88 protein-coding genes, 4 tRNA genes, 2 riboswitches and 1 other annotated feature (1 of these 95 only partly in view) are annotated in these 93,070 nt (G+C 45.6%); of the genes, 21 read left to right on the top strand and 71 right to left on the bottom strand.

The window, feature by feature from the left end; genetic code table 11:
• Positions 1-2: 2 nt before the first annotated feature.
• The 13 genes from ABWW58_RS08360 to alr all read right to left on the bottom strand — a co-directional run bounded on the left by ABWW58_RS08360 (position 3) and on the right by alr (position 8,783).
• A tRNA-Gln gene (locus ABWW58_RS08360) sits at positions 3-74 on the bottom strand.
• A gap of 146 nt (positions 75-220) precedes the next feature.
• Positions 221-295: transfer RNA gene (locus tag ABWW58_RS08355), tRNA-Glu, on the bottom strand.
• Between the two features lie 6 nt (positions 296-301).
• A tRNA-Ser gene (locus ABWW58_RS08350) sits at positions 302-393 on the bottom strand.
• A 1-nt stretch (position 394) separates the two neighbouring features.
• A tRNA-Asn gene (locus ABWW58_RS08345) sits at positions 395-469 on the bottom strand.
• A 150-nt stretch (positions 470-619) separates the two neighbouring features.
• Positions 620-1,096: a SprT family protein gene (locus ABWW58_RS08340; RefSeq protein WP_353868669.1), complete on the bottom strand. Its 477-nt coding sequence runs from the start codon at positions 1,094-1,096 to the stop codon at positions 620-622.
• 21 nt (positions 1,097-1,117) lie between these two features.
• Positions 1,118-3,286: a Tex family protein gene (locus ABWW58_RS08335; protein WP_353868668.1), complete on the bottom strand. Its 2,169-nt coding sequence runs from the start codon at positions 3,284-3,286 to the stop codon at positions 1,118-1,120.
• Between the two features lie 508 nt (positions 3,287-3,794).
• Positions 3,795-4,583 (bottom strand): RNA polymerase sigma factor SigB, encoded by a 789-nt coding sequence (gene sigB / locus ABWW58_RS08330; protein ID WP_353868667.1) that lies wholly within the window; start codon positions 4,581-4,583, stop codon positions 3,795-3,797.
• The gene (rsbW, locus tag ABWW58_RS08325; protein WP_353868666.1) at positions 4,555-5,034 is read right to left on the bottom strand and encodes an anti-sigma B factor RsbW; all 480 of its coding nucleotides are present in this window, start codon (positions 5,032-5,034) and stop codon (positions 4,555-4,557) included. Before rsbW ends, sigB begins: the two co-directional genes overlap by 29 nt.
• Entirely contained in the window at positions 5,027-5,365 is a 339-nt protein-coding gene (locus ABWW58_RS08320; protein WP_177184850.1) for an STAS domain-containing protein, read from the bottom strand. The genes rsbW and ABWW58_RS08320 overlap by 8 nt, the downstream gene beginning before the upstream one ends.
• A 62-nt stretch (positions 5,366-5,427) precedes the next feature.
• Complete coding sequence (locus ABWW58_RS08315; protein WP_353868692.1) at positions 5,428-6,432, bottom strand: PP2C family protein-serine/threonine phosphatase; 1,005 nt, start codon at positions 6,430-6,432, stop codon at positions 5,428-5,430.
• A 369-nt stretch (positions 6,433-6,801) separates the two neighbouring features.
• Complete coding sequence (locus ABWW58_RS08310) at positions 6,802-7,152, bottom strand: type II toxin-antitoxin system PemK/MazF family toxin (RefSeq protein WP_093674775.1); 351 nt, start codon at positions 7,150-7,152, stop codon at positions 6,802-6,804.
• Between the two features lie 3 nt (positions 7,153-7,155).
• Positions 7,156-7,434 (bottom strand): CopG family ribbon-helix-helix protein, encoded by a 279-nt coding sequence (locus ABWW58_RS08305; RefSeq protein WP_093674774.1) that lies wholly within the window; start codon positions 7,432-7,434, stop codon positions 7,156-7,158.
• A 158-nt stretch (positions 7,435-7,592) separates the two neighbouring features.
• The gene (gene alr, locus ABWW58_RS08300) at positions 7,593-8,783 is read right to left on the bottom strand and encodes an alanine racemase (RefSeq protein WP_353868665.1); all 1,191 of its coding nucleotides are present in this window, start codon (positions 8,781-8,783) and stop codon (positions 7,593-7,595) included.
• A 320-nt stretch (positions 8,784-9,103) separates the two neighbouring features.
• On the opposite strand from alr, the gene ABWW58_RS08295 reads away from it, so the two are divergent.
• Entirely contained in the window at positions 9,104-9,286 is a 183-nt protein-coding gene (locus tag ABWW58_RS08295; protein WP_353868664.1) for a hypothetical protein, read from the top strand.
• 67 nt (positions 9,287-9,353) lie between these two features.
• On the opposite strand, the gene ABWW58_RS08290 is transcribed toward ABWW58_RS08295, so the two are convergent.
• From ABWW58_RS08290 to acpS, 3 genes are read right to left on the bottom strand one after another with little or no spacing between them, the layout of a single operon-like run.
• Positions 9,354-10,361, bottom strand: coding sequence for a LolA family protein (locus ABWW58_RS08290; RefSeq protein ID WP_093674771.1), 1,008 nt, complete (start codon positions 10,359-10,361; stop codon positions 9,354-9,356).
• A gap of 51 nt (positions 10,362-10,412) precedes the next feature.
• Entirely contained in the window at positions 10,413-11,927 is a 1,515-nt protein-coding gene (locus tag ABWW58_RS08285) for an NAD(P)H-hydrate dehydratase (protein ID WP_353868663.1), read from the bottom strand.
• A gap of 55 nt (positions 11,928-11,982) precedes the next feature.
• Complete coding sequence (gene acpS, locus ABWW58_RS08280) at positions 11,983-12,345, bottom strand: holo-ACP synthase (protein ID WP_353868662.1); 363 nt, start codon at positions 12,343-12,345, stop codon at positions 11,983-11,985.
• 277 nt (positions 12,346-12,622) lie between these two features.
• On the opposite strand from acpS, the gene ABWW58_RS08275 reads away from it, so the two are divergent.
• Together ABWW58_RS08275 and ABWW58_RS08270 are read left to right on the top strand one after the other, a co-directional pair.
• The gene (locus ABWW58_RS08275) at positions 12,623-13,240 is read left to right on the top strand and encodes a rhomboid family intramembrane serine protease (RefSeq protein WP_353868661.1); all 618 of its coding nucleotides are present in this window, start codon (positions 12,623-12,625) and stop codon (positions 13,238-13,240) included.
• A gap of 441 nt (positions 13,241-13,681) precedes the next feature.
• Positions 13,682-13,924 (top strand): ferredoxin family protein, encoded by a 243-nt coding sequence (locus tag ABWW58_RS08270; RefSeq protein ID WP_093674767.1) that lies wholly within the window; start codon positions 13,682-13,684, stop codon positions 13,922-13,924.
• A 122-nt stretch (positions 13,925-14,046) separates the two neighbouring features.
• Here the strand turns inward: ABWW58_RS08270 and ABWW58_RS08265 are convergent, their stop codons facing one another.
• From ABWW58_RS08265 to ABWW58_RS08255, 3 genes are all read right to left on the bottom strand, one after another.
• On the bottom strand, positions 14,047-14,313 hold the full coding sequence (locus ABWW58_RS08265) for a late competence development ComFB family protein (protein WP_353868660.1): 267 nt from the start codon (positions 14,311-14,313) through the stop codon (positions 14,047-14,049).
• Positions 14,314-14,534: 221 nt separating this feature from the next.
• Positions 14,535-15,491, bottom strand: coding sequence for a peptidoglycan-binding protein (locus tag ABWW58_RS08260; protein WP_353868659.1), 957 nt, complete (start codon positions 15,489-15,491; stop codon positions 14,535-14,537).
• 251 nt (positions 15,492-15,742) lie between these two features.
• Positions 15,743-16,480, bottom strand: coding sequence for a DsbA family protein (locus ABWW58_RS08255; protein ID WP_353868658.1), 738 nt, complete (start codon positions 16,478-16,480; stop codon positions 15,743-15,745).
• A gap of 287 nt (positions 16,481-16,767) precedes the next feature.
• Between ABWW58_RS08255 and ABWW58_RS08250 the strand changes: the two genes are divergently transcribed.
• Entirely contained in the window at positions 16,768-17,370 is a 603-nt protein-coding gene (locus ABWW58_RS08250) for a DedA family protein (RefSeq protein ID WP_353868657.1), read from the top strand.
• Between the two features lie 44 nt (positions 17,371-17,414).
• On the opposite strand, the gene ABWW58_RS08245 is transcribed toward ABWW58_RS08250, so the two are convergent.
• Both ABWW58_RS08245 and ABWW58_RS08240 read right to left on the bottom strand, forming a co-directional pair.
• Positions 17,415-18,317, bottom strand: a complete 903-nt coding sequence (locus ABWW58_RS08245; RefSeq protein WP_353868656.1) for a DUF1002 domain-containing protein — start codon at positions 18,315-18,317, stop codon at positions 17,415-17,417.
• Positions 18,318-18,485: 168 nt separating this feature from the next.
• The gene (locus tag ABWW58_RS08240; RefSeq protein ID WP_353868655.1) at positions 18,486-18,791 is read right to left on the bottom strand and encodes a Dabb family protein; all 306 of its coding nucleotides are present in this window, start codon (positions 18,789-18,791) and stop codon (positions 18,486-18,488) included.
• A gap of 629 nt (positions 18,792-19,420) precedes the next feature.
• Here ABWW58_RS08240 and ABWW58_RS08235 point away from each other — a divergent pair.
• The gene (locus ABWW58_RS08235; RefSeq protein WP_353868654.1) at positions 19,421-19,669 is read left to right on the top strand and encodes a hypothetical protein; all 249 of its coding nucleotides are present in this window, start codon (positions 19,421-19,423) and stop codon (positions 19,667-19,669) included.
• Positions 19,670-19,759: 90 nt separating this feature from the next.
• Here the strand turns inward: ABWW58_RS08235 and ABWW58_RS08230 are convergent, their stop codons facing one another.
• The 12 genes from ABWW58_RS08230 to ABWW58_RS08175 all read right to left on the bottom strand — a co-directional run bounded on the left by ABWW58_RS08230 (position 19,760) and on the right by ABWW58_RS08175 (position 33,509).
• On the bottom strand, positions 19,760-21,622 hold the full coding sequence (locus ABWW58_RS08230) for a bifunctional homocysteine S-methyltransferase/methylenetetrahydrofolate reductase (RefSeq protein WP_353868653.1): 1,863 nt from the start codon (positions 21,620-21,622) through the stop codon (positions 19,760-19,762).
• Positions 21,622-22,803, bottom strand: a complete 1,182-nt coding sequence (gene metC / locus ABWW58_RS08225) for a cystathionine beta-lyase (RefSeq protein ID WP_353868652.1) — start codon at positions 22,801-22,803, stop codon at positions 21,622-21,624. Before metC ends, ABWW58_RS08230 begins: the two co-directional genes overlap by 1 nt.
• On the bottom strand, positions 22,796-23,917 hold the full coding sequence (locus tag ABWW58_RS08220; RefSeq protein ID WP_353868651.1) for a methionine biosynthesis PLP-dependent protein: 1,122 nt from the start codon (positions 23,915-23,917) through the stop codon (positions 22,796-22,798). Before ABWW58_RS08220 ends, metC begins: the two co-directional genes overlap by 8 nt.
• 281 nt (positions 23,918-24,198) lie before the next feature.
• A riboswitch (SAM riboswitch) is annotated at positions 24,199-24,311 on the bottom strand.
• Between the two features lie 61 nt (positions 24,312-24,372).
• Positions 24,373-24,603, bottom strand: a complete 231-nt coding sequence (locus tag ABWW58_RS08215; protein ID WP_353868650.1) for a hypothetical protein — start codon at positions 24,601-24,603, stop codon at positions 24,373-24,375.
• A gap of 92 nt (positions 24,604-24,695) precedes the next feature.
• Complete coding sequence (gene msrA, locus ABWW58_RS08210) at positions 24,696-25,223, bottom strand: peptide-methionine (S)-S-oxide reductase MsrA (protein ID WP_353868649.1); 528 nt, start codon at positions 25,221-25,223, stop codon at positions 24,696-24,698.
• Complete coding sequence (locus ABWW58_RS08205) at positions 25,207-26,529, bottom strand: sensor histidine kinase (protein ID WP_353868648.1); 1,323 nt, start codon at positions 26,527-26,529, stop codon at positions 25,207-25,209. The genes msrA and ABWW58_RS08205 overlap by 17 nt, the downstream gene beginning before the upstream one ends.
• A 7-nt stretch (positions 26,530-26,536) precedes the next feature.
• The gene (locus ABWW58_RS08200; RefSeq protein ID WP_353868647.1) at positions 26,537-27,208 is read right to left on the bottom strand and encodes a response regulator transcription factor; all 672 of its coding nucleotides are present in this window, start codon (positions 27,206-27,208) and stop codon (positions 26,537-26,539) included.
• 78 nt (positions 27,209-27,286) lie between these two features.
• Entirely contained in the window at positions 27,287-28,450 is a 1,164-nt protein-coding gene (locus ABWW58_RS08195; RefSeq protein WP_353868646.1) for an ABC transporter permease, read from the bottom strand.
• Positions 28,450-29,136: an ABC transporter ATP-binding protein gene (locus ABWW58_RS08190; RefSeq protein ID WP_093670614.1), complete on the bottom strand. Its 687-nt coding sequence runs from the start codon at positions 29,134-29,136 to the stop codon at positions 28,450-28,452. Before ABWW58_RS08190 ends, ABWW58_RS08195 begins: the two co-directional genes overlap by 1 nt.
• Positions 29,133-30,152, bottom strand: coding sequence for an efflux RND transporter periplasmic adaptor subunit (locus ABWW58_RS08185; protein ID WP_353868645.1), 1,020 nt, complete (start codon positions 30,150-30,152; stop codon positions 29,133-29,135). The genes ABWW58_RS08190 and ABWW58_RS08185 overlap by 4 nt, the downstream gene beginning before the upstream one ends.
• Before the next feature lie 263 nt (positions 30,153-30,415).
• Positions 30,416-32,248, bottom strand: coding sequence for a potassium transporter KimA (gene kimA, locus ABWW58_RS08180; protein ID WP_353868644.1), 1,833 nt, complete (start codon positions 32,246-32,248; stop codon positions 30,416-30,418).
• Positions 32,249-32,567: 319 nt separating this feature from the next.
• Positions 32,568-33,509, bottom strand: a complete 942-nt coding sequence (locus ABWW58_RS08175) for a DMT family transporter (protein WP_353868643.1) — start codon at positions 33,507-33,509, stop codon at positions 32,568-32,570.
• Positions 33,510-33,778: 269 nt separating this feature from the next.
• On the opposite strand from ABWW58_RS08175, the gene ABWW58_RS08170 reads away from it, so the two are divergent.
• From ABWW58_RS08170 to ABWW58_RS08140, 7 genes are all read left to right on the top strand, one after another.
• Positions 33,779-35,977, top strand: coding sequence for an anthranilate synthase component I (locus ABWW58_RS08170; RefSeq protein ID WP_353868642.1), 2,199 nt, complete (start codon positions 33,779-33,781; stop codon positions 35,975-35,977).
• A gap of 221 nt (positions 35,978-36,198) precedes the next feature.
• Positions 36,199-36,942, top strand: coding sequence for a glycerophosphodiester phosphodiesterase (locus ABWW58_RS08165; protein ID WP_353868641.1), 744 nt, complete (start codon positions 36,199-36,201; stop codon positions 36,940-36,942).
• Positions 36,943-37,136: 194 nt separating this feature from the next.
• A complete protein-coding gene (gene rpiA / locus ABWW58_RS08160; protein WP_353868640.1) occupies positions 37,137-37,808 on the top strand; it encodes a ribose-5-phosphate isomerase RpiA in 672 nt (223 codons plus the stop codon).
• A 224-nt stretch (positions 37,809-38,032) separates the two neighbouring features.
• Positions 38,033-38,200 carry a hypothetical protein gene (locus ABWW58_RS08155; RefSeq protein WP_353868639.1) on the top strand — a complete coding sequence of 56 codons (168 nt, stop codon included), beginning with the start codon at positions 38,033-38,035 and terminating at the stop codon, positions 38,198-38,200.
• Positions 38,201-38,943: 743 nt separating this feature from the next.
• Positions 38,944-39,360 (top strand): Rrf2 family transcriptional regulator, encoded by a 417-nt coding sequence (locus ABWW58_RS08150; RefSeq protein ID WP_353868638.1) that lies wholly within the window; start codon positions 38,944-38,946, stop codon positions 39,358-39,360.
• 152 nt (positions 39,361-39,512) lie between these two features.
• The gene (locus ABWW58_RS08145) at positions 39,513-40,151 is read left to right on the top strand and encodes an NAD(P)-dependent oxidoreductase (protein WP_353868637.1); all 639 of its coding nucleotides are present in this window, start codon (positions 39,513-39,515) and stop codon (positions 40,149-40,151) included.
• A 77-nt stretch (positions 40,152-40,228) separates the two neighbouring features.
• Positions 40,229-40,753 carry a YceI family protein gene (locus ABWW58_RS08140; RefSeq protein WP_353868636.1) on the top strand — a complete coding sequence of 175 codons (525 nt, stop codon included), beginning with the start codon at positions 40,229-40,231 and terminating at the stop codon, positions 40,751-40,753.
• A gap of 52 nt (positions 40,754-40,805) precedes the next feature.
• Here the strand turns inward: ABWW58_RS08140 and ABWW58_RS08135 are convergent, their stop codons facing one another.
• From ABWW58_RS08135 to argC (ABWW58_RS08080), 12 genes are all read right to left on the bottom strand, one after another.
• On the bottom strand, positions 40,806-41,192 hold the full coding sequence (locus tag ABWW58_RS08135) for a hypothetical protein (RefSeq protein ID WP_353868635.1): 387 nt from the start codon (positions 41,190-41,192) through the stop codon (positions 40,806-40,808).
• Positions 41,193-41,207: 15 nt separating this feature from the next.
• A complete protein-coding gene (locus ABWW58_RS08130) occupies positions 41,208-42,443 on the bottom strand; it encodes a multidrug effflux MFS transporter (RefSeq protein WP_353868634.1) in 1,236 nt (411 codons plus the stop codon).
• Between the two features lie 142 nt (positions 42,444-42,585).
• The gene (argC, locus tag ABWW58_RS08125; protein WP_353868633.1) at positions 42,586-43,530 is read right to left on the bottom strand and encodes an N-acetyl-gamma-glutamyl-phosphate reductase; all 945 of its coding nucleotides are present in this window, start codon (positions 43,528-43,530) and stop codon (positions 42,586-42,588) included.
• A gap of 167 nt (positions 43,531-43,697) precedes the next feature.
• Positions 43,698-45,086 (bottom strand): argininosuccinate lyase, encoded by a 1,389-nt coding sequence (argH, locus tag ABWW58_RS08120; protein WP_353868632.1) that lies wholly within the window; start codon positions 45,084-45,086, stop codon positions 43,698-43,700.
• Positions 45,043-46,290, bottom strand: coding sequence for an argininosuccinate synthase (locus tag ABWW58_RS08115; RefSeq protein ID WP_353868631.1), 1,248 nt, complete (start codon positions 46,288-46,290; stop codon positions 45,043-45,045). The genes argH and ABWW58_RS08115 overlap by 44 nt, the downstream gene beginning before the upstream one ends.
• Before the next feature lie 94 nt (positions 46,291-46,384).
• Positions 46,385-47,344, bottom strand: coding sequence for an ornithine carbamoyltransferase (gene argF, locus ABWW58_RS08110; RefSeq protein WP_353868630.1), 960 nt, complete (start codon positions 47,342-47,344; stop codon positions 46,385-46,387).
• 5 nt (positions 47,345-47,349) lie between these two features.
• Positions 47,350-50,586 carry a carbamoyl-phosphate synthase (glutamine-hydrolyzing) large subunit gene (carB, locus tag ABWW58_RS08105; protein ID WP_353868629.1) on the bottom strand — a complete coding sequence of 1,079 codons (3,237 nt, stop codon included), beginning with the start codon at positions 50,584-50,586 and terminating at the stop codon, positions 47,350-47,352.
• Positions 50,570-51,658, bottom strand: a complete 1,089-nt coding sequence (locus tag ABWW58_RS08100) for a carbamoyl phosphate synthase small subunit (RefSeq protein WP_353868691.1) — start codon at positions 51,656-51,658, stop codon at positions 50,570-50,572. Before ABWW58_RS08100 ends, carB begins: the two co-directional genes overlap by 17 nt.
• A gap of 17 nt (positions 51,659-51,675) precedes the next feature.
• Entirely contained in the window at positions 51,676-52,872 is a 1,197-nt protein-coding gene (locus ABWW58_RS08095; RefSeq protein ID WP_353868628.1) for an aspartate aminotransferase family protein, read from the bottom strand.
• Positions 52,865-53,668: an acetylglutamate kinase gene (gene argB, locus ABWW58_RS08090; protein ID WP_353868627.1), complete on the bottom strand. Its 804-nt coding sequence runs from the start codon at positions 53,666-53,668 to the stop codon at positions 52,865-52,867. Before argB ends, ABWW58_RS08095 begins: the two co-directional genes overlap by 8 nt.
• Before the next feature lie 26 nt (positions 53,669-53,694).
• Positions 53,695-54,918 carry a bifunctional glutamate N-acetyltransferase/amino-acid acetyltransferase ArgJ gene (gene argJ / locus ABWW58_RS08085; RefSeq protein ID WP_353868626.1) on the bottom strand — a complete coding sequence of 408 codons (1,224 nt, stop codon included), beginning with the start codon at positions 54,916-54,918 and terminating at the stop codon, positions 53,695-53,697.
• A gap of 13 nt (positions 54,919-54,931) precedes the next feature.
• Positions 54,932-55,969, bottom strand: coding sequence for an N-acetyl-gamma-glutamyl-phosphate reductase (gene argC / locus ABWW58_RS08080; protein ID WP_353868625.1), 1,038 nt, complete (start codon positions 55,967-55,969; stop codon positions 54,932-54,934).
• Between the two features lie 138 nt (positions 55,970-56,107).
• Positions 56,108-56,355: a binding site (T-box leader), on the bottom strand.
• Positions 56,356-56,627: 272 nt separating this feature from the next.
• On the opposite strand from argC (ABWW58_RS08080), the gene bacA reads away from it, so the two are divergent.
• Positions 56,628-57,431 carry an undecaprenyl-diphosphate phosphatase gene (bacA, locus tag ABWW58_RS08075; RefSeq protein ID WP_353868624.1) on the top strand — a complete coding sequence of 268 codons (804 nt, stop codon included), beginning with the start codon at positions 56,628-56,630 and terminating at the stop codon, positions 57,429-57,431.
• A gap of 73 nt (positions 57,432-57,504) precedes the next feature.
• On the opposite strand, the gene ABWW58_RS08070 is transcribed toward bacA, so the two are convergent.
• From ABWW58_RS08070 to ABWW58_RS08060, 3 genes are all read right to left on the bottom strand, one after another.
• Positions 57,505-60,126, bottom strand: coding sequence for an SH3 domain-containing protein (locus ABWW58_RS08070; protein WP_353868623.1), 2,622 nt, complete (start codon positions 60,124-60,126; stop codon positions 57,505-57,507).
• A 478-nt stretch (positions 60,127-60,604) separates the two neighbouring features.
• Positions 60,605-61,417, bottom strand: coding sequence for a C39 family peptidase (locus ABWW58_RS08065; protein WP_353868622.1), 813 nt, complete (start codon positions 61,415-61,417; stop codon positions 60,605-60,607).
• A 20-nt stretch (positions 61,418-61,437) separates the two neighbouring features.
• Entirely contained in the window at positions 61,438-62,361 is a 924-nt protein-coding gene (locus ABWW58_RS08060; RefSeq protein ID WP_353868621.1) for a ketopantoate reductase family protein, read from the bottom strand.
• A gap of 235 nt (positions 62,362-62,596) precedes the next feature.
• Between ABWW58_RS08060 and rnhA the strand changes: the two genes are divergently transcribed.
• On the top strand, positions 62,597-63,055 hold the full coding sequence (gene rnhA / locus ABWW58_RS08055; protein WP_353868620.1) for a ribonuclease HI: 459 nt from the start codon (positions 62,597-62,599) through the stop codon (positions 63,053-63,055).
• Between the two features lie 51 nt (positions 63,056-63,106).
• On the opposite strand, the gene ABWW58_RS08050 is transcribed toward rnhA, so the two are convergent.
• The 4 genes from ABWW58_RS08050 to ABWW58_RS08035 all read right to left on the bottom strand — a co-directional run bounded on the left by ABWW58_RS08050 (position 63,107) and on the right by ABWW58_RS08035 (position 69,403).
• A complete protein-coding gene (locus tag ABWW58_RS08050; protein ID WP_353868619.1) occupies positions 63,107-65,116 on the bottom strand; it encodes an FAD-dependent oxidoreductase in 2,010 nt (669 codons plus the stop codon).
• Between the two features lie 771 nt (positions 65,117-65,887).
• Positions 65,888-66,391 carry an anaerobic ribonucleoside-triphosphate reductase activating protein gene (nrdG, locus tag ABWW58_RS08045; RefSeq protein WP_353868618.1) on the bottom strand — a complete coding sequence of 168 codons (504 nt, stop codon included), beginning with the start codon at positions 66,389-66,391 and terminating at the stop codon, positions 65,888-65,890.
• A gap of 25 nt (positions 66,392-66,416) precedes the next feature.
• Complete coding sequence (nrdD, locus tag ABWW58_RS08040) at positions 66,417-68,279, bottom strand: anaerobic ribonucleoside-triphosphate reductase (RefSeq protein WP_353868617.1); 1,863 nt, start codon at positions 68,277-68,279, stop codon at positions 66,417-66,419.
• A 266-nt stretch (positions 68,280-68,545) separates the two neighbouring features.
• Complete coding sequence (locus tag ABWW58_RS08035) at positions 68,546-69,403, bottom strand: Cof-type HAD-IIB family hydrolase (RefSeq protein WP_353868616.1); 858 nt, start codon at positions 69,401-69,403, stop codon at positions 68,546-68,548.
• A 282-nt stretch (positions 69,404-69,685) separates the two neighbouring features.
• Here ABWW58_RS08035 and ABWW58_RS08030 point away from each other — a divergent pair, with 282 nt between their 5' ends.
• From ABWW58_RS08030 to ABWW58_RS08020, 3 genes are all read left to right on the top strand, one after another.
• On the top strand, positions 69,686-71,116 hold the full coding sequence (locus tag ABWW58_RS08030; RefSeq protein ID WP_353867738.1) for a transposase: 1,431 nt from the start codon (positions 69,686-69,688) through the stop codon (positions 71,114-71,116).
• 321 nt (positions 71,117-71,437) lie between these two features.
• Positions 71,438-72,772 carry a gluconate:H+ symporter gene (locus ABWW58_RS08025; protein WP_353868690.1) on the top strand — a complete coding sequence of 445 codons (1,335 nt, stop codon included), beginning with the start codon at positions 71,438-71,440 and terminating at the stop codon, positions 72,770-72,772.
• 61 nt (positions 72,773-72,833) lie between these two features.
• Positions 72,834-72,980, top strand: coding sequence for a DUF5670 family protein (locus tag ABWW58_RS08020; protein WP_353868615.1), 147 nt, complete (start codon positions 72,834-72,836; stop codon positions 72,978-72,980).
• 267 nt (positions 72,981-73,247) lie between these two features.
• Here ABWW58_RS08020 and ABWW58_RS08015 read toward each other — a convergent pair whose 3' ends face one another.
• A complete protein-coding gene (locus ABWW58_RS08015; protein ID WP_353868614.1) occupies positions 73,248-74,543 on the bottom strand; it encodes an aspartate aminotransferase family protein in 1,296 nt (431 codons plus the stop codon).
• 150 nt (positions 74,544-74,693) lie between these two features.
• Between ABWW58_RS08015 and ABWW58_RS08010 the strand changes: the two genes are divergently transcribed.
• Positions 74,694-75,578, top strand: a complete 885-nt coding sequence (locus tag ABWW58_RS08010; RefSeq protein WP_353868613.1) for a LysR family transcriptional regulator — start codon at positions 74,694-74,696, stop codon at positions 75,576-75,578.
• Here the strand turns inward: ABWW58_RS08010 and ABWW58_RS08005 are convergent.
• Genes ABWW58_RS08005 through ABWW58_RS07985 form a run of 5 tightly spaced genes read right to left on the bottom strand, consistent with a single transcriptional unit; the run spans position 75,575 to position 80,509 of the window.
• Positions 75,575-76,300 carry an amino acid ABC transporter ATP-binding protein gene (locus ABWW58_RS08005; protein ID WP_353868612.1) on the bottom strand — a complete coding sequence of 242 codons (726 nt, stop codon included), beginning with the start codon at positions 76,298-76,300 and terminating at the stop codon, positions 75,575-75,577. The two genes, ABWW58_RS08010 and ABWW58_RS08005, sit on opposite strands and share 4 nt — an antisense overlap.
• Positions 76,287-76,964 carry an amino acid ABC transporter permease gene (locus ABWW58_RS08000; protein WP_353868611.1) on the bottom strand — a complete coding sequence of 226 codons (678 nt, stop codon included), beginning with the start codon at positions 76,962-76,964 and terminating at the stop codon, positions 76,287-76,289. The genes ABWW58_RS08005 and ABWW58_RS08000 overlap by 14 nt, the downstream gene beginning before the upstream one ends.
• Before the next feature lie 27 nt (positions 76,965-76,991).
• A complete protein-coding gene (locus ABWW58_RS07995) occupies positions 76,992-77,768 on the bottom strand; it encodes a transporter substrate-binding domain-containing protein (protein ID WP_353868610.1) in 777 nt (258 codons plus the stop codon).
• A gap of 55 nt (positions 77,769-77,823) precedes the next feature.
• The gene (locus ABWW58_RS07990; protein WP_353868609.1) at positions 77,824-79,488 is read right to left on the bottom strand and encodes a M20/M25/M40 family metallo-hydrolase; all 1,665 of its coding nucleotides are present in this window, start codon (positions 79,486-79,488) and stop codon (positions 77,824-77,826) included.
• Between the two features lie 28 nt (positions 79,489-79,516).
• Positions 79,517-80,509, bottom strand: a complete 993-nt coding sequence (locus tag ABWW58_RS07985; RefSeq protein WP_353868608.1) for a dimethylarginine dimethylaminohydrolase family protein — start codon at positions 80,507-80,509, stop codon at positions 79,517-79,519.
• A 367-nt stretch (positions 80,510-80,876) separates the two neighbouring features.
• Positions 80,877-80,977, top strand: a riboswitch (purine riboswitch).
• Positions 80,978-81,105: 128 nt separating this feature from the next.
• On the opposite strand from ABWW58_RS07985, the gene ABWW58_RS07980 reads away from it, so the two are divergent.
• The 3 genes from ABWW58_RS07980 (at position 81,106) to ABWW58_RS07970 (ending at position 83,645) form a co-directional block, all read left to right on the top strand.
• Complete coding sequence (locus tag ABWW58_RS07980) at positions 81,106-82,443, top strand: 5'-deoxyadenosine deaminase (RefSeq protein WP_353868607.1); 1,338 nt, start codon at positions 81,106-81,108, stop codon at positions 82,441-82,443.
• A 190-nt stretch (positions 82,444-82,633) separates the two neighbouring features.
• Positions 82,634-83,266 (top strand): superoxide dismutase, encoded by a 633-nt coding sequence (locus tag ABWW58_RS07975; RefSeq protein ID WP_353868606.1) that lies wholly within the window; start codon positions 82,634-82,636, stop codon positions 83,264-83,266.
• 127 nt (positions 83,267-83,393) lie between these two features.
• Positions 83,394-83,645, top strand: a complete 252-nt coding sequence (locus tag ABWW58_RS07970; RefSeq protein WP_353868605.1) for a YuzB family protein — start codon at positions 83,394-83,396, stop codon at positions 83,643-83,645.
• Between the two features lie 3 nt (positions 83,646-83,648).
• Here ABWW58_RS07970 and ABWW58_RS07965 read toward each other — a convergent pair whose 3' ends face one another.
• The 13 genes from ABWW58_RS07965 to ABWW58_RS07905 all read right to left on the bottom strand — a co-directional run.
• Positions 83,649-84,692 (bottom strand): lactonase family protein, encoded by a 1,044-nt coding sequence (locus tag ABWW58_RS07965; protein WP_353868604.1) that lies wholly within the window; start codon positions 84,690-84,692, stop codon positions 83,649-83,651.
• Positions 84,693-84,724: 32 nt separating this feature from the next.
• Positions 84,725-85,573 carry a hypothetical protein gene (locus ABWW58_RS07960; protein ID WP_353868603.1) on the bottom strand — a complete coding sequence of 283 codons (849 nt, stop codon included), beginning with the start codon at positions 85,571-85,573 and terminating at the stop codon, positions 84,725-84,727.
• Between the two features lie 3 nt (positions 85,574-85,576).
• Positions 85,577-86,320 carry an oxygen-insensitive NADPH nitroreductase gene (nfsA, locus tag ABWW58_RS07955; RefSeq protein WP_353868602.1) on the bottom strand — a complete coding sequence of 248 codons (744 nt, stop codon included), beginning with the start codon at positions 86,318-86,320 and terminating at the stop codon, positions 85,577-85,579.
• A gap of 198 nt (positions 86,321-86,518) precedes the next feature.
• Positions 86,519-87,175, bottom strand: a complete 657-nt coding sequence (locus tag ABWW58_RS07950; protein WP_353868601.1) for an ABC transporter ATP-binding protein — start codon at positions 87,173-87,175, stop codon at positions 86,519-86,521.
• Positions 87,176-87,216: 41 nt separating this feature from the next.
• Positions 87,217-87,909: a hypothetical protein gene (locus ABWW58_RS07945; protein ID WP_353868600.1), complete on the bottom strand. Its 693-nt coding sequence runs from the start codon at positions 87,907-87,909 to the stop codon at positions 87,217-87,219.
• A 14-nt stretch (positions 87,910-87,923) separates the two neighbouring features.
• Complete coding sequence (locus ABWW58_RS07940; RefSeq protein WP_353868599.1) at positions 87,924-88,598, bottom strand: hypothetical protein; 675 nt, start codon at positions 88,596-88,598, stop codon at positions 87,924-87,926.
• Positions 88,582-89,469: an NADH dehydrogenase FAD-containing subunit gene (locus ABWW58_RS07935; protein ID WP_353868598.1), complete on the bottom strand. Its 888-nt coding sequence runs from the start codon at positions 89,467-89,469 to the stop codon at positions 88,582-88,584. Before ABWW58_RS07935 ends, ABWW58_RS07940 begins: the two co-directional genes overlap by 17 nt.
• A gap of 159 nt (positions 89,470-89,628) precedes the next feature.
• On the bottom strand, positions 89,629-90,039 hold the full coding sequence (locus ABWW58_RS07930) for a hypothetical protein (RefSeq protein ID WP_353868597.1): 411 nt from the start codon (positions 90,037-90,039) through the stop codon (positions 89,629-89,631).
• A gap of 326 nt (positions 90,040-90,365) precedes the next feature.
• Positions 90,366-91,295 (bottom strand): manganese-dependent inorganic pyrophosphatase, encoded by a 930-nt coding sequence (locus ABWW58_RS07925; RefSeq protein WP_353868596.1) that lies wholly within the window; start codon positions 91,293-91,295, stop codon positions 90,366-90,368.
• 161 nt (positions 91,296-91,456) lie between these two features.
• Positions 91,457-91,861 carry a phosphate-starvation-inducible protein PsiE gene (psiE, locus tag ABWW58_RS07920; RefSeq protein WP_353868689.1) on the bottom strand — a complete coding sequence of 135 codons (405 nt, stop codon included), beginning with the start codon at positions 91,859-91,861 and terminating at the stop codon, positions 91,457-91,459.
• A gap of 29 nt (positions 91,862-91,890) precedes the next feature.
• Positions 91,891-92,358, bottom strand: a complete 468-nt coding sequence (locus ABWW58_RS07915; RefSeq protein WP_353868595.1) for a hypothetical protein — start codon at positions 92,356-92,358, stop codon at positions 91,891-91,893.
• Complete coding sequence (locus ABWW58_RS07910) at positions 92,355-92,570, bottom strand: helix-turn-helix transcriptional regulator (RefSeq protein ID WP_353868688.1); 216 nt, start codon at positions 92,568-92,570, stop codon at positions 92,355-92,357. The genes ABWW58_RS07915 and ABWW58_RS07910 overlap by 4 nt, the downstream gene beginning before the upstream one ends.
• A 122-nt stretch (positions 92,571-92,692) precedes the next feature.
• Positions 92,693-93,070: the 3' portion of a methionine ABC transporter permease gene (locus tag ABWW58_RS07905; protein ID WP_093670706.1), read on the bottom strand. It continues 285 nt past the right edge of the window; the window shows 378 of its 663 coding nt (coding positions 286-663); the start codon falls outside the window, past its right edge; it ends in the stop codon at positions 92,693-92,695.

Here is a 93,070-nt window from a genome sequence, read left to right as displayed (position 1 = left end):
GGCTGGCCCAGCTGGATTCGAACCAGCGCATGACGGCACCAAAAGCCGTTGCCTTACCGCTTGGCCATGGGCCAAAAACAACTATGTATGCAAGCACACACTGTTTTTGTCATACCTTGCCTAGATGGCGGATCCGATCGGACTTGAACCGAAAGCTTCTATACGGCAAATTCGCATCAGCTGCCGCATCACGGATCCTCATAATTATTAAAAATATTAATGGTGACCCGTACGGGATTCGAACCCATGAACCCACCGTGAAAGGGTGGTGTCTTAACCGCTTGACGAACGGGCCATAAAATGGCGGAGAAGGAGGGATTCGAACCCTCGCACGATTTACACCGTCTACTCCCTTAGCAGGGGAGCCCCTTCAGCCAACTTGGGTACTTCTCCATGGCTCCACAGGTAGGATTCGAACCTACGACCGATCGGTTAACAGCCGATTGCTCTACCACTGAGCTACTGTGGAATAAGTGGCTCAAAAACAGAAGCATATGCTATTCTACACTGTGTCGACTCATTTGTCAACAGCATTGTGAAAGTCACAATCGCTCGTCCTTTTGACGACTTAAATAATTTAACACAGAGTCAATATCTTCGTCAACCCTTTTTTTCAATCTTATTTAAAATGATTCATTCGTGTTTGGCTGATCAAACGAATTGAACCACTGCAAACGCCGCAAACATAACGTTTCGTATCCAGTTTTCTTTTTCTGATGAAGCTCGTCCCGCATGCCTCACACTGATAACGGTAGCGAATGCCCGAGCACGCGCGCATGCTCGGGATCGCTTCACAAAAACGTGATCCGCCGACCTTCTCAAGCAGCAAGCGAAAATCAGAATCTCGATGGCGATATCCCTTGCCGCATAGATGCAGATGATAGTGACATAATTCATGTTTAATTATCTTAACAAATGCGTCCATGCCAAAATAGTGCAGCTGATGCATATTAAATTCAAGCCGATGCGAGTTCAGCAGATAGCGTCCTCCAGTTGTCCGAAGACGCGAATTGAAAATCGCTTCATGGCAAAATGGACGATGAAAGCTTTCCAAAGACACCTGTTCAACAAGTTTCTGAAGTTCGTCAGTAGTCATGACCTCACCTCCACACATCTGTTAACTTTTGCTGCTTTCCTTCGGAGCTACCATGGTCAATGAAATTCTACCCTTTTCTATATCAATTTGTTCTACCCAGACTGTCACAATCTCTCCGACACGAACAACGTCGAGCGGGTGCCTGACGAAGCGTGCAGCAAGTTTTGAAAGATGGACCAACCCATCTTGTTTCACACCAATATCGACAAAGGCTCCAAAGTCCACGACGTTGCGAATTGTTCCTTCTAAACGCATTCCCGGTCTCAAGTCTTCCATTTTTAATACATCAGTCTTCAGCAGCGGTTTTTTCAGATCGTCGCGAGGATCGCGGCCGGGACGGATTAGCGCTTCAATAACGTCGCTCAAGGTAGGCACACCTATCGAGAGCTCTACTGCTGTTTGTGCGACATCCAGAGCCTTTAGCTTGTCAATTAAAGCCCTTGTGCCGATCGAGTCAATCCCGCAACCGGCTTTCTTTAATAGTTTACCTGCCACACCATAGCTTTCCGGGTGGATCGCTGTATTATCCAGCGGATTCATCCCGCCGCCGATTCGTAAAAATCCCGCCGCCTGTTCAAAGGCACGCGCGCCCAATCTTGGAACCTCTTTAAGCTGGGTGCGGCTCTCATATCTGCCGCGTTTCTCTCGTTCAGCGACAACGTTTCCAGCCACTGTCTTAGACAGCCCCGCCACGTATTGGAGCAGTTGCGTTGAGGCAGTATTGACATTAACACCCACTTGATTGACAACTGTCTCCACAACAAACTGAAGCGATTTAGCAAGAGCGCGCTGTGACACGTCATGCTGATATTCGCCTACGCCAACGGACTTCGGATCCACTTTTACGAGTTCCGCAAGTGGATCCTGAAGGCGCCTTGCAATGGACACAGCGCTTCGTTCTTCAACATGCAGGTCGGGAAACTCTTCCCGGGCAAGTTTCGATGCTGAATAGACACTCGCGCCCGCCTCATTAACGATCATATAAAATAGTTTTCGATCGGACACCTGCTTCAGCGTTTCAGCAATGAACGACTCGGTCTCACGTGAGGCAGTACCATTGCCGATCGCGACAATGTCGACATGATAGCGATCAATCAAATCCAAAACTGTCCGCCTCGCTCCGTCCGTATCTGATTTAGGAGGTGTCGGATAAATAAGTGAGATGTCCAGAACCTTTCCGGTCGGGTCGACAACGGCAAGCTTGCATCCTGTTCGATATGCGGGATCTACACCGAGCACCGTTCGTTCCTTCAACGGTGATTGAAGAAGCAATCCGCGAAGGTTTTCTGAGAAAATATGAATCGCCTGTTGTTCCGCCTTTTCAGTCAGCATTTGTCTTAGTTCGCGTTCAACAGCAGGCGCAATTAGCCGCCGATAAGCATCCTCAGCGCAGTCGTTCAAAAGTTCCCTTGCTGTCGTCTTTTTTCCAGGATTCAATGCCCGCTCAATCGAGAGAAGGATCGCTTCTTCAGGAGCACCAATGGAAATTTTTAGAATATCCTCTTTTTCACCGCGATTAATTGCTAAGATTCGATGAGGTACTATTTTCTGTATGCGTTCTTCATATGCGTAATAATTTGCATACACTTTCTTCTCGTCTAACTCCGGATGCTTCGCTTGGACCCGAATCGTCCCTTGTTCGGCGGTTCGGTTTCGCGCAAATGCCCGTAATTCGGCTCGTTCCGCTACGCGTTCTGCAAGAATATCTTGTGCGCCTTGCAGGGCAGTCTGCACCGAATCCACTTGGCACTCTGCAGAAATATAATGTTCGGCCTCATGTTCGATGGACCCCGTCGGAAACTGCGCAAGCCAATCAGCAAGGGGTTCAAGCCCCTTTTCTTTTGCGATTGTCGCGCGCGTACGCCGTTTCTGCCGGTAAGGAAGGTAGAGATCCTCCACCTCCTGCAGAATCATCGCCCGTTTAATCTTCTGTCTGAGGGCATCCGTCAGTTTGCCCTGTTCCTCAATGCGATTGATCACTTCGTCTTTTCGTTTATCTAATTGCTTGCTATATGTATATGATTCGTGTATTTTCTCAATTTGAACTTCATCAAGCCCGCCTGTCATCTCTTTCCGGTAGCGAGCAATAAAAGGTATGGTATTGTCTGCTTCCAAGAGCTGAACCGTGCGCGTGACTTGCGGCGCTCCGATATTCAGTTCCTTTGCTATATGTAAAATGACTTCTTCCATTTATAATCGTCCCCTTCACGTTTATCATATCAGAAAACGCATCGATACGTCCGAACCTTTTGGATAACAAAAACAAGAAAACATGCCTGTTTCAAAACGATGCGCCCGGTGCGGAACTTTATCTGGGCAGTTATGATGAGTTCTTTGATCGCGTGCACCTGTGCGTTCGATAAAATGCGTTTATCGGTCTCTTTGAGAACAAAATGGCTAACGCGATTCAATCACGTCCCTAGTGTAGCTATATCACTGGGGACTTTTTCCCGCTGAACTGTTTCCTTGATGTTTTATCGATAGGATTCAGGAAACGTGTTGGAATGAATTTTCCAAAATCCATCAAAATGGTCTTTAAGGATCTTTTTGATAATTCCGCTGTCTGGGTTCGCCATGTCCTGCTCCTTCTAAAGTTTTACAAATAGTTTAACGGAGAGTTATCCACAAGTCGATATTCTATAATTTCCTAGACAAATAAAAACAGCCCGTCCCGTACCGAGCTGCTGAATAACATTTTCTAATAGTGACTGGATATGCCAATCTCATCTTTTTGAGGAAGATTGGCCCTCAGCTTGCGCAACGCGTTTCTCTGCAGCCGTGATACATGCATTTGCGAGATGCCCAGTCGTGCGCCTGTTTCCTTCTGGCTTAAATTTTCAAAATAAGTACACATCAAAATGTCTTTCTCACGTTGCGAGAGTACCTGAAACGCCTTAGTTAAAATCAATTTTTTATGCACTTGCTCATAGCCGCTGTCCTGCTTCCCGACTACATCCAGCAGGGTCATGGCCGCGCCTTCTGAATCGCCGTCAATGCGCGAATCTACGGATAACGCGTTGTATCCCCGAGCCATTTCCATGGTTTCAAGCACACTTTCCTCAGTCTCGCCTATCGCTTCCGCAATTTCTTCTATATTGGGCGAACGCTGCAATTGGCGCGTTAGTGTTTCGGTCGCCTTTCGAATCTTCGGGCTGAGCTCTTTAACACGTCTCGGCACATGGACACTCCACGTTTTATCCCTGATATATCGCTTTATTTCACCAACAATAGTCGGAATGGCAAACGATTCGAAACTTCCGCCGACAGAGGGATCAAAACGTTTGATTGCAGCGATCAAGCCAATCATTCCGACCTGACATATATCTTGGCGGACATCACTGTTTTTCGCAAACTTATTGGCGAGCGCACCAACCATCCGTTCATAATGAAGAATTATCTTTGTCTGCAACTGTTCATCATCAGGATTCTTCTGAAATTCAGCAATCCATCTTTGAATTTCACTCTGTTGTTGAGACTTTGTTGGCAATACGTTCCACCCCGTCTCTGCTAAGAAACTTGATCATTCGGACAGCAACGCCGCATTCTGTGCTGATCGTTACTTGATCCATCAGCGCATTGATTAAAAAGAGTCCCAGCCCTCCCTCATTTACTTCGTCAAGGTCCGCATAAGGATCAATCGGCTTAAGCTTTTGGAGCGCCTGACTGGCGTCAAAGCTCTCACCATTATGAATAACCGTAATCGTCAATGCATTCTCGCCGCATTCCATGACAATCTTGATCTGCCCGGTTTCCATTTGTTTATATCCATGACTGACCGCATTGGTGCATGCCTCTGATACCGCCACTTTGATGTCCTCAATCGCGTCAAACGAATAACCCATCCTGCTTGCCGCTCCGGAACTAGCAAGCCGCGCGATACTGACAAATTCGGGTTTTGCCGGTAGTGTAAGCCGAATCACATCTTTCGTTTCAGTCATCTGCATTCCCCTCGCTTGTTTGTGCCCTATTCAAAAGATCACTCAGTCCGGTAATCTCAAAAAGTCTTTTGATTCGTGGTGTCATTCCCGTAACGGAAAATCTGCATTGATGCTTAGATGCAGATTTTAACGCCGCGACAATCACGCCAAGCGCCGTGCTGTCCATATATTTCGTTGCATTTAAATCTAAAGTCAAATTTCCTCCATGGATCTCTGTCAGGGGAAGCAAGCCTTTCTTCAGCTCCGGTGCTGTGAAAACGTCGATTTCTCCTTCAACAGCGACAAGATACAGATTGTCTCCCTTCACTTCCCGCTCAATTGATATATTCATGCCCATCCTCCTGTACCCTATCATCTTTAATGCTTAATACCCTCTTGTTTCGTTCATCAAACTTAAAATTTCATCGCAATAAATGTAAAATCATCCGCAAACGAAAATTGCTGCATCTTTTTTAGTTCATACATCACGTGCCGCACAATACGCGCAGCCGGCAAATGCATCGAGCCGCGAATAAGTTCCACGACCTGTTTGCGTTCAATAAAATCATGATCTTTCCGGATCTCCGTTACCCCGTCAGTCAGGAGAAAGATCATGTCGCCGGGATCAATCTTTCGGGAATACTCGCTGTACTGCGTATTCGGCGAAAGTCCGAGGGATAGTCCTCTTGCTTGAAGATCGATAAAGCGATTCTCTTTTGCAGAATAATAGAATCCTGGTTCATGCCCCGCAGAAGCGTTTGAAAAGATATGCGTTGCGGGATCATAGACACCATAAAACATGGTGATGAACATACTTGGATCTACATTGCGTTCAACGACGCGGTTCAAGCTTGAAAGAATCGCCGATGGTGCTCCCGACTTATTTTCAGGGAGGCTGTCCATTGCATACTTAATCATCGACATACACATAGCCGCAGGAATGCCCTTTCCGACTATATCGGCAATTGTTACAGCGAGGCGCCCGTCGTCATTAACAATCCGGTAATAGTCCCCGCTCATCTTCTTCGCCGGCACGCTGACCGCACCGATATCGGCAAAGGAGCAGCTTGGCAACTCGCTTTCAATCAGTGCTTTCTGCACCTCAGCGGCAACATCAATCTCCGTGTCCAACTGTTTTTGCCTATTCTTAAGTGCTTGATGTTCCCTGTATTCATTACTGTAGCCCGACATCATTTTCATTAAAAAATTGAGGGATTGAAGCGTCGCTTGATCCGGATTTGCAAAGGTCTGCTCTAATGCGTCTTGATGCATCCCAACCAGTTCATCAGGAGACACATCCTGTTCATGCAAGAATTCGCTGAGTCGCTCAATTTCCTCAACACTAAATGTTGAATCCTGTGCGACATAACGCGCAAGTAAATCCCGGTACGCAGTCAGCCGTGGTTCATCTTCGATCATTCCCACTATTCCCGCTCCCTTCGAGTAGCCATTGATTAACACTTTTCTCAATTATGAAAATTATTAGTATAAACGTCACTAAACTTCCAGGTTTTTTCTCGTTTTTGGTAGTACTCGATTCAAAGATATCGCTATCATTAATTATTTCATGTATCGCGGCCAATGGCAAAAAATACGAATGACAAATTTCATCACAAATTTCGCTCGTATCCGATTTGTCGAATGCCGCTTCCTCTTCACTTCATTTCTGAGATGAGAACAATTGAAAATCAGTGCTCAGCGAGCGAAGATTCTCTCCACAAATAAACAAGTGCGCCTTCTCCAAAGTGAAGGCGCACCTGTTCCGTACCATTTTTTTATTATAGCAATTCAAAAATCAATGAGACTGAGACTGATTTGAATCGCTTTGTTGACTCGACTCATCATTTCTTCATCTAAATGCGTGATTTTATCCGTCAGCCGCTGCTTGTCAATGGTCCTGATCTGCTCGAGCAGGATAACCGAGTCGCGATCAAAGCCGTATCTTTTCGCATCGATTTCCACGTGAGTCGGCAATTTGGCTTTTTGAATTTGGGCAGTGATAGCCGCCACCACAACCGTTGGGCTAAAGCGATTGCCAATGTCGTTCTGGATAATCAAAACCGGGCGCACACCGCCCTGTTCCGAACCAACGACTGGTGAAAGATCAGCAAAATAGACGTCGCCGCGCTTAACAATCACTCGTTACACCCCGCTGACGGAGCGTTCCATAGTGACCTCTGCCTCCTCCTCAGCAAGAAAAGCCTCAGAAGCAATGTTAAGATTGATTTTAGCCATTTCCATGTAGCCCTGACGCATAATTTCACGGACATAGCCTCTGTTACGCTCACGCAGATACAATCTGATTGCGCGATGGAGAAATTCACTGCGGTTCATCTTGTCCCGACTCGCCATTCCATCTATCTCATTCAGTAAATGTTGCGGCAAACTCAGCATGATTTCTTTTAACTTTGATTCCGACATGCCTGCACCCCCACCACTTTCGCCAGAATATATCTTTTTTTGATCTAAAATTTATGTTACCATTTCAAAATTAGTTTGCAAAGCTATTTTCGCCAAAAATCGAGTATTTTTATGCCTAAATGTGAAATTTTTTTCATTTTATGGCGTTTTTCCGCCTATCATTTTACATCCGCGCCGGAAAGAATCGGATTGCAGATCTCTATTTTTTTCCCGTTTTTCCAATAAACTCTTGGAACGCGAGGATGAATGGTGCAGGTGATTTCATAATTAATCGTCTGCAGCTGCCGAGCACGCGCGTCTGCTGTGATTTCCTTACCGCCGTTTTCTCCGATCAGGGTTACTTGCGTCCCTTCAGGATATGCGTGCGGAAGCCGGCACATGAACTGATCCATACAAATCCGTCCGACAATCGGACATCTTTGTCCGTCAATCAGAACATCGGTACCTGTCAGGCCCCTTAACCAGCCATCCGCGTAGCCGACCGGTACTGTACCGATCCATTCATCCTCTGCGGCCTGGTACGTTGCTCCATACCCGACAAATGATCCGGCCTCGATCTTTTTCACATAGGTCAAACGACTGTGCAGCGATAATACCGTCTTGAGTGGAAAAGGGAGCTGCCGCACCATCTCCGGAGACGGAGACAAGCCGTACATAGCGATTCCATAGCGAACCATGTTAAATAAATGCCGTTTCTCTGCAGGGTACTTCAAGGTCGTCGCACTGTTTCCGCAATGAATCACGGCTGGATTCACGCCAAGTTCACGGATCCAATCCACCATCATTTCAAAACGCGTGTACTGTTCATTAAAATAAGCTTCATCTTCCTGATCAGCAGTCGCAAAATGTGTAAACATGCCTTCGATCACAAAACGCTGATCAAGACCAGCCTCGCGCACGAGCGCTGCGGCTTCTTCTTTATTTCGAACACCGATCCTGCCCATGCCCGTGTCGCAGGATACATGCAGAAATACCGGTTCTTCTTCTTTGTAAACGTTTCGTGCCTGTCTCACCCATTCCTGGTCGGATACGGTCAGAGTAATGTGTTCTTTAGCCGCAAGTCCTGCATGCTGAGGAGGGATTGGGGACAACACTAAAATCGGTGCTTCAATTCCTTGCTTGCGAAGCGCGAGCGCCTCATCAAACAAGGCGACCGCGAGCCATTCCGCCCCGCTTTCCAAAGCCGCATGCGCGACCTGCAAAGCACCGTGTCCATAACCGTTCGCTTTGACGACGGCCATTAGCGCCACGTCTTCAGGAATACGTTCTTTCATATTCCGCACATTGCTTGTCACTGCATCCAAATCAATATCCGCCCATGTCTCTCTATAAAAAGAAGTAGCTTCCATTGTTCCCTCGACCTTCCAATCTTTTAGAGAAGTTACCGTTGCCTTATTATCGGACGAAGAACGTTGCTATTCATTTCTTCTTGTTGCCCGAATTGGGGTTCATGAGTTTGACTCGCGTAATCCCTTTCATTCGACACGGTTTTCCCTTTCTATTTAATCACTTCTTAAAAGAAAACGGAAGATCGTTTCCATGTAAAAAATTCTTTCTGTTCCTAGGCTGTGCTGTCGAATAACGGTACACCTTGATTTCTCCACGTCTATAGCAAAGATGATGGTCATTGACGTTCTAGTTCGGTGAGTCGCAGGATATGCGTTACAAGATGCGACTCCAAATCAACCTTGTACTTGAATTGACACTTCAGCTGCTCGCTTGCCGCAGGCGATCCGGAAGCCTCCTCAAACAGACAATTATCTGCGGGGTCTCCCTTGGCTCGCGGTTTCGTGTCTCGAACGGACAAATTGATAAAATGCCGCTTAGCCCAGTATCTGCAGGGCCAAATTGATTATCTTTTTTTCCCTTCAAAAAAAAGAGCGCCCGATCGCAAGGAACGGGACGCCGGCACTTCGTGTCTATTTAGTTAAGGTTCCATTGACAGACTGCGCGATGGTCATCAACTCGTTCTGAGTCAATTTGTCCGAAGCAAGATAATAGTCTGTTCCATTATGAGACCAAGAAAGTGATTTATTGCCAATAGAACCGATAGCAAAGCCGAGATTCTCAGGATTTCCTGTCGCAAGTGTAGGCACGCTGGATAAGGCGGTCTGGCTCTTCGTTTCAATGAGCGTGAATGGTTTCTTGCCAGCGTATTTCAGAACATAACGGTCACCAATCTGAGTGGATTCCGGTTTCACCGTCGCAAGTTTCGTTCCCGAAATAACTGCTGTCGGGTACAAAAGTTTAAGCGACGTTTTATTCTCAGCAGCAGTTGTCTGACTTTTTGAAATGCGGGCTGCCGTCATATTCTGCTTCACATCAAAAGTCTTGTCCGCAATCGACGGATTAACCTTAAAGGTTTTGAATTTCACCGAGACCACGACATTTTGATCCTTATCCTTGATCTGCACATTTTCCGGTGTCAGATCTTTTTTAAGAGAAATGCTTTGGTTTGCGAGCTGTGTCGTATTGTAGTTGGTTTTGGTTTTAAAAACGTAATGATTATCTTTTGCCGTGAATCCCGGATTCGGGTCATTCAGAATATCCTTCGCCAGCGAATGATAGAGATATGCTTGGCTTCGGTTATTCGGCCAGTCACTGTCAAAGCGATAACTCTTATTCAATTCGGGAGTCAGAACAAAGACGCCCTCTTTATTCTTCAAAATCATCTGTTTGTTTTCTTTCTTTCCGTCACTGAGTGCCACTTTGTAAAAGTTTGGCTTCTTATATGAAATGTTGACCTGATAGATTTGTTTCTTACCATTATGCTGAAAAGTCATGACCGCGTCGGTCGTATAGCTGTTAATGTTCTCATAGCGCTTATTCAAATCATTGATAACATCTTTTTCCGACTTGGTGCCGCATCCGCTTAATAGTGCCATAATTAGAAACGCGCCAAGACATAATGCCGACCACTTTTTCATGTATCTCCAACCCCTTTGCCTCTATTCGGTGACAAAGGAGGGACAACTTACCTACCGGCTACCTATATCGCCGTAAAGGCTGTGCAGAACAGGAGGAATCGCGTCAATAACATCAGTCGCTAATACGTCGAGCAAAGAATGTGTATGACGGACAAGCGCGTCCGCGACGGCGCCATGCAGATAGACCGCGTTGCACGCGGCATCCATCATCTGCTTGTGCTGCAGGAGAAACGCAAGCAAGATGCCGGTCAGAACATCCCCGGAACCGCCTTTGGCAAGTGCCGCGTTGCCCGTTGAATTGACCACCTGTCGACCGTCGGGCGCAGTCACCAACGTATACTTGCCTTTTAATACAAGATACACATGATACTTTTCTGCAAACATTTTTGAGATCGTGAATCGATCGCTTTCGATATCTTTTACAGACATACCCATTAAAAACGCCATCTCGCCGGAATGCGGCGACAGCACAGCGGGGACATTGCGCCTCCGAAGCAGATCCAGATGATTTTTCAGATGAAAAAGTCCGTCCGCGTCAATGACGCAAGGCATCGCACCGCTTTCTTCCACAATACGCCGAACGAGCAGGCCCACGTGATGCACACGTCCAAGACCGGGACCAATGGCAACTCCGGTCAATCCTTCAAGGCTAATGGTGTCTCGTGACAGAAACATCGTCTCAGGCAGACGTCCCGCGACGATTGGTCGGATCGAGTCAGGCACACTGACCTTTAACAGACCGATTCCTGAGCGCAGCGCCGCCTTAGCTGAGAAAAAAGCAGCGCCCGGCATCTCGGTTGCGCCGGCAATCAATAATCCTTTTCCATGTGAGCCTTTATGCGAAAAAGGATCACGTACCGGTAACGTACGAACAACATCCGCCCTCGTTCGTAATTCGCGCCGGACACCAGCTTTCCTATATGCCAACCTTGGGATACCGATCGGAAGCACGCGAACGGTACCGAAGCAGCGCGCGGCGTGCTCGACGAACTGAGCCAACTTTGGACATTCCAGAGTCAGTGTCCGGTCGGCGATTACCGCTGGATGGGTAAAGGATTCGCCGCTGGCAGGAATACCGCTTGGAATGTCGACAGATACCACTTCCGCCTTCGACTGATTGATCTGACTAATGACCTCACTATATTCGGGATAAGGCGCCCCATGAACACCGGTCCCAAGCAAGGCGTCCACAATCAGTTCTGCCTGTTCTAAGTGTCTTCGAAAGCTCTCTTGATCATCTTTTACCTGCATGATCTTGCCGCCGCTCGCGAGATACGCCTTCATATGGTAAGCAGCATCTCCGGTAATTTTCTCCGGATCGGCCACCAGCCATGTACTCACGCAAACCTCACTGTCGAGCAGCAAGCGCGCAATGACAAATCCATCTCCGCCATTGTTCCCTTTGCCAATTACGACAGTAACTTGTTCTCCTGCTTTCAAATCCGGTTCGAGCGCCGCATAGACGGCTCGACCCGCGTTCTCCATAAGCACCGGTCCTCCCAGCCCGATATGCGCTATGGTGTACTGATCAATGTTCCGCATTTCTTCACGTGATACAACGTGCACAATAGTCCCTCCCAGCGTAGTAAACTATATGAGACAAGGTTGGTTAATATGCAGACTAGCATGACAAGCTTTCAATAATCACAAATGCCGCTGCCGAATGCTCCGTGTGCGTAATCGACACATGGATCGTCTCATCTGTCGATGTACGGTCTTTAAGCAGTGGTTTCCCAAACAAATCGTAGCTAATCGTTAGATCCTGAAAAGATACAGTCTGTCCAATTCCGGTACCTCGAGCTTTCGCATAGGCTTCTTTCACCGAAAAGTGTCCTGCCAAATATTCCACTTTACGCTTATCGCCCAGTGTCTCAAACTGTTCGCGTTCACTCTGTGTTAAGACGCGGTTGATAAACGGGGGATGATGAATCTGTTTTGCTATTCGTTCCAGTTCAATGAGATCAACACCGATTCCTTTAATCATTCGTTACGCCCGCCTCGCCTCTTCTTAATAACGGTCAATTGTTTCTTTGTTTTTTTTCAGATTTAACCTTTTCATCGTGTACCAACTTTTAACGAAATCTATGCTATATCTTCCCGTGACAAAGCTATGTGTAAACCTGCTTCTCAAAGGATAAGATGTTACCGGAGTGCCGCTTGACGATTCACATCATTACAGGGAGCGCTTTATTACTACCACTGACGTTTATTTTACCCTATACTTAGTACAAGATCATTCCTCAAGGGGGTACCATACTGCTTTGTTTATACGAAATGAACCGTTCAAACTCTTTTTAAAGCTTTATCCGGTCACCGCGACCATCCTTGCCATCAATCTGTTGGTCTACCTAATGTTTGTCGTAACAGGGACATGGCAGCTTGCGCCGGAGTTCGCGTATCACGTGTTTGATTTCGCTGCAGGCTCGAATGATGCGATCCTGAACAATGGTGCGTGGTGGCAGTTGGTCACACCGATTTTCTTGCATATAACATTCTCGCATATCTTATTCAACGCGTTCTCTCTCTTTATCTTTGGTCCCGCGCTTGAAATGATGCTGGGAAAAACACGTTTCGCGACAGTCTTTTTGGCAACAGGCGTGATCGCGAACATTGCCGCTCTTTTCCTTGAACCGGCAGGGTTCCGGCACTATGGAGCGAGCGGCGCCATTTTCGGCTTGCTTGGTATTTTCATTTATCTCGTTATTTTTCAAAGGGAGCGTATCTCGCGACAAGATCAAACGATTATTTTTGTCATCGTCCTCGTCAACCTGATCAGTTCATTTATTGGCGCAGACATTGATGTAATGGGACATTTGATCGGTTTTCTTTCAGGATTAGTACTTGCTCCTCTGCTTTTTTACACAAATAAGAAAGTATAAAAAAATTAAAGATTCAAGGAAACGAGTGTAAGTGGTCCGAAAAAACCCCGCGTCCTGCGGCTCACCGGGCACTAGGCCGTCCATGGCCGTCGCAACTAAGGCTTCGCCTTCGCCAGAGGCTTGGCGAAGCCAAGTTTTCTAATAAAAGACCTGTTTAAAGTGGGGAACCGATGACGTAGGCTCTTGCTCTTCTATGAAAAAGTTTGTTTTTTGTTCAAAAATTGTTCATAATAGTGTTAGTTATTATAGAGTCTGTTCGAAAAGGAGGACAAAAAGGACCAAGAAGATCAAGGAAGCGCAGTCTTGAGCACCGGAGCGTATAAAAAAATACGTGAGGAGCGGAAAGGCAAGCTGACACAGAGATTCGCCGGTAATTTTTCCCGGACTTTTTGAACATCCTCTTATATCTAAAGATTTCCATTTTGAAAGGAGCTCCTCTTCATGGCATTCGTCATTACTTCAGCCTGCGAAAATGAAAAAGCAGGTGAGTGTATCGAAACATGTCCTGTAGATTGTATCGTAGAAGACCAGTTACAAATGTATATCGATCCCGATGTCTGCATTGACTGCGGCGCTTGCGAAGCGGTTTGCCCGGTCGAAGCGATTTATCCGGAGGATGAAGTACCGGAAAGTGAACAGAAATACATCCAGATCAACCGCGATTTCTTTAAATCGAAATCCTGATTCTAAGATACGAATCCCCCGTCTGCGTAACGCGCAGGCGGGGGATTTACTTTAAGGTAATCATTTTAACGGTTGCTATGCGGATGCCTTCATCCACCTGAACTTTCACGGAACGGCATCTTTTAATGATGCGGGTAGGCGGAAACGACTTTCGCGCTTTCAGTAATCGCCGTTAATATCGTTGCCCGCGCTTGGTTGGTCATTAGATTGGCTTTCGCGTACATGTTTCCGGATTGCGCCCTGACATAATGAGGCTTGAGTCGATTCAGACTTAGTGCGTAGACATCGAGTCTGCACGTTTCACAATGGCAAGAGATCGATAGATTTTCCCACTGCTTATCAAGAAGATCCTTTACGGCAGCTTCCATGACGTTATGTACAGCATTCATGGTGAGTCCTTCTTTCATATGACGAATCTTATGTTTTTATGTATAAAAAAATCATGCCGCGCTCTCTCTGAATCGTAGCACAGAACTAAAGCTTACTCAAGATCATTTGGAATAATTGTCCATTATCATTTTGGCGCAGTTCATTGGTGTCATTCGAAAAACGAAGCAAAGACGTCACCCATAAGCGGTGACGTCTTTATCTTAATAAGTGAACCCTTTCATTATTCGAGAATCTTGACTTTGACTGTCCGTCTGCCCCATTGCAAGGCAGTGGAGTTGTCGTTAAAGAATACATCAATTTTTCGACCTTTAATCGCGCCGCCGGTATCTCCTGCAACCGCGTAGCCGTAGCCTTCCACATAGAGTTTCGTTCCGAGCGGAATCACTGAGGGATCGACAGCGATCACCTTGGCATTCGGGTTTTTCAACAGATTGATTCCGGTTGCGGTTGTTCCGGAACATCCCGTGCAGCGAGCTGTGTATGCTGTACTATTAGCATAAAATTCTTTAACTGCCGCAACCGTCTCCGATTTTCGGATCACCCGTGTTTTCTTGACCGGCTGACTGGTTGCCTGCTTGCTCGCGAACTGTGTCTGATCTTTTTTCGGCGTATCCGTTGGAGTGGCAGTTGCTATATTTTTCGGATGACGGAGCAATTTCTCAATACTTCTCCATGTCTTAGGACCAACAATTCCATCGGTTCGGATATTTGTTGCTTCTTGTAACGCGAGCACACTATTTTCAGTCCGCTCCCCAAAGTAACCGTCAACAGGAAGCGTCTTGAAACCTATTTCTTTTAACATTTCTTGAAGATAGGCGACTTCATTTCCATTGGAGCCTCTGGATAAAAGATCCATATTCTTATTAATGTATGCGATTAGTGCTGCTTTCGTCTGTTCCCCGACAATCCCATCGACCGTTAAATTATTATTCTCTTGAAACTGCTTTACCGCTTTTTCCGTAGTGCCGTTGAAATAGCCGGTTGACTTCGCAATTGGATAATTGCCTGATGATTTTAAAATAGATTGGATTGTTTTCACTTCATCACAGCGCATGCCTTTATAGAGAACAGTGTCATTATTCAAGTGCGCAGCCGCGAGCTGTGGCATCATAATGAATGTGGATGTGAATGTTGCCGCCACAGCAGCGCTTTTTGCAAGTGCGGTCCCGCTGTACATTGATGTCTCCTCCCATCGTTGATCTCTTCTTTACTACTATGAGAGCTCTTGGAGGAACATACTTTACATTTATATGACAGGACAGGACATTCATGCATTCCTGTAAAAAAAGTGATCTTGTCTCGATTCGCTTTTGAAAAGATCCGAATAAATGTTAGATGCAGACTGGGTTCCACTGCATTCAATTAGGTTAATGAAAAATAAAAAACTGAGAAACACACGATGGGGTTCTCAGTAAAATAGAAGCATAGTTATTTTTTACTCGCGAGGGCTTTATCAATCGCTTGTTTCAGTGCCTGATAATCTTGTCCACCGTCAATCACCTGTTCGTTAACAAAAATCATCGGCGTGCCCTGAACGCCAAGGGATTCAGCAATGGCGTTATCCTTGTCTACCTCAGACTGTCGCGATTTAGTGTCTAAAGCACTCTCAAACGCTTTACTATCAATGGAGGGCACAGTCTTCTTGGCAATATCTATGAGCAGTTTCTTCGTAACCCATTGCTCCTTTTCATTCTTTTGCGCGTCAAAGATCGCTTTATGGAACGCCCAGAACGCTTTCGGGTTTTGATGATACACCTCTTCAGAAGCATTCGCAGCAAGAACAGATCCAGGGCCGAGAATTGTATAATTAATGTAATAGAAGCTGATCTTGCCGGTCTTCACGTACTCCTTATTGATTTTAGGAACCACTGTCTCTTCGAATTCCTTGCAATACGGACAGCGATAGTCGGAGAATTCGACTACCTTTACAGGCGCGTTGCTGCTGCCAATGAATGGTTGGTCTTGGTAGTCAATACGCGCCGCCTGCTCCGTCCGATGCGTTGGCTGTTTCTTTTTCGGTTTCGCCTCATTGCGATTCTGATTGCTTAGGATCATCATCACGATCGCCCCAATCAGTACAATCACGATGATGGAACTAAAAATAACAATCCTGCCTTTTTTCGGATCTTTTGACTCATTAGAAGGACGACGTCCGTTATCTGACATTTTCTCACCTCTAACATTTTATTAGCTGTTTGCCTTCAAATTGCTTATGTATCTTCTACTATTTTCCTATTTATTATGATCTGCCGACAGACGAACGGCAACACCTTCGATACTTTATAATAACAGGTTGCCTGTCCATTCATCCAGCAAACAGTATTATTTATTACCTAAACCTTGAATTGAAATCATTAACATTTAAAAAGTTGCTATAATTACTTGTCGTGTTGACCATGCTGTTGGTGAAGAGCGCCATATAAGGACTTTAGATCATTAGGTAGGGCTGTATTATGATGGAACAAATTCAATCTTTATTTTTTACATACGGGTATTTCTTTGTTTTTCTTTTTCTTTTTTGCGGATTGATCGGTATTCCCGCAGCAGAAGAATCTTTTCTGCTTTTTGTCGGCGTCACCCTTTCACAGATTGCTGCCTCCGATTATCGGCTGAGTCTTACGCTCTGCATTCTTATGGCAGTACTTGGCGCATCATGTGGTATGATCAGTGCCTACTTCATCGGCTATTACATTGGCGAGCCATTCATGATGCGTTATGGAAAATACATCGGATTGACTGCAAAGCGTTGGAAGGTTGCCCAGCACCGATTTCAACAGCACACGTTTCTAGCGATCATCGCTGGATACTTTATCCCAGGTATCCGGCAAATTAATCCTTATTTGGCAGGACTAAGCCATGCGCGTTTCGCCTCATTTCTGCCCGCAGCAATTATCGGAGCGTCGGTCTGGTCGTCTCTATTTCTTCTTCTCGGTTATTTCATGGGCAATCAAATTCATCGACTGCTTGGTCTTGGCTTATTTCATATCATCCTGGTCGGGGTTGTCCTTTTCATTGGATTTATTATTATTACCGTTGTCCAGTTCAGGAAGAAGTGAAGGGATAGAAAAAAACGGCCTTCACGGCCGTTTTTGCTTCACTATTATTGGAACAGAGATGCGATTGCGTTGAAAATTGCGGAGAAAAAGTCGCCGATCGCTTTGAAAACTTTTGCTAGAAATCCTTTTGTCTCACCGGAATTCGCCAGTTGATTCACTTTGTCCTTCAACTGCTGCATCTGATTTCCAACCTGACCCCAATCAATGTGCAAGGTACGCATCTTATCGAAAAGATCAACTAGCTTCTGAATATCCGCGTCACTCAGCTTAACGTTTACTTGACTCGCAGCATCGCGAACTGCCTGTTCCACATCTGCTCTAGACTGCGGTTTATTTTTGGCAAGGTTATCTTTAATTGCGGTCACGAGATCGGCAGCTTTCTCCTTGCCGACACCGTCCTTGTTCGCCAGTTCGGCAGTGGTCACAACTTCCTCATTGGCGACTTGTTTTTTTGCTTCGGGAATGACTTCCCCGGTCTTCGCTTCATACGCTTTAATCAATCCGGTCAGCGCCGCGGTACCTGAAACCGGAAAAGGAGCGGTCACATAGACGTCGGCATCCTTCACGCCGGCAGTCGCCAGTGCGTTGATGTACATATCCTTAGACACATACGTAATATTATGCGTGCTCGCGGTCAAACCTGAGCCCGATTTTCCGATGGTGATTTTCGACGAGCTGATCGCGCGCGTGCCAATCTGAGCCGGAGAGAGATATTTATCGAGATATTTATGTTCTTCACTGTTGTTGACAGTAATGATTTGAGCTGAGTTAGAATCGACATCCATTTCGTTCAAAATGGACTGCCGCTGATCCGCTGTTAAATTTGCGCCAAGTGTTACCACGACATCTCCTGTGGCCGCATCAGCAGAAGCCTTTGTCGGCGCAAAAGCTGAGAGCGCGAGAATACCAGCAAAGACAAGCATACTTGCTTTCCCAAATTTCATCATTTTGTTCCTTTCCGGGGTCCCGCCCCAATAGATGTACCTCTATTCTATTCGCATGCGGCGTTCACTAGTTCAACGTTCATCAGCAAGCAGCGAACGCAAACCGCCGGTTAAAAAAAACCTGAATCATTGGTTCATTCTGGCCGCTTCTATGACATACATGCGCGATGATTATTCCGCATCGGCAATTTCAAAGTCAATAGCCAGCGAATCGATCATTCCGACTTCTTTCAAATAGGTCACACAAGCCTGATGTTCCGGCGAAGGTGTGTAGAATTCATGGTCTTCTTTGGAACGAAAACGTGTTGTCAGTGCCATCGAATAGCCCTTGCCACGTGTTGAATAGTTTTGTCCGGCCTGAATATCAATTATTCCGGGCAGCTTGTCGCTCAACGCGCGCAGCCTGCGTGCGCCTTCCTCTTTTTGCGCTTCCGTTGTTGTATCGCTGAATTTAAATAGTACAATGTGTTCAATCATTAGTAACCCTCTTTTCAACGTGTCTCTAAACTCGTCCGTTCCTATGATAGCATTTTTTCACCCGTACGTGCTTCTTTTAAAGATCTTCACATAGATGAATGAAGGATTACATACAAGACGATATCATTCCTAATGTATGCGGTTTATAATGAACGGTAGACGTGAGGTGTGCAGCAACCTGTACGAAAAAACTACAGATCGGCGATCACCTGCTAAATCAGTACAGCAGCCGAATTTGAGGTTAGATCGAACCCGTGGAAAGTTGAACCCAATCCCCGGGAAGTTCAACCGATGAGGAGAAAAGTTGAACCGAAGACCAAAAGTTCATCCTAACGAGTGAAAAGTTAAACCCAAGCCCTGGGAAGTTCAACTCAAAAGAGAAAAAGTTGAACGCTGATTCTTTTCTCTGAACGCTGATTTTTTTCTCTGAACGCTGATTCTTTTGCCTGAGCGCTGATTTTTTTCTTTGAACGCTGATTCTTTTGCTTGAACAATGCAAAATTGATGGTCTCTTTTACTCATGCATTTTTACTGTGCACTTCGTCTTTACCACGCAACAACTAGAAACCTTTCTAATTAATCTGTGGTTCATGAATCAGCAACTTATTTTTAGAAGGTGAAGTGATTTCATGTATTGGAAATTAAGAATTCCGCTGTTCCTCTTTGTCATAGGTATCGTATCCGGGTTGCACCAAAAATTCCCCGAATTATTTCTTGTTCATGCTAACTATTTCATTCGAAGCGCCGTATTCATCGGACTGATCGGCATCATCTTCACCATTCTAGAAAGAACGAGAATCAATGAAAAAAAGGTGCATTTTATTATCGGGATTCTGCTCATCTGTACCGGTTATGCGTTTGACCGCTTAATGATTTGAAGAAATCTGCATCGATCATTCGGAGCTCTCAATCATGTATTCAATACAGCAAAAAAGAAAACCATTCAAAGAACGGTTTTCTTTTTACGTTTAAAAAATTACTCTGGCATTGTTTTCCTGTCCTGCCAGTTCCTGTTCTTTCTCTTTAATGTACTTAAGCAATTCTACACTCATTGAATAATGGCCCATTGGCGTGATCAAATAGATACCTCTGAAATGCTCCATTGCAGTGTCAATTAGTTCACGACAAATGTCGAGACTGATGGAGCGTACTTCCTCTTTTCCTCGAGCCGCAGCCATCCTGGCGCGCACCTCATCTGGCAAACGAATGCCCGGCACTTCATTGTGCAGGAACTCGGCGTTGCGAGCTGAAGTCAGCGGCATAATGCCGATATAAATCGGTGCGGCGATAGTTCGCGCCGCTTCACTGATTTCGATAATTCGCTCCTTATCGAAAACAGGCTGCGAGATAAAGTAATCGGCACCGCATTCCACTTTGCGTTCCAAACGCTGTACGGCGCGGTCCAAGTTACGTACATTCGGATTGAAGGCCGCCGCCACCCGAAATTGGGTCGGCTGTTTTAGACTTTTACCTGAATACGAAATGCCGCGATTGAATTGCTTAACCAGTTTGATTAGTTCCATCGACGAGACATCATACACAGACGTCGCACCCGGAAAATCACCAATTTTTGTCGGATCTCCAGTGACAATCAGAAGGTCATGAAGACCGAGCACATGAAGACCGAGCAAATGCGACTGAAGACCAATCAGGTTCCGATCCCTGCACGTGAGATGCACAAGCGGGGGGATCTGAAAACGGTCTTTAATCAGCTTGCCGATCGCGGTATTGCTGATTCGCGGTGAGGCGAGCGAATTATCGGCCATCGTGATCGCGTCCGCACCCGCATCTTCAAGCGCTTTTACCCCTCTGAAGAAGCCGGCGGTATTTAAATGACGCGGCGTGTCGAACTCGACAAATACAGAACGCCCTTGTAACACTTTTTCATAGAGCGGAGATTCAGTACTCGCACCTGATTCGTTCACTTTAATTACTTCTGGTTGTACCGTAACCACTTTTGATTCCAACGGCTCCAGTTCCAAGATCCCTTGCTTGAACGCTTGAATCTGCACAGGCGTGGTACCGCAGCAGCCGCCAAGCAGCCGAACCCCTTCATTGCGAAAATCGACCGCGTATTTCTTGAAATACTCAGGCTCATTTTCATAATGCAGCTTGCCTTCGCGATAATCGGGAAGGCTGCTGTTCGGGTAGGCAGATAAAAACGCTTTTTTTGGCAAAGGAATATCGCGAAGCGCTTCGATCATATGAAATGGCCCCAGACGGCAATTGGTGCCCACAATATCGGCGCCCAGCGCTTCCAATTGAGTCAGCGCATCAGACAAGGACATACCGCTCAGTAACACCCCCGGTTCCTGCATCGATACGTGCGCGATGATTGGCAAATCGGTTATTTTGCGTGCGATCTGCAGCACCTCGCGCAGTTCATCGAAATCATAGTAGGTTTCGAGCAAAAGCCCATCGGCGCCTTCATTTAGTAAAGCATCCGCTTGTTCCCGGAATCCGGAACAGATCTCTTTAATCTCCACCGATTGTTTCTGAAATCCTCGTATACCGCCGATTGTCCCAAATACATACGTCTCAGCAGTCGCTGCTTGCTTTGCAAGCTGCACTGCCGCGCGATTAAAGCGTCCCACCTCATGTTCAAGGCCATAACGCGCAAGTTTAACTTGATTTGCGCCATATGTATTCGTCTGAATAACATCGGCACCCGCGTTGATATACGCTTCATGAACATGGCGAACTTCTTCAGCTTGAGAGACATTAAGTTCTTCAAAACAGCGATCAATACCATAGGAATAGAGCAGCGTTCCCATCGCTCCATCGCCAATTAAAATTCTCTTCTTCAGTTCTTCACGTATCGACTGACGCATTATTCCCCACTCCCCACTGTCTCCTGAGCCCGCACATAGACAAGTGCGTCGCTAAAGTCACGAATCAAATCGTCCGCATCCTCAAGTCCGACGGACAAACGCAAAAGCCCGCTGCCAATTCCCGCTTTTTCACGTTCGTCTTCATTTAATTCCGCGTGCGACATTTTCGGTGGATAAGAGAGAATGGATTCAACCGCACCAAGACTGACCGCGAACACCGGCAGCTTGACATGGTTGACAAATAACCGAGCACTCGCTTCATTTTCGAGCTCAAAAGAAAGGACTGCCCCACCCGAAGTCGCTTGCTCGGCATGAAGTTTCGCCCCAGGATGATCAGTCAAACCAGGATAGAACACATGGCGCACCTCAGACTGTGCCGCAAAAAATTCTGCGATTCGCCGCGCGGAATCCGCAGATTTACGAATGCGAACGTCAAGCGTTTTCAGTCCGCGGAGCAGCAGCCACGAGTCTTGGACACCTAGGACGGCACCAAGCGCATTTTGAAGAAAATATAATTTGTCGGCAATCTCTTCAGAACCTGCAACCGCAAGCCCTGCCACAACATCGCTATGTCCGGAAATAAACTTCGTCGCGCTGTGCAGAACGAGATCCGCACCGAGTTCAAGCGGCCTCTGAAAAACCGGTGTCATGAAGGTGTTATCAACGAAAGTCAAACATCGATGTGCTTTGGCAAGAGCCGCAACTGCCCGAATATCCGTCACAGCTAATGTCGGATTTGAAGGCGTCTCAACATAAATCACTTTCGTGTTCGGTCTGATCGCCTGTTCTACTTCATCAAGATTCGTCGTGTCGACAAAGGTGTGCTCGATACCGAAACGGCCGAGTACTTGAGTCAAGATGCGGAACGTGCCGCCGTAAACATTTTTCGGAACAACAGCGTGGTCGCCTGCTGATAAGAGTAAAAAGGCTGTGGAAATTGCCGCCATACCCGAAGCAAACGCAAATCCGCGCACGCCTCCTTCCAACGACGCAATCGCATCCTCAAGCGCATCTCGTGTCGGATTGCCGGAACGTGTATAGTCATATTTTCCGTAATGGTCGAAATCCTTCTGATGAAAAGTCGATGATAAATAAACCGGTACATTGGCTGCTCCCGTTTGCGGATCAACAGCCACCGTTTCTTTAATTAGCTTTGTAGAAAAATGAAACGATTCACTCATGTGCGCCTACTCCTATCTTTAGCGTTTGAAATGCTTGATTTAAGTCACTGATTAAGTCATCCGAATGTTCAATACCGCTCGAAAGTCGGAGCAGCGAATTGGACAGACCGTACTTCAAACGCAGTTGTTCCGGAATATCCGCATGTGTCTGCGTTGCCGGATACGTTATCAGACTTTCTACACCGCCAAGACTTTCCGCAAACGTGATCAGCCGCAATGCCTTAAGAAAGGGCTCGACATAGTCCTGCTTGGTTAATTCAAAGCTGACCATTCCGCCTTTTCCCGGATAGAGTACCTTGGTCACAAGTGGCTGTTCCTTGAGGTATGCGACAATCTTACGCGCGTTTTCCTGGTGTTGGCGGATACGCAGAGCAAGCGTTTTTAACCCACGAATAACCAGCCATGAATCAAACGGATCAAGGACTCCGCCGCATGAATTATGATAGAGTCGCAGTTTCTCTGTCACTTTTATCTGATTAGAGATCACAAGTCCCGCGAGCACATCATTATGACCGCTCAGATATTTCGTCGCACTGTGAACAACGATATCAGCGCCCTGTTCAATCGGCCGCTGCAAAATCGGTGTGTAAAACGTATTGTCGACAATAAGCAGCAGATCATTTTTCTTCGTAATCTTTGCGATTTCCGAAAGATCGACTTCACGCATCAGCGGATTGGTTGGTGTTTCAATGAAGATCGCCTTTGTCTCCGGACAGACGAGATCTGTCAATTCATCAAGGCTTTCTCCATCCCAATAGGAGAAAGAAAGATGATACTGCTTGCTGAGAATGTCAAAAAAACGAAAGGTTCCGCCGTATAGATCCCTTGAAGCAATGATATGATCACCCGTACTGAATAATGAGAAAATGAGTTGAATCGCACTCATTCCGGAGCTGCAGGCAAAGCCTTCCTGACCGCCTTCAACATCTGCGATTGCTTTTTCAAGAATCGAACGCGTCGGATTTCCCGTCCGAATGTAGTCATAGCCTTTTGAAATACCAATACCTTCATGCCTGTAAGCAGTAGATAGATAGATTGGCGCGTTAACCGCACCGAGCTCGTCAAAACCATTTCCAATCTGCGTTAACTTTGTTTCTGTCTTGTATGAAGTCATATAATCTTCCCCCTTCACTGATACTGATCGCCATGTATGATGGATATGCCATGCGGGCAATGAAAAAATGGTAACAAAAACTTTGTTTCGCCTAGATCTTGTCACAGACAAAAACGCCGTCGTGATAGTAACGAATGACCTAGTGAGGCTCGCCAAAGGACGAACATTCGCTTATTGCCGGATCACTCGCAGTAGAATTCACGTGAAAATTCTTACTTTATTATTTACGCAAAATGAAAAGCCTTCTTCGGGTAAGAAGAAGGCTTGATATACCGGGCTTCTTCTTATCCCCCAGACTGCACGCAGTCTGCTGGAATTAGCACCTTGTCGCATGATTTCTGCGACGGTTGCTGAAGCGTCATTGGGCCAGTCCCTCGGCTTCTCTTGATAAGAATCAAAATAATCTTGTTCAGTTGTTGATTAGTTTACACTAGAGTCCGTCTTTTTTCAAGGATTTATTCAGTTTGAAAAAGTTCGTCCACTCGTTTATTCAGCACATGCGCTAGGCGAAATGCAAGCTTCAAAGTCGGATCATATTTGTTATTTTGCTGTCTCTCACTGAGCGACAAGTTCAGATACTCAATCAGGTATGTTGCAGAAAAAAAGACCGAGCCGAACCACATGCGCCTTCTCCTTTTCGCGATATATCCAATGATTCCTGTGCATAAATCAGCATTTACATTCATCTAATCACCTTTTCACACATTTTTTTGGAATCCAAGCCAACAAAAAAAACTTCCACAATAGCATGGAAGCGTTCTTCTAGTCGAATTTTATTTTATTCCCATTTTTCGCTTATGAAAGCATCACGTCCAGATTCCTTCCGTTCAGCCTTGTAACGGTCAGGGTGCTTTTGGTAGAATTTCTGGTGCTCTTCTTCGGCAGGATAAAACGGAGCCTCAGGCAAAATCCGAGTGACGATTGGTTTGAGAAAGCGTCCGCTCGCAGCTAACTCTGCTTTAGACCGCTCCGCCGCCCTCTTTTGCACTTCATCATAGTAGAAAATCGCCGTCCGATAGTTGTCGCCGCGGTCAAAGAACTGGCCGCCGTCATCGGTCGGATCGACCTGGGTCCAGTACAATTCGAGAAGCTTTTCATAGGGAAACAATTCAGGATTGAAGAGAATTTGAATGGCTTCCATGTGGCCGGTCTTCCCAGTTTTCACTTGCTCATAGGACGGATTTTCAAGATTCCCGCCTGTATAACCCGAGACAACCTTCTCAATGCCCGGCAACGTGTCGAACGGCTTCACCATACACCAAAAACATCCTCCGGCAAAAGTCGCTGTTTCAAGTATTTGAGTCATCTGTCTTGTCTCCTTCGTGGACTTCTTTTTGGTCTTCCGGTTCATTTTTCAGCAGGGGCAGCCGTACGATAAATGTTGTCCCCTCGTCAACAGCGCTTGTTGCTTCAATTTTCCCGCGATGCTTTTGAACAATCCATTCGGCGATCGAAAGCCCTAGCCCTGTTCCTTTTTGACCGCTGCGCGCACTGTCTACCTGATAGAATCGATCAAAAATATGCAGGAGATCTTCGTCCGAAATGCCACATCCGCTGTCGGATACACTAAGCCGTGCATATTTGTTTTCCCGCGAACAATCCACTGTGATTGCTCCACCTTTTGGCGTAAATTTCATCGCATTGTCCAAAAGGATGACGAGCAATTGATGCACACGCTGTTCATCACCATTAATGTAAATGGGATCGTCCGCTCCGTCAAGCGTGAAGGATTTCTCTTCGAACTCGGCCATTTCCGCGAATGGCTCGGTTACTTTTTTCAATATCGCACTCAAGTCAAGCGGCGCAAGGTTTATCTCAAGCCGATTCGAATCGGAGCGCGCCAAGGTCAGCAAATTTCCGACAAGCTTGGACAGCCTTCGTGTCTCGTCAAGCATGACTGCGATATCCTCACCAACCTCCTGAACCTTTTGTCTCGGTTGCCGAAGCAGGCCTTCAATTTTCAATTGAATAATCGAAAGCGGTGTACGTAACTCGTGTGAAGCATCTGCGACGAAGCGGTTTTGCCGATCCCACGCCTTCTCAATCGGCCGAAGCGCGCGCCGGGCAAGAAAATAACCGACGACAATTGAAACCAGCGCGCCGATGATGAGACCGTAAAGAATGATCGAACGCAATGTGTTGAGCAGATTTTTCTCCGGAGTCACATCAACGCCAAAAATAATCTTCACTGTTTTACCATTTAATAACTTGCCTTTTTGAGCATGTAGATGATAATAGGTTTTGCCAACTTTTTTTTCAACGGTACTGCCCGCAGTTACTTTTAAAAAAGGCTTAAAAAAATTTTTGGCGTCTTCGGTGCCCGGATAAGCATCCATACTTGATTCAATTTGCTCATCGCTACTGTTTGTAAGAACCCAGCTCAACCGTGGATTGGTACGCAGGCGCTGCTGATCTACCGCGTCTTGCCCCCGCATCGGGCTGCGAAGAGGCATTTTACCCGAAGCTGCATCCTTTAGCATCTTGTTACTATCACGAAAGGTCACACTTTGTTCATAGAAATAAATCGTTCCACTTAAGATACTAAGCAGCAGAATCAGTAATGCGGCATTCAAAATTGTTAATTTTATAAGTGTCTTCCGAAAAAGAGTCATGGCGCACTCACTTATCCGTCAGCATATAACCAATACCGCGGACGGTCTGGATATCGGCGTCATATGCATATTTTTTCAATTTTTTCCGTAATTGGTGGATATACACTTCGACGATGCCCACCGTTGTGTCGGAATCAAAGCCCCAGATGCGGTCGAATATCTGCTCACGTGTGAGTATTTGATCCTCGTTCTGCACCAAGTATTCCAGTAAATCGTATTGTTTCGTTGTAAACGCAAGAGCGTCTCCATCCACCTTGATCTGTTTTCGCTTATTGTCAATTTCAATGCCTTTATAGCACAAGGTGTGATCGAGCGACATTGGCGAACTGCGACGCAGAATTGCGGCAACCCTTGCTTTCAGTTCCATGTTCTGGAATGGCTTGACCATGTAGTCATCACCGCCCAAATTCAGGCCTTTTACACGGTCATCGACAGTATCACGGGCAGTCAGAAAAATAATGGGTGTCGCGACGCCCTTCGCTCTGATCTGTTCGGTCACTTCGAAGCCGTCCATCCCCGGAAGCATGACATCCAAAACGATCGCGTCATAAATATTCTGCTCCGCTAAATACAATGCTTCGTCGCCGTCCTCTGCCGAATCAACCGTGTACTCCTCTGAAAGCAGTCGGACAATCTCTTTTAGTAAATTTTTATTGTCCTCAACAACCAGCAGCCGCATAAAAAAACACCTCTCATTTATAAATCATTAACTTCATTTTACACATAAAGAGCCGATGATGAAAAGTTGCCGCGGATATTACTCGGTGCGGAGCGCATCGATCGGGTTAAGCTTCGACGCCTTGTAAGCCGGGAAAACGCCAAACACCATACCGACAATTGCGGAGAACAGGAACGCTGCCGCCATGATTGAAAGAGAGTAAACAACAGTTCCCCCAGTGGCAAGCGCGTAAATCTTCGACGCTAGAATGCCAATGCCGACACCGCACAACCCGCCCAACATGCTCAGCACCGCGGCTTCAATTAAGAATTGGAGCATGATGTCGCGTCGCCGCGCGCCGATTGCTTTGCGAATACCGATTTCACGTGTCCGTTCGGTGACGGAAACGAGCATAATATTCATGATCCCGATGCCGCCGACGAGCAGCGAGATTCCTGCTATACCGGCAAGGAGCATTGTCATGGTGCTTGTGACTGAACTCATTGCTTCCATAACATCCTGTTGATTTACAACACTATAGTCATCAGAATCGCTATAGGTTTCACTCATCACCCGCGAAATACCTGCCATAGCCCAAGTTACCGAATTCTGGTTCTCAGCCTGGGCATAAAACTGCGTAATATAGGTCGTTTTCATCAAACGCTGCGCGGTTGAAAACGGAAGAAATGCCGCATCATCACTGCTTTGTCCCATAGAGCCACCTTTGCTGTTCAACACACCGACAACCGTATAACTCTCGCCGTCGACCAGCACCTTCTTATTGATTGGTGACTGATTTTCAAAAAGTGTCGTGGCAAGATCGCTGCCGAGAACGATAACCTTCTGGCGGAATTTTTGATCGAGTGCCGACACAAACCGCCCTTCCTTAACTGTTAATTGACGAATAGATTGATAACTCGATGTTGTCCCGGTCACGCTGACCTGGGATGTTGTGCTGCCATTGCGCACCGTACTTCTCCCGCTCAGCACCGGTGCCACCGATTTCACACCAGTGGTCTGCTTGACCTCTTTCAAATTGTCCATTGTAAAATGTGTATCCGTATTGGTTATGTTAACGGTAATCAGATTGGTTCCAAGACTAGTGACACTGTCGGAAACCGACTTGCTGGAGCCTTGGCCGATGGCGAGCAGAGCAATAACCGATGCTACGCCAATAATGATGCCAAGCATGGTTAAAAAAGAACGCATTTTATTTCCCTGTATATTGCGAATAGCCATTTTCAATGAAGTAAATAGATTCATTAGATATGCTCACCTTCCTGCAGTTTGCCGTCACGGATACTGACTGTCCGTTTCGCCTGGCGCGCGACAGTCAAATCATGAGTGATCAAGACGATCGTGCGTCCGTTATCATTCAGTTTTGTCAGCAGATTCATAATCTCTTTGCTCGTTTTGCTGTCGAGCGCTCCGGTTGGTTCATCAGCAAGCAAAATTTGCGGATCGCCGGCTAGCGCCCGAGCGATGGCAACGCGCTGCTGCTGGCCGCCTGAAAGCTGATTTGGAAGATGCGCGGCCCGTTCTTCCAGCCCGACGCTCCTCAAGCACGCCAAAGCGTATGCTCGTCGTTCTTTCGTTTTGACACCGCGATAGAGCATGGGCAATTCTACATTTTCTACAGCGGTTAATTTACCAAGCAGGTTAAAGTTTTGAAAGATGAACCCGATTTTTCGATTGCGAATTTCTGCCAAGTCTCGATCTTTAAGCAGATCAATGTGGCTTCCGCCTAAAATGTATTTTCCTGCGTCAGGCTTGTCCAAGCAGCCCATCATATTCATGAGTGTGGATTTCCCCGAACCGGAAGGACCGACGATGGAAACAAAGTCACCTTTTTCAATCGAAAGATCAATGTGATCCAGAGCATGAACACTAGTATCGCCTAATTTATAGGTCTTCTCAATCTTGCTCATTGTGATCATGGCTTCGGTCATGGTCGTACGCCTCCTCCATTTCCATTCTGCGTGCGATTGCCTCCTCCGCCAAAACCGCCTTGTGTGCCTCCATTCATGCCGGAGCGCATCATTTGAAATTGGTTTTGACCATTTGACGAAATTGTTGTACTGGATGATTTCGTGATCGCGTTCAACTGAACGGTTTGTCCTTCTTCAAGACCAGACTTGATCTCAATATAATTATCATTATGAATACCGATTGTTACCGTTTTTTGGCTGCCTCTTTCGGTTTCCACATTGCTGAATCTTCTGGTTTCCTGATTATTCGTACTGCCGGAGCCGCTGGACAAATAAACATAATAACCATCACCGCTCTGGTGAACCGCTCCGGATGGAAGATAAAGTGCGCTTGCTTTTTTCTCGAGTACGATGCTTGCCGTTGTCGTCATGCCCGGCTTCAATCCGGTTGACTTCGAGAGATGTATCGTAACATCGAAGGACGATGTCCCATTTGTGCTTGTACCTTCCTTGGCAATGGATTTAATCTTGCCGCTGAATGTCTTGCTCGGATATGCGTTCACGACAACAGAAACCGCTTGTCCGTTTTTAATTTTCGCGATGTCTAATTCATCAATTTGTACAACAGTATTGAGGTCACTGTAATTGGTAAGGTGAACAATTTTTTGCCCGGCGTTCACTCGATCACCTTCATAAACCTCGATACTTGTCACCGTTCCGGATTTTGGAGCAGTAAGCGTTGTGCCATCAGTGAATGTCACGAGCTTATCACCTTTATCGACTTTATCGTTCTTTGCAACATCAACACTGTAAATGGTCTTTGAAGCATCGTCTGAGTCAATCGTCACATCCTGATCAACAGCCGGAGTTAGTGTACCCGAACCACTGACATCTGTTGACAGCGTTCCTTTCTTAACAGTCGTCGTTGGGATCATCGTCGTGTTATTTGCTGACTTGTCCCGTGAGAAATACCAGTATGCCGCGCCTCCTCCAACGGCAATGACCAAAATTAAACTAATAATCCAGATTTTCTTCATTTCCCAAACCCCTCCGCTTTTTCAAATGTACTATGTTATGGGTTTAGTTTAATGATTCTTTCTTAATATTTGCTTAAGGATCATAATTTGAAGGGCGCGCGTTTTGCTAGAGCAAAAAAGCAAAAAAATGCGGACCTTTCAGGTGTGAAGGTTCGCATTTTTTAATGACTGGTTTTTTATTACAATGATTTATGTGCGCGTGATGCCGACTCATCATACCAACAAAAAATTGGCGCGATCCGCCGCGCCAATCAGTCACTCATTTATTTTTTAAAATGATACGGAACCGTTGCGATGACAACATCCTTATGGCGTATCAGACTTGCTTTGATCAGAACACCGGATTGGTTGTGCAGCAAGCTCTGCCACCATTTTTTTGTATAGAACTGCGGGAATACAACGGTTACTGTTGCACCCCGCTTATCAGCTTTGTATTTTACCGTGCTAATGAATTTGTCGAGCGGACTGACAATGCTTCGATATGGAGAATGAAGCGCAATCAACCTTACACCCGGATCCCATTCGTTCCACTCCCGATTCATCTTAGTGATCGCTTCAGGACTGTCTCCGACAAATACCGCAACCACATTACCGGACAGTGATTTGGCATACGTCAATGATTGCTCAACGACCTTTGTGATCCCCGCTACCGGCACGACAATGATATTGTCCGATACATGGATGGTTGGCACAGGATCGGAAAAATCAACGCGCAGCTGCTGGGCCACCAGCATATAATGTTCATGGATTTTATGAAAAATAGTGACTACAATTGGCACAAAGATGAGCACCGGCCAGATCTGCGGGAATTTGGTCAAAAAGAAAATGGCAAGAATCAGATAGCAAATTAACGCTCCGAGCAGGTTAATCATCAGCTTACCCTGCCAGCCTTTTGGCCGTTTCTTTATCCAGTGAACAATCATACCGGTCTGCGAGAGCGAAAATGGAATAAAAACACCAACCGCATAGAGTGGAATCAGATTTTCCGTTCGTCCTTTGAAAATGATAATGAGCAAAATGGAAAGAGCGCCCAAAGTTAGAATACCATTTGAGAACCCTAATCGGTCTCCCTTGACCTTGAATGGCCGCGGCATATATTTATCCTTAGCTAAATTAAATGCGAGCAGAGGAAATGCAGAGTACCCGGTATTCGCCGCCAGAATCAGGATTAACGCGGTGGACGCCTGAATAATGTAATAAAAAAAGGTGCGTCCGAACAGATTGCTGGAAAGCTGAGAAAGTACAGTCTGATCACTCGTTGGATGTACGCCGAACCAATAGGCAAGGTAAACAATTCCGGCTAATAAAGCAGCAAGAATACCGCCCATCATCAGAAGCGTACGAGCAGCGTTTTTTGGTGCGGGATCCTTAAAACTCGGTATCGCATTTGAAATTGCTTCGACACCGGTCAATGCAGAGCAGCCGGATGAGAAAGCACGCAGCAAAAAAAACAAGCTGACGCCCATAACCGGTGTACCCACCGCCGCGTGCTGATGAATGGGGGCGGTATGGCCGGTAAAAGCAGCAAAAAAACCGCCGCCGATGATGATCAGCATCATGAGGACAAAGAAATATACCGGGTAAGACAATAAAGTCGCTGAATCGGTCAATCCACGTAGATTCAATATCGTAATGATCACAACAATGAGCACGGCCACAATCACGCTATGCTCATGAAGTGACGGAAATGCGGACGTGATGGCATCAGTTCCCGCAGAAATACTAACGGCGACCGTCAGAATATAATCGACGAGCAACGCTCCGCCCGCAGTCAGCCCAAAATTCGTTCCGAGATTTTCCTTAGCTACCATATAAGCACCGCCGCCTTGCGGATAGGCGAAAATAATTTGTCGGTAGGATAGAACAAGTGCGATCAGCAGAATAAGAACACCAAGAGAAATGGGCAGTGAAAACCAAAGTGCGCTGCTCCCCGCGGCCATCAGCACAATGAGAATCTGTTCCGGACCGTAAGCTACCGAAGACAATGCATCGGAAGACAATACAGCCAGAGCCTTAAATTTATTTAACTTTTGATTACTTGATTCATTTGTTTTTAACGGTCTGCCGATCAGCAATCGTTTCAACTTCATTAACATACGTTCTACTCCTTTTCACATGACAGCGCCACGCGAAGTTGTTTGCAAAATCCGTTCTAGTTATGCGAAAAGAAACGATCGACGTTATTCTTTTCCGCAGATCGATTGTAAGTCGTGACGTTCGTGGAAGCAAGGGGAAGCATTTTGTATATAGTATTGCCTACGAGAATTGAGACCATAAATCGACGCAACTCTTTTTCACTTCTTATTGTTACGCACAAAACAGCAGGATCAAAATAAATACGCGTGATTCGTCTTAATTTCCCAGGCAATAATCAGCATGCGACATCTTTTCCCTTTTATTTCCTCAACATAGTCCCTATTTTGTCGTAATTGCTTTCTGTGCCAGCGCCAACATGATCACAGTCCCAATAATACAAATTGCTCCGATCCAGTCGACTAGTGTAAAGGGTATGTGCATCCAAACGACGCTGACAACAGCTGCGGATAGCGGCTCGGCGCAACCAAGCAGGCTGGTTTCAATTGGCTTTAAATACTTTAAACTCGCCAAGTACAAATAAAAGGCGAGCAATGTTCCGAATAAGATAACAAAAACGACACCAACTAGTGACTGAACAGAGAGCACCCCGTGAAATTTCCAGGGTGGGAAGAAACAGCTCATTGCGGCACCGCCAATGACCATCCCCCAACCAACAACAAGGCCCGGCCCATACTTTTTTAAAAGTGCTCCTGGTTGCATTGCGTAGATCGCACCGCCAAGTGCTGACATAAGCCCCCAAAAAACAGCTAATGGAGCAATCGAAATTTGATCCGGATGACCCTTCGTAACAAGCAGAAAAACGCCCAAGATCGCTGTGAAAATAGCCGCAATTTCTGTCACACTTGGTTTTTTTCGCCAGCGAATAATCAAATACAGCATGATCAATACAGGGCTTAGATACTGCAAGAGTGTCGCGGTCGCCGCGTTTCCTGCCGCAATCGCTTCAAAGTAGGTATATTGTGCGCCAATCATTCCAATCAATCCGAAAATCAGCAGTCCCGCCGCCGTCTTTCGTCTCCTCCAAACAGTCCACGTCAGACGTCTGTCCTTACCGCCTTGCGTCAAAGCGAGCAATAGGATTCCCGCTGCCAGCATCCGCACAGAAGTCAGCCAGCCGGCATCAATTTGCTGCCGTTCAAATAAATATTGTGCGACATTTCCCGACACCCCCCATAGTGTCGCCCCGCTCAGCACAAGCATCATTCCGAGCGGCCTTTTCCAGGACCGTACTCTGGTAACCCGCTGCACAAATTCAGTCATCTTATTCGTCCTCTCACTGTTCTTCGCCACACCTGTCTTTTTGAGGTTCATTTTTCCAATTAATCTATTACATGTTGATTAAATTTCAATTCCTATGTATGCTGTAGATAGTCTAGTTTAGCATAGTTCAGCTGAGTAAAGAAGAGCAGAGTTGAGAACAGAATCGCACATTTATCGTGGGTCCGTCCGGGCTTGCTTTTATTTGTTATCTTCTTCTGATTCACCGTTGCTCTTCTGTATAAAAAACACTTATACAGGAGGATAATAAGATGAGTTTCCTAACAGAAATTGACCAATTTCACAAGTCCATTCATTATTCCACAGGCAAGGGCATGGACATCACCCGAAACCAAATACCCATCTCCGGAGAACCTTCCATTCTTAAGATCCAAAAGAAACTTGACGAGTATAAAGGCGCCCTGTTTTCCAGTGCCTATCATTTTCCCGGCCGTTATTCACGCTGGGATATCGGTTTTGTTAACCCGCCGCTCGAACTCACATCAAAAAATAATGCGTTTCGGATTAAAGCACTGAACAGTCGCGGCAAAGTGCTGATCGCTTTCTTGACTGATCATTTATCCAATCCCGATGTTCTGCTGGTTCAGCATAGTCGTGATGAGCTAGCCGGCACGATCAAACGAACAGATGACGCGTTGATTAAAGAAGAAAACCGTACAAAACGTTCCTCAATCTTTTCGGTGCTGCGAGAAATTCAATCCTTGTTTCAAACGGATGACGCGTTTCTCGGCTTGTATGGTGCATTCGGATTCGATCTTGTTCTTCAATTTGAACGCTATTCTTTGAATAAAGAACGCGATCCCAACCAAAATGATTTACAGCTCTATTTTCCGGATGAACTGATTGTTGTTGATCGCGAGAAGAACGAGGCCTGTAAAATAAACTATGATTTTACCTATGGCAGCTTAACGACGAAGGATCTGCCCCATTCCGGAACCCGTTACCCTTTTCATGCTCTGAAAAAGTCCGAGATCCCATTGGGCTATGCGGACAAGATGGGTGATTATGCTGAACTCGTCCGCAAGGCGAAAGACGCGTTTAGCAAGGGCGACTTGTTTGAAGTGGTACCCAGCCGCGTCCTGACACGAAACTGTTCCAGCCGTCCTTCGCAAATTTTCCAACGGCTGCAACAGATCAATCCAAGTCCCTATGGGTTCTTAATTCATTTAAATAACGAAGAATTCTTAATCGGCTGTTCTCCTGAAATGTTTGTTCGAGTCGACGGAACGACCGTCGAAACCTGCCCGATCTCGGGAACGATCAAGAGAAAGGGATCTGCGATTGAAGACGCCGAGCAAATTAAGACATTGCTTAGCTCTGAAAAAGAGGAATCTGAACTCACAATGTGCACGGATGTCGATCGTAATGATAAATCGAGAATCTGTGTTCCGGGTTCCGTGGAAGTAATCGGCAGGCGCCAAATTGAAACGTATTCTCACTTATTCCATACGGTTGACCACATTAAAGGCCAACTAAAAGAAGGTTTCGACGCTATTGACGCGTTTATCAGCCATATGTGGGCAGTGACGATCACCGGAGCGCCGAAACGTGAAGCGATGCGCTGGATCGAACGTCATGAAAGAACCGCGCGCGGCTGGTACGGCGGTGCTGTCGGCTGGATGGGATTCAATGGCGACATGAATACCGGGCTTGCCTTAAGATGTCTGCGTCTTCAAAAAGGTGAAGCGAAAATCCGCGTCGGTGCCACTCTGCTCTATGATTCTGATCCGAAAAGTGAGGAACGCGAAACACATACCAAAGCAGGCGCGCTGATCGAAGCACTTCATCCGGTTGTTGACAAAGAGCAGAATGTCCCGAGCCAAAATGGAGCAAACTATGCGGATCACCCGCTTCACATCCTATTTGTCGATCATGAAGATTCTTTTGTCCATACGCTGTCCGGATACTTTCAAACGCTTGGCGCGAGGGTTACCGTCAGGCGCAGTCCGGCAGCCCGCAGAATGATCCGTATCGGCGCTGAGCCGATTGATCTTGTCGTCCTTTCACCCGGACCCGGCCGCCCTGAGCGTTTTCAAATGCAGGAAACGATCGATCTATGTATCAAGCATCGTCTCCCCTTATTCGGTATCTGCCTTGGCCTTCAAGGCATCGTCAGCTATTTTGGCGGATCGCTTAGCGTCTTGCCCGTTCCGGCTCACGGCAAAGCATCAACCATTAGCCACAACGGAAGTTTTTTATTTAAGGATGTGCCGCAACCATTTAGAGCCGGACGTTATCATTCAATTTATGCCGATCAATTGCCAACAGACCTGGCAGCTACGGCAACCTCGGAGGATCATGTTATTATGGCTGTCGAGCACCGAAGCCTTCCGATTGCCGCCGTTCAGTTTCATCCCGAATCTATAATGACTCTTGACGCACAAGCCGGCATGAAGATTTTAAAAAATGTTTTTCAGTTGATCCGTCTGCAACCCGCAGGAAATCGATGAAATGATTGGTATGGGTTTCAACGATCTAATTCTTTTGCATGCGGCACTGACTTTTACGATACTATTCTCCGTCAACATGACTTCAACCCTGCAATCATAGATTAGACATATTGCCATAACGAATGGTGAACCTGCATGAAAACCGCCAGTTTCACATAAGATTCGGCGATTAGTTCTAATGATGAGATTCACCGTGTTGCAATGAATGAGGAGGATTTGTCATGAAAACAGCAGTATATGCCCATCGCGGCAGTAAAAGCAACAGGCCTGAAAATACACTCGCTTCATTTGAGGAGGCGATGCGTGTCGGAAGTGACGGTATCGAATTAGATGTCCATTTGACTAAAGATCAACAAGTCGTTGTCATTCACGACGAAAAAATCGATCGGACAACCAACGGCAAGGGCCAAATCAAATCGTATACATTAGAAGAATTAAAACGATTCGACGCCGGTTCTTGGTTTTCACCGAAGTTCAAAGGTGAGCGTGTACCCACCCTTAGTCAAGTGCTCGAGCTTCTGAAAAATTACCCCGGTGTCCTGAATATAGAATTTAAAACGGATCGCAATGTCTATCCAGGTATTGAAGCGCGTGTCGCCGATCTCGTTGATCAGTATCGTCCGCTTTTTCCTGTTGTGTATTCTTCCTTTAATCATGAGTCCTTGATTCGATTGAAGCAGATTAAGCCGAACGCGGAGATTGCCCTCCTATTATGGGAACGTCTCGCCGATCCTTGGCGCTATACAGAGCAAGTCGGTGCGACTGCGCAACATCTGTGGCAACCCAGCGCGCTTTCGGAAACTGGGGCACAGCTGCAGAATCATGGTATCAAGGTTCGTGCTTGGACTGTGAATCAGCCGAAAAACATGCAGCTTGCTTTTGAAATGGGTCTCGACGCCATCATTACGGATCATCCGGAGGCCGCCCTGGATCTGCGCAAGAGTTATGAAACGATAAACAAATAACTGCTACTGAGAACATGTCGCTTTTTCTAAGAGAAGAGACATGTTATTTTTTTGCTAATGAATCGACGAGTGCCCGAAAATGTACATTGGAACTGTTCACTACTTTGGCTATAATAAAATTGAGAACGTTCCCACATGTAGCGATCATGGCAATAGACACATTACATGCAGTCAATAGAAAACGAGGGATAATGATGAACGGGAAACAAGCGGCAGGACAAAAAGCTATAGACGAAATTAAAGAAGGAATGACCATTGGTCTGGGCACCGGCTCGACCGTATACTACTTTCTAGAGGCACTTGCCAAAAAAGTAGCAGACGGTTTTGAACTAACCGGTGTCGCGACCTCTCAGAAAACAATCAATCTTGCTAAAGAATGGAAAATTCCGATGCTCCCGCTAAATGAAGTGACAAAAATTGATGTGACCATCGACGGAGCTGATGAAGTTGACTCACAATTAAGCGGCATTAAAGGCGGAGGCGGCGCTCTGCTCTATGAAAAACTGGTGGCCAAAGCGTCTGATCGACGGATCTGGATTGTGGACAGCAGCAAAAAAGTCGAACAATTAGGCGCTTTTCCTCTCCCTGTCGAGGTTGTTCCATTTGGTTGGAAACATGTTGAAGCCTATTTTACCGGAAAAGGTTATCATCCTGAGCTTCGATGCTCCGCTGATGGACAACCCTATGTGACCGATGCGCATCATAACATTCTTGATCTTCATTTGCAGTCCATTGCCAACGCCGAGGAGTTGGCGAATGAGCTGGATCATCTCACCGGAGTCGTCGAACACGGCCTCTTCATCGGCATGACAGAAAAAGTAATTATTGGTTATCCGGACGGACATACCGAAACACTTGAAAGATAACCCTGTTTTACCTCTCCCTATCTGCGGTTCAGATAGGGGTATTTTTTGATTTTTTGCTATGATTTGGCTCAACTTTCCGCTAATTCCTTGCTAAATAGAAATTCGTTACTGCCTATCCTTGAATCGTTCAAAATCTGGATATTTGTAATTTTTTTAGCAGATTATTACGCAGTAAAGACAAACGGCGAAGTAAAAATACGTGAGTAAAAGGGACCAATTTTGCATTGTTCGAGCAAAAGAATCAGCGTTCAGGCAAAAGAATCAGCGTTCAGACAAAAGTATCGCTCAGCAAAGAATCAGCGTTCAGAGAAAAGAATCAGCGCTCAGGCAAAAAAATCAGCGTTCATGCAAAAGAATCAGCGTTCATGCAAAAGAATCAGCGTTCAGGCTAAAGAATCAGCGTTCAGGCTAAAGAATCAGCGTTCAGGCTAAAGAATCAGCGTTCAGACAAAAGAATCAGCGTTCAGAAAAAAGAATCAGCGTTCAGACAAAAGAATCAGCGTTCAGGCTAAAGAATCAGCGTTCAGACAAAAGTATCAGCGCTCAGGCAAAAGAATCAGCGTTCAGGCAAAAGAATCAGCGTTCAGGCAAAAGAATCAGCGTTCAGGCAAAAGAATCAGCGCTCAGGCAAAAGAATCAGCGTTCAGGCAAAAGAATCAGCGTTCAGGCAAAAGAATCAGCGTTCAGGCTAAAGAATCAGCGCTCAACTTCTCCGCTCTTCGGCTGAACTTTCCACGTGTTCGGTTCGGCTTTTTACTCTTTAGGTGTAACTTTTCACTCGTTAGGTTGGACTTTTGGTCTTCGGTTCGACATTTCCTCTCTTGGGTTCGACTTTGGCCGCGTTCGGTTCGACTTTCCGATGGTTCAGTTCGACTTCGAGTCTTCGGTTCGACTTCTCCTCTCTTGGGTTCAACTTTGATCACGTTCGGTTCGACTTTCTGATGGTTCAGTTCGACTTTTCCTTCGTTAGGTTGAACTTCAATTCGGCCTAACTCCTTCTCTTATAGGTTTGCTGCGCTTCTTCCGTCAGCCGTTTAGTTATTAAGCTAAATTGCCAAAAATATTATTCCTTTAAGTTTAAAATGATTGACAGGTGAATATCCTGTAATTATAATAGTTACAGGTGGTGTAGGAAATGATCAATACCCGTGTCGCTGTCGCCGTACATAGTTTAGCTCTGATCGCATCTAAGCCCCATGAGGATTTGCCATCGGATTACATTGCCGCCAGTGTGAACACCAATCCGGTTGTCATTCGCAGACTTCTCGGCATGCTTAAGAAATCCGGTTTGATCCAAACAACCGCCGGCAAAGCCGGAGCGTCCTTGACTCGGCCGCCTTCCGACATCTCATTACTTGATGTATTCCGAGCGGTTGAACCGAAAGATCATCTTTTCGCCGTTCATGACAATCCGAATCCGCACTGTCCGGTAGGCAAAAGTATCCGTCACGTGCTTGACGATGCATTTGGTACTGCTCAAGCTGCTTTGGAGCGCAAACTCTCAAGTGAAACGATTGAAACCATCCTTCACCATCTTTTTGAAGAAGAATGATTTATGCACCAAGTAAGTATGAAATCGTAAAAGATTAGCGAAATCATAAGCACAACTAAGGCTTCGCTTTCTCCAAAGGCTCAGCGAAGCCAAGTTTTCTAATAAGCAAGCTGTAACTAACTATGTTACACCAATAAGGAGGGGGATTTCCCATGAACATCGCAATTATAGGTGCTGCGGGCAAAGCGGGATCACGTATTTCTCAAGAGGCAATCAGGCGCGGCCATCAGGTGACCGCGATTGTCAGACATCCTGATAAATTAGACGATACAAGTCTCAACATTATTCAAAAAGACTTATTCGATCTGACGCGCGGAGATCTGGCAGCTTTTGACGCTGTCGTAAATGCTTTTTCAGCGCCGTTTGGTCAAGAAGACCTGCATGTCAAGGCAGGAAGAAAGCTCATTGAATTAGTGACGGGTCTCTCTGAAACACGTCTGATCGTTGTCGGCGGCGCAGGCAGCCTGTTCGTTGATAAAGATCAGATAACACGTGTCATTGATACACCGGAATTTCCGGATATCTTTAAGGCAACTGCTTCCAATCAGGCAAAGAATCTTGAAGAGCTTCAGAAAACGACTGATTTGAATTGGACCTTTATCAGTCCGTCAGCAGTCTTCGCGTTGGGCAAAAGAACCGGTCATTACAGAACCGGAAAGGATCAACTGCTTCTCAACAACACCGGCAAAAGCTATGTCAGCTATGAAGATTACGCAGCGGCGCTTATCGACGAAATCGAAGCACCGAAGCATGTTAGAGAACGATTTACTGTAGTCTCCGAAGAAAATTAAAAGCTAATAAATCAGCAGAACACGCAGCTGCGTTGATTCTGAAATAGATTTCAAAAAACCATTAGGAGTGGATGAACATGGCAAAATGGACAATTGATTCAGCACACACAGAAACAGGCTTCTCTGTAAAACATATGGGGCTCTCAAATGTAAAAGGAAACTTCAAGACAACATCAGGCAATGTGACAACTGATTACAGCGGAAAAATTACTGCGGTCGAGGTTACGATTGACGTCGCTAGTATTGATACGCGCATTAAAGATCGTGATGATCACTTAAAAAGCGCCGATTTCTTTGATGCAGAAAAATTTCCGGAAATCAAATTTGTATCAACAAAAGTGACCGCGTCTGATGATGGCGACTATGAAATTGAGGGAACACTCACGATCAAGGGAACGAGCAAAGCGGTGACCTTTGAAGCAGAGGTTGGCTCTCCTGTCGACGATCCATATGGTCTCAAACGAAACGGTGCAAGCTTGTCCTTTGCAATTGATCGTCGCGAATACGGCTTAGTTTGGAGCCAATCACTTGCTAACGGCAATCTTGTTGTCAGCAACAAGATCAAGATTAATGTTGAAGCTGAATTTACGCAAAATGCTTAATAACCTGCAAAAAATAAGAGCGGACGGCTTATCCAAGCTGTCCGTTCTTATTTTATTTTTCTTTTCTCACTGCTTTTTCACAACGCTTAATCCATTCGTTTTCAAATTGATCATGGGGGAGGATTCGTTCTTTCAAGTCGTCGATGAACATGACACGCTCTTCGCGGCACCAGTTGAGGCGGTTTTGATAAAGGTCCATATCCGGATCATCTTCATCCCAATAGACCGGAATGACCGATATTTTCGCCTCACTATAGAGGAAAGCACGCGTGTGACCATCAGTCAGAAAAGCCTCACCCCCATTTTTCTTAATGGGGAGCGGCGCATTGAAGCGCACATTAAGCGGATCAAATAGCTCTTTTAAGCGATCAATTTTATCCTGATCTAAGTAAAGCTGGCTTGGTCGAATCTGGTATAAATCCATTAAAAATGATCTCATGCTGTCAATCTCTTTTCATTTCGTGATTTTTAAAGATCCCTTAGCGATAAAAAACAAATAGATGAAGAGCGCGCTTACTTCACAGAAGAGAATCATCAGCGCCATCGGAAAATACGTATGGCTGCCGCCAAGTCCGACTAGCGGCGAGAGCAACGCGCCAACGGTATTCATGCCCATCCCGAGAATCGCCGATGCACTGCCCGCCGCTCTCCCCTGACTTTGCATCGCCAGCGAGAAAGCCGTTGAGTTGACAAGTCCTACCATTGAAACAACGAGGAAAAGCGGAATCATCACTGCGATTAAATGCGGCGGTTCAAACAATAAGCTCGCAAAAAGCGCAATACTTCCGATTGTCGCTATATAAATACCGGTTCGCAAAATTTTTCGTGCATCCACTCGGCCGGCGAGCAGACCCGCAAGCTGCGACATAAGCACAATGCCAAGACCATTGGTGGCGAAAAACAGGCTGAATCCCTGCGGTGACACCGAAAACATGTCCTGGAGTACAAATGATGAAGCCGAAATATAGCAGAACATCGCACCCATAACGAGCCCTAATACGAGCGCGTACCCAACGAAGCGGGTGTCGCGAAAAATATGACCCATTGCGGATACGGTCGCGCCAATGCCACCGGAAATCCGTTTTTCGGCAGGCAGTGTTTCCGGTATACAGGTTACAGCTCCAATAAAAAGCAAGAAACCAATCACGCACAGCACGACAAAAACACCGTGCCAAGAAGGAAACCGGAGCACAAAACCACCCAAAATTGGTGCCAATATTGGGAAGATGCCATTAACCGCCATCAGCATTGAGAAAAATTTCGTTAGTTTCGTGCCGGCATACAGATCCCTGGCGATCGCTCGCGAAATCACCATCCCCGCCGCTCCTGCCATCCCTTGAATCAGGCGCAGAACAACGAGCAATCCGATGGATGTGGTGATGGAGCAAAGAAAAGAAGTTAGTGTAAATGTGATCAGTCCGGCAAGCAAAGGAAGCTTCCGTCCGAATTTATCACTGAGCGGACCTAAAATGAGCTGTCCCACTGCGAGCCCGATCAGACAGGCGGTGATACTTAATTGCGCCATAGATGTTGTTGTCTGCAGATCTCTTGTCAGCGATGGCAAAGAAGGAAGATACATGTCCATTGATAGCGGTCCGAACGCACCAAGTGCTCCGAGTACAAGCACAAAACGGACATGTACCCCTTTTCCAAGTCCCGGCGCCGCCGAAGCTGTTTGTGTTGCTTTCACGTTCAATCAGCCTTTCCATTCATGAAGTTCTTGTGGCTATCATAGCAAAAAACTGGTTGGTGTTGCTGAATTTCAACTAGATAATCGTGGAAAAACTGAACTTGCATTAAGATGCAACGACTTGACCCGTCCATTCAGACGGTTAAACAAGTCCGGTTTGTTCAGGAATTCCCAGCATAATATTCATGCATTGAATCGCCGCCCCGGAAGCTCCTTTGCCTAAATTATCTAATCGTGTCATCAGCATGATTCGATCGTCATTCCCAAGCACAAAAAGTTCCGCCCTATTTGTATCGTTGCATGCCGTAATGTCGAAACTCCCATCTTCAAGAAGTCCTTCCGTCTCATTAGGCATAACGTTTACAAATGGTTCTCCGGAATAATAATTTGCTAAAAAACGACGTATCTCTTCAGGTGAGTGATCTTTAGCTAACTTATTAGAGAATAGTGGAATGCTTACGGCTAGTCCTTTATAATAACCGCAAATAACCGGGATGAGCATTGGCTTATCGTCCAGTCCTGCATACTTTTGAATTTCAGGTAAATGTTTGTGATTTTGACTCAACGCATAGTGTCGCGGGATGTCTAAATGTCGGTCTCTATTCCCACTCTCGTATTTTGCAATCACATCTTTACCACCGCCACTATAACCTGTAACGGAGAAAATAGCTGCCGGATAATTTTTCGGGACAATTCCACCTTTTACTAATGGGGAAAGCGCCAATATTGCCGCGGTTGCATGGCACCCGGGAACACTCACACGTTTCGAATTTTTTATTCTATCTCTTTGGGTTGGGCCAAGTTCAGGTATTCCATATGCCCAATCGTCGTCAATCCTGTGTGCGCTGCTCGCGTCAATGATTCTCGTTTCACTGTTTTCAATGAGCTTTACCGCCTCTTTAGCCGCCTGATCAGGGAGGCATAGAAAAACGATGTCCGCTTCATTCATGTATTTTTTTCTCGTTTCAGGATCTCGTCTTTTTTCATAGTCTATAGTTAAGATTTGTACATTTTGATGCTTCGACAAATAGTCTTTAATTTTTAATCCTGTAGTACCATATTGACCGTCTACATATACACAATACATAACGCGCACAATCCTTTCTTTCGTAGGTCTAAAAAAAAACGGATACGTTTTATCCGTATCCGGTGCTTTAAGTAAAAATAGTAAGCTAATTTAGGGGGTAATAAACCTTACGGGTAAGAATACTTTTTTTGCATTCTTACAGAAAGACACTATATGAAACAGCTGTCTCAGAATGAATGATTCTGATGCAGTCGTGTTTCCGCGAGTTTCAATTGTTTCTCAATTTGATGTGGCGCAGTGCCGCCTTCACTTTCACGGGCGCGCATCACATTTTCAGGAAGCAGTGCTTCAAAGATATCCTCTTCAAAAAGAGGACTGAATTGCTTGTACTCTTCCAAATCTAGATCAAGCAAATACTTTTTATTTTCAATGGCATAGAGGACCATTTTTCCGGTGACCGCATGCGCGTCACGGAACGGCAGTCCTTTTTTCGCCAGGTAATCCGCAATATCGGTAGCATTCGAATAGTCTTTTTCAACAGCGTGACGCATCCGGTCTTTCTTGACGGTCATGGTCTCAAGGATTGGGGCGAGTAATTTCAGTGCCCCTTCCAGCGTTTTGACGGTGTCAAAAATGCCTTCTTTGTCTTCCTGCATGTCTTTGTTATAGGCAAGCGGAAGTCCCTTGAGCACAGTCAGCAAGCCGACCAAATGTCCAAACACGCGACCAGTTTTGCCGCGCAGCAACTCGGATACGTCCGGGTTTTTCTTCTGCGGCATGATGCTGGAACCTGTGCAGAATGCGTCATCCAATTCAATGAACTGGAATTCCTGGCTGCTCCAAAGCACCATTTCTTCAGACAGGCGCGAGAGATGAACCATGATCAACGAGCAGTCCGCAAGCGCCTCGACGACAAAGTCACGGTCACTGACCGCATCCATGCTGTTTGGGTAGACATCATCGAAATCAAGCAGTTCAGCCACACGACGCCGATTGATCGGGAAAGTCGTCCCGGCCAATGCACCGGCGCCAAGCGGCAGAATGTTGATCCGCTTAACGCTATCCTTTAACCGACCTTTATCACGCTCAAACATCCAGAAATAGGCAAGCATGTGATGCGCGAAGGAGATCGGCTGCGCGCGCTGAAGATGTGTGTATCCGGGAAGAATCGTGTCCACATTGGCTTTCGCTTGCTCAAGAAGTGCATATTGCACATCTTCGAGCAAGTCGATCAGAACCTGAGTCTTTTTCCGCATGTACAGGTGCATGTCGGTCGCGACTTGGTCATTTCGGCTGCGTCCGGTGTGAAGCTTGCCGCCGACCGCACCAATTTCATCAATCAGCATCTTCTCAATGTTCATGTGAATATCTTCCATGTCCGTCGAAAAATGTGCTTCGCCGTTCTCTACCTTTTTCAAGATCGTGCGAAGTCCCTGCTGAATGGTCCCCGCCTCTTCTTCTGTAACTACGCCGCATTCTCCGAGCATCTGAACATGCGCCAGACTGCCTTCGATATCTTCTTTTGCCAGTTCCTGATCATATGAAATCGATGCAGTGTAGTTATCAACCAGTTTATTGGTTGACTTCGTAAACCGGCCGCCCCATAGTTTCGCCATGATCTGCCTCCTTATGCACTTCCGCATTCACTTTGGTCGGGAGTCCCCACAGCTTGATGAAGCCTACGGCTGCGTTATGATCAAAAGCATCGCCTGTTGTGTAAGTCGCCAATTTTTCGTTGTATAGGCTTTTTTCCGATGCGCGTCCAACAACGACATGGTTACCTTTGAACAGTTTCACGCGTACTTTTCCGGAAACGACTTCCTGAGTTTGCTTTACAAAAGCCATCAGCGCTTCCCGAATCGGTGAATACCAAAGACCATCATAGATCACTTGAGAAATTTCTTTGTCAATCAACGGCTTGAATTTAGAAACTTCTTTGGTCAGCGTTATCGTTTCAAGTCCTTGATGCGCATTGATCAGAATCAGTGCAGCCGGGTTTTCATAAACTTCACGCGACTTGATTCCCACGAGACGGTTTTCGATATGGTCGATCCGTCCGACACCGTGAAGTCCGCCAAGCGCATTTAATTCTTTAATAATTTCAATAAAAGGCTTTTTCACGCCATTTAGAGCAACCGGAAGACCTTTTTCAAATTCAATTTCGATATATTCCGGTACATCCGGTGTTTTTTCAATCGGGTTCGTCCAGGCGAACGCTTCTTCAGGTGCTTCGTTCCATGGATTTTCCAGAACGCCTGCCTCGCACGCACGTCCCCAGATGTTGGCGTCAATCGAGAATGGGTTGTCAAGATCAACCGGAATCGGAATACCGTTCTTTGCCGCATATTTGATTTCTTCGTCACGCGTCATGCCCCATTCACGAACCGGAGCAACGACTTTAAGTGAAGGATCGAGCGCTTGGATGGCTACTTCAAAACGAACTTGGTCGTTTCCTTTTCCTGTACAGCCGTGAGCAACAGCCGTCGCGCCTTCTTTATGCGCAACGTCAACGAGTAATTTACCGATGAGCGGGCGTGAAAGACCTGAAGAAAGCGGGTAAACGCCTTCGTACAATGCGTTCGCCTGGAGGGCCGGAGCAAGGTATCCTTCTGCAAGCAATTCTTTCGCATCAACGACATACGATTTGATCGCGCCGACATCAATTGCCTTTTGCTTCACTTTATCAAGGTCTTTACCTTCTTCGCCGACATCAATGCTGAGTGCGATTACATCATAATTGTACTTGTCTTGCAGATACTTAATGCAGACCGAAGTATCCAGACCGCCGGAATATGCTAAAACGATTTTTTCTTTTGCCATTAGTGAAACCCTCCTGGAATAAATTATTTTTAGAATGTATTTTACCTAGAATAAGAAAAACTAAGATTTTGCCAACATGCCGCCTCTCTGACGTTTAGGCGTTCTTTTCCAGCAAACATTTCAGAATTGCTTTATGCGCGTGCAGACGGTTTTCCGCCTCATCAAACACAACGGAATGCGCACCGTCAATCACGCTTTCCGTGACCTCTTCACCGCGGTGAGCAGGCAGGCAGTGCATGAAGATATGATCTGGTTTTGCTAAAGCGACAAGTGCGTCGTCGACTTGAAAGCCTTTAAAATCATGCAGACGCTTTTCAGTCTCATCTTCATCGCCCATGCTCAGCCATGTATCGGTGATTACGACATCGCAGCCTTCAGCCGCTTCCTGAGGCGAGTTGGTGAACGTGATGGTACAACCATTCTTCGCGCCTCTTGCCTTCGCTGCTTCAAGAATTGCCGCATCCGGTTCGTAGCCTTTGGGGCTTGCGACCGTCATGTCCATGCCGACTGCCGCGGCGCCTTCCATTAATGAGTGCGCCATATTGTTGTAACCATCGCCGATGAAGCATGTTTTTAACCCTTCAAGCTTGCCTTTATGCTCGAAAATAGTCAATAGATCGGCAATAATCTGTGTCGGATGATGGGTGTCCGTCAACCCGTTAATCACCGGAACATCGGCGTTAGCCGCCAATTCTTCAGCCACTTCATGGCCGAACGTCCGAATCATGATACCATCGACAAATCGCGAAAGTACTTTCGCCGTATCCGCAATTGTTTCGCCGCGGCCAATTTGAATATCTTTGCTGCTTAAGTATAACGCAGAACCACCGAGGTGGTACATACCTACTTCAAACGCCACACGCGTTCTCGTTGAGGCTTTTTCGAAGATCATTGCGAGCGTCTGACCTTCTAAGAAATGGTGCGGAACGCCTTGCTTTTGCATCGCCTTAAGAGCAACGGCTGTTTGTAAAAAAGTCTTCAATTCGTCTTCTGTAAATTCGGCAATCGTTAGAAAGTCTCTGCCTTGTAGTGTTGAAGCCGTCTCGTTTGTCAAATTAGTCACTTCCCTTTATTCGTCATATAGCTTAAATCCCGATACTCATCCAATGTGTGCACTTCCGGTGAAGGTTCGCCCTTAGCTGCCGAGAGTGTTGCTTCTATCGTGTCTAAACAGGTGTAGACAGGTACTTGATAGCGAAGCGCAAGCGCTCTGATCTTAAAACCGAAGGATTGCCTGTTGCGCCCTGCCGTTGGAATATTAAGCGCAGCAGTTATCTTACCGCTCGCCAGTTGTTTGGCCACTTCCGCTTCTTCATCGCTTACCTTTGTTATTCGAATACCCGCTTTAGCATAGTAATCCGCAGTTCCAGGTGTCGCCAAAATGTCGAAGCCGCGACTCTCAAGCTTTTTGATGAGCTTCAGACTCTCACTTCTCTGATTATCCGTCACCGAACAGAACACGGCTCGTTTCGTCGAATTTATTGAAAAAGGATTGGCCTCGTTCAGATAAACACCCTTCATAAAGGCTTCCTCAACCGTCCGTCCCATGCCAAGCTGTTCGCCTGTCGATTTCATTTCCGGTCCCAGTACAGGATCGACGCCTTTCAGTTTCGTAAATGAGAATACCGGAGCCTTCACCGCATAAAAACCAGGCCGCGGGCAATAGCCATTGGCGAGATCCAGTTTATTCATACTTTGACCCAGCTGAACACTCACCGCTTTTTCAACCATCGGAATACCAGTCACTTTGCTTATGATCGGAACCGTCCGCGAAGCGCGGGGATTCACTTCGAGTACAAACACTTTCTCCGCTGAAATCACGAACTGAATGTTGATCAATCCCTTAACATTCAGGCTTTGGCAGATCTTACGCGTATCTTCTGCAATTTCATCCTGTACCGCTTGATTGAGGCTGAAGGATGGAAAAACAGCGATGCTGTCGCCTGAATGGACACCCGCGCGTTCAACATGTTGGAAAATGCCGGGAATCGCTGTCGCTTCCCCGTCGCTAATCGCGTCGACTTCGCATTCTACACCGGGCATATATCGATCGACCAGTAAAGGAAATGACTGCGCATTTAAATTGCGTTCACTGTTGATATAGGCATCGAGTTCCTCTGAGTGATGGAACAAGAACATGGATTGCCCGCCGATTACGTAAGAAGGACGAACGAGTATCGGATAGCCGAGCTGTTCACCTGCCGCAGGCAAGTCTTCAAGCTGATGAACCGTTTTTCCTTGAATATGCGGAATGTCGAGCGATTGCAAAAGTTCATAGAATTGCTCCCGATCCTCAACACGGTCGATACTTTCAGTTGATGTACCAAGCACCTTGATGCCGGCCTGCTCCAGTGCCTTGGCCACATTTACGGCTGTTTGGCCGCCGAACTGGACAAGCGCGCCTTGAACCTTTTCCTTCTTCGCAACATGCAAGATGTCTTCAATCGCCAGCGGTTCGAAGTATAATCGATCGGCAATGGAATAATCGGTGCTGACGGTTTCAGGATTGTTGTTGATCACAATCGCTTCATAACCGTTCTTCTTCACCGCCATTGTCGCTTGCACCGAGCAATAATCGAACTCAATGCCCTGTCCGATTCGGATCGGCCCTGAGCCGATGATCAGAATCTTCGGTTTGTCACTGACGGGGGCTTCATCTGCGCCGAACCATGTGGAATAATAATAAGGTGTCTGCGCTTCGAATTCTCCCGCGCATGTATCGACCAAGTGATACGAAGGCGAAAGGCCGGCACCCGTAACACGAGCGTCAATGTCTTTTAAAGAAGTATTGAGCAGCTGTGCAAGACGCTGATTTCCAATGTTCATCCATTTCGCTTTTTCGAACTCAGCAACGGTTATTTCGGACAGATTTTTTTCGGCAAGTTCTTCTTCAAAAGTAACAATCCCGTAAATCGCGTTCAAGAACCACGGATCAATCTCAGTAGCCTGATTGATGTCCGCGACCGACCGTCCTCTTCGGAAAAGTTCACTGATCGCGAGCAGCCGCAAATCCGTCGTATTTCTCAGGTGTTCCTCGAGAACATCGTCCGGTTGTTTGCTAAGTGCCTTACTTTCAAGTCCGGTAAAGCCCATCTCCATGGAACGAACACCTTTATTCAGTGCCCCTTCAAAGGTCCGATCAATGGCCATGACTTCTCCGGTCGCTTTCATCTGAGTACCGAGACTTCGATCAGCCTCGGTGAATTTATCAAAAGGAAAACGTGGAATTTTCACGACAATGTAATCAATCGCCGGTTCAAAGGATGCGTACGTCGTCCCTGTAATCGGATTTAAAATTTCATCTAAGTGGAATCCAATCGCACATTTGGCCGCCATGCGTGCAATAGGATATCCGGTCGCTTTGGAAGCCAGCGCCGACGACCGGCTCACACGCGGATTCACTTCAATAATCGCATAGTCATCTGAATTTGGATTTAAGGCGAACTGAATATTGCAGCCGCCGACGATCTTCAGCGCACGAATTATTTTCAGCGACGCGTTTCGCAGCATTTGATACTGCACATCAGACAATGTCTGCGAAGGTGCTACAACGATACTGTCTCCAGTATGAACACCAACCGGATCCATGTTTTCCATATTACATACAATAATGCACGTGTCGTTGGCATCGCGCATGACTTCATATTCAATTTCTTTCCAGCCCTTAATGCTCTGCTCTATCAGCACTTCATGAATAGGACTGAGCGTCAACCCCCGGTGAAGCACAAGATTAAGATCCTGTTCGTTATAAGCAAAACCGCCGCCGGAACCGCCGAGCGTGTATGCCGGACGAATGATGACCGGATAGCCGATTTTATTAACAAAAGCCAGACCGTCATCATAAGAGCGAATAATTCTGGAATCAGGAATCGGCTCCTTGATTTCAAGCATCAGATCCTTGAATAATTCCCGATCCTCTCCATGTTGGATCGAATCGACTGAGGTGCCAAGCAGTTCAACATTGTATTTTGCAAGAATTCCTTGTTCATAGAGAGCAACTGCAAGGTTCAGACCGGTCTGTCCGCCCAAGGTACCAATGAGTCCATCCGGACATTCTTTAGCAATAATCTTTTCAATTGTCGCAATCGTCAATGGCTCAATATAGGTTCGGTCTGCGATCTGATCGTCGGTCATAATGGTCGCCGGGTTGTTGTTAATCAAGACAACTTCGATGCCTTCCTCTTTTAGGGCGAGGCAGGCCTGCGTACCGGCATAATCAAATTCTGCCGCTTGCCCGATCACTATTGGGCCGGAACCTATGACGAGCACTTTTTTAATGTCAGTACGTAACGGCATGAGTCACTTCACCTTTGTTCTGTTTAATCATATCAATAAATTTCAAGAAGATCGGGTGGGTATCGTCCGGCCCGGGATGCGCTTCCGGATGGAACTGAACCGTCTCAATTGGGAGCGTGTTGTGGCTCAATCCTTCTACCGACCCATCGTTAACATTAAGATAGCTGATGGAGAAATTTTGCGAATTCACGCTTTCCTTCTCGACCACATAGCTGTGATTTTGCGAAGTCATCCAAACTTTTCCCGTTTTCAATTCCTTAACCGGATGATTGGCACCGCGGTGACCGAAAAGCAGCTTGCCTGTCTTCGCACCATAGGCAAGTGCAATCAGCTGATGACCGAGGCAAATGCCAAGCGTCGGATAACTTGACGTGATTTTCTTAATCTCTCCAAAAAGCGGCTGCAACTGAATCGGATCACCCGGTCCATTGCTCAGCATTACCCCGTCCGGCTGCAATTCCGCAATGGCTGCGGAACTCGTGTCAAAAGGAACGACCGTTACCTTGCACCCTTCAGCCAGCAGCGCCTTCAGCATTGATTTCTTATAGCCATAATCGATCAGTGCGATATGCGGCCCTTCTCCTTCATAGACCGTCATTTTGCTTGTCGAGACTTTGGCGACCATATCCTGAGGCAGCGGCTGCTTCCAATCAATCAGAGAAAAATCAGGAGAGTCACTGATGGCGGCTTTCATTGTCCCGCGCTCGCGCACCGCTTTTACCACAGCACGGGTATCAATAGTCGCAAGTCCTGGAACACCTGATTGCTTCAACCATTCATCAACTGTTTTAATGGATTGATAATGGCTCGGCAGCTCGCAAAGATTGCTGAACAGCACGCCCTGCATTTGGATCTTGGCATTTTCATTATCCTGCAAATTGACTCCGTAATTTCCAATCAGCGGATAGCAGAACGTCATGATCTGTCCCGCATAGGATGGATCAGTCATAATTTCTTGATAGCCGGTCATACTGGTGTTGAAAACAAGTTCGCCAATCACAGATGAAGAAGCGCCAACGCGTACCCCCGGGAAAAGTTGGCCCGACTCCAGAAGCAGATATCCTTTTTTCATCATCAGCAGCCTCCTAATTATTGTTCTTTTAATACATCGTCAAAAGCTTCGATAAATTGATCAATTTCCGCCTCGTTGGTCACAAGCGGCGGTAAAATACGCAGTACATGCTTGCCTGCCGTCAGAATGAGCACGTGATGCTTCTCTCTCATTTCATTGACAATATCTAAAGCCGGTGCAGATGTTTCCACGCCGATCAAAAGGCCAAGACCGCGGACAGCAATCAATTGATTCGCATATTTTTCTTTAAGGTTAGTCAATTTCTGGTTAAAATAAGCCGCATTCTTCACACATTGAGCAATAACATCTTGTTTCTCAAAGGTTTCGATGGTCGCCACTCCTGCCGCCGTTGAGAACGGATTGCCGCCGAATGTCGATCCATGAGTCCCCGGGGTGAGCAACTGGGAAATATGTTTTTTTGCTAGGAACGCTCCGATCGGAATCCCTGAGCCAAGCGCTTTGGCTACTGTCAGAATGTCCGGTTCAATGTCGTACTGTTCATAGGCAAAAAGCGTGCCGGTTCTGCCCATACCCGTCTGCACTTCATCGACAATCATCGGAATGCCTTTTTCCTTGCACACAGATGCGAGCTTCTGAACCCATACTTTATCCGCAGGAATCACTCCGCCTTCGCCTTGAACCATTTCCAGCATGACAGCGATACATTCGTCATCTGTTGCAATGGCATCGATATCTGCTTCATCATTATAGGGAAGGTATTTGAATCCGGAAACAGGCGTTCCAAAACCACTGTGTATTTTTTCCTGAGCAGTTGCCGCCATTGTCGCGAGCGTCCGACCGTGGAAGGAGTGATCAAAGGTGACAATATGTCCCTCCGGTTTGTTCAGCACTATAGTCGCGTATCGGCGCGCCAATTTAATCGCGCCTTCATTTGCTTCCGCCCCGCTGTTACCAAAGAAAACCTGGTCACAGCATGTGCGATCAGTCAGCATTTTCGCGAGTTTCTCTTGCGGTCCGATATGATACAAATTGGAACAGTGCCATAGTGTATCGAGCTGCTTCTTCAGAGCTGACTCTACAGCATCCGGAACATGGCCAAGTGCGAGAACAGCGATCCCGGCTGTAAAATCGAGATACTTTGTTCCTTCACTGTCCCATACATAAGTTCCCTTGCCTTTTTCAATAGTAATTGGAAAACGTCCATAAGCACTCATCACCGGTGCGATTTTTTCTTCCGACTTTGTATTAAGCATGGAGTACTTCCTCCTCAAGGAATATTTTTGTTCCGACTTCAACGCCCTTAGTATAATCAACCAGACATTCCGGCATCATACCATTCACAATGACAACTTCCTGGACGTTATTCTTTAAACTGTCCACCGCTGCCTTCGCTTTCGGAATCATGCCGCCGCTAATTTTCTTGGATTCAATCAGCCGCTCAATTTCCAGATCAGAAACTTGTTTCAGACGTGTAAGCGTCCCATCTTTTTCAACGAGGATGCCAGGGACATCACTGATGAAACATAGTTTCCCATTTAATGCCGCCGCAATCGCAGAAGCCGCCTGATCGGCATTTATATTGTAATGTTGACCTTTATCGTCCATGGAGATCGGAGAAACAACCGGAATATATCCTTGCTCGCAGAGATTGGTGATTATTGATGAATCCACCGAAGTGATCTCACCGACATAACCAAGCTTGGAAAGCGCCAGCGGTTTGGCCTTGAACAGTCCGCCGTCAATGCCGCTTAATCCAAACGCTTTGCCGCCGGAAGCGCCAATTTTGGAAACAATTTGTTTATTCATCGTTCCGCTAAGCACCATCTCCGCAACATCGAGTACTTCCTGAGTCGTCACCCGAAGACCATGATGAAAAACCGTCGGGATGGCTAGTTTTTCCAGCATCTGTGAGATTGCCGGACCGCCGCCATGCACAATGACCGGCAGCCACTCGCCCTCCGCCTGGATCGCCTGTATGCTTTTGAAAAAGGCCGGAGTCAGTCGTTCAAAAACGCTTCCTCCACATTTAATCACCAGATAACGGTTCATTGTTGTCCTCCTAACATCATTTTCTCTCACGAACGATAAGATGCATTAATTTTCACGTAATTATAAGTAAGGTCGCAGCCCCAAGCGACCGCTTTACCAAATCCTTCACCAAGCTTGGTTTTAATGACGACGCTATCCCCGTCTAAATACGCCTTCGCTTGTTCCTCATTAAAGTCAACCGGCATGCCGTCCTTGAAGAGGACAATATCGCCAAGCGCCATGGACACTTTGTTGGTATCGAAGTGTTCACCGCTGTACCCCATAGCGCAAATCACGCGGCCCCAATTGGCGTCACTGCCGAATACTGCCGTCTTCACAAGACTTGAGCCAATAATGGATTTGCTGATGATTTCAGCGGAATGATCATCCTTAGCTCCGCTCACCTGCACCTCAATCAGCTTCGTCGCTCCTTCGCCATCCCCGGCAATGAACTTAGCAAGACCTTGACACACATGCTCCAGCCCATTCAGGAACGTTTGCCATTCCGGATGCTGCTCGTTCAGCTGATGATTCTCGGCCTGTCCATTTGCCAGCAGCAGCACCATGTCATTTGTACTCGTATCGCCGTCAACGGTGATTCGATTAAATGTTTGATTAACAACTGATTTCAGCGCTAAGCTTAGTGCGTCGGGTTCCACCGCCGCGTCGGTTGTCACAAATCCAAGCATGGTAGCCATATTCGGGTGAATCATCCCCGAACCCTTGCACGCGCCGCCGATGGTCACCTTTTTGCCGTCAATTTCGAACTGAACAGCAAGGTGTTTCGGTTTCGTATCCGTTGTGAGGATCGCTTCTTCGAATGGTGCTTCAGGCGCGTCTAAGACGATATCTGCAATACCTTGCTCCATTTTATCCATGGGCAGCTGCATGCCGATGACTCCTGTTGAAGCCACACCAACAAGATGATCAGATACACCTAGATGTTCGGCCATCCACTTTCTCGTCATGAACGCATTGTCGATTCCTTGCTCGCCCGTACATGAATTGGCGCTCACCGTGTTTACTAGAATCGCCTGAAGTTTCTTTTCTTTTGCAATGCCGGCCTGAGTAACTTGTAACGGCGCAGCCTGAAACACGTTCGTCGTGTAAACGCCTGCCGCCGAGGCAGGAACTTCTGAAAAAATCCAGCCCATATCCGGACGTCCTGTTCTCAGTCCTATATTCTGACCGCCTGTTTTAAAACCCTTTGGAGATCCGACACTGCCATCTTCTATGTGAATGATTTCTGTCTTCTTAAAAGTTTCTTCCATTTCTCTCGCCCTCTCACGGATAGATCGGGGTGAACGCGAGTCCCGCCTGTTCATCCCAGCCCTTGATAATATTCAGATTCTGCACTGCCTGACCGGCCGCGCCTTTAACCACATTGTCGATTACTGAAACGATGGTGAGACGCCTGGTTCGCCCGTCGACATTCAATCCGATATCACAGAAATTTGAACCCAGCACTTCTTTTGTCGCCGGCCAAGTTCCAAGCGGCCTGATCCGAACAAAAGGCGATTTTTCATAAAACTTTTCGTAGTGTTCCAATAACTCTCGTGTTGAAAATCCTTTTTTCAAGTTCGCGTATGTGGTGCATAACAGCCCGCGCGTCATCGGGATCAGATGAGTGGTAAATGTGATCGCATTTTTTTCTCCGCTGATCTCTGAGATCATCTGCTCAATTTCCGGCGTATGCTGATGCTGACCAAGCTTATAAGCCTTCACATTCTCATTGACCTCGCAGAACAAGTTGCCCAGCGCCGCTCTTTTGCCCGATCCGGAAACGCCGGACTTCCCATCAACGACGATTGATTGTAAATCAATCACGTCGTTTTTCAGCACAGGAGCGAGACCAAGCAATGCGGCTGTCGGATAACAGCCGGGATTCGAAATGAAGGTTGCTCCCTCAATCTGAGGTCGGTTAATCTCCGCCAATCCGTACACCGCGTCATTCAGCAATGCCTGGTCAGCAGGATCCTTATGATACCAGTCCGCATAGTCCTGCGGATTCTTGAGCCTGAAGTCCCCGGAAAGATCAATACAGATTAACCCGCGTTTAAGGCATTCAGGAAGCAGGTCCTTGCTGACGCCGGCAGGAGTCGCAAAGAACACGACATCCACTCTTGCCGCAAGTTCATCCGCATCAAATTCCTCCAAAGTTTTTTCAACAATACCATTTAGATGAGGATAGATGCTTTGAATCTCCATGCCTTGTGTCGAATGAGCGATCAGCATCTCCAATTTGATTTGCGGATGATTCAGCAACAGGCGGATCAATTCCACACCGCTGTATCCATTTGCGCCTACAATTCCTGCCTTCACTTGCAAAGCCTCCAATAACCTGCTTATTTTCACTCGGTGTCTTATTAACGCTTCAGAGAGATAAATTAAAACGATAGAATACGTCCACAAATAAGGTGTCCGACGCAAAATTAAAAACGCCCGCCTCTTTTCTTGAAGAAAAGAGACGAGCGTTGATCACTATGCCCGCGGTACCACTCTGATTATCCCCATATATGGAAGTTCAAAAATGATTAATCCAAAAGGGAATCTGCTTAAGACTCTGTAACGGGAGTTCCCGGACAACCCTACCTATTATTCAGGCTGCCGCCTCCGAAGTGCGGTTCACAGTTTCACTGCACCGGCTCTCATCAACCCGGCTCGCTTGAGCAGCGATTCACTGTTACTCTCTTCTTCACTGGTTTTCGTAAATAATTAGTCACTATTTCTAACTTGTGTGATATTCATTATACCTTGTTCACTAAATATGTCAATCCTTATTTGCAAATTATTTTGTAGTTAATGTGTTTTCGCTTCACAAGTAATTTATTCCACCACTCAATCTTTTAGAAGCACTTATTTTTGTGAAATCCTTGGCTTGCCCCCCCTGACAGAAATGCTGTAGCGAAAAGTGAATATGATATAATAAAAAGGCTTGTTTAAAAATGAATATACTCCTGATTTAAGGTTGGTGACGTTCTTGATTCAATTATTGATCGCGGTTATTCTTGGCGCCGTTGAAGGGTTAACCGAATTTGCGCCGGTTTCTTCAACCGGGCATTTGATTCTCGCTGCTGATTTACTTCACTTTAGAGGCGATACCGCAAAAACCTTTGAAGTTATTATTCAATTAGGATCCATAATGGCAGTAGTTGTCCTCTATTGGAAAAGACTGTGGAGCCTCTTTGGTTTCTACAAAAACGATCCTAAAAGCGGACCTGAGCATCTGAATCTCTTGCATATCATTGTCGCAGGTATTCCCGCCGGGGTTCTCGGCATTCTTCTGCATGATTTCATTAAAAATGTTCTTTTCTCGCCGCAAAGCGTTCTCGTTGCTCTTGTGGTCGGAGGTATTTTAATGATCATTGCCGAAAAGATCGCTGCAAATCACGTTGGCGCCGGAACGAAGGAATTGTCCTATGGCCAAGCCTTTGTCATCGGACTGTTTCAATGTCTGTCACTCTGGTCCGGATTTTCACGTTCCGGATCGACCATCGCAGGCGGAATTATCGCCGGTGTTGAACGAAAAACAGCTGCGGAATTCTCGTTCATTCTTGCCGTACCGATGATGATCGGTGCGAGTGGCGTCGATTTTATAAAAAGTCTTGAGTTCCTGCATGTCAGTGATATCCCGCTCTTTGTGGTCGGTTTTATCACCGCGTTCATCGTAGCGATGTTCGCTATTGTCTTCTTCCTTAAGCTATTGCGACGATTCACTCTTGTACCTTTCGCGATTTACCGATTTATTCTTGCAGCAGTATTTGCACTCTATTTAATTTTCTAAGAGATTGATTGTAATAAAAAATGGCCGGAGAGATGTGTGATCATTCTCTCCGGCCATTTTTCTAACCTATAATTTAATTCGCGTATTCCGGGACATCAAAGATTAAGCTGTACTTAGAGATCGTGCTATACATGCTGTCAATCATTGGAGTCTGCTTGACCGCCCAACCAACATCTGTTGCGTATTGATGTGCGGCACTCCCTACAGCAAGTGCTTCTGGGTTCCAGCGCATCTTATACAATGTGTCTTGGCGGTATGTTGCATTGTAAACATAGTATTTCGCAATCCAGGCAGCTCCGCCTTCGATCGCTTTCGCAGGCGTGGTCCATCCTTGCTCGTAAGCATATTTCGCCCCGCTGTTAACCGCACTTCCGTCATACGCGCCGATACCGAACATGTTATAAACCGTTGTACCATTATAGCTGACACCATTAGCCAGCGTCGAACTGCCGTTGCCTGTCTCAAGCAGAGCATGGGAAACAAGATACACTTCATTCACTTTGCTCTCATTAGCCGCGCTTATGAAAGCTGCGCCCTGTCCTGACAAGATTCCTCTGCCGCTAAGCATCTTATTCATATCACTCAAGGAAACATTTGTTAGTGACGACAGCTGCAAAAATTGGTAGTACTCAATACTGCCCTTGGCAAAGTTTTTCGGATTGAGATACTGCGCTATAGAAGAACTGCTGTTCACGCTTTGTTCCTTCGCCAGCGCTTGTCCAAATGACAGCGGATAAGTGGTTGTTATATAAGCCGCATTGCCATCCTGAATGGTCGTTGTCGTTTCGTTTTTCAAATAATCTCCATAAACATAACCGTCTTTTCCATCATAGCTGATTTTCTTCCAGCCATCAGGTCCATCGGCAAGCAGCTCTACTAGTGTGCCGGCCTTAAGCACACTGTAACTTTTATATGAAGTTCCGGGACCTTGTCGAAAGTTCACTCCTGTTGTTATTAAACCCATTGTTTTCGACGATTGTGATTCGGACGAATCGCTGTCCGATGAAGCATCACTCGATGTGTCGCTTGACGGCTTTTTCACATAATCAGCCGATACATAGGCCGTGCCGCCGTTGTATTTGATCTTCAGCCAGTCACCCTCGGTTTCTACGACTTCCACACTGCTTCCTTTTTTCAACGTTGTCAGCAATTTGCCTGAGGTCGACGCACCGGAGCGGACATTCAAATTTGCCGTTGTCGTTCCCGTATAAAGCACCGTCTCGCTTGCGCTGTCAGATCCGGAGCTATTTTCACTTGACGGCTTTTTCACATAATCAGCCGATACATAGGCCGTGCCGCCGTTGTATTTAATTTTCAGCCAATCACCCTCAGTTCCTACGACTTCCACACTGCTTCCTTTTTTCAACGTTGTCAAAAGCTTACCCGAGGTCGATGCGCTCGATCGAACATTCAGATTCGCCGTTGTCGTTCCCGTGTACAGCACCGTCTCGCTCGCGCTGTCAGATCCGGAGCTGTTTTCGCTTGACGGCTTTTTCACATAGTCTTTCGATACATACGCCGTGCCGCCGCTGTATTTGATCTTCAACCAGTCACCCTCGGTTCCTACAACTTCCACGCTGCTTCCTTTTTTCAACGTTGTCATGATTTTGTTTGATGTTGACGCGCCGGAGCGGACATTCAGATTCGCCGTTGTCGTTCCCGTATAAAGCACTGTCTCACTTGTGCTGTCAGATCCGGAGCTGTTCCCGCTTGACGGTTTTTTCACATAGTCTTTCGATACATACGCCGTGCCGCCGTTGTACTTGATCTTCAGCCAATTTCCGCTCGTCCCTACGACTTCCACGCTGCTTCCTTTTTTCAACGTTGCCATGATCTTGTTCGACGTTGACGCGCCGGAGCGGACGTTCAGATTCGCTGTTGTCGCTCCTGTGTACAGAACGGTTTCATTGGAACTGTCGGAGCTTGGCGTACTGCCCGCATTCTTCACGTAATCGCCGGACACGTACGCGGTGCCGCCGTTGTACTTGATCTTCAGCCAATTTCCGCTCGTCCCTACGACTTCCACACTGCTCCCTTTTTTCAACGTTGTCAGCAATTTGCCTGAAGTCGACGCACCGGAGCGGACATTCAGATTTGCCGTTGTCGTTCCGGTGTAAAGTGTTTGTGTGTTTGCCGGCGTACTCGTTTCAGAGGCTGAACCTGTTTTTATGTAATCCGCCGAAACATAAGCAGATCCATCTTTATATTTAATTTGAAGCCAGCCGTCGCCTGTTTTCCCGGTAACCGTCACAGTTGTTCCTTTCGTCAACGTCTTTAGGACCGTCCCATTTGTTGAAGGCAACAGGCGCACATTTAAATTCGCTGAGGTCACACCTTGATAATTAGTTACCGATTGTATCGACAATGTCGGCGTGGCAGTTGCCGTCTCAGATACACGTTCTACATAATACCCGTCAACATAGGCAGTACGACCTTCATATTTGATTTTCAGCCAATTTCCTTTTTCACTCTTCTTGTCTATGCCAACTACATCAAAAGTCTGATTTTTCTTCAACATACCGATTTGTTGCTGCTCTGTGCCGGGTGTGCTTCGGATATTCAAATTCGTTTTTGCTTTTCCCTGATACGCTTCAAATGTATCCGCTGAAGCATGAGAAGGTACTCCTGCGACTGCGGCAACAGCCGCCGCTGCTGCGAACGTGCCGACAATAGTAAAGTTACGATTTGGGCTCAATGTAAGCCACCCCCGAATATGATAAATGATATATTATATTTTTACTATTATATCGGTAAGATATGGAATTTGTTTAATGGATTAAGCTGATAGAACGGTATTTTTTTAATAGTTCATCGTCAACAAGCGTTATTTAATAGGTGTCAAGGCACGGGTATATTATTACATTGGCATTAATGCAAACGTTTTCTAATCAGGATGCATTGGTTAACTCGATTCTTGCTTTATATTTATAATTCTATTTCAATACTATACTATCATTATTTTCGCATCATGATCTTCCTAATTGATCCAAATACAGAAAAAAATTACTTGTAGGTTGATCGCATCATTATTTTCCGAAAAAAATCAACTAGGAAAAGGACAGTTCTCTATTTTTATATACCCCAAAATTCATAGGTGAAACGAAATGTTCAAGATTGATTGGATCGCCCGAAAACCGCAAAAAAAAAAGCCCGATTCGGACTTTTCACCATCTTCATTGTTCAGATGTATAGGAAATGGCTTGATTGCCAAACTGCTTCCATGCTTTAATAAATGCTTGCTTGTCGGACTTGCTTCCCGGTCCACCGGCAAGCGGGTCATTAAAATAGACATTATGTTCATCAAACCCAGTCAGTAAAACTGAATGTTCTCTGAAGGTGATGCGCATCGTTCCTTGTCTGGTACGCCACTCCTGCCACGCGCTATCCGGGATTGGCTGAAAATTAATGCTGGTAATCGTCCAAACCGGTTTGCCTGAAACTAATTGCGTTTCAATTGCAGACCATGGTTTTCCGGACAAATCAATGACTCGGTTGCCCAAATAGTTTCGCGCAAGATCTGCAACTGGTCCATGGTACACCGCCAATCCCGGATTTGCCCGGCTGCCATGATACATGTTGCCGACAAATCCTTCGTTAGGATTACCCTTAAAACCTCCTGATTGGAACGGCACTTTTTTCATTTTAGCGGCCAATGTCAACTTGTCCACTTTCACTGAGGCGGATTGAAGCAGCATCGTCAAGCTTGTGACTTCACAACCGTTCGGCAACTCAGGTTTTTGACTGACATAGGGAGCGGTCAGTCTCTTTTCTGCTACGACCTGCTTTTTTGCGCGCTTGGGTTGTAGTTGCTTTATCGGTTCACTTTTTTGTTCGCTTGTATTCTCATTGCTGGTTTGCCGCGGTTCAGTATCCTGTGATTGCGTTTCATGATCATTTCGATTTTGTACTAAAAGCGAGATGAAGAGCACGCATCCGACCATAATTACAATCATTAACACAGCCGATATATATTTCTGCATACGCATTAATAATCCCCTTGCGTCTTTTATTGATTTTGACGATCCATAAATTGAAGCAGATGGTAGATTGTCTCAATCGTCGGCACCTCTGCGGCGCATTGTTCAGCCGTTTGAATCACGAAGCCTAGAATCGCGTCTAATTCCATGGCGCGCCCGTTCTCAAGATCTTGGAGCATCGACGTTTTATGATTCTGAATCTTTTCGTCGGGGAACAGCAGGCCGGCCTTATATTGCTCTCTGATCGCAATTCCGGACTTCTCAGCGACCGACAAAAATTCTTCGCTGACCCGCTTCAACAAGCCGTTAAGATCCGGATCCTTCAACGCTTCACCGACACGGGTTCGTGTAAGTGCGGTCAATGGATTATATGTGATGTTCCAAAGTAATTTTTCCCATTTGATTTGACGAATACAGTTTGAAATTTGAACAACAGTTCCCGCGTGCAGAAGTGCCTTTTCCAATTCATAAAGTTTGCTGTTTTTTTCAGCATTTTCTTGCCATTCACCAATGACCAGCTTTCCATCACCAACATGATTTACCACGCCCGGTGCTTCTCGAATAATTGAAATAAATGCAGAGCCTCCGACAATATGATCCGCGCCAAATACTTCCGCCAAGCGCTCCTCATTTCCGATTCCGTTGAGCAGGCAAATCACCTTTGTTTTCGGTCCCACGACAGCACGCAATTCAGGGATCACTGCTTCTAGAGCTGTTGATTTGATTGCTAGGAGAATAAAATCAAATGTATCGTCTTTTGCCAACTGCTCCGCATCACTTACGTTAACAGGAAGAGAAAAATTGCCACTAATGCTTTTAACGACAAGCTCATGATTACGCAAACGTTCAAGAGTTTGTCCCTTAGCAATAAATGTCACATCCATCTTTTCCTTTGCCAATACTCCGCCATAATAGCAGCCGATTGCTCCGGCTCCCAACACCGCAATTTTCAAAAAAACACGCCCCATTCCCTGTGTTGAATTCTATCTCCTGCTGCAGTTCACAAGTCTATCTCTATGTTACTTTTTATTCTACAGTATTTCATCCGTTTTTTCTCTCGTAGTAACATTCGGGCTGCGCCTCACTATTTTTTGGTATACTGATCAGTGGCTGTGTTTTTGAAGGAATTGACTGGACCATAAGAGAATAATTGAGTTGATCTGAATTTACGAGAAGCAGGTGAATAAAATGAGTGAGATTATTATCTATTGCGACGGCGGATGCCGAGGCAATCAGGATGACCATAATGTAGGCGGCTGGGGCGCGATTCTAAAGTATGGCGATCATGTCAAAGAACTGCGCGGTGGATTGCGCAACACGACGAACAATGTGATGGAGCTTACAGCAGCGATTCGCGCTCTTGAATCATTAAAAACGCGACAAATTCCAGTTTCTTTTTATATTGACAGCGCCTATGTTGTGAATGGCATGAACAGCTGGATCTCCGGTTGGATCAAGAAGGGCTGGAAAACAGCCGCCGGGAAGGCGGTCAAGAACAAGGAGCTCTGGATGCGTCTGAATGAACTTGCGCAGATGCAGGAAAAGATAGCGTTCAACAAGGTCAAAGGCCATCACGGCGTCGAGTATAACGAACGGGCCGATCAGCTCGCCAATCTTGCAATGGATGATTTGGAAAAAGATAATTGAAAAACAGGGAGCCCTGCGTAATATGCAGAGCCCCCTGTTTTTTTGTACCGACTAGCAGTTCATGCCAATCTCATTTCCGCTCCAAACGGCATTCATAATATTCGCCGCCTGATACGCGTCGCCAATCAGATACAAATCCGGAACCTTTCCGTTCAGTTCATGATAGAGTCTCTGATCCGGCTTAAAGCCCACAGAAATGACGACGGTATCTGCGGTCACGGCCTGTCTGCGAAAATGGGTATTCGTTAAAACCGCACCTTCATCGGTGATTTCAGTTAGTGAACTATTTGTAGTTACAGCTACGTCATATTTATTAAGTAAATCAATGAGCATGATCTTGTTCATATGCGGAATCGGTTTGCCTCCGCCATTGCTGAGAATTTTATCCTGTGCCTCAACAATTGTCACTTTTTTACCTTTTTGCGCCAAATAGAGCGCCGTCTCGCAGCCAACAAGTCCCCCACCGACAATCAGGACATTGTCGCCTGCTTGTTTCTTACCGCTGAGAATTTCAATCGATGAGGCGACTTTATCCTTATCCGCACCGGAAAGATTTAAATGAACCTCGTGCGCACCGGTGGCGATGATGACAACTTCAGGCTTTTCCTTATTAACAAGCGCTTCATCGACCTCTGTGTCGTAAACAATGGCTATATTCAGTCGCTTCATTTCATTTTTGTACCATGCGATCAATCGTCTGTCATCGATTTTAAAATCCGGCGTCGATGCAGGAATAATCTGCCCGCCCAGTGCCCCGCTCTTTTCATAAAGTGTCACTTGGTGTCCGCGCAACGTCGCCATGCGTGCGGCTTCCATCCCGGCAACACCCCCGCCGACAATCAGCACTTTTTTCGCTTTGCATGCCGGCTTTGGTTCATAGTAGCGTTCTCGTCCGCATGCCGGGTTTACGGCGCAGCTCAGCGGCTTGCCTTCAAACCCGCGTCCCAAGCAGCCGACATGACAGCCGATGCATGGCCGTATTTGTTCAACCTGATGGTTCAGCACTTTCTTCGGCCAGAATGGATCGGTTAAAAGTGGACGGCCAAGCCCAATCATATCTGCCGCATCCTCATCTAGCGCTTTTTCTGCTACATCAGGAACGCCTAATTTTCCGGCAACGATGACTGGAATGCTTACTGCTTCTTTCAACTTCTTCGTATACGGGAGGTACAGCCCCTCTTTCTGGTAGATTGGCGGATGCGACCAATACCAGGCATCATAAGTTCCCATATCAGTGTTCAATTCATCGTAACCAGCTGCCTCCAAAATTTTTGCAGCTTCAATTCCCTCTTCCAAGTCGCGTCCCTTTTCCACATAATCCTCATCGGGTAGGCCGCCTTGGCGCCAGTCCTTAATACAGCTTTTAACACTGTAGCGAACTCCAACAGGATAATCTTTACCGCATCTTTTCTTAATGCCTTGAACGATCTCGATCGGAAGTGTCAGGCGTCCCTTGAGATCGCCACCATATTTATCCGTCCTTCTGTTAAACAGTGCCAAGGTAAACTGATCAAGCAGGTAGCCTTCGTGAACCGCGTGGATTTCCACGCCATCAAAGCCTGCTTTTTTTGCAATGTCTGCGCTTTCAATAAATCGCTGCACAATCCATTCGACCTGCGCAGTTGTCAGTTCATTGCATGTGACTGATGGTTTCCAATAGTTTGGAATATTCGACGCGGAAACAGGAGGCGCGGTCAGCAAAGCGCCCGGAACACCGCTTCGTCCGAAACCCATCGTCAACTGCAGAAAAATTTTCGCCCCGTATGCGTGAACGCGTTCCGTCATTTCTGCAGAAGTCATTAAAAAACGTCCCGGATTCTCTGAGACAACAGGAATAATTCCTGAAACAACCTTGTCCAATTTATTCTCAACTTTTGTGATACTTGTGATAATTAAACCTGTACCGCCTTTAGCCCGCTCGACATAGTAGTCGATCGCACGCTGACTGTAACACCCTTCATTGTCGACTAAACCGAAAGCGCCCATTGGAGCCATCGAGATTCGATTCTTCACTTCCAGTTTTCCAATTTTCATAGGCTGAAACAATGATTCATACATCATGTGCTGCCCCCTCAATTTGGATTCGGATCACACATCCGTTATAACACTGCGATTAGGACATGTATGTTAAAAAATTCACATTTTATGTAAACGTTTTCAAATAAGCAGGAAAAATTATTGCACAGTAAAGACTGACTGCGCAATAAAACAATGCATGATTAAAGCACAGGAGCCACTGATTTTGCGTTGTTCCGGCGAAAAATATCAGCGATCCAGCGAAAGGATCAGCATTGCTTCGGTTTAACTTTTTCGTGGTCAGTTACGATTCTGTCTCAATTCGGTTCTACTTCCCTCTCATTAGGTTCGACTTCTATTCTTCGGTTTGACTTTTCGTGGATTGGATACAACTCCTGGAATCAGCTACGACTTTTGAGCGTTTAGATACAACTTTTCGTGGACTGGATACAACTTCTGGATTTAGCTACGAGTTTTGATCATTTTGTTACTACTCGTGATTTAGCTACTTTCCTCTCATTCGGTTCGACTTTCCCGGTCTTGGGTTCTACTTCGAATTCATTCGGTTCGACGTTTTCTTTCTTCGGTTCAACCCTCCCTATCTGGTGGTCTAGCATCAAACTTTTCGAGCGTTCGGCCTAATATCTATTTGATTCGGCCTATCTTTCCCACTTTTCGGTCTAACTTTCTCCTGCTCTTACGCGGTTATTGTGCTTCGTCCGTCTCCTGTTCGGGAATGAAGGTGAAGATTCATTCTTCCGGGCGCACGCAAAAAAAGATACCGGGTACGACTTTTCCACCGGTATCTCGCTATTCCTATTGAACCTGCAAGACAACTTTTCCTTTGTTCATCGACTCGTTCACATCAATAACACGCTGATTGGATGATCCGCGGAACTTCAGCTTCAAGTTCCGCTTTGTTAGATCAAATGGTCCGTCCACAAGCACATCGATTTGGTCAAGCATTTCCCGCCGCTCCGAATCCTCAAGCAAATCTTCATAGAGAAATCCGGTCCAGCACCAAATGTCCTTGCCCGGGCACTCGCTCTTGACGCGCTCGACGAGTTTTGTCAAGGTATCCGGGTGATCAAACGGCTCGCCGCCAAGCAGCGACAATCCCTGAACATTTTTGCCCGAATCCTTTAAATCATTGATGATCGCATCTTCAATCTGATCTGTATACGGCTTACCGAAATCGGGATTCCAAGCAACTGCATTCCAGCAACCCTTGCAATGAAAATGGCAGCCGCTGACAAACAGAGAATGCCTGACTCCCGTCCCATTCAAAAAATCAAAGCGTTTATAATCCGCATAATTCACTTTATTCACACTCCGAACAACTCTATTAACTCTGCTGCTTTTCGCGGCTATTGATTTCCTTCAAACGTCCCTTGATCGGTTTGCGTTGAATGACAGAACCAAGATAGCCGCACAATCGGCGGATACAGGAAGTCGTTTCCGGATTATGGTTGCCGCAGCTTGGGCATTGGAAGCCCGCTGCCGTTGATTCGAACTCGCCTTCATAGCCGCATTCATAGCATTTGTCGATCGGCGTATTCGTACCGAAATAGCCGATGCGGTCATAGGTGTAATCCCAAACCGTCTCCAGTCCTTCAGGATTGTTCACCAAGGATGGGAACTCGCAGTAATGAATGAAGCCGCCACCCGTGTACGGTTCATAATCCTTTTCAAAATCAATTTTCTCAAATGGATTGATCTTTTTGCGCACATCATAATGAAAACTGTTCGTGTAGTAATCTTTATCTGTAATATCCTTAATACTGCCAAAATGCTGTTTGTCCAGTCTGCAAAAACGGTCGGTCAAGCTCTCTGACGGTGTCGCATAGACACTAAACGCGTAACCCGTCCTAGTGCGCCATTCATCCGCAACCGCTTTGAAGCGTTTCACAATATCGAGTGTGAACTTTTTGGCAGCAGGATCGTGCTCCCAATCCGGTCCGTAGAATACCGTCGTCGCTTCATAAAGCCCGATGTAGCCCATGGATACGGTCGCGCGGCCATTTTTGAAAATGTCCTGTACCGGATCGTCTGCCTGCAGCCGTTTGCCGGTTGCGCCGTATTGATAGAGAATCGGTGCGTTTTTCGCTTCCACATTATCGAGTGTATGGATCCGAAAAAGCAGCGCGCGGCAGACAAGGTCAAGACGTTTCTCAAAAAGATTCCAGAAAGCAGTTTGATCACCGCTTGTTTCAATGGCGATCCTCGGAATATTGAGGGTAACCACCCCCATGTTGTTGCGCCCGTCCGTAATGTACTGTCCGTTTTCCTTATAGGATGGGAGAAATGAGCGACATCCCATCGGCGCTTTGAAATCCCCGGTCACCTCAACGATTCGGTCATAATTCAAGATATCCGGATACATCCGTTTCGTCGCGCACTCCAATGCCAGCTTCTTAATGTCGTAGTTTGGATCGCTTTCATTAAGATTCAACCCACGTTTGATCGTAAACACGAGCTTTGGGAACACCGCCGTTTTGTGATCGCGGCCCAGTCCGATAATTCGCACCTTTAAAATCGCTTTTTGGATCTCACGCGCAAACCACGATGCGCCAAGCCCGAAATTCAGTGTAAAAAACGGTGTTTGTCCATTACTTGAAAACAACGTGTTAATTTCATATTCAAGCGACTGCATCGAATCGTAGATTTCTTTCCCAGTCATGGAATAAGCATAGCGTTCTTGTTCTGCAGGATCCGAGAACCATTCCTTCGCCGTTTGCAAATATTTATGGAAACTGGTTTTCGCATAAGGCTCTAATACTTCGTCCGCGCGGTTGAATGATGTGCCACCATAAATATTCGAAGACACATTGGCAACGATCTGAGCAACAAGCGCGGTCGCGGTTTTAATTGACTTTGGCTGCTCCACGTCCGCGTTGCCTATTGAGAATCCATTTTTCAACATGCCTTTAAAGTCAATCAGCATACAATTATACATTGAGAAAAAGGGCGAATAATCAAGGTCATGGAAATGAATAATCCCCTGTTTATGCGCATCGGCAAATTCCTTCGGCAAAATATGGCGGAGCGCATAGTCCCTTGCCGCCACACCTGCGAGCAAATCGCGCTGCGTATTAAATACTTTTTCGTCTTTATTCGCATTTTCATTGGCAACATATTCATCCATATTGATTAAGTCGCGAATTTTATCATCTAATGTTTTCTCTTTAAGCATCGGTTCTTTGATCATTTTTACCGCCCCCAACATCTTGCTCTAAAAATAATTATATAACAATATATAGTATGCTCAATATAATTTTAACACAATATGTAGATTTGATGTACTTTTGTGGGATTATAGAGTGGAATCGGTGCTTGAAAGGGACATGCTCCTGAGAGGGTGAGAAAAAGAACAACTTATTTATTATAACGACAAGCCGCCACAAAAAAAGGTAAAAACACATAAAAAAAATGACGATTTCGTGATCGTCACACCATCTTTTATCAATTTACGGTTTACTGCTGAAAAATATACTTCAGAAATTTATAGAGCCCATTGTCAAAATAAGGGGCATCGGTCACCCAATCCGCCTTCGCCTTCACATGATCAGGCGCATTCTTCATCGCAGCAGAGTGCCCGGCGATCCCAAACATCGGCAGGTCATTTTCTCCATCACCAACCGCCAGCGCCTCATCCGGCGAAAGATGGTAATGATCCAATAATCGTTGAATCCCGCTTGCTTTTGAAATATCCTTTCCAACCAATTCAACATTGTTGTGCGACGATGAGAAATAATCAAATTCGAATTCATCCTGCAATTCTTGCAGCCCTGTCTTCCATGCATCCATTTTACGCACATCATCGTTAAAAAAATAGATTTTGACGATTTGCTCAAGCTCTTTATCAGACAGGCTGTCTTTCCAGACCATGTCTTCTAAAACCGCTTGTCTCCTTGAGAACCACTCGTTCACTGCCACCGATTCCGGCCGCTCACCATTAATTTGATCGGTAACATAACCTCTGTCGCGACTCAGGATTGTTCGTCTGCCGCCAATCGGATGGAGCTGATAGTAAAATTTCTGTTCCTCTGAACGTTGAATCAAAAGCTGTACAAGTGGTTTTGAAAGTGTACTTTGGTAAATCTTCTCCGCACCGGCAAAAACAGTCATGCCATTAGCCGCCACCATTCCTTCAAGGGGAAAATCATTTGGAAGCACATTCAAGGCATCCACTTCAGATCTGCCGGTTACCACAAACACACGCTTACCGCGTGCGCTTAATTTCTTCAGATAATCATTTAATTCAGGTGTCACCTGGTTATTCGGCGTCAATGTTGTGCCGTCTAAGTCAAGCATAATCGTTTGTATACGCATAAGTTTCCACCTCCGCACAATCTCTTTCATTCATTCTACCTGTTCTGACTCTCTGGTGCATCTGTAAACAACTGTTCACAGACCGCCAACACATATTTTTAATTAGGTGATTCGTTCTTCCCCTTAACTGGAGAGTGAAAAGTTCTGTGTGAATAAACAAAAGGATAACCCTTAAATGGGATTTTATGGTATCCTCTATTTCTACGACAAAAGAGAGGATAAAATCGCCAAGGGTTATCGTAGTTCTTATTCTATCGTGTTCCTTCGCGATTGACTAGTGCCATGTTAAAATTTATTGATTCTGTACTTCTGTTCTTCCGTTCTTGTTTCCATAGATTCGCTACGTTTCAATGGTTTGTTGTGATCATTATCGGTTTGATGATACGTTCTGACTGTCTCGGAATCACTTCGGTGATTCGTGACTTGTCCCTAAACCCGAAGGGTTATGAGTCCATGATTCATTTCTTTCGTTCTTCCGCATGGTCTTTGAGCGAACTACGGCAACAGTGGCTGCGCGTGGTGCTCAAGTTTGCGCCGCTCAAGCATGAAGCGGGCGCCGTGGTTCTCGTTGGCGATGGCGTCAAACAGGCGAAAGAAGCCCGCTACATGCCCGCTGTGAAGAAATTGTTTCAAGAGTCCGAGGATGTATCCAAGTCCGCCTTCATCTTTGGACATCTCTGGGGTTCTGTGGGCATCCTGATCGGAAACGCTGGAAAGTTGTTCTGCCTACCTCTTTTTCTTCGCCTTCATGATGGTGTCCAGACGATTCGTCAATGGGAAACGTGCGATGAAAATCAAGACTCCCACGTGGTGCAAATGATTGATCAAGGATTTTCAGCCGCTCGGGTGCTGGGACGTGCGTTGTTTCTACTTGACCGTTATTTCTTGTCTGTACCTGCACTTCGTCGGTTGAATCAACGGAATCAGGAAGGAAGCACGCAACTGGATCTGGTGACGAAAGCAAAAACCTCCTGCGTGGCTTATGAACACCCCGTTCAAACGGGCGGACGGGGACGTCCACGGAAAAAAGGAACCAAAGTGCATGTAAGCACACTGTTTGAAACGCAGGAGAACCAGTTTCAAACGACCCGTCTGTCTCTTTATGGGAAAAAAGAGACGGTCTCTTATCTCTGCCTTGATCTGCTTTGGGGGCAAGGACTGTATCAAGAACTGCGTTTTGTGCTCGTTGTGATGGGTGGACGCCGTTCGATTCTTGCCAGCACGGATCAATCCTTAGAACCGGAGGCCATCATCCGGCTTTATGCCTGGCGTTTTACCACCGAAACTACTTTTCGAGCGATGAAACAGTCACTCGGTGCTTTTGCCTATCATTTTTGGAGCCGTTCGATGCCCAAACTGAACCGTTATCGCAAATCGGATGAACCCGATCCGCTGGATCACATAACCGAAGACCGCGCACAAAAACGGATTGTTCAAACGGTCAAAGCGATTGAAGGATCCATGATGTGCCACTGCATCGCGATGGGCTTGCTTCAGATGATTGCGTTGCGTCATGACACGAAGAGACAAAAGAATCTTTTTCGCTTTTTACGAACCCCATCCAAGGGAGCAGCTTCAGAAGCAACCATTATGGCTCATTTACGTCAGACGATTTTTCAACGGTTTGCCCGAAATCAGCATTTAGCCATAACGCAAATAATTCGAGAAAAGCAGGAAACACCTGAGTTACAGGACGAATTAATGATTTCTTAAGAGCCTAGAACTTTTGACTGCCCAGCCCTTAAGTAATGCCGAAATTATTTTTCTAACTTCTTTAAAGATCCGTTACTTGAGCAGCTAAGTGCTATGCTATTTTTTCTCAAATCATTGTTTCAACCTGCTGTAAAACGGGTATAGAGACTAATAAGCAGCCGTAAGATATTTTTTAAATTCTGGGATAGCTTCGTCTCGCCGCGAAAATTAATTTCTCGATTCATTCTTCAACAACCGCATTTTACGACCACTACGCTCTTTTAAGTACTCGTATCATCAACAACTTTTGATTAACAAAAAAACAACAAAGAAGTGATTTTTCTGCCATTGATTATTGTTGCAATCGGTGTGATGATTTTACTCATACTGATTATGAAGTTTAATCTAAATACGTTTCTTTCTCTATTGATTGTTTCAGCACTAGTCGCCATTGGTTTAGGCATTCCGTTGCCAAAGATTATCCCTGTCATTGAAAAAGGCATTGGCGAACAGCTCGGCGATCTTATTCTCATTTTCGGGCTCGGAGCTATTCTTGGAAAACTCGTTGCCGATGCCGGAGGAGCGCATCGAATCGCAATGACACTAGCGAAAAAATTTGGTAAAAAAAGGATTCAGTTTGCGGTAATCCTTGCCTCATTTATTATCGGCATTGCCTTATTTTTTGAAGTCGGACTCGTTCTTTTGCTTCCGATCATTTTCGAAATAGGCATTGCTCTCGGTGTGCCGCTCCTCTACGTCGGCATGCCGATGATTGCGACTTTAATGGCGACACACGGCTTCCTGCCGCCGCATCCGGCGCCGACAGCCCTGGTTCAGAGCTATCACGCCAATACGGCCTATGTCCTGCTGATCGGCATTTGTATCGCCGTTCCCGCTGTACTCATCGGCGGATCACTTTTGAATAAACTACTCTACCGATTAATGCCCAATGTATACATCCATTCAGGTAATGAAGAACTGCTTGATAAAAAAAGACACTTCGATGATGACAAGGTGCCTTCTCTGGGGCTTAGTATCTTCACCTGTCTGCTTCCTGTATTGCTGATGATTTCGGCAACACTTTTTACCGATCTCGTTCCTCTGCCGCGGTTGATTAAAGAAGTGGTGCAGGTGGTTGGCTCCCCGCCTGGCGCGATGATGATCAGTGTCTTGTTTGCACTCTATGCCATGGGTGTCCGCCAAAAGCGCTCCATGGATGATTTGGAAAAAACGATTACAAAATCAATTCGACAAATCTCAATACTGCTGTTGATTATCGGTGCTGGCGGCGCGCTTAAAGAAGTGATGATTACCGGAGGAGTTGGGGATTATGTTGCGCACCTGTTCAAAGGTTCGCCGTTGTCTCCATTGTTTCTGGCATGGGTTGTGACTGTACTGCTGCGCGTCTGCATTGGATCCAGTACAGTCGCTGCTCTTACGGCCGCAGGAGTTGCCGCACCGCTTGTTGGAGCTACCGGGATTAGCCCTACGCTTATTGTTCTTGCTACCGGCGCAGGCAGCATCTTCGGCGGACATGTCAACGATCCCGGATTCTGGTTGTTCAAGGAATACTTTGATTTAAATTTAAAAGAAACCTTTAAAACCTACACGGTCATGGGCAGTGTAATCTCACTGACCGGCATCTTACTAATCAGCCTGATTTCTCTTTTCATGTGATGATCGCACACAACCTGTCCATACTATTTAATAACACCGCTACTCGAAAGGAGGCCCCTATATGCTAAGCTTGATATGGTCACTTATTGTCATCCTGTTTCTCATCTGGCTCGTGCTCCTGCTACTGAAAATCGGCGGAGCAATCATTTACCTGCTCCTTGTTGCCGCCGCTGTTCTGTTTATTATTCAATTGTTCACGCGAAAGTAATGCAAAGCGGAACTCCAATTTATTTGGAATTCCGCTTTTTTGTCTCGATTTGATCAAGTACCTGTAATGACGAAGCACGAAGTACTTCTTTGCGACTCTTGGGGATTCGTTACTACTTTGAGCCTATTGGTTACCACTTCCCCGCGATTGGTTACGAATCGCTTTTCCATGCGCTTCGCAGACGGAGCACTTTTATTATGGGTTCTCCCTCAAAAAAAACCGGCTGCTCCCGAAAATACGAGATCAACCGGTTTCGACAATTATTCATTATTTTTTCTGAGCAGCCTTAGCAAGTGACGCTTCAAAACTTTCACTGAAAATAGCAAATGCGTCGTCAATTTGTTCCTTGGTTACGATCAGCGGTGGAATAAAGCGGATAACGCTGTGGTCAACACCACAGTTAAGCAGAATCAGGCCTTTTTTCAACGCGTTGGCCCGAATCGCAGCAACGAGGTCGCCATCAGGCTTTCCGTTTCGATCCACAAACTCAATGCCGATCATCAGCCCAAGTCCCCGGACCTCGAGTACTTCGGCATGCTGCTTGGCAAAATCAAGCAGTTTCCCTTTAAAATAGGCACCGACCTCAACTGCGTTGTCGACAAGACCACCTTCAAGTAATTCAAAAACTGCAACACCGGCCGCACAGGCAACGGGATTGCCACCGAAGGTTCCGCCATGCGTCCCGGCCGGCCATTTGTCCATCAGATCGCTTTTAGCCACTAGTGCGCTAAGCGGGAAACCATTGGCGATCGCTTTTGCCAAGGACATAATATCCGGCTTCACATCAAAGTTTTCATAGGCAAAGATTTTGCCTGTTCGTCCGAATCCGGTTTGAACCTCATCGAACACGAGCAAGATGCCATGTTCATCGCAGATTTTGCGAATCGCTTGCAGGAACGATTTCGGCGGAACAATGTAGCCGCCCTCGCCTTGAATCGGCTCCATAATCATGCAGGCAACCTGTTCCGGTTCAATTAAATCATGGAATATTTCTTCGAGCGAGTTCAAACAGCGTGTTACTTCCTGCTCTTCAGTCAGTCCGGAACGCGTCGCATAGGGATAGTCCGCGTAATAAACACTCGGCAGCAGTCCTTCATAGTTGCGACGATATTTTGCATTTGACGCCGTCAACGTTGTCGTCGCAAGCGTCCGTCCGTGAAAGCTGTGTTTGAATGTAATGATGCCGGGACGATGAGTCACTTGCTTGGCAAGCTTAATTGCAGCCTCATTAGCCTCCGCACCGCTGTTTGAAAAATAAATTTTGTAATCTGAACCCACATGACCGAGAATCTTCTCAGCTAGTTTAATATAAGAGGGATAATAAACCACATTATGACCGCCATGAATGAGCTGGTCCATTTGTTCCTTAGCCTTCTGAACAACATAGGGATGGTTGTGACCGCAATTAACAACCGCAACACCGCTGGCAAAGTCCAAATACTTTTTCCCATGCTCATCCCAAACGTAGGCACCTTCGCCTTTGACAACGCCCAGTTGCGTCGCACGCAGCGCAATCGGCGGAAACAGATCTAATGATTTTTCATACATGCTTTTTTCCGGCATTCTACTCATACCTCTTTTTATTAAAAATTAGACGATCATCAAAAGGCCGCTATGTCACACAATATTATATAATGAATTTAAACAATCGTTTATTTACTTTTACTGCGTCAAAATTTGCGCTTATTCGATCACTCACTGGAGGAATGAACGATGGAACTCAGACAATTGAAAACCTTTCAGGTGGCAGCAGAACTGCTGAATTTCACACAAGCTGCCAAACAACTGAATTTCTCCCAGCCAACCATCACAGCGCAAGTTCGCGCTCTTGAGAAAGAAATTGGCCATTCACTCTTCTTCCGAATCGGAAAACAAACCTTTCTCACCGCACATGGAGAAATCATGAAACACTATACGGACCAACTCTTCCCCATTTTGGATCAAATGAAGGCTGCATTGCAGGAAGAGAGCCAAGCGGCCAGCAAGTTAACCATTGCAGCGTCGGAAACATTCTGCACGTATTACTTCCCGCCGATCATCCGTCACTTTCTGGATGCCTGTCCTGAGATCGGCATCAAACTCGTGTCGTGTACCAGTGATAAGGTCATTGCTGGAATCAACGATAACAGCTTCGATATCGGCATTATCTCCGGATCTTACACGAAAGCCGGTGTGACGAACGTCGTCATTTCCGAAAAAGAAGATCTCGTCCTGATTGTCTCAAAAGAGCTACATGATAAGCATTCCAACCCAGAGCTACTTGAGCGCTTCCCTTTTATTAAGTATGAAATTATTGGGCCCTTCGAGCAGCAGATGAACAGCTACATGCAGGAAAACGGCATCCATCCGAAAAAGGTTATCGAATCCAGCAGTCTGGAAGCAGTCAAGAACGCGGTCATGAATGATATCGGCATTGGGTTAATCAGCCATAATCTTGTTAAAAAAGAACTGGCTTCACGCCAGCTGTATGAAATCTCTCTGAATAAGAAGCCAATTCAAATTCAAACCTCTTTAATTATTGCCACAAACAAACTTACGGATCAAACGACCATGCACTTGATCAAGCTGATCGAGAGAACCTGGAACACCATTCATTAGAGAATCTTTTCCAAGAAATCCTGAGCGCGCTCCGTGCTTGGGTTGCTGAAAAAGGCTTCCGGTGTATTGGACTCCAGAATTCTGCCGTCGTCCATGAACACGACTTTGTTCGCCACCTGTTTGGCAAAGCCCATTTCGTGCGTGACAATCACCATTGTCATGCCGGATTCGGCGAGCGATTGAATAACGTCAAGCACTTCCTTAACCATTTCCGGGTCGAGCGCCGAGGTCGGTTCATCAAAAAGCATATAGTCCGGCTCCATCGCAAGCGCGCGAGCAATCGCCACACGTTGCTTCTGTCCACCTGAGAGCTTGTTCGGATACTGGTCCTTTTTCTCAAAAAGTCCGACCTTTTTTAGAAGTTGCTCTGCTTTTTTTACCGCATCGTCTTTTGAGAGTCCTTTGACTTTCATAGGCGCGTAGATCAAGTTCTCAAGCACCGTTTTATGCGGGAAAAGATAAAAATGCTGGAACACCATGCCGACCTTTTCCCGTACTTTGATGACCTGCTTCGGTTTCATTGCCGTCATATTGTGCTCGTCAACCATAACCGTGCCCGAGGTTGGTCGTTCAAGCAGATTAATGCAACGTAAAAAGGTTGATTTTCCAGAGCCGGACGGGCCGATCACGACAACTACTTCGCCCTGGTTGATCTGTAACGAAACATCCTTTAAAACCTTGATACTTCCAAAATTTTTCACGATATGTTCAGCTTTGATCACTGCGGCTCAGTCTCCTTTCGATACGCCCGCCGATAAACGTCAAAAGAAGGACGACGAGATAGTACATAATAAATGCAACGATCATTGGCGGAAAATACATATAGTATTCTGCAGATACAATCTGCGACCGTCGCATCATATCGGTGACGGTAATCGTCGAAACAAGCGCCGAATCCTTTGTCAACGTAATAAACTCATTCATCATCGCCGGCAAAATGTTCTTAATTGCCTGGGGCAGAATAATGTCTTTCATCATTGACCAGTAACCAACTCCAAGTGCTCCAGCCGCTTCAAACTGGCCTTTATCCACCGCATTGATACCTGAACGGATAATCTCGGACATATAAGCTCCTGAATTAAGTCCAAAAGTTATTATTGCGCACGTTGTCGGATCAACATCGTTCAATCCGATCAACTGTGGAATTGCGAGATATGCCAGAGCAAGCTGCATGATCAGCGGCGTGCCGCGAAAAATCGAAGTATAGCCGCGGGCGAATCCATTCAATAATTTAATATTGCTGATTTTGCATAAAGACAGCAACGTTCCTAAGACAAAGCCAATAATTGCCGCACCTAACGCAATCCCCAAAGTTACCCATATACCGTTAACAATATATGGAATTGAAGGAGCAATCGTCTTAAACCCGCTGATAAGTTGTTCCATCGCCCCATTGTCCTCTCAGTACTTTTTTTACTGGTTTTTGATCCATTTGGTGACCAGCTTATCCTTTGTGCCGTTTTCTTCCAATTTCTTCAGTGCTTTATCAAATTTTGCTGCTAATTTGCTGTTCTTTGGGAATGCAGCACTGATCGGATCGTATTGCGTTTTGCCGTCAACAACCGCCTTGAACTGCTGGAATGTCTTGTCCTTGCTCGTGTAACCATAAGCAACCGTATCTACGGTAACAATTGCGTCCAATTTGCCTGCGCGCATCGCTTCAACCATTTCATTCAGCTTGTCCCACGTTTGAATTTTCATTGGAATTGTTTTGCTGACTTTTTTTGCAAGCGTTTCTTGAGTCGTGCCAAGCTGAACGCCGACCTTCTTATTCTTCAGATCTTCCATCGTCTTAATGTTTGTCCCTTTTTTCGTTAAGATAACTTGGAACGATTGATAATAAGTCTTCGAGAAGTCGACTTGCTGACGGCGTTTTGGTGTATCAACCATGCCAGCCATAACAAAATCTACTTTCTTGCTGCCAAGTGCCGCGATCAGTCCGTTAAAATCCTGATTTTTAACTTCCAGTTTGTAGCCGAGCTCTTTGGCAACAGCCTTGGCCAAATCAAGGTCAAATCCGACGATCTCGTTGCCGTTCGCCGTATCTACGGATTCAAATGGCGGATAATCAGCACTCGTCCCCATAACAATTGTTTTTTTCTTACTTGAATCACTGCTTCCTGAACTGCTGCATGCTGAAAGAACAATCAAAAGAAGAGCCATCATTACTAAACCAATTTTTTTAACCATTGTCTTCGCCTCTTTTTATATTATTGATTCCCTTGTTAGGGAATAGAAAACTCTATTATACATCTAAATCCTCGAAGACCTGTTCCGTCATCGAACGAATCAGTTTCGGAAGTACGCCATAGGAATAGGGCTTGTAGACGCGTTCCATCCATGTATGCGCCCGCTTGCCGTAAACGCCCATATCAAGAACAGGAATGTTCAGCTTGCGAATCTGATCAAGCGGCACGCTGTAGGTTTTTCCCCATGCTGGAAAATTTCCAACGATCGCTGCTGTTTCTTCAGCCGTTTCACTCATTGCTAGGTAGCTGCTGTCGGCGAGATACGGGAAAAAGCGCTTTTTGGCAAACTGCTCGCCGGTTTCTTGTTCTGCCTGACGCAAAACGTGATCAAGGATCTGATCGCAGCGTTTCTCGGCTGCAACGTCTTCCCGCAGATAATTATGCGGGCAATACGGCGGAGCAAAGAACACGACCACCTTCGGACGCTTGTCTCCCGAGAGCGCTTCAAGTGCCTCAATGACTTTAAAACTGATTTGGCGGGAATCCTCGTTCGGATTTGCTTGAATTACTTGATCCGTCAGTTCGTCGACCGCCACACCTTTCGCCTTGAATTCACTCACAAATTCCTCATAGCTCAAGACATCGGTCGACCACTCAGGTGCCGGTCCCTCAAGCCCGCAATTCTTTGCGAACACTGTGTACTGCTCCTTCAAGAAAACCGCTAAATCATTGCAGGCATCTTGCGCCACTGTCCTCAACTGCTCCAATACTTCCTTAGGTGTGCGTTCATAGAGAAAATAATTGTAATACAGATGAGTGATCCCGGCTGTTTGGACATTATAGAATGCCTTTTTATCCCTTAGAAAAAGACAGGATGGCGGCAGGATGACTTCATCGGGAATTTGTTCCGCACAGGCCATATTATTGTTCAACGCATCATTAATCTTACTAGCGATCAGCGTCGGATCAATTCCCGCCAGTGTCTCTCCAACATGCGTTTCGCGGCCCCTGATGTAAAAGCAGCCGAGCAGTTTTCCTGCCGAACCGGTATAGACATAGCGGCGCGGATCTCCCTTGTAAAGCGGGCTGTTGAAGTCGCCGTTAATAGCCAGCAAGTAGTCAAGTCCACGTTCTTCCTTCAGGCGGATCAGCTCTTGCGTTGCTTCCATAACGCCCACATGGTCATTTTCTTCGACCGGATTGAACATGACAAGAAGATTCCCCGTCAATTGATCCCGGTGCTCCGAATAATAGAGCAGATTGCTCAGGTGGACCGCATCGCCGCTCTTCATATCCAGCATGCCACGACCGAACAGCCAGTCCCCAGATGCCGCATCTTGCTGAACATCGCTATTCTTCGTGTATTTGGAAAAATACTGTTGAAGATAGTCCGGGTCCAATGCATGTGCCTCAAGGGAACCAAAGTCATCCGTACCGACCGTATCTATATGACCATGATATATGATGGTCTGTTTATTTTCAAATGTCCCTTCAAGAAAAGCAAACACATTTTTTCTTCCCAGCTTATCGCCACTTAGCGGTTGCGTCCACACATTCTCAGGATGCTGTGCAAAATAGGGAAAGGATCGCAGAATCGTTTCCAGTTCCTTTGCCATGGCGACTTCTCCGTCCGTACCGTTGACACTCTTTACGCTGACAAGATCTCTCGCTATTTTCTCTATCTGTTCTTCCGTCGGCAAGTCCTTAATGGCCTCATACATTATAGATTCTCTCTCCCTTTCTGTTGAATTATTCTACGGAATCACGTTGAAGCACGAGTGAAGAACAGTGAATGCCCCCGCCCATTTTATTCAGTTCATCTACCGGAATCGCAATGACCTCGACACCGGCATTTTCAAGTACTTCAATAGTACGGACACCAAGAGACGTAAACAAAACTTTTCCAGGCTGAAGGCAGAGACAATTCGTGGTCATCGGCGGATCAAGAGGATCTGTATAGATCAGTTTAACACCGCGTTTCTGCAGATCCTGAAGGAACCAATGCGGCAGATTAGTCGGATCGACAAGCGCTTTATCGACATCAACCATATTGAACACTTCGTCAAGATGAATCATGCTGGACGGCAGATCGACGACAACAAGGTCCATGCCCTGCCAAGAAAGTATGGCACGCAACTGGTCGATTCCTTCTTGATTCACGCGAATGGAACGACCAACCATTGCCGTTTTCCGGTCGAACACCATAAAGCTGCCGCCTTCCACAAAGCCCTTCCCTTGAATGGACGCCAGTACCGGCATACCGATTTGAGCAGCTGTTTGGAGTGTACGACGCGTTTCTCCATATCTGAATTTCAAGGCAAAACGAGCCAGAATCAGGCCTCCGGGAATAACCATTCCGACATCACGTGCAAAAAGATTATTGGTCAGCAGCTGATTGTCGTCAATAAGCGGAATAACCTCGACGCCTTCCTGTTTCAAAACATCGGTCATTTGATCATGCTGCTCCTGCATTTTCGCTAGATCCAATGGTTCCTTGCTTAAGCTGTAACTGACAATGTTTCCGCTCGCATCGCGAAGAATCCTCGCTCCGGCTTCCGGTTCGAACGTCGCTTTATTTAATTCATGAACCTCATTTCCCGGACGGTGGACAAAAACCTTCCTTACCTTACCGACCGCATTCGGATTTCCCCAATCCGAAGACCAATACTTCTCCAAAAGAGCAGTATCTTCAAATGAATCCTGAACCATATTCTCATCAAGAAATTTATGCAATACAGACATGCAAATTCCTCCTTGTAAGATCGAGTAACTTCTTTGTACATCAAACGGAATAAAACCTTACATAAAAATCATCTATTTCTATAATAATATAAATCGAACGCCGTGTACTTTATAAATTTCTATGTCATGTATCTAATAATTTGATTGTTTCACTTTACCGCTTTTCTTCATTACAGGGGAAAATCATCTGTTTTTTTTTATAATTTCTACTATTTACAGCTATTTCTAGCCATCGAAAAGATACAGAGCATAGTTCCGTTATCACAGAACCATTTTCTGTCAGATTCACAGTAAAAATAATATTTTTGTCAGATTTACTAACATTACAATTGACGATCATTCCATATTCGCTTATTATTAGTTACGTAAACTTCATCCTTTCTGTTTTCGTATATCCTTAATAATACGGTTTAGGGGTCTCTACCTGGGAACCGTAAATTCCCGGCTACGAAAAATATGTTCGCATATTTTTCGTAGCCCTTTTTTTGTTTTCAGAAAATAGTCGGATAGATTAAGGCGCTTCGACTAATGGTGCTCACTTCCTGTGAGCAACGGCGAAGCTAAGTTTTCTACAATCCAATTTGGAGATGGATCCTATGAAACGAACGCTAATCAAGAATGCTGAGATTATTACTATGGATCAAAATGAAACGATCACTCATGGAGATCTGTTGATTGAGGACGACCGAATTCAATCAATCGGGCCAATCGTGCAGCCGAAGACCGGCGATTATGTGATTGATGGAACAGGCCGAACGGTCATTCCCGGATTCATCCAAACCCATATTCATCTGTGTCAAACACTATTCCGCGGCAAAGCGGATGATCTGGAGCTCATGGACTGGCTGAGAAAACGCATCTGGCCACTTGAAGCCGCGCATGACGATGAGTCCATTTATCTCTCGGCGTTACTAGGAATCGGCGAATTGATTTCCGGAGGATCAACGACCATTGTCGATATGGAAACCGTACATTACACGAACGAAGCCTTTCAGGCCATTGCTGAGAGCGGCATCCGAGCGTTGTCCGGTAAGGTGATGATGGATAAAGGCAGCGATGTGCCACTCGGTCTGCAAGAAAAAACGGATGATTCGATCCGAGAAAGCGTCGATCTGCTGGAGAAATGGAACGGTCATGATCATGGACGCATTCGCTACGCGTTCGCACCTCGCTTCGTGATCTCTTGCACCGAATCCTTACTGACCCAAGTACGCGATCTTGCCGAGCACTATGATGTATTCGTTCATACACACGCCTCGGAAAATCGCAGTGAAATCGAAATTGTTGAGCAGGATACCGGCATGCGCAACATCACATACCTTGACCACATTGGGCTTGCGGGCAAGCGCTTGATTCTTGCCCATTGCATTTGGCTTACCGAGGAGGAAAAAACAATCATCCGAAACCGCGGTGTGCATGTCAGCCATTGCCCCGGGTCTAATTTAAAGCTTGCTTCCGGAATTGCTCAAGTGCCACAAATGGCGGATATGGGCATTAACCTCGGACTTGGCGCGGATGGCGCGCCATGCAACAACAATTTAGATATGTTTCAGGAGATGCGTCTTGCAGCACTCATACACAAACCCGCGAACGGACCAACATCAATGAATGCGCGACAGATTTTTCGCATGGCGACGATTGACGGCGCAAAAGCGGTCGGTCTAGAAAATGAAATTGGCAGCCTTGAAGTCGGAAAGAAAGCAGATCTTGCCATTCTCAATTTAAATACCTTTCACTGCAAGCCAATGTTCGGCACAGATCCGATCTCACGCATTGTGTACTCTGCCACGAGCTCCGACGTCGAAAGCACAATCATTGACGGACGCATAGTCATGGAAAAGCGACAGATGAAAACCATTGATCAAACGTTTGTTTTAAAAGAATCTGAAACCGCTATTGAGCGCTTGATGAAGCGGACAGGAATTCGCATCTAGTCTTAGCAATCAAAGATATAGCTTTTTTCATTACACAATTTTTTCCATCATTAATTTATAATATCCATGAATAAACAAGTCATTCTCGTATAGAAGTGCAGGTTTCGAAGCAAAATAATTGCTTAGATTGTCAATTATTGATTCAATAGAATTGGGGTTGGCAAATGATTTGGTAAAAAGGAGGATGTTTATGAGTCACTTTGAACTGCCTGCACTTGAATTTGCTCCTGACGCCCTTGAGCCTTACATCGACAAGGAAACAATGGTGATCCATCATGACAAGCATCATCAAACCTATGTCACAAACCTGAACGCTGCCCTTGATCAACACCCGGAATTCAAAGACCACTCGTTGACTGACTTGATTGCCCATTTGGATAAAGTCCCGGAAGATATTCGAACAGCCATCCGTAATAACGGTGGCGGTCACTACAATCACAGCCTCTTTTGGAAGGTTCTCATTCCCGGTGGTTCTAAAAAGCCTGTTGGTGCATTGGCCGAGGCGATTGATAAACAGCTTGGCGGCTTAGAAAAGTTTAAAGAAGCCTTCACCGCTGCGGCAACCGGTCAGTTCGGTTCCGGCTGGGCGTGGCTGACGGTCACAAAGCAAAATGTTCTTAAAGTAACCAACTCGCCGAATCAAGACAGCCCGCTCATGGACGAAGCAATCCCGCTGCTTGGTCTCGATGTCTGGGAACATGCGTATTATTTGAAGTATCAGAACAGACGCCCAGAGTATATTAAGAATTTTTTCAACCTCATTAACTGGGATTTTGTTTCTGATGTTTACGAAAAGACACAGGACGCTAACGCTGTTCGTTAATGTAAATCCCGAAGTGAGTGCATTCACTTCGGGATTTCTATGTCCTTGGCGCTTCTTGATTTTCACCGCTCAATATCGTTAGAATGGATAGTGGCTTGATTTAAAGCCATTAGGAGGATTGATGACCATGAACGAAGGATTAGGTCTTATCACCATTGAAGTCTGCGATTATGGATCGCTGACCGTTCAGCACCTAGAAAAAATAGCCCGTCACCCGGAAGTCGCAGTGATGAACTATGATTGTCTGAATGTTTGCGGTATGTGCAGTTTAAAACCGTTTGCAATGGTTAACGGGCAGCGCGTGTTTGCGAACACGATTGATGCCTGTCTCGAGAAAATTGAAAAAAAAGTCGGTGAAGAATTAAACGCGCTTCAATAATGCTTATGCGTGCAGAAATTTGATACAAACCGGATCGGGAACAGACAACTTTGAGTTAAGTGGTGTGAGATGTCCCGATACTGAATCCCGCTCAAATAAGAAGAGATCTCCGGAATTCTGATTGGCAGCAACAAGAAGCGTTCCGCTTGGATCAATTTCAAAATCGCGCGGCCAGTCGCCCTTTGTGTCCACATGCTCAATCAGGGCTAGTTTTCCGCTTCCTTCATCTACCTGAAACACCGCAATGCTGTTGTGTCCACGGTTTGAAACATAAACGAACCGTCCGTCCGCACTCATTTTGATCGCAGCGCCCTGGCTGTGCCCCTTAAAATCAGCAGGGAGTGCATTCGCTTTTTGTATGATCCTAAATTGACCGTGCTCCGCATCGAAATGCAAAGCGATCACTTCATTACTCAGTTCGGTCATAATGTAGGCATAAGCTGCACTCGGATGAAATGCCAAATGCCGCGGTCCGGTACCAGCAAGGAATTTCAATTCGCTTTGTTTCGTCCATTGATCATCCGACAACCGATAGGTAGTAAGCGCGTCCGTTCCAAGATCCACTGTAACCGCAAAGCGACCATCCGGCGTAAAGTCTGCAAAATGGACATGTGGTCCCTCCTGACGATCAGGGTTGGCACTTGAGCCCTCATGCGCCACATTCGCCACGAGTTTTATGCCAGCGTCTGCGTTCGGCTCGTAAAGGCTTGCCGTTCCCTTGTGATAGTTCGCATCCAGGATACACCTGTTTTTCTGATCGGTACTGACATAGCAAGGAGAAGAACCCTCTCTTAAATGTGTTCCAAGAGGATGAAGATTACCCGAAGCTTCAATTGCATAGGCAGCGACCCCGCCTTTCGATCCGCTTTTCATCACCGCATACAGACGTTGATTATCTTCACTAATTGAAAGATAAGTCGGATTGTCCAGCTTCACCTCCGCACGTAGCGCAGTCAATTCCTTACGCTCCGTATCAAGGACAAATGAATAGACACCCTCGCTTTTTCCTTTTGTGTACGTACCGATGTACCCTTTGTAGCAACTCATATACATCCCTCCATAGTAGATCTTATAATAACCTATTTTTTTAGCAACCCAACAATAACAAAAGCAAAATGGCTGGCAAAAAAGACAAGAAAAGAGAAGAAGATGGACAAGCTTAACATGATCATGAGAAGAAAATTAAAACGTGCGATCCAGTACATCATGTGACTGCGCAGGGTCGGATCGAGAAGCATGCTCAAAGCGTTGATCAAAATCAACAATCCGAAAAGTGCACCTGCCCCGCTCCACGCGCCGCGAATGTCCTCCCTGCTCAACGACATCCGCGATGACACACAAAGCGCGATCACCAAAAACAGCCAAAAATAGGGATTGGTGAGATTCTCGAGAGCAAACAGGCTCTGAAAAACGGCAACAACAGCCTCGCAAAAAGCAAACCATGACGGCAAATCAAAAAATGAGAAGAGCCTCGGCGCACCGGAAACATAGTCCGAGAATGTTGTGGAAACATTGGACAGCATCCATTTCGCTACGGCGGCAATCACAAGGCTGCCACCAATCAAAGGAGCGATACCAATAAAAAGATTGCCGATTCGTTGATAAAAACTATTCGGATTGTACGCATGACGAACATAGCCCATCGTTCCACTCGAATCTACTGCCTGCAGCAATTTGATCTCAGTCACGCGATGGCGAAAAATTAAGCACATGGCTGCATGGCTCAATTCATGAATCGGTGTCCCCAGCCAGGCTGTTACATAAATTCCCTTCATGCCGAACAAATGAATTACGCGACCGTTTGCCTGACGTTCAAGGAAACCAAGAATAAATCCGGCAATGACCAATCCGCCAAGCAGAGAAATAAACTGTGTTAAAGTGAGTCCGATGATCTTCAAAGCTATAGATAGCCATGGGGGGCCAATCATTTGTCAGCGCCTGCCCAAATGCTGTTTCTCAAGAAAGGATTTCAAACCAAGGCGCGGCGGCACACTCAATCCTTGCGCAATCTGAGACGTCCATGTTTCATTGCGATGACCACCTGTTCGCGTTTGGTAATAGTTTGCAACTTGCTGATCGTATTGTTTTAATGCTTCCTCATTCGTTGTCCGGCTATAGACGTTTCGATGGAAGATGTTCTCAAGAGGCAAGCGCGGCTTCTTTTCCGGCTCTTGATCCGGATAGCCGACTGCAAGCCCGAATACCGGAAACGTATGATCCGGGAGCTGCAAAATTTGGGACGTTCTCTCAACATCACGCTGGATACTGCCGATGTAGCAAATTCCGAGCCCCATGGATTCGGCAGCTACCGCCATATTCTGTGCGGCGAAGGCAGCGTCGCCGAGTGCAACCGTAAGTCGCTGAGTGGTGTCCAATACCGAAGTATCCGCATCGTTCTGCTCACCAATCTGTTTGTTGCGGTATTGATCGGCGACAAACACGAAGAAATAACCGCATTCCTCGACATAAGGCTGATCTCCGGATATTTCGCGCAGCTGTTTTTTTATCTCAGCATCTTCAACACCTATAATCGAAAAAGACTGCGTGTAGCTTGACGTTGATGCCGCCTGTGCGCATTTAACAAGCAGCTGTATTTGTTCTTCCGCTAATGGTTGTGGCTTAAACTTACGGATTGATCGATGATTTAACAAGGTATTGATGACTGCATTATGCATGAATCGTAGACCCCTTTGCGTAAACTATTTCTCTCAATTATACGCGATTCATCTCGCCCATGCATGCATAAGCCTCTGGAAATGGCTGTACAGGCGGCTGATACTCGCTTGGGATCATTGTTCACTTAAGGGCAAAAATTAATGACACCAGCTCGGCACCAACACACGTGAACCATGATCCTGCCAACAGGATTGCCGTTAATTTTGGTTTTCTGACTCTTGATTTCTTTTTACCATCCCATCGCTAACCTGATAAACGTCATCGCAAAGTGCTTCAATATCTTCTTTGTGATGGGAGGTCATTAGAATGGTTGCCCCCCGTTCTTTTTCTTCTCTGACGATTTTATAGATCATAGGTACCGAATTTTCATCTAATCCATTCATTGGTTCATCAAGAAGAATAAGTTTTGGATGCTCCATCACCGCTTGAGCAATTGCCAGCTTTTGCTTCATGCCTAATGAATACGTCTTGACCATGCGTCGATCATCGGGATCAAGCCCCACTCGTACAAGCGTTAGTCTAATCTCCTCGATACTAATTTTATTCTGTATACCAGCGAGAAATTTTAAGTTATCGATGCCACTATAATGCTCTAAAAAACCAGGTTTTTCTAAAATAATTCCAATGCTTTTCGGAAATGAAATTGTATCATGAAGGTAGTCTTCAAAAATACGAATCTGTCCGGAAGTTGGTATAACAAGTCCCGAAATGATACGAAAAAGCATTGATTTTCCTGATCCGTTTGGACCGACAAATCCATAAATCAGTCCTTTCGGCAGTGACAGTGAAATGTTTTGTAGGATTGGTCTTCCTTTAATGGTCTTAGATACATCTATTAATTCAATTGCATTCATTTAGTATACCTCCCTCTCTATTACTCCTAATGAGTGATCCATTAAAAATAATCGGCGCGTTTTTCCAGAGAAACAATTAAAATAAAAAGCAGCAAAATTAACACAATCTCAGATCCCCATGCAAACAATAAGATCGGACTAATGAACGAGTACATACTATAAAAAAGAGGCAACCAGAGTTTTGTTACTCTGACTCCTGCATACATTAATACAAGAAGTGAAGCATTGGCTATTTTGATCGACAGTATTTCCTTTAAAAATAACCAAATCATTCCATGAAAATAAAAATTGATCGTTAGACTGAGTAATATAGCAAGAGTTGACCAGCCTATTTTCAGCGAAAAGCCAAAGATAGACAACATTGCGATAAGGGTTAACCAAGTACCCAAAACATATAAAAACGTAAACAATAAACCAATCATGCATTTGTTAAACCAAAAAAAAGCAATATTTTGATGACGAAGCAGGACATTCAATTCAAACATACGAACAAAGGGTTTCCAAATGATTTGCAACAAAACCAAATACCCGAAGCTGAAAAACAACCAAACCATCCAATTTTTCTCCGATACTGAACCAAGCACTTTCAACAATGTCTCCTGTAACGACGATCTCGAATCTGCTAACCCTCCTATGATTAGAACACCATTGATAATTGGCAAAAGAATGCACAGTAAAACCAGCCACTTCATATCGGGTTCAAGTAATTTGAGGTCAAGCTTCATGCATTTCATTGTCCATTAACCCCTTAAAGAAAATCTTTTCTCACCAAGAAAAATTGCATCAGTATGCCAAGCACTATTACGGTAGAGAGCAATACAGCAAGCGTGTAGAAAAAAGTCAACTTATAACCGATCACAAAACAAAAACCGATTAAGTGAATAGTGTATCTGTCAAGTATGGTCAAAGCAATAACGATTCCAATACTTAGGACATAATGACGCAACCATTCATTAATCAATAAAGACAAAAGTCCTTCAATCATCATTACCAGCAAGAAAATAATCATGGATTCAAAAAATTCCCCAAAATGGCTGTGCCCATTTAATGGTATATATCCCATATGTTCCCAACTTAGCAAGAAGGCTGATAGGAAGATAACCACGGTAAAAATAAGGGCAAGAACAAAACAATAAATACAAAGATATAAAACCAGATGACTTCTTTTCTGGACCATTCGTAGAACCAACCAACAATGATTAAACAACAAATGAGCAATAAACATAATTAAAAAAAAAGGTACATAAAAAAATTCATAATTCAAAGAATAGATCAGCGAATACCAGTCGTCACTTGCATTAAAAACAGCGACTAACTGTAAAGCCATCACTGCCGGAATGACGATGAGAAAACTAAGGAACTGTTTTTTTTGAATCCATAGCGTTTGAAGAACATAGTCAACAAGTTTATGGTAACAAATCAATTTTTCTTCTCACCCCAATCAAATAAAGAGCACCGGCTATAATCACTAAAATAAAGAAATTAATGATTAAAGGAGGATAAGATAATCCCCCTACTGCCTGATTCGGAGTTAAGAAATAGAATGGAATCCATCCCAAATTCCCAAACATTGATAATAGAATCCATAACCCAATATGAATCATTTGAGGCATGAAATAAACAAGATATCTGTTTTTAACAAAAAGTGAAAGTGCTAACCCCAAACATATGTAAGCGCCGGCATACAATGCATCCATAATGTAATAGATAAAAATATAGAAATAGGGTGATCGTGACAAAGCATTCGAAAATAAAGTAACTTTTGCTGAAGAAAAAATACTGTCGGGTAGATGAACGTGACCATGAACAAGCCGGACATATACCTCAGAATAACTCGTATAATCCCAATGCCCGGTCATAAGATTAACCAGAATAATACTCAGGATAACCGGGATTAAAAAAAGAAAAAAAGAAAAAGCAAAGGAAAAAATAAATTTATTTCGATAGTAAACACTTCTTTTTTTCCGAATCCAGACATAATCAAGATTACCACTGTTTCTTTCTCTGTAGATTGTGTCAACAATAGGTATGGCAATCAAAAAAGGAAAAATAAAATAGAAAAGTAGGTGAAAGAAACCGTGAGAAGTTCCAGAAGTCATACCCATCCACGCCGTATGCGGTGAAAGTAAAGTTAAAGCATCCGGATAATTTTTATAGAGCCGTAAAAACAACTCGTGGTCTGAATAATAACCCTGCACGGACTGACTAACAGCAGCGAGCACAACTACGCCCAAACAGATCAAGGAAATATATAATTCACGATGCTTCATCATTTTTTTTAGTTCAATTAGCAAAGGACGTCCCCCCTCATGCTTATAAAAAAACAAATAAAAAAATACCTGCACAAGGAATAGTTCCAATCATTGCCCAGTTGATAACAAGGGCCGAGATAGGTATAAATATCCATTAGCAGGATCTTTGTGAAACAATACTCAAATTCAGTTAAAGGATCTTTAATTTGAGTCCTCTTGCCACTTTCCTGAAATTTCAACGTTACGTATTGACCAGCTCGCGGCCTCGGCATTTAGATTTACATTATGTCCAACCGCACTTTGATCCACCGTCAATGAATAGGTTTTAGAACTCTGATTTATATTTTTCAGTGTTCCGGATACTGTCTTTCCATTAGAATCACGTGTGATCCAAAGATTTGCCCAGTAGGTTGATCCGATATAACTTATTTGAATTTTTGCCTGACTATTATTGTTCTTCTTTTTAGTTGAAAGTACCGTATTTCCTTTCATCATAGGCAATTCTTTTGAAAAAGTAGTCCAGCTAGCCGCATGAACTGCCCCAAGACCAATCCCGAATGTCAAAGCAAGTGCCAGAGTCAGCATTGAAATAAATTTAAATCTTTTTCTCATAGTTATTCCTCCTCGTATATATTATATTAAAGAAAATGATGGTATAAGCGTAACATAATATTAAACTGATAAATCAAAGAGTTTTCTCTCTCAATCGACAAGTTTTGCAGAACGAAGGTAATCGATTCATAGTAGCATCATACTCTTCATAACCACGATCATCTTCCAAGTCATAACCATTTCTTCGACTACAGGATGCAGACAAAATCAGGGACTTTATCAAAGTTTTTTTAATCGTTTAACGGACAGTTGTCCACCGTTCCGTTTTTTGTTGTATAAGAAAAACAGAGGGATTGTCTCCCTCTGTTCGTGAATTCTGATTAAAATTATTTTGTCAGTTCTTCAGTAAGTACCGGTACAATTTGTTTTTTGCGGGAAACGACGCCTTTAAGCGTTGCCACATTGTTGTCCAGTGTGACCTTGAATGCCGCTTCTGCTGCCGCGGCAGCTTTACCAAGGATTAGCGCTTCGGAATCACTGGTCAGAATGTTAGTCACGGCGAGTACGAACAAATCAAGGTTCTTCGCGTCAATTTCTTTGTTGATCGCAGCTTCGAGCTCTGCCTGACGTGACAGCGCGTCATCAGCATCAACTACGTTGACTTGAGCGATTTCTACAGCATATTTGCCCATCTCAAATGGCTTCACATCAATTGAGATCAGTTCTTCTGCCGTTTTATCCGCGATGTTGGTGCCTGCCTTGAGCATATCCAGTCCGTATGATTGTGTGTCTACGCCTGAAATAGCTTCGAGTTCCTTGGCAGCCTTCACATCTTCTTCTGTACACGTCGGCGATTTAAATAACAGCGTATCCGAGATAATCGAGGACAGCATGAGTCCCGCAATTGTCTTAGGAACAGCAACGCCTGCTTCTTTGTACAATTTATTAATGATTGTTGCGGTGCATCCTACCGGTTCAGCGCGATAATAGAGCGGCGCTTTCGTTTCGAAATTAGCGATTCTGTGATGGTCGACAACGGAGAGTACGTCCACATTTTCAATATCGCCCGCACTCTGCGCGCGTTCATTATGGTCGACCAGATAAACAGCCGGAACTTCATTCGCAACTGTTTGTACCAGACGTGGCACCTCAACTTGAAAATGCTTCAGCACATATTCCGTTTCACCATTCAAATCGCCAAGGCGAACGGCTTCTACATCTTCGCCAAGTTTGTTCTTAAGCTCAGCAAACGCGATTGCCGAGCAAACCGCGTCGGTATCAGGACTCTTATGCCCGAAAACAAGCACTTTTCCCATTTTTTCTACCCCTTAGTTAACGTATATTGGCTATTCACAGATGATCCGTTCATAGTCTCTCAACAAAACCATACCTTATGTTTCTAAGAATTTCAATAGCTGAGGGATGCACATTAATGGGCAAGCTCACTTTTATGAAAATCATTGAAAATGAATCGCCATTATTCCCGATTCAACATTTTTGTGTTGGCAATGTAAAGCGCGCCGACAAGTACTAGAATCGCGATCGCGTACAGCAGAACCGAATGCGGATGATCATGGCTGACAATGATCAAACGAACAATCGCTGTCACGCCAATATAGACAAAATAACGGAGCGGAAAATGATAATGAGCCTGAAAATATTTGATGATCAGCGCGATAAATTCAAAATAGAGGAAGAATACAAGAATTCCTTCCAACAAATGATAGTACGAGGCATTTTCACTCAAAAAGAGATAAGTGAAAAACTGGTAGGTTTCCTTAACCAGTGCAATGCTGAGGACAACTGCAAGTGCGATCAGTACACTATTCAATGTCCATTGCAGTACCGTTATAATGATCCGGTCAATCTTATTCCGTTCCAGTGGAATCACATCCTTTTTCAATGAATGCCTCATAGAAAAATTTTTCTTATCTTTAAATAATATACCGTTACCTGGATCAATGGAATCAAAAGCACAACGAGAATCGGATAGATAGGAAACAATTCTACAAATAACGGATAGAAGCACATGGCACCGGCACATACCGGTGCAGCTGCCCATATGGTCAGAAAAGCTGCATGCGACGCATTAGCCGTGATGGCCCGTTCACGCTCGTCATCTGATGGAGCAACAAGCGGATAGATCCAGAATGATGATTTGTTCTTTCGTTTATTCCACAAATGATCCATTCCTTCAATGATTCCTAAAATAAGAATAGGAAGAAACCAGATCAATTTTATTTCTATTGAAAAGTTGTCCGTATCACTGTAAATCAAATCGGCTAAACCATTGGTCAATTGAATCAATGGAACCATGGCAAGCGCAAATGAACTAATTGTACAGAGTGACATAATTAGTGAAAACCAAAAGCGCTTCATTGTTCACTCGCTCCTTTCTCTAATATAAAAACGTCCTCCATAGGCAGCTGAAACACATCGCAAAGTTGCAAACCAAGCAGCAGTGACGGGACATAGTCACCTTTTTCAATAGATGCAATCGTTTGCCGTGTCACGCCAACCTTCTCACCCAATTGCGCCTGCGTCCAATCATGACGCGCGCGCAGCTCCTTGACACGATTCGATATAAACACCATTTTCAGCTCATTTCAATGTATAGTAAACCAAACATAATGTTAACCCTAATTAACATTATAGATGTAAAAAAAGCGGCGGTCAAACAGTTCCAAATTGAAACGTTCGCGCCGTCCGCTTTTTAACTTTTCTTCAGTTTTCTGGCAATCACATTACCCAGCGACTGGATGATTTGGACAATAACAATCAGAATAATAATGACTGCGTACATGACATCAGGCTGGAAGCGTACATAGCCGAATTGATAGGCCAAGTCGCCAAGCCCGCCGGCACCGACAAATCCGGCCATCGCCGTCTCGCCGATCAATCCGATAATGGCAATTGTCAGTCCAAGTATAATTGATGATCGAGCTTCGCGAATGATCACATGCCAAATGATTTTCGGAGTTGAAATCCCCATCGATTGGTACGCCTCAATCACGCCCTTGCTCACCTCAAGCATCGCCGTTTCAAGCAGGCGCGCAATAAATGGCGCACAGGCGATCACTAATGGGACAAT

The organism is Sporolactobacillus caesalpiniae (assembly GCF_040513385.1).
Lineage (GTDB): Bacteria > Bacillota > Bacilli > Bacillales > Sporolactobacillaceae > Sporolactobacillus.
This window is presented reverse-complemented; position numbering and strand designations above follow the sequence as displayed.

Coding starts and splice junctions, on each gene's coding strand:
- ABWW58_RS07950 (WP_353868601.1), bottom strand. CDS start 87,175: ATGAATGCAATTGAATTAATAGATGTATCTAAGACCATTAAAGGAAGA.
- ABWW58_RS08245 (WP_353868656.1), bottom strand. CDS start 18,317: ATGATGAAATTTGGGAAAGCAAGTATGCTTGTCTTTGCTGGTATTCTC.
- ABWW58_RS07970 (WP_353868605.1), top strand. CDS start 83,394: ATGAACGAAGGATTAGGTCTTATCACCATTGAAGTCTGCGATTATGGA.
- ABWW58_RS08265 (WP_353868660.1), bottom strand. CDS start 14,313: ATGAATGCTGTACATAACGTCATGGAAGCTGCCGTAAAGGATCTTCTT.
- ABWW58_RS08260 (WP_353868659.1), bottom strand. CDS start 15,491: ATGTACAGCGGGACCGCACTTGCAAAAAGCGCTGCTGTGGCGGCAACA.
- alr (WP_353868665.1), bottom strand. CDS start 8,783: ATGGAAGCTACTTCTTTTTATAGAGAGACATGGGCGGATATTGATTTG.
- ABWW58_RS07960 (WP_353868603.1), bottom strand. CDS start 85,573: ATGATTGGCCCCCCATGGCTATCTATAGCTTTGAAGATCATCGGACTC.
- ABWW58_RS07995 (WP_353868610.1), bottom strand. CDS start 77,768: ATGGTTAAAAAAATTGGTTTAGTAATGATGGCTCTTCTTTTGATTGTT.
- nfsA (WP_353868602.1), bottom strand. CDS start 86,320: ATGCATAATGCAGTCATCAATACCTTGTTAAATCATCGATCAATCCGT.
- ABWW58_RS08065 (WP_353868622.1), bottom strand. CDS start 61,417: ATGCGTATGCAGAAATATATATCGGCTGTGTTAATGATTGTAATTATG.
- nrdD (WP_353868617.1), bottom strand. CDS start 68,279: ATGATCAAAGAACCGATGCTTAAAGAGAAAACATTAGATGATAAAATT.
- ABWW58_RS08340 (WP_353868669.1), bottom strand. CDS start 1,096: ATGACTACTGACGAACTTCAGAAACTTGTTGAACAGGTGTCTTTGGAA.
- ABWW58_RS08175 (WP_353868643.1), bottom strand. CDS start 33,509: ATGACTGAATTTGTGCAGCGGGTTACCAGAGTACGGTCCTGGAAAAGG.
- argJ (WP_353868626.1), bottom strand. CDS start 54,918: ATGGAAGAAACTTTTAAGAAGACAGAAATCATTCACATAGAAGATGGC.
- ABWW58_RS08170 (WP_353868642.1), top strand. CDS start 33,779: ATGAGTTTCCTAACAGAAATTGACCAATTTCACAAGTCCATTCATTAT.
- acpS (WP_353868662.1), bottom strand. CDS start 12,345: ATGATTAAAGGAATCGGTGTTGATCTCATTGAACTGGAACGAATAGCA.
- ABWW58_RS07985 (WP_353868608.1), bottom strand. CDS start 80,509: ATGTCTGTATTGCATAAATTTCTTGATGAGAATATGGTTCAGGATTCA.
- ABWW58_RS08185 (WP_353868645.1), bottom strand. CDS start 30,152: ATGAAGAAAATCTGGATTATTAGTTTAATTTTGGTCATTGCCGTTGGA.
- ABWW58_RS08230 (WP_353868653.1), bottom strand. CDS start 21,622: ATGCGTCAGTCGATACGTGAAGAACTGAAGAAGAGAATTTTAATTGGC.
- metC (WP_353868652.1), bottom strand. CDS start 22,803: ATGAGTGAATCGTTTCATTTTTCTACAAAGCTAATTAAAGAAACGGTG.
- ABWW58_RS08215 (WP_353868650.1), bottom strand. CDS start 24,603: ATGAATGTAAATGCTGATTTATGCACAGGAATCATTGGATATATCGCG.
- ABWW58_RS07980 (WP_353868607.1), top strand. CDS start 81,106: ATGAAACGAACGCTAATCAAGAATGCTGAGATTATTACTATGGATCAA.
- msrA (WP_353868649.1), bottom strand. CDS start 25,223: ATGACTCAAATACTTGAAACAGCGACTTTTGCCGGAGGATGTTTTTGG.
- rpiA (WP_353868640.1), top strand. CDS start 37,137: ATGAACGGGAAACAAGCGGCAGGACAAAAAGCTATAGACGAAATTAAA.
- ABWW58_RS07945 (WP_353868600.1), bottom strand. CDS start 87,909: ATGAAATGCATGAAGCTTGACCTCAAATTACTTGAACCCGATATGAAG.
- ABWW58_RS08030 (WP_353867738.1), top strand. CDS start 69,686: ATGTTAAAATTTATTGATTCTGTACTTCTGTTCTTCCGTTCTTGTTTC.
- ABWW58_RS08235 (WP_353868654.1), top strand. CDS start 19,421: ATGTATTGGAAATTAAGAATTCCGCTGTTCCTCTTTGTCATAGGTATC.
- ABWW58_RS07925 (WP_353868596.1), bottom strand. CDS start 91,295: ATGGGAAAAGTGCTTGTTTTCGGGCATAAGAGTCCTGATACCGACGCG.
- ABWW58_RS08190 (WP_093670614.1), bottom strand. CDS start 29,136: ATGACCGAAGCCATGATCACAATGAGCAAGATTGAGAAGACCTATAAA.
- ABWW58_RS07990 (WP_353868609.1), bottom strand. CDS start 79,488: ATGTATGAGGCCATTAAGGACTTGCCGACGGAAGAACAGATAGAGAAA.
- ABWW58_RS07965 (WP_353868604.1), bottom strand. CDS start 84,692: ATGAGTTGCTACAAAGGGTACATCGGTACGTACACAAAAGGAAAAAGC.
- ABWW58_RS08320 (WP_177184850.1), bottom strand. CDS start 5,365: ATGAATATATCAATTGAGCGGGAAGTGAAGGGAGACAATCTGTATCTT.
- ABWW58_RS07915 (WP_353868595.1), bottom strand. CDS start 92,358: ATGAAGCGCTTTTGGTTTTCACTAATTATGTCACTCTGTACAATTAGT.
- ABWW58_RS08200 (WP_353868647.1), bottom strand. CDS start 27,208: ATGCGGCTGCTGGTTGTTGAGGACAATAAAAATTTACTAAAAGAGATT.
- ABWW58_RS08240 (WP_353868655.1), bottom strand. CDS start 18,791: ATGATTGAACACATTGTACTATTTAAATTCAGCGATACAACAACGGAA.
- kimA (WP_353868644.1), bottom strand. CDS start 32,248: ATGTTAATGAAGTTGAAACGATTGCTGATCGGCAGACCGTTAAAAACA.
- carB (WP_353868629.1), bottom strand. CDS start 50,586: ATGCCGTTACGTACTGACATTAAAAAAGTGCTCGTCATAGGTTCCGGC.
- ABWW58_RS08270 (WP_093674767.1), top strand. CDS start 13,682: ATGGCATTCGTCATTACTTCAGCCTGCGAAAATGAAAAAGCAGGTGAG.
- ABWW58_RS08220 (WP_353868651.1), bottom strand. CDS start 23,917: ATGACTTCATACAAGACAGAAACAAAGTTAACGCAGATTGGAAATGGT.
- ABWW58_RS08035 (WP_353868616.1), bottom strand. CDS start 69,403: ATGCGTATACAAACGATTATGCTTGACTTAGACGGCACAACATTGACG.
- ABWW58_RS08150 (WP_353868638.1), top strand. CDS start 38,944: ATGATCAATACCCGTGTCGCTGTCGCCGTACATAGTTTAGCTCTGATC.
- argH (WP_353868632.1), bottom strand. CDS start 45,086: ATGGCGAAACTATGGGGCGGCCGGTTTACGAAGTCAACCAATAAACTG.
- ABWW58_RS08020 (WP_353868615.1), top strand. CDS start 72,834: ATGCTAAGCTTGATATGGTCACTTATTGTCATCCTGTTTCTCATCTGG.
- ABWW58_RS08140 (WP_353868636.1), top strand. CDS start 40,229: ATGGCAAAATGGACAATTGATTCAGCACACACAGAAACAGGCTTCTCT.
- ABWW58_RS08255 (WP_353868658.1), bottom strand. CDS start 16,480: ATGTCAGATAACGGACGTCGTCCTTCTAATGAGTCAAAAGATCCGAAA.
- ABWW58_RS08000 (WP_353868611.1), bottom strand. CDS start 76,964: ATGGAACAACTTATCAGCGGGTTTAAGACGATTGCTCCTTCAATTCCA.
- rsbW (WP_353868666.1), bottom strand. CDS start 5,034: ATGACTGAAACGAAAGATGTGATTCGGCTTACACTACCGGCAAAACCC.
- ABWW58_RS07975 (WP_353868606.1), top strand. CDS start 82,634: ATGAGTCACTTTGAACTGCCTGCACTTGAATTTGCTCCTGACGCCCTT.
- rnhA (WP_353868620.1), top strand. CDS start 62,597: ATGAGTGAGATTATTATCTATTGCGACGGCGGATGCCGAGGCAATCAG.
- ABWW58_RS08295 (WP_353868664.1), top strand. CDS start 9,104: ATGCGACTCCAAATCAACCTTGTACTTGAATTGACACTTCAGCTGCTC.
- ABWW58_RS08195 (WP_353868646.1), bottom strand. CDS start 28,450: ATGAATCTATTTACTTCATTGAAAATGGCTATTCGCAATATACAGGGA.
- ABWW58_RS07930 (WP_353868597.1), bottom strand. CDS start 90,039: ATGAGAAAAAGATTTAAATTTATTTCAATGCTGACTCTGGCACTTGCT.
- ABWW58_RS08250 (WP_353868657.1), top strand. CDS start 16,768: ATGATGGAACAAATTCAATCTTTATTTTTTACATACGGGTATTTCTTT.
- ABWW58_RS08315 (WP_353868692.1), bottom strand. CDS start 6,432: ATGATCGAAGATGAACCACGGCTGACTGCGTACCGGGATTTACTTGCG.
- ABWW58_RS08115 (WP_353868631.1), bottom strand. CDS start 46,290: ATGGCAAAAGAAAAAATCGTTTTAGCATATTCCGGCGGTCTGGATACT.
- ABWW58_RS08290 (WP_093674771.1), bottom strand. CDS start 10,361: ATGAAAAAGTGGTCGGCATTATGTCTTGGCGCGTTTCTAATTATGGCA.
- ABWW58_RS08305 (WP_093674774.1), bottom strand. CDS start 7,434: ATGTCGGAATCAAAGTTAAAAGAAATCATGCTGAGTTTGCCGCAACAT.
- ABWW58_RS08165 (WP_353868641.1), top strand. CDS start 36,199: ATGAAAACAGCAGTATATGCCCATCGCGGCAGTAAAAGCAACAGGCCT.
- ABWW58_RS08205 (WP_353868648.1), bottom strand. CDS start 26,529: ATGACTCTTTTTCGGAAGACACTTATAAAATTAACAATTTTGAATGCC.
- ABWW58_RS08015 (WP_353868614.1), bottom strand. CDS start 74,543: ATGCCGGAAAAAAGCATGTATGAAAAATCATTAGATCTGTTTCCGCCG.
- ABWW58_RS08335 (WP_353868668.1), bottom strand. CDS start 3,286: ATGGAAGAAGTCATTTTACATATAGCAAAGGAACTGAATATCGGAGCG.
- ABWW58_RS08135 (WP_353868635.1), bottom strand. CDS start 41,192: ATGAGATCATTTTTAATGGATTTATACCAGATTCGACCAAGCCAGCTT.
- ABWW58_RS08050 (WP_353868619.1), bottom strand. CDS start 65,116: ATGATGTATGAATCATTGTTTCAGCCTATGAAAATTGGAAAACTGGAA.
- ABWW58_RS08095 (WP_353868628.1), bottom strand. CDS start 52,872: ATGCTTAATACAAAGTCGGAAGAAAAAATCGCACCGGTGATGAGTGCT.
- argB (WP_353868627.1), bottom strand. CDS start 53,668: ATGAACCGTTATCTGGTGATTAAATGTGGAGGAAGCGTTTTTGAACGA.
- argC (WP_353868633.1), bottom strand. CDS start 43,530: ATGTATTGTGTATATGTAGACGGTCAATATGGTACTACAGGATTAAAA.
- ABWW58_RS08010 (WP_353868613.1), top strand. CDS start 74,694: ATGGAACTCAGACAATTGAAAACCTTTCAGGTGGCAGCAGAACTGCTG.
- ABWW58_RS08145 (WP_353868637.1), top strand. CDS start 39,513: ATGAACATCGCAATTATAGGTGCTGCGGGCAAAGCGGGATCACGTATT.
- ABWW58_RS08100 (WP_353868691.1), bottom strand. CDS start 51,658: ATGAAAAAAGGATATCTGCTTCTGGAGTCGGGCCAACTTTTCCCGGGG.